The 112,979-nt window shown below is 63.5% G+C and carries 105 protein-coding genes (2 of these 105 cut by a window edge); 64 read left to right on the top strand and 41 right to left on the bottom strand.

Annotation, left to right across the window (positions count from 1 at the left end; all coding sequences use genetic code 11):
• Positions 1 to 157: the final stretch of a YaeQ family protein gene (locus C0Z18_RS05225; RefSeq protein WP_102644294.1), read on the top strand. It extends 398 nt beyond the left edge of the window; only the last 157 of its 555 coding nucleotides appear in the window; the start codon falls outside the window, past its left edge; its stop codon occupies positions 155 to 157.
• 62 nt (positions 158 to 219) lie between these two features.
• Here the strand turns inward: C0Z18_RS05225 and C0Z18_RS05220 are convergent, their stop codons facing one another.
• The gene (locus C0Z18_RS05220; RefSeq protein ID WP_102644346.1) at positions 220 to 645 is read right to left on the bottom strand and encodes a VOC family protein; all 426 of its coding nucleotides are present in this window, start codon (positions 643 to 645) and stop codon (positions 220 to 222) included.
• A gap of 501 nt (positions 646 to 1,146) precedes the next feature.
• On the opposite strand from C0Z18_RS05220, the gene ada reads away from it, so the two are divergent.
• The 4 genes from ada (at position 1,147) to C0Z18_RS05200 (ending at position 5,481) form a co-directional block, all read left to right on the top strand.
• Positions 1,147 to 2,262: a bifunctional DNA-binding transcriptional regulator/O6-methylguanine-DNA methyltransferase Ada gene (gene ada, locus C0Z18_RS05215; protein ID WP_102644293.1), complete on the top strand. Its 1,116-nt coding sequence runs from the start codon at positions 1,147 to 1,149 to the stop codon at positions 2,260 to 2,262.
• Complete coding sequence (locus tag C0Z18_RS05210; RefSeq protein ID WP_233217032.1) at positions 2,259 to 3,191, top strand: DNA-3-methyladenine glycosylase family protein; 933 nt, start codon at positions 2,259 to 2,261, stop codon at positions 3,189 to 3,191. Before ada ends, C0Z18_RS05210 begins: the two co-directional genes overlap by 4 nt.
• 197 nt (positions 3,192 to 3,388) lie before the next feature.
• Positions 3,389 to 5,005, top strand: a complete 1,617-nt coding sequence (gene gshA / locus C0Z18_RS05205; RefSeq protein ID WP_102644345.1) for a glutamate--cysteine ligase — start codon at positions 3,389 to 3,391, stop codon at positions 5,003 to 5,005.
• A gap of 62 nt (positions 5,006 to 5,067) precedes the next feature.
• Positions 5,068 to 5,481, top strand: a complete 414-nt coding sequence (locus C0Z18_RS05200; protein ID WP_102644291.1) for a hypothetical protein — start codon at positions 5,068 to 5,070, stop codon at positions 5,479 to 5,481.
• 37 nt (positions 5,482 to 5,518) lie between these two features.
• Here C0Z18_RS05200 and C0Z18_RS05195 read toward each other — a convergent pair whose 3' ends face one another.
• A complete protein-coding gene (locus C0Z18_RS05195; protein WP_102644290.1) occupies positions 5,519 to 7,072 on the bottom strand; it encodes a DHA2 family efflux MFS transporter permease subunit in 1,554 nt (517 codons plus the stop codon).
• 243 nt (positions 7,073 to 7,315) lie between these two features.
• On the opposite strand from C0Z18_RS05195, the gene C0Z18_RS05190 reads away from it, so the two are divergent.
• Positions 7,316 to 8,830: an efflux transporter outer membrane subunit gene (locus tag C0Z18_RS05190; RefSeq protein WP_102644289.1), complete on the top strand. Its 1,515-nt coding sequence runs from the start codon at positions 7,316 to 7,318 to the stop codon at positions 8,828 to 8,830.
• Here C0Z18_RS05190 and gspN read toward each other — a convergent pair.
• From gspN to gspG, 8 genes are all read right to left on the bottom strand, one after another.
• Positions 8,759 to 9,538, bottom strand: a complete 780-nt coding sequence (gene gspN, locus C0Z18_RS05185) for a type II secretion system protein N (protein WP_102644288.1) — start codon at positions 9,536 to 9,538, stop codon at positions 8,759 to 8,761. The genes C0Z18_RS05190 and gspN overlap by 72 nt on opposite strands.
• Positions 9,539 to 9,599: 61 nt before the next feature.
• A complete protein-coding gene (gene gspM / locus C0Z18_RS05180; protein ID WP_102644287.1) occupies positions 9,600 to 10,121 on the bottom strand; it encodes a type II secretion system protein GspM in 522 nt (173 codons plus the stop codon).
• On the bottom strand, positions 10,118 to 11,530 hold the full coding sequence (gspL, locus tag C0Z18_RS05175; protein WP_102644286.1) for a type II secretion system protein GspL: 1,413 nt from the start codon (positions 11,528 to 11,530) through the stop codon (positions 10,118 to 10,120). Before gspL ends, gspM begins: the two co-directional genes overlap by 4 nt.
• 30 nt (positions 11,531 to 11,560) lie before the next feature.
• Positions 11,561 to 12,706: a type II secretion system minor pseudopilin GspK gene (gene gspK / locus C0Z18_RS05170; protein WP_102644285.1), complete on the bottom strand. Its 1,146-nt coding sequence runs from the start codon at positions 12,704 to 12,706 to the stop codon at positions 11,561 to 11,563.
• Between the two features lie 2 nt (positions 12,707 to 12,708).
• Positions 12,709 to 13,392 (bottom strand): PulJ/GspJ family protein, encoded by a 684-nt coding sequence (locus tag C0Z18_RS05165; protein ID WP_102644284.1) that lies wholly within the window; start codon positions 13,390 to 13,392, stop codon positions 12,709 to 12,711.
• Entirely contained in the window at positions 13,370 to 13,765 is a 396-nt protein-coding gene (gene gspI, locus C0Z18_RS05160; protein ID WP_102644283.1) for a type II secretion system minor pseudopilin GspI, read from the bottom strand. The genes C0Z18_RS05165 and gspI overlap by 23 nt, the downstream gene beginning before the upstream one ends.
• Before the next feature lies 1 nt (position 13,766).
• The gene (locus C0Z18_RS05155; protein WP_102644282.1) at positions 13,767 to 14,294 is read right to left on the bottom strand and encodes a GspH/FimT family pseudopilin; all 528 of its coding nucleotides are present in this window, start codon (positions 14,292 to 14,294) and stop codon (positions 13,767 to 13,769) included.
• A gap of 49 nt (positions 14,295 to 14,343) precedes the next feature.
• Positions 14,344 to 14,808, bottom strand: a complete 465-nt coding sequence (gspG, locus tag C0Z18_RS05150; protein WP_102644344.1) for a type II secretion system major pseudopilin GspG — start codon at positions 14,806 to 14,808, stop codon at positions 14,344 to 14,346.
• 137 nt (positions 14,809 to 14,945) lie between these two features.
• On the opposite strand from gspG, the gene C0Z18_RS05145 reads away from it, so the two are divergent.
• Positions 14,946 to 15,356 (top strand): general secretion pathway protein GspC, encoded by a 411-nt coding sequence (locus tag C0Z18_RS05145; protein ID WP_102644343.1) that lies wholly within the window; start codon positions 14,946 to 14,948, stop codon positions 15,354 to 15,356.
• Between the two features lie 104 nt (positions 15,357 to 15,460).
• On the opposite strand, the gene gspF is transcribed toward C0Z18_RS05145, so the two are convergent.
• From gspF to gspD, 3 genes are read right to left on the bottom strand one after another with little or no spacing between them, the layout of a single operon-like run.
• Positions 15,461 to 16,678, bottom strand: a complete 1,218-nt coding sequence (gene gspF, locus C0Z18_RS05140; protein WP_102644281.1) for a type II secretion system inner membrane protein GspF — start codon at positions 16,676 to 16,678, stop codon at positions 15,461 to 15,463.
• 3 nt (positions 16,679 to 16,681) lie between these two features.
• Positions 16,682 to 18,178, bottom strand: coding sequence for a type II secretion system ATPase GspE (gspE, locus tag C0Z18_RS05135; RefSeq protein ID WP_102644280.1), 1,497 nt, complete (start codon positions 18,176 to 18,178; stop codon positions 16,682 to 16,684).
• A complete protein-coding gene (gspD, locus tag C0Z18_RS05130) occupies positions 18,175 to 20,574 on the bottom strand; it encodes a type II secretion system secretin GspD (RefSeq protein WP_102644279.1) in 2,400 nt (799 codons plus the stop codon). The genes gspE and gspD overlap by 4 nt, the downstream gene beginning before the upstream one ends.
• A 444-nt stretch (positions 20,575 to 21,018) precedes the next feature.
• On the opposite strand from gspD, the gene C0Z18_RS05125 reads away from it, so the two are divergent.
• Entirely contained in the window at positions 21,019 to 21,462 is a 444-nt protein-coding gene (locus tag C0Z18_RS05125) for a lytic transglycosylase domain-containing protein (RefSeq protein WP_102644278.1), read from the top strand.
• Positions 21,463 to 21,598: 136 nt separating this feature from the next.
• On the top strand, positions 21,599 to 22,927 hold the full coding sequence (locus C0Z18_RS05120; RefSeq protein ID WP_102644277.1) for a GTP-binding protein: 1,329 nt from the start codon (positions 21,599 to 21,601) through the stop codon (positions 22,925 to 22,927).
• A gap of 127 nt (positions 22,928 to 23,054) precedes the next feature.
• Here C0Z18_RS05120 and C0Z18_RS05115 read toward each other — a convergent pair whose 3' ends face one another.
• Positions 23,055 to 23,333, bottom strand: a complete 279-nt coding sequence (locus tag C0Z18_RS05115; RefSeq protein WP_074262967.1) for an HU family DNA-binding protein — start codon at positions 23,331 to 23,333, stop codon at positions 23,055 to 23,057.
• 424 nt (positions 23,334 to 23,757) lie between these two features.
• Between C0Z18_RS05115 and mnmC the strand changes: the two genes are divergently transcribed.
• Entirely contained in the window at positions 23,758 to 25,725 is a 1,968-nt protein-coding gene (gene mnmC, locus C0Z18_RS05110) for a bifunctional tRNA (5-methylaminomethyl-2-thiouridine)(34)-methyltransferase MnmD/FAD-dependent 5-carboxymethylaminomethyl-2-thiouridine(34) oxidoreductase MnmC (RefSeq protein WP_102644276.1), read from the top strand.
• 451 nt (positions 25,726 to 26,176) lie between these two features.
• Here the strand turns inward: mnmC and C0Z18_RS05105 are convergent, their stop codons facing one another.
• The gene (locus tag C0Z18_RS05105) at positions 26,177 to 26,431 is read right to left on the bottom strand and encodes a hypothetical protein (RefSeq protein WP_146013936.1); all 255 of its coding nucleotides are present in this window, start codon (positions 26,429 to 26,431) and stop codon (positions 26,177 to 26,179) included.
• A gap of 151 nt (positions 26,432 to 26,582) precedes the next feature.
• Here C0Z18_RS05105 and C0Z18_RS05100 point away from each other — a divergent pair, with 151 nt between their 5' ends.
• The 5 genes from C0Z18_RS05100 to C0Z18_RS05080 all read left to right on the top strand — a co-directional run bounded on the left by C0Z18_RS05100 (position 26,583) and on the right by C0Z18_RS05080 (position 31,654).
• A complete protein-coding gene (locus C0Z18_RS05100) occupies positions 26,583 to 27,785 on the top strand; it encodes a cation:proton antiporter (protein WP_102644274.1) in 1,203 nt (400 codons plus the stop codon).
• A gap of 42 nt (positions 27,786 to 27,827) precedes the next feature.
• Entirely contained in the window at positions 27,828 to 28,946 is a 1,119-nt protein-coding gene (locus tag C0Z18_RS05095; RefSeq protein WP_102644342.1) for a YbdK family carboxylate-amine ligase, read from the top strand.
• Positions 28,947 to 29,494: 548 nt separating this feature from the next.
• A complete protein-coding gene (locus C0Z18_RS05090; RefSeq protein ID WP_102644273.1) occupies positions 29,495 to 30,142 on the top strand; it encodes a MarR family winged helix-turn-helix transcriptional regulator in 648 nt (215 codons plus the stop codon).
• A gap of 112 nt (positions 30,143 to 30,254) precedes the next feature.
• A complete protein-coding gene (locus tag C0Z18_RS05085) occupies positions 30,255 to 30,974 on the top strand; it encodes a glutamine amidotransferase (protein ID WP_102644272.1) in 720 nt (239 codons plus the stop codon).
• Positions 30,975 to 31,159: 185 nt separating this feature from the next.
• The gene (locus C0Z18_RS05080) at positions 31,160 to 31,654 is read left to right on the top strand and encodes an SET domain-containing protein (protein ID WP_102644271.1); all 495 of its coding nucleotides are present in this window, start codon (positions 31,160 to 31,162) and stop codon (positions 31,652 to 31,654) included.
• Positions 31,655 to 31,678: 24 nt separating this feature from the next.
• Here C0Z18_RS05080 and C0Z18_RS05075 read toward each other — a convergent pair whose 3' ends face one another.
• A complete protein-coding gene (locus C0Z18_RS05075) occupies positions 31,679 to 33,151 on the bottom strand; it encodes a sensor histidine kinase (RefSeq protein ID WP_102644270.1) in 1,473 nt (490 codons plus the stop codon).
• A 94-nt stretch (positions 33,152 to 33,245) separates the two neighbouring features.
• A complete protein-coding gene (locus tag C0Z18_RS05070; RefSeq protein WP_102644269.1) occupies positions 33,246 to 33,932 on the bottom strand; it encodes a response regulator in 687 nt (228 codons plus the stop codon).
• Positions 33,933 to 34,052: 120 nt separating this feature from the next.
• Here C0Z18_RS05070 and C0Z18_RS05065 point away from each other — a divergent pair, with 120 nt between their 5' ends.
• Complete coding sequence (locus C0Z18_RS05065) at positions 34,053 to 34,274, top strand: DUF3717 domain-containing protein (RefSeq protein WP_102644268.1); 222 nt, start codon at positions 34,053 to 34,055, stop codon at positions 34,272 to 34,274.
• 30 nt (positions 34,275 to 34,304) lie between these two features.
• Here the strand turns inward: C0Z18_RS05065 and C0Z18_RS05060 are convergent, their stop codons facing one another.
• Entirely contained in the window at positions 34,305 to 34,607 is a 303-nt protein-coding gene (locus C0Z18_RS05060) for a 4a-hydroxytetrahydrobiopterin dehydratase (RefSeq protein ID WP_102644267.1), read from the bottom strand.
• Between the two features lie 124 nt (positions 34,608 to 34,731).
• On the bottom strand, positions 34,732 to 35,619 hold the full coding sequence (phhA, locus tag C0Z18_RS05055) for a phenylalanine 4-monooxygenase (RefSeq protein ID WP_102644341.1): 888 nt from the start codon (positions 35,617 to 35,619) through the stop codon (positions 34,732 to 34,734).
• A gap of 137 nt (positions 35,620 to 35,756) precedes the next feature.
• On the opposite strand from phhA, the gene C0Z18_RS05050 reads away from it, so the two are divergent.
• Entirely contained in the window at positions 35,757 to 36,248 is a 492-nt protein-coding gene (locus C0Z18_RS05050) for an Lrp/AsnC family transcriptional regulator (protein ID WP_102644266.1), read from the top strand.
• Positions 36,249 to 36,276: 28 nt separating this feature from the next.
• Here the strand turns inward: C0Z18_RS05050 and C0Z18_RS05045 are convergent, their stop codons facing one another.
• Complete coding sequence (locus tag C0Z18_RS05045) at positions 36,277 to 36,810, bottom strand: class IV adenylate cyclase (RefSeq protein WP_102644265.1); 534 nt, start codon at positions 36,808 to 36,810, stop codon at positions 36,277 to 36,279.
• Positions 36,811 to 36,881: 71 nt separating this feature from the next.
• Positions 36,882 to 37,778, bottom strand: a complete 897-nt coding sequence (locus C0Z18_RS05040; protein WP_102644264.1) for a LysR family transcriptional regulator — start codon at positions 37,776 to 37,778, stop codon at positions 36,882 to 36,884.
• Between the two features lie 132 nt (positions 37,779 to 37,910).
• Here C0Z18_RS05040 and C0Z18_RS05035 point away from each other — a divergent pair, with 132 nt between their 5' ends.
• The 27 genes from C0Z18_RS05035 to C0Z18_RS04910 all read left to right on the top strand — a co-directional run bounded on the left by C0Z18_RS05035 (position 37,911) and on the right by C0Z18_RS04910 (position 66,923).
• Positions 37,911 to 39,614, top strand: coding sequence for a GMC family oxidoreductase (locus C0Z18_RS05035; RefSeq protein ID WP_102644263.1), 1,704 nt, complete (start codon positions 37,911 to 37,913; stop codon positions 39,612 to 39,614).
• Between the two features lie 242 nt (positions 39,615 to 39,856).
• On the top strand, positions 39,857 to 40,636 hold the full coding sequence (locus tag C0Z18_RS05030; RefSeq protein ID WP_102644262.1) for an ABC transporter ATP-binding protein: 780 nt from the start codon (positions 39,857 to 39,859) through the stop codon (positions 40,634 to 40,636).
• The gene (locus tag C0Z18_RS05025; protein WP_102644261.1) at positions 40,633 to 41,400 is read left to right on the top strand and encodes an ABC transporter ATP-binding protein; all 768 of its coding nucleotides are present in this window, start codon (positions 40,633 to 40,635) and stop codon (positions 41,398 to 41,400) included. The genes C0Z18_RS05030 and C0Z18_RS05025 overlap by 4 nt, the downstream gene beginning before the upstream one ends.
• A gap of 111 nt (positions 41,401 to 41,511) precedes the next feature.
• The gene (locus tag C0Z18_RS05020; RefSeq protein ID WP_102644260.1) at positions 41,512 to 42,732 is read left to right on the top strand and encodes an ABC transporter substrate-binding protein; all 1,221 of its coding nucleotides are present in this window, start codon (positions 41,512 to 41,514) and stop codon (positions 42,730 to 42,732) included.
• A 69-nt stretch (positions 42,733 to 42,801) separates the two neighbouring features.
• Positions 42,802 to 43,686: a branched-chain amino acid ABC transporter permease gene (locus C0Z18_RS05015; protein ID WP_102644259.1), complete on the top strand. Its 885-nt coding sequence runs from the start codon at positions 42,802 to 42,804 to the stop codon at positions 43,684 to 43,686.
• On the top strand, positions 43,686 to 44,657 hold the full coding sequence (locus tag C0Z18_RS05010) for a branched-chain amino acid ABC transporter permease (protein WP_102644258.1): 972 nt from the start codon (positions 43,686 to 43,688) through the stop codon (positions 44,655 to 44,657). The genes C0Z18_RS05015 and C0Z18_RS05010 overlap by 1 nt, the downstream gene beginning before the upstream one ends.
• Before the next feature lie 200 nt (positions 44,658 to 44,857).
• Positions 44,858 to 45,295 (top strand): hypothetical protein, encoded by a 438-nt coding sequence (locus C0Z18_RS33145; RefSeq protein ID WP_199189394.1) that lies wholly within the window; start codon positions 44,858 to 44,860, stop codon positions 45,293 to 45,295.
• A gap of 37 nt (positions 45,296 to 45,332) precedes the next feature.
• On the top strand, positions 45,333 to 46,490 hold the full coding sequence (locus tag C0Z18_RS05005; RefSeq protein WP_102644257.1) for an ABC transporter substrate-binding protein: 1,158 nt from the start codon (positions 45,333 to 45,335) through the stop codon (positions 46,488 to 46,490).
• 139 nt (positions 46,491 to 46,629) lie between these two features.
• Entirely contained in the window at positions 46,630 to 47,685 is a 1,056-nt protein-coding gene (locus tag C0Z18_RS05000; protein ID WP_102644256.1) for a branched-chain amino acid ABC transporter permease, read from the top strand.
• A gap of 3 nt (positions 47,686 to 47,688) precedes the next feature.
• Positions 47,689 to 49,476 (top strand): branched-chain amino acid ABC transporter ATP-binding protein/permease, encoded by a 1,788-nt coding sequence (locus C0Z18_RS04995; RefSeq protein WP_102644255.1) that lies wholly within the window; start codon positions 47,689 to 47,691, stop codon positions 49,474 to 49,476.
• Positions 49,477 to 50,235, top strand: a complete 759-nt coding sequence (locus C0Z18_RS04990) for an ABC transporter ATP-binding protein (protein WP_102644254.1) — start codon at positions 49,477 to 49,479, stop codon at positions 50,233 to 50,235.
• Positions 50,236 to 50,472: 237 nt separating this feature from the next.
• Entirely contained in the window at positions 50,473 to 52,443 is a 1,971-nt protein-coding gene (gene mnmG / locus C0Z18_RS04985) for a tRNA uridine-5-carboxymethylaminomethyl(34) synthesis enzyme MnmG (protein WP_102644253.1), read from the top strand.
• Positions 52,440 to 53,126 (top strand): 16S rRNA (guanine(527)-N(7))-methyltransferase RsmG, encoded by a 687-nt coding sequence (gene rsmG / locus C0Z18_RS04980; protein WP_102644252.1) that lies wholly within the window; start codon positions 52,440 to 52,442, stop codon positions 53,124 to 53,126. Before mnmG ends, rsmG begins: the two co-directional genes overlap by 4 nt.
• Positions 53,127 to 53,183: 57 nt before the next feature.
• Positions 53,184 to 53,954: a ParA family protein gene (locus C0Z18_RS04975; RefSeq protein ID WP_102644251.1), complete on the top strand. Its 771-nt coding sequence runs from the start codon at positions 53,184 to 53,186 to the stop codon at positions 53,952 to 53,954.
• Positions 53,955 to 53,995: 41 nt separating this feature from the next.
• Positions 53,996 to 54,883 (top strand): ParB/RepB/Spo0J family partition protein, encoded by an 888-nt coding sequence (locus C0Z18_RS04970; RefSeq protein WP_102644340.1) that lies wholly within the window; start codon positions 53,996 to 53,998, stop codon positions 54,881 to 54,883.
• 61 nt (positions 54,884 to 54,944) lie between these two features.
• Positions 54,945 to 56,093 (top strand): SLC13 family permease, encoded by a 1,149-nt coding sequence (locus C0Z18_RS04965; protein ID WP_102644250.1) that lies wholly within the window; start codon positions 54,945 to 54,947, stop codon positions 56,091 to 56,093.
• Positions 56,094 to 56,308: 215 nt separating this feature from the next.
• Positions 56,309 to 56,842 (top strand): ATP synthase subunit I, encoded by a 534-nt coding sequence (locus C0Z18_RS04960; RefSeq protein ID WP_102644249.1) that lies wholly within the window; start codon positions 56,309 to 56,311, stop codon positions 56,840 to 56,842.
• 139 nt (positions 56,843 to 56,981) lie between these two features.
• Positions 56,982 to 57,830 (top strand): F0F1 ATP synthase subunit A, encoded by an 849-nt coding sequence (atpB, locus tag C0Z18_RS04955; protein WP_102644248.1) that lies wholly within the window; start codon positions 56,982 to 56,984, stop codon positions 57,828 to 57,830.
• 83 nt (positions 57,831 to 57,913) lie between these two features.
• Positions 57,914 to 58,183: a F0F1 ATP synthase subunit C gene (atpE, locus tag C0Z18_RS04950; RefSeq protein ID WP_007180033.1), complete on the top strand. Its 270-nt coding sequence runs from the start codon at positions 57,914 to 57,916 to the stop codon at positions 58,181 to 58,183.
• Between the two features lie 140 nt (positions 58,184 to 58,323).
• Positions 58,324 to 58,794: a F0F1 ATP synthase subunit B gene (locus tag C0Z18_RS04945; RefSeq protein WP_102644247.1), complete on the top strand. Its 471-nt coding sequence runs from the start codon at positions 58,324 to 58,326 to the stop codon at positions 58,792 to 58,794.
• Positions 58,795 to 58,796: 2 nt separating this feature from the next.
• Complete coding sequence (locus C0Z18_RS04940) at positions 58,797 to 59,336, top strand: F0F1 ATP synthase subunit delta (protein WP_102644246.1); 540 nt, start codon at positions 58,797 to 58,799, stop codon at positions 59,334 to 59,336.
• A 52-nt stretch (positions 59,337 to 59,388) separates the two neighbouring features.
• The gene (gene atpA / locus C0Z18_RS04935) at positions 59,389 to 60,930 is read left to right on the top strand and encodes a F0F1 ATP synthase subunit alpha (protein WP_102644245.1); all 1,542 of its coding nucleotides are present in this window, start codon (positions 59,389 to 59,391) and stop codon (positions 60,928 to 60,930) included.
• An 89-nt stretch (positions 60,931 to 61,019) separates the two neighbouring features.
• Positions 61,020 to 61,895: a F0F1 ATP synthase subunit gamma gene (atpG, locus tag C0Z18_RS04930; protein WP_102644244.1), complete on the top strand. Its 876-nt coding sequence runs from the start codon at positions 61,020 to 61,022 to the stop codon at positions 61,893 to 61,895.
• Positions 61,896 to 61,953: 58 nt separating this feature from the next.
• On the top strand, positions 61,954 to 63,348 hold the full coding sequence (atpD, locus tag C0Z18_RS04925) for a F0F1 ATP synthase subunit beta (protein ID WP_102644243.1): 1,395 nt from the start codon (positions 61,954 to 61,956) through the stop codon (positions 63,346 to 63,348).
• A gap of 103 nt (positions 63,349 to 63,451) precedes the next feature.
• Entirely contained in the window at positions 63,452 to 63,880 is a 429-nt protein-coding gene (locus tag C0Z18_RS04920) for a F0F1 ATP synthase subunit epsilon (RefSeq protein ID WP_102644242.1), read from the top strand.
• Positions 63,881 to 64,092: 212 nt separating this feature from the next.
• Positions 64,093 to 65,823, top strand: coding sequence for an AMP-binding protein (locus tag C0Z18_RS04915; protein ID WP_102644339.1), 1,731 nt, complete (start codon positions 64,093 to 64,095; stop codon positions 65,821 to 65,823).
• 620 nt (positions 65,824 to 66,443) lie between these two features.
• Positions 66,444 to 66,923: a CoA-binding protein gene (locus tag C0Z18_RS04910; RefSeq protein ID WP_102644241.1), complete on the top strand. Its 480-nt coding sequence runs from the start codon at positions 66,444 to 66,446 to the stop codon at positions 66,921 to 66,923.
• A 40-nt stretch (positions 66,924 to 66,963) separates the two neighbouring features.
• On the opposite strand, the gene C0Z18_RS04905 is transcribed toward C0Z18_RS04910, so the two are convergent.
• Entirely contained in the window at positions 66,964 to 67,776 is an 813-nt protein-coding gene (locus tag C0Z18_RS04905; RefSeq protein WP_102644338.1) for a transporter substrate-binding domain-containing protein, read from the bottom strand.
• Between the two features lie 180 nt (positions 67,777 to 67,956).
• On the opposite strand from C0Z18_RS04905, the gene hemE reads away from it, so the two are divergent.
• Together hemE and C0Z18_RS04895 are read left to right on the top strand one after the other, a co-directional pair.
• A complete protein-coding gene (hemE, locus tag C0Z18_RS04900) occupies positions 67,957 to 69,054 on the top strand; it encodes a uroporphyrinogen decarboxylase (RefSeq protein ID WP_102644240.1) in 1,098 nt (365 codons plus the stop codon).
• Between the two features lie 462 nt (positions 69,055 to 69,516).
• A complete protein-coding gene (locus C0Z18_RS04895; protein WP_102644239.1) occupies positions 69,517 to 71,766 on the top strand; it encodes a primosomal protein N' in 2,250 nt (749 codons plus the stop codon).
• Between the two features lie 398 nt (positions 71,767 to 72,164).
• On the opposite strand, the gene C0Z18_RS32885 is transcribed toward C0Z18_RS04895, so the two are convergent.
• Positions 72,165 to 72,338, bottom strand: a complete 174-nt coding sequence (locus tag C0Z18_RS32885; protein WP_158244198.1) for a hypothetical protein — start codon at positions 72,336 to 72,338, stop codon at positions 72,165 to 72,167.
• 288 nt (positions 72,339 to 72,626) lie between these two features.
• On the opposite strand from C0Z18_RS32885, the gene putA reads away from it, so the two are divergent.
• The 4 genes from putA (at position 72,627) to C0Z18_RS04875 (ending at position 80,044) form a co-directional block, all read left to right on the top strand.
• Positions 72,627 to 76,580 carry a trifunctional transcriptional regulator/proline dehydrogenase/L-glutamate gamma-semialdehyde dehydrogenase gene (gene putA, locus C0Z18_RS04890; RefSeq protein ID WP_102644238.1) on the top strand — a complete coding sequence of 1,318 codons (3,954 nt, stop codon included), beginning with the start codon at positions 72,627 to 72,629 and terminating at the stop codon, positions 76,578 to 76,580.
• A gap of 85 nt (positions 76,581 to 76,665) precedes the next feature.
• Positions 76,666 to 77,814, top strand: a complete 1,149-nt coding sequence (locus C0Z18_RS04885; RefSeq protein WP_102644237.1) for a branched-chain amino acid ABC transporter substrate-binding protein — start codon at positions 76,666 to 76,668, stop codon at positions 77,812 to 77,814.
• Positions 77,815 to 78,065: 251 nt separating this feature from the next.
• Positions 78,066 to 79,220 (top strand): methionine aminotransferase, encoded by a 1,155-nt coding sequence (locus tag C0Z18_RS04880; protein ID WP_102644236.1) that lies wholly within the window; start codon positions 78,066 to 78,068, stop codon positions 79,218 to 79,220.
• Between the two features lie 23 nt (positions 79,221 to 79,243).
• Entirely contained in the window at positions 79,244 to 80,044 is an 801-nt protein-coding gene (locus C0Z18_RS04875) for a transporter substrate-binding domain-containing protein (protein WP_102644235.1), read from the top strand.
• A gap of 29 nt (positions 80,045 to 80,073) precedes the next feature.
• On the opposite strand, the gene cadR is transcribed toward C0Z18_RS04875, so the two are convergent.
• Positions 80,074 to 80,505, bottom strand: coding sequence for a Cd(II)/Pb(II)-responsive transcriptional regulator (gene cadR / locus C0Z18_RS04870; protein WP_102644234.1), 432 nt, complete (start codon positions 80,503 to 80,505; stop codon positions 80,074 to 80,076).
• An 84-nt stretch (positions 80,506 to 80,589) separates the two neighbouring features.
• Here cadR and C0Z18_RS04865 point away from each other — a divergent pair, with 84 nt between their 5' ends.
• A complete protein-coding gene (locus tag C0Z18_RS04865; RefSeq protein WP_102644233.1) occupies positions 80,590 to 83,022 on the top strand; it encodes a heavy metal translocating P-type ATPase in 2,433 nt (810 codons plus the stop codon).
• 36 nt (positions 83,023 to 83,058) lie between these two features.
• Here the strand turns inward: C0Z18_RS04865 and C0Z18_RS04860 are convergent, their stop codons facing one another.
• Entirely contained in the window at positions 83,059 to 83,259 is a 201-nt protein-coding gene (locus tag C0Z18_RS04860) for a hypothetical protein (RefSeq protein WP_146013935.1), read from the bottom strand.
• Between the two features lie 11 nt (positions 83,260 to 83,270).
• Positions 83,271 to 83,462: a hypothetical protein gene (locus C0Z18_RS04855; RefSeq protein ID WP_199189388.1), complete on the bottom strand. Its 192-nt coding sequence runs from the start codon at positions 83,460 to 83,462 to the stop codon at positions 83,271 to 83,273.
• Between the two features lie 288 nt (positions 83,463 to 83,750).
• On the opposite strand from C0Z18_RS04855, the gene C0Z18_RS04850 reads away from it, so the two are divergent.
• Entirely contained in the window at positions 83,751 to 84,077 is a 327-nt protein-coding gene (locus C0Z18_RS04850) for a hypothetical protein (RefSeq protein ID WP_102644230.1), read from the top strand.
• Between the two features lie 3 nt (positions 84,078 to 84,080).
• On the opposite strand, the gene C0Z18_RS04845 is transcribed toward C0Z18_RS04850, so the two are convergent.
• From C0Z18_RS04845 to mnmE, 3 genes are all read right to left on the bottom strand, one after another.
• Positions 84,081 to 85,127, bottom strand: a complete 1,047-nt coding sequence (locus tag C0Z18_RS04845; protein ID WP_102644229.1) for a S1C family serine protease — start codon at positions 85,125 to 85,127, stop codon at positions 84,081 to 84,083.
• 224 nt (positions 85,128 to 85,351) lie between these two features.
• Positions 85,352 to 85,699, bottom strand: a complete 348-nt coding sequence (gene bamE / locus C0Z18_RS04840; RefSeq protein WP_102644228.1) for an outer membrane protein assembly factor BamE domain-containing protein — start codon at positions 85,697 to 85,699, stop codon at positions 85,352 to 85,354.
• Between the two features lie 164 nt (positions 85,700 to 85,863).
• Entirely contained in the window at positions 85,864 to 87,267 is a 1,404-nt protein-coding gene (mnmE, locus tag C0Z18_RS04835) for a tRNA uridine-5-carboxymethylaminomethyl(34) synthesis GTPase MnmE (RefSeq protein WP_102644227.1), read from the bottom strand.
• Positions 87,268 to 87,636: 369 nt separating this feature from the next.
• On the opposite strand from mnmE, the gene C0Z18_RS04830 reads away from it, so the two are divergent.
• Complete coding sequence (locus C0Z18_RS04830) at positions 87,637 to 88,059, top strand: helix-turn-helix domain-containing protein (protein WP_102644337.1); 423 nt, start codon at positions 87,637 to 87,639, stop codon at positions 88,057 to 88,059.
• Between the two features lie 115 nt (positions 88,060 to 88,174).
• Here C0Z18_RS04830 and yidC read toward each other — a convergent pair whose 3' ends face one another.
• From yidC to rpmH, 4 genes are all read right to left on the bottom strand, one after another.
• Positions 88,175 to 89,827, bottom strand: coding sequence for a membrane protein insertase YidC (gene yidC / locus C0Z18_RS04825; RefSeq protein WP_102644226.1), 1,653 nt, complete (start codon positions 89,825 to 89,827; stop codon positions 88,175 to 88,177).
• Between the two features lie 30 nt (positions 89,828 to 89,857).
• Complete coding sequence (yidD, locus tag C0Z18_RS04820; protein ID WP_102612946.1) at positions 89,858 to 90,088, bottom strand: membrane protein insertion efficiency factor YidD; 231 nt, start codon at positions 90,086 to 90,088, stop codon at positions 89,858 to 89,860.
• A gap of 86 nt (positions 90,089 to 90,174) precedes the next feature.
• Positions 90,175 to 90,615: a ribonuclease P protein component gene (rnpA, locus tag C0Z18_RS04815; protein WP_102644225.1), complete on the bottom strand. Its 441-nt coding sequence runs from the start codon at positions 90,613 to 90,615 to the stop codon at positions 90,175 to 90,177.
• Positions 90,616 to 90,689: 74 nt separating this feature from the next.
• Positions 90,690 to 90,824, bottom strand: a complete 135-nt coding sequence (gene rpmH / locus C0Z18_RS04810; RefSeq protein ID WP_004198824.1) for a 50S ribosomal protein L34 — start codon at positions 90,822 to 90,824, stop codon at positions 90,690 to 90,692.
• A gap of 451 nt (positions 90,825 to 91,275) precedes the next feature.
• Here rpmH and dnaA point away from each other — a divergent pair, with 451 nt between their 5' ends.
• From dnaA to C0Z18_RS04780, 5 genes are all read left to right on the top strand, one after another.
• On the top strand, positions 91,276 to 92,880 hold the full coding sequence (gene dnaA, locus C0Z18_RS04805) for a chromosomal replication initiator protein DnaA (RefSeq protein ID WP_102644224.1): 1,605 nt from the start codon (positions 91,276 to 91,278) through the stop codon (positions 92,878 to 92,880).
• A gap of 250 nt (positions 92,881 to 93,130) precedes the next feature.
• Complete coding sequence (gene dnaN, locus C0Z18_RS04800; protein ID WP_102644223.1) at positions 93,131 to 94,234, top strand: DNA polymerase III subunit beta; 1,104 nt, start codon at positions 93,131 to 93,133, stop codon at positions 94,232 to 94,234.
• A 194-nt stretch (positions 94,235 to 94,428) separates the two neighbouring features.
• On the top strand, positions 94,429 to 96,900 hold the full coding sequence (gyrB, locus tag C0Z18_RS04795; protein WP_102644336.1) for a DNA topoisomerase (ATP-hydrolyzing) subunit B: 2,472 nt from the start codon (positions 94,429 to 94,431) through the stop codon (positions 96,898 to 96,900).
• Positions 96,901 to 97,155: 255 nt separating this feature from the next.
• Positions 97,156 to 98,064 (top strand): hypothetical protein, encoded by a 909-nt coding sequence (locus C0Z18_RS04785; RefSeq protein ID WP_146013934.1) that lies wholly within the window; start codon positions 97,156 to 97,158, stop codon positions 98,062 to 98,064.
• Between the two features lie 78 nt (positions 98,065 to 98,142).
• Entirely contained in the window at positions 98,143 to 98,538 is a 396-nt protein-coding gene (locus C0Z18_RS04780; protein WP_102644220.1) for a DUF7079 family protein, read from the top strand.
• A gap of 129 nt (positions 98,539 to 98,667) precedes the next feature.
• On the opposite strand, the gene C0Z18_RS04775 is transcribed toward C0Z18_RS04780, so the two are convergent.
• The gene (locus C0Z18_RS04775) at positions 98,668 to 98,949 is read right to left on the bottom strand and encodes a helix-turn-helix domain-containing protein (protein WP_102644219.1); all 282 of its coding nucleotides are present in this window, start codon (positions 98,947 to 98,949) and stop codon (positions 98,668 to 98,670) included.
• On the bottom strand, positions 98,946 to 99,272 hold the full coding sequence (locus tag C0Z18_RS04770) for a type II toxin-antitoxin system RelE/ParE family toxin (RefSeq protein WP_102644218.1): 327 nt from the start codon (positions 99,270 to 99,272) through the stop codon (positions 98,946 to 98,948). Before C0Z18_RS04770 ends, C0Z18_RS04775 begins: the two co-directional genes overlap by 4 nt.
• Positions 99,273 to 100,135: 863 nt before the next feature.
• Between C0Z18_RS04770 and C0Z18_RS04765 the strand changes: the two genes are divergently transcribed.
• The gene (locus C0Z18_RS04765; protein ID WP_102644217.1) at positions 100,136 to 100,534 is read left to right on the top strand and encodes a VOC family protein; all 399 of its coding nucleotides are present in this window, start codon (positions 100,136 to 100,138) and stop codon (positions 100,532 to 100,534) included.
• Positions 100,535 to 100,716: 182 nt separating this feature from the next.
• Here the strand turns inward: C0Z18_RS04765 and C0Z18_RS04760 are convergent, their stop codons facing one another.
• Complete coding sequence (locus C0Z18_RS04760; protein ID WP_102644216.1) at positions 100,717 to 101,487, bottom strand: alpha/beta fold hydrolase; 771 nt, start codon at positions 101,485 to 101,487, stop codon at positions 100,717 to 100,719.
• Between the two features lie 153 nt (positions 101,488 to 101,640).
• Between C0Z18_RS04760 and C0Z18_RS04755 the strand changes: the two genes are divergently transcribed.
• Positions 101,641 to 102,429, top strand: a complete 789-nt coding sequence (locus C0Z18_RS04755) for an AraC family transcriptional regulator (RefSeq protein WP_102644215.1) — start codon at positions 101,641 to 101,643, stop codon at positions 102,427 to 102,429.
• A gap of 89 nt (positions 102,430 to 102,518) precedes the next feature.
• Here C0Z18_RS04755 and C0Z18_RS04750 read toward each other — a convergent pair whose 3' ends face one another.
• The gene (locus C0Z18_RS04750; protein ID WP_102644214.1) at positions 102,519 to 103,262 is read right to left on the bottom strand and encodes an SDR family oxidoreductase; all 744 of its coding nucleotides are present in this window, start codon (positions 103,260 to 103,262) and stop codon (positions 102,519 to 102,521) included.
• Positions 103,263 to 103,373: 111 nt separating this feature from the next.
• On the opposite strand from C0Z18_RS04750, the gene C0Z18_RS04745 reads away from it, so the two are divergent.
• On the top strand, positions 103,374 to 104,297 hold the full coding sequence (locus C0Z18_RS04745; protein WP_102644335.1) for a LysR family transcriptional regulator: 924 nt from the start codon (positions 103,374 to 103,376) through the stop codon (positions 104,295 to 104,297).
• Between the two features lie 34 nt (positions 104,298 to 104,331).
• Here C0Z18_RS04745 and C0Z18_RS04740 read toward each other — a convergent pair whose 3' ends face one another.
• Positions 104,332 to 105,264: a helix-turn-helix domain-containing protein gene (locus C0Z18_RS04740; protein ID WP_102644213.1), complete on the bottom strand. Its 933-nt coding sequence runs from the start codon at positions 105,262 to 105,264 to the stop codon at positions 104,332 to 104,334.
• Between the two features lie 138 nt (positions 105,265 to 105,402).
• Here C0Z18_RS04740 and C0Z18_RS04735 point away from each other — a divergent pair, with 138 nt between their 5' ends.
• The gene (locus tag C0Z18_RS04735) at positions 105,403 to 106,821 is read left to right on the top strand and encodes a cytochrome P450 (protein ID WP_102644212.1); all 1,419 of its coding nucleotides are present in this window, start codon (positions 105,403 to 105,405) and stop codon (positions 106,819 to 106,821) included.
• 17 nt (positions 106,822 to 106,838) lie between these two features.
• Here the strand turns inward: C0Z18_RS04735 and C0Z18_RS04730 are convergent, their stop codons facing one another.
• Together C0Z18_RS04730 and C0Z18_RS04725 are read right to left on the bottom strand one after the other, a co-directional pair.
• The gene (locus C0Z18_RS04730; protein WP_102644211.1) at positions 106,839 to 108,083 is read right to left on the bottom strand and encodes an NAD(P)/FAD-dependent oxidoreductase; all 1,245 of its coding nucleotides are present in this window, start codon (positions 108,081 to 108,083) and stop codon (positions 106,839 to 106,841) included.
• Between the two features lie 20 nt (positions 108,084 to 108,103).
• A complete protein-coding gene (locus C0Z18_RS04725) occupies positions 108,104 to 108,883 on the bottom strand; it encodes an ABC transporter substrate-binding protein (RefSeq protein ID WP_102644210.1) in 780 nt (259 codons plus the stop codon).
• Between the two features lie 147 nt (positions 108,884 to 109,030).
• Here C0Z18_RS04725 and C0Z18_RS04720 point away from each other — a divergent pair, with 147 nt between their 5' ends.
• Positions 109,031 to 109,996 carry an ornithine cyclodeaminase family protein gene (locus C0Z18_RS04720; RefSeq protein ID WP_102644209.1) on the top strand — a complete coding sequence of 322 codons (966 nt, stop codon included), beginning with the start codon at positions 109,031 to 109,033 and terminating at the stop codon, positions 109,994 to 109,996.
• A 61-nt stretch (positions 109,997 to 110,057) separates the two neighbouring features.
• Positions 110,058 to 110,702: a helix-turn-helix transcriptional regulator gene (locus C0Z18_RS04715; RefSeq protein ID WP_102644208.1), complete on the top strand. Its 645-nt coding sequence runs from the start codon at positions 110,058 to 110,060 to the stop codon at positions 110,700 to 110,702.
• 81 nt (positions 110,703 to 110,783) lie between these two features.
• Here the strand turns inward: C0Z18_RS04715 and C0Z18_RS04710 are convergent, their stop codons facing one another.
• Positions 110,784 to 112,979: the 3' portion of a family 20 glycosylhydrolase gene (locus C0Z18_RS04710; protein WP_102644207.1), read on the bottom strand. Its footprint extends 285 nt past the window's final position; 2,196 of the gene's 2,481 nt are visible here — the last part of the coding sequence; the start codon falls outside the window, past its right edge — the gene reads right to left on this strand; it ends in the stop codon at positions 110,784 to 110,786.

Genomic DNA, 112,979 nt, shown 5'->3' with positions numbered 1-112,979 from the left:
GCTCGCGGAAGGCGTCGGCGAGGCGCTCGCCCAATTGGCCGAACGCACGATGCGCCTGCAATTCACGGTGCAAGACGGCTCCGCTTGGCTCAGCAGCGAGCGCGCCGATCCGATCGAATTGCAGTGGACCGTCCTAAAGGCGCGCCAGCGCGCGTGAGGTGCACGAGGTACTAAGCGCCGGCGCGTTCGCGGCGTACCGGCCGCGCCGGGCCTAGGCGCTCACAGCGCCGTTGCGCGGGCCGATTCGGGCGGCCCTTTGAGTTCGACCATATTGCCCTCGGGATCGAACAGATAGAGCGATTGTCCGTAGCCGTCGGCGCCGTACCGCCGCCCTTCGGGGCCGAGCCGGGCGCCGTGCGCCGTCAAATGCGCGCTCAACTGCGCCGCGTCGTAATGCTCGACCCTTAGACAAAGGTGGTCCATATTGCGTCCCGCGCCCGGCACGCCGCTCTCGGCACGGTCGATCGAAGCGCCGGCCGCAAGCAAGTCGATCATGGACCGTCCCGCACGCAGTTGCGTGAGGCCGATATCGGCTTGTTCTTTTTCGATGGTGCAACCCAGCGCTTCGCAATAAAAACGCGCGAGAGCCTGGGGATCGGTCGCACGAATGACGACGTGATCGATTTCGCGAATCGTCGGCTTCATCGGGCATTCCTCCGTGGCGAGCGGCCGCACAGCGAACGTGAGCGGCGCGTCCAATGGAGTCGAGTGTACGGCAAAGGTTTCGCGCGAGCGAAGATGCGCCGTGGCGCCCGGCGCTTGGCGGTCCCGCGCGCGGGCAAAAAAAAGCCCGCCTTAGTGGGCGGGCTGAATCCATATCAGGAGGAGACATGGAGGAGACAGTTCCAACTATACACACGTCGATGGTGCAATGCAATATCTTTTTTATGACGGAAAATAACGAACGTTTTCCGCGAGCGTAGGAGGGCGCGCCCCGCCCGTGCCGCTGAGGCCGAGCACCGTCGCCGGCGTGGCAAGAAGACGTTCGAGGCTTTGCTCTAGAGTCGCGCGAGGCTTGTGGGGCCGCATCGGACAGCCGGCGATGCGCGGCAGAGAACCGGAATTGGACCGCAACATTCGGCGCGCATGACGCCGCGAGGACGCATAAAGTTGGCATCGTCTACCGAGCCAACATCGAGGACCCACATGGATACCGCCTACCAAACCGATACCGAGCGCTGGGACGCCGTGACCCATCGCGACGCTCAGGCGGACGGCGCGTTCTTTTATGCCGTCGCCACGACGGGCGTTTTTTGCAGACCCTCGTGCGCCTCACGTATGCCGCGTCGTGAAAACGTCGCTTTCTACGGCACGGCCGACGAGGCGCGCGCGGCGGGCTTTCGTCCCTGCAAGCGGTGCCGGCCCGACGGCTTGCCGCGCGAGCTGGCCATTGTCGAGCGCGCCTGCGCGGCGCTCGACGCCGACCCGCAAGCGCGGCTGACGCTCGCGCAGCTCAGCGAAGCCGTGCATCTGAGCCCATTCCATTTGCAGCGGCTGTTCAAGCGCGTGGTCGGCGTGTCGCCGCGCGAGTACCAGGCGGCCCGGCGCGGCGCGGCCCTGCGCGACGCGCTCCAAAGAGGAGAGGCCGTCACGCGCGCCGCGCTCGACGCCGGTTTCAATTCGCCGTCGCGCCTATACGACAGCGTCGCCGGCGAACTGGGCATGACGCCATCCGTCTACCGCAAACAAGGGGCGGGGCTGCGCGTGTATTACGCCAGCGCCGCGACGACGCTCGGCCAGGTGCTCGTGGCGGCCACCGAACGAGGCATTTGCCGGATCGCGTTCGGCGACGATGCGGCCGAGCTCGTTCAAGCCATGCGCCAGGCGTTCCTCAAGGCCGAACTCGTCGAAGCGCCCGCGCGCATCGCACCGTTCATCGATCAGATCGATGCCTACCTGCATGGCCGGCGCGAAACGTTCGATTTGCCGCTCGATATCAGCACGACGGCGTTTCGTCAGAGGGTATGGGATGCGCTGCGCCGCATTCCTTACGGCGAGACGCGCAGTTACACGCAAATCGCCGAACTGCTCGGCGTGCCGCGCGCCGTGCGCGCCGTCGCGAGCGCGTGTGCCTCGAACCCCGTCGCGCTCGCGATTCCTTGCCACCGCGTGCTGCAAAAGGGCGGCTCGCTCGCGGGATATCGATGGGGGCTCGCGCGCAAAGCCGCATTGCTCGACGCGGAAGCCCGGCGCGCGGCGATCGAGCCGGCGTCCGGCGGCGTCCTGTCCGGAGCGCATCACGACTTGGACGACGCAGCTTGAGCACGACGCACGCAACGAGCTTCGAGTTACCGTTCAAGGCACCGTACGACTGGGCGCGCGTGCTGCGATTTTTCGCGGGACGCGCGACGCCCGGCGTCGAAGCCGTGGAGGAGGAAACCTACCGGCGAGCAATCGAATGGGCGGGCGCGAGCGGCACGCTCGGCGTCGCCCGTCATCCGCGCAAGCAGCGGCTCGTCGTCACGGTCGAAGGTGAGGCGGGACGCCATGCGCAAGCCCTTGCGCCGCACGTCGCCACGATGTTCGACGTCGCCGCCGACCCCAAACTGATCGGCGCTCACCTCGGTCTCGATCCCTGGCTCGCGCCGCTCGTGCAAACCGCGCCGGGGTTGCGTCTGCCGGGCGCGTGGTCGGCGTTCGAGCTCGTCGTACGCGCGATCGTCGGCCAGCAAGTCAGCGTCAAAGCCGCGACGACGCTGATCGGCCGGCTCGTCGTACGAGCGGGCGCGCGCATCGAAGATCACCCCCATCCCGGCACGGCTTGGCGCTTCCCGAGCCCGGCCGCGCTCGCCGCTGCCGACCTCGCGAACATCGGCATGCCGGGCAAGCGCGTCGCCGCGTTGCAAGGCCTCGCGCGGGCCGTCGCGTCGGGCGAGGTGCCGATCGACGATATCCACGCCGCCCGGATACCGGCGGCGGCATTGGCGCAGGCGCGCTCGGCCCTGCTTGCGTTGCCCGGAATCGGACCTTGGACCGTCGAATACATCGCGATGCGCGCCTGGCGCGACGTGGACGCGTTCCCTGCGACCGACCTCGTCCTGATGCAGGCGATCGCCGCGCGCGATCCGTCGCTCGCACGGGCGCCTGCCCAGCGCGCGCGCACCGAGCGCTGGCGCCCGTTTCGCGCCTATGCGGCGATGCATTTGTGGAACGAAATCGCCGATCGCGCGGGCGGTCAGCGCGGCGGCTAGGCGCGCCTAAATCGCGTTGAAAAATCCACCTGCCGCAGTCGTGCCGCGGCGCGCGCACAGAATCCGCCACCGGCCGCTTTCCCAAGCCCACATTGGCTTCAAGCGAGGTTCTCGGCACGGTGTTAAAGTGCCCGCTACTCAAAAATAATTGCATCGCGGTGCGGCGCGCAATGCGGCGCGGCGCCCGATCGGCTTCGATGTCAGATAACCAAACACTCTCCCTGTCGGAAGCATTTGCGCAGCGTTTGTCGGTGTTGACCTCGCCGGCCGCACGAGGCGTGCTCGCCCATGGCTTGCGCGGTATCGAGAAGGAGAGCTTGCGCATCGAGCGCGACGGCTCGCTCGCCATGAGCCCGCATCCGCGCGCGCTCGGCTCCGCGCTGACGCATCCTTCGCTCACGACCGACTATTCCGAGGCACTGCTCGAGTTGATCACGCCGGCCGAGACCACGCCCGAGCAGGCGATCGAGCAGCTCGACCAATTGCATCGCCTCGTCTATTCGCTGTTGGGCGACGAATTGCTGTGGACGCACTCGATGCCGGGCCGGCTGCCGGCCGACGACGAGATTCCCATCGCCGAATACGGCACGTCGAACATCGGCCGGCTCAAGCATGTCTATCGGCACGGGCTCGCGCTGCGCTACGGTCGAACGATGCAGTGCATCGCGGGCATTCACTACAACTTCTCGTTGAGCGAGGAGGTGTGGCGCACGCTGCACGCGCAGCGGCCCACGAACGCTACCGCCGTCGATTTTCAGTCGGCCTGCTACCTGGCGCTGATCCGCAACTTCCGCCGCACGAACTGGCTGCTGATGTACCTGTTCGGCGCCTCGCCCGCGCTCCACGAACCGTTCCTGCGCGGACGTCCGCACGGGCTCGAGCGATTCGACGCAAGCACGCTGTATCGTCCCTACGCGACGAGCCTGCGCATGAGCGATCTCGGCTACTCGAATACGACAGCGCAAGCGGCGCTGCAACCCGACTACGACACGCTACCCGGGTATCTCGACGCACTCGCGCGCGCCGTGAGCGAGCCCTATCCGCCCTATGAGGCGATCGGCACGCACCGCGGCGGCGAGTGGGTGCAGATCAACACGAACGTGCTGCAAATCGAAAACGAGTTTTATTCGACGATTCGGCCCAAACGCGTGACGTATCCGGGCGAACGCCCGTTGCATGCGCTCGCCTCGCGCGGCGTGCAGTACGTCGAAGTGCGCTGCCTCGACATCGATCCGTTCGAGCCGTGCGGCATCAGCGCCGAAACGGCGCGTTTTCTCGATGCGTACCTGCTCGTTTGCGCGCTCGACGACAGCCCGGCCTTGCCCGCGCCCGCCTATGCGGAGGCGAACGCCAATTTCGGCCGCGTGACGCTCGAAGGGCGGCGTCCCGGATTGATGCTGACGCGGGACGGCAAGAGCGTCTCGATGCGCGATTGGGCCGACGAATTGATGGTGCGTATCGAGGCGGCCGCACGCGCGCTCGATCACCTCGGCGGTACGGATGCCCATATGCGCGCGGTGTCCGTTCAGCGCGCGAAGCTCGGCGATCCGGAGGCGACCCCTTCGGCACGCGTGTTGCGCACGATGGATGAACGCGGACAAAGCTTTCTCGCGTTCGGCATGGCGCAAAGCGAAGCGCACGCCGCTTACTTCCGCTCCCGTCCTCCCGAGCCTGACGCATTGCAGGCCGCGCGCGAGTTGGCCGAGCGCTCGCTTCAGGAACAAGCGGAGATCGAGCGGCGCGATGCACCGGCCTCGTTCGACGATTTCGTGAACGAGTACCGCGGCTATACACTCGAGCGCTTCAGCGTCTAGGTCGGGCCACGTTCGGCCCGGTCGCGTTCCGGAAGGCTCGAAGATTGAGGGAGGGCGTTCCCATGAAGACGATCGGATCGGTGCTCGCCGCCGCGTTCCTCGCGGGGTGCGCCGCGACCAATCGGGTCGATCCGGAAACGATGCAAATCGCGACCCAACCGCTCGTATGCCGTGCCGGCGAATGCACGCTCTGGTGGCAACGCGCGCGGCAATGGGTGACGGGGCATACGCAGTACGCGTTGCAAACGGATACCAGCCAAGCGATCGAGACGTCCGGGCCAACGGGCGGCAGCGGTGCGCCCGCCTTCCAAGTCACGCTCGCCCGCAATCCCGACGGCTCCTCCACGATCGGCTTCGCCGCGCACTGCGACCGTCCGGTGGCCGGGTGCCGTCCCGATCCCTGGAACGCGGCTGCCGATTTCAAACAATTCGTCAGATCGGGCGCCGAGCCGGCGCAAGGTCAGCCGCCCCGATAAGGCCACCGAAGCCGCCGAGACCGGCGGCCCGCCCTCGTCAATGCCCCATCGCGGCGCCCGCGCCGCGCTTGGGCTTGGTAATCCACACGAGCACGGCCAAGAGGACGAACGCGGCGCACGAAATGCGGAAGAAGTCGTTCGTCGCCATCATGTAGCCTTGCTGCGTCACGAGCGCATTCAACTGCGCGCTGATCGTATTGCCGGTCATCCCGAGCGAGCCGAGTGCGCTCTGATAGGCCGTGGTGCTTGGCGAATACTGGGTGACCGATTCCGACAACACCGCGTGATGGTAAATCGCGTCGTTTTCCCAAAACGTGGTGCTGATCGCCGTGCCGATCGCGCCCGCGAGCGTACGCAGAAAGTTCGACAGCCCCGATGCGCTCGCCAGCCGTTCGTCGGAAATGCTCGAGAGCGTGATCGTCGTCATCGGCACGAAAAAGCAGGCCACGCCGATGCCTTGCACGAGACGCGGCAAGATGACATGGCCGAACGGCACGTCGAGCGTAAACGTACCGTTCCAAATCGATACGATCGCGAATACCGTAAAGGCCAGGCTCGCGACCATCCGCAAGTCGAGCCGGTGCAAATTGCGGCCGATGAGCGGGGACAACACGAGCGCGAGCAGGCCGACGGGCGCCGTCGCCAGCCCTGCGAGGCCGGCCGTATAGCCCATCACCGTCTGCAGCCACAGCGGAAAGATCACGACCGATCCGAAGAACGTCATGTAGCCGAGAAAGATGATCAGCGCACCGAGGGCGAAGTTGCGGTCCTTGAACAGCGTCAAATCGATGACGGGCGTGTTGTCGGTGAGCTCCCACGCGAGCAGGAAGGCGAGGGCGACCGCCGCGATCAACGCAAGGGCGACGATGAACGTCGAATTGAACCAATCGCGGTCCTTGCCCAAGTCGAGCATCATCTGCAGGCACGACACGCCGACCACGAGCAGCGCGAGACCGACGGCATCGATGCGCTGCTTGGTCGTCTTCGTCTCCCGGCCGCGCAGCAGGAAATACGACGAAGCGGCCGCGATCAAACCGATCGGCAAGTTGATGTAGAAGATCCACGGCCATGAGTAGTTGTCGGTGATCCAACCGCCCATGACCGGCCCGAAGATCGGCGCGACGATCACCGTCATCGCCCAGAGTCCCAGCGCCAGCCCGCGCTTTTCCGGCGGATAGCTGCGCATCAGGATGGTCTGCGAGAGCGGTACCATCGGTCCCGAGACGAGCCCCTGCAAAAGCCGGAAGGCGATCAGCGACGGAAAATTCGCGGCCAAGCCGCACAGCGCCGAAGCCATCGTGAAGGCCAACACCGACATCGTGAACAAGCGCACTTCGCCCACGCGCCGCGCGAGCCATCCCGTGAGCGGCACCGCGATCGCGGCGGCCACCGAGTAGGAGGAAATGACCCAGGTCCCGTCGCTCGTCGCCACGCCCAGGCTGCCCGATATCGTCGGCACCGCGACGTTGGCGATCGAAGTGTCGAGCACCTCCATGAAGGTGCCGAAGGCGAGGCCGACCGTGAGCAGCGCGAGCGCGCCGCCCTTCAATGGGGCCGGACCGGCCTGCGGCGCCGAAGCCGCATTCGTCATGCACGTTCTCCTTGTTCTCGTCCGGCGGGCGCCTCGAGAAGGGCGCCGGCTTCGTCGTGGGGTTGGACCGTTGGGCGCCAATATCGCGATATTTGATTGCCTTGTCAATATTTTTCTATGCAATCATGGCTGCGTCCTGTAATTCGTCCCGTGCCGGTAACGGCCGTAACCTGTCGTAACGCCGAGCGTGTGCCCCCTGCGTTACCATCGGCATCGGCCCTTCGCACGGAAATCCTCGTCGGCATGCTGCCCCCTCGCCTTTACTCTCTGCGCGCCGCGCTCGCCTGCGCCGCCGCCATCGCCACGCTCGCCGGCTGCGCCGTCGGTCCCGATTACCATCGGCCCGGCACGCCTACCGCCGCGCAGTACAAGGAAACGCCGGCCGGATGGAAGGTGGCCGAACCGGCCGATCGCGCCGATCGCGGCAACTGGTGGTCGATCTACGGCGATGCGAGGCTCGATGCGCTGATGGACGAGCTCAATGCGTCGAACCAAACGATCGCACAGTACGCGGCCGCGTACCGGCAAGCGCACGCGCTCGTGGCCGAGGCGCGGGCGGCCTACTTCCCCACGCTCGGGCTATCGGCTAGCGCGACGCGCTCGGGGCAGCAACTTTCGCGCGGCAACGGCGCCGGTGCGTCGAGCAGCGGCATCGGCAACGTGTTCAGCACCTCGCTGGATGCATCGTGGGAACCCGATTTGTGGGGCAAGGTGAGCCGCAGTGTCGCGGCCGAAAAGGCGGGGCAGCAGGGCGCCGCGGCAGACCTCGCCAACGCGCGGCTGTCGGCCCAGGCCACGCTCGCCCAGACGTATTTCCAGTTGCGCGCGCTCGACGCGCTGCAACGGTTGCTGGACGACACGGTGAGCGCCTATGCGCAGGCGCTCAAGCTCACGCAGAATCAATACGCGCAAGGCGTAGCCGCGCGCGCGGACGTCATTCAGGCTCAAACGCAATGGCAATCGGCGCAGGCCAGCGCGATCGACAACGGCGTCGCGCGCGCACAAAACGAGCATGCGATCGCCGTGCTCGTCGGACAAAGCGCCTCGACCTTCTCGCTTCCGCCGATTCCGCTCGACGCGCAGCCGCCGTCCGTGCCGGTGGATGTGCCGTCCGCGCTGCTGGAGCGGCGCCCGGACATCGCGGCAGCCGAACGTCGCACCGCCGCGGCCAACGAGCAAATCGGCGTCGCGATCTCGGCTTACTTTCCGTCGCTCACGCTGTCGGCGCAAGGCGGCTATCAGAATTCGGTGCTGTCGAATTTGTTCACCCTGCCGTCGCGGTTTTGGAGTGTCGGACCGCAACTCGCGGCCACGTTGTTCGATGCCGGTCTGCGCCGCGCGCAGACCGAAGCCGCCCGCGCCGCTTACGATCAGCAAGTGGCCGTCTACCGGCAAACGGTCTTGGGTGCGTTTCAGGAAGTCGAGGACGCGCTGGCCTCGCAACGGATCCTCGCGCAGGAGGTCGTGGTGCAACGCGAAGCCGTGGACTCCGCCAAGCAGGCGCTCGCCATCGTCACCAACGAATACAAGGCCGGCACCGTCGCTTATGTCAGCGTATTGACCGCGCAGACCACCGCCTTCTCCGCCGAACAAAAGCTCGCGAATTTGGCGGGGCAGCGGATGATTTCGTCGGTCGGGCTCGTCAAGGCGCTCGGCGGCGGATGGGATGCCGCTCGGATCGATCCGCTAGCGGTTGTAATCGAGCGAAACGGTCCCGTCGCCGCTCGGTCGTCCGAGCAGGTTCAGCAGCCCCGCTAGATTGTCGCGGGCCTCGCCGGTCGCGCTCGCCTGGCCGTGGAAGGCACTCGCGTTCGCGCTGATCGTACCGTGCCCGCTCAGCAGCAGCGAGCCGCTCAGCGTGGATAGATCGATCGTCGAGGAATCGCCTTGCGATTGGAGCGCCACGCGGTAGGAGCCCAGCGGCTTGACGGGCGATACGCGCGAGCTCATATCGGTCAGCGTCACGACGAGCTGTCCGTATGCGCGCGCGCCGAGCAGCCGCCAAGGCGTCCACGCGAGCTGCACGGCGCCTTGCAAATCGAGCGTGTTGAACGGCGCGCCCAAACCGGCGAGCAGCGCCGCCGGCACCGCGATTTCGCCCGATGTGACCGTGGACGATCGCGCGGATGCGTCGACCTCGATCGCCGCCGGCATGGCGGGCGTCTGCCGCATGCGCATCTTCAACCGGCCCGTGAACAGCGGCCAAAACGCCGTGTCCCAACTCACGCGGCCCGGCAGTAGCGTGCCGGCGCCCGCACCGCCGCCGGCCGCGAGCACCAGCGTGGCCGAGCCGTGCCAGAGCGACCCGGAAGGATCGACGAGATCGACGTGACCCTGCGTGGCCTTCGCGAACTGCGGCGTGATCCAAGCCGCGGGCATCATGGCGGTGAGCGTGACGCCGCTCGAGACGAGCGCAATCACGAGCCACGGCAGTACGGCGAGCAAGCGCCGTCCCAACCCGTTCATGCCCAACCTCGCGTCTCGTACGGCGTGCGAGCGCCGAGCGCGCTCGTCAACGACACCGCCGTCATTGAGCGGACCTCGAAGGCGCGGTGGCCGGCTGCAACATCACCGTGAGATCGACTTGCCCGTCGTCCTTCAGCGCCGTCGCATGCAGTTCGGTGACGCGCACCTTGAACTGCTTGCGCGCATCGTCGAGCCACATCGTCCAAGCAGGGAACGAAGCGTTCTTCGCGTCGATCTGCACCGCGTCGCCGGTCAACCGCAATTGCGTCGTCGCGAGACTGGCTTGGGCGAGCGACGCGGTCAGCGCATCGCGCAGGGCGCCGCCGGTGGGCGCGGCCCCCTGCGCGGCCGGCGCGAGCGCGCGTGCTTCATCCGCCTGCGCCGTCATCTGCGCGATCTGGCGTTGCATTGCCGGCAGCGTCTCGCGCAGATGCGCGCGGCCTTGCTGTGCCGGCGCCCACAACACCGAATAAGCGACGACGACGGCAACGGCGGCGCCGCCCCACGTCAGCAACATTTTTTCGCGCGCGGTGCGCGGCTCCCAGAATCCGGCCCAGAGCTCGCCGATTGCGCCCAGATTCATTGCCCGCCCCCGTTTCGAATGACCCATTTACCCGTGTTCGTATCGATCTCGCCACCGAGCCCGTTTTGCGCGAGCCGCTGCGTGAACGCGGGATCGGGTTTGACGCCGGGTTTGAATGCCACCTCCAGGCGCCGATCGTGATAATCGAGCGACGCGATGCCGTTCACCGGCACGCCGCCGAGCGAGTGCTCGAACCGTGCGGCCAGCGACAGGTAATCGCCGGGAGACATCTCTCCGGCCGCGACGCGCAAATGCTCGAGCTGCGTCGTCATCTGCGAGGCCGGATCGAGCACGACGGTCGTCTTCGGGAACGCGTTGAGCAGCAGCTCCGTCATCTGCGCGTTCAGTGCATCGTGCTCGCGCACGAGCATCATCCACTGCACGTTGGCCCCGATCACGGCGGCGAGCAGCGCCGCGCACGCCAGCGCGATCGGCAAACGCAGCCGGCGCAGCGTCGCGCGATCGAGCCGCCAGGGCCGCGATTCGAATTCGAACTGGCACAGATCGAAACGGCTTTCGAGCGCATTGTGAGCGAGCGTCTCGAACGAAAGCGGCGCCACGCCCACATGCACGCCGTGAGCCGGCATCGCCTCGCCGGCCAGTGTCGGCTCCCCGCCGGGCAATCCCGCCAATTCATAGGCCGTCACCGGGGCCTCGCCCGCCAGGGCGGCCAGCGTACTGCCCAGCGCCGAAAGCGGCACGGCCAGCCCCTCGCCGTGTTCGCCGCGCGCCAGCGCGAGTTCGACGCGCGGTTCCGCCGCATCGACGAACGCCGGTTCGGGCGTCGCCGCGAGCACGGCGTCGGCCAAAATCGCGGGCGCCGTCTGCGCGACGGTGCCGAGTACGGCCGCAACCAACGGCGCCGGTACGGACGGCGGCGTCTCGGCGTTCGGCGCACCGGCCGTCTGCGCGAGCGCCTCGGCCTCGGCCTGCTCCAGCACGGGCTCCTCGCTTGATGCGGGCAAGGCCGCCGCGGGGAGACAGCGCGTCACGGGCACCGCACGCAAACTGCGATGACCCGCGGCGTTGAAGGCCTCGACGATAAAGCGGAACCAGCCCCGATCGATGACGGCCAACATACGCTTGCCGTCCGCGAGCGGCTGCGGGTCCAGGGCGATATGACAGGTTTGCGCATCCTGGATCAGGAAATCCTCGACGACGTTCGGCAAGGCCTGCTTGAGCCGCGGCCCTTTGACCGGCGGCAACGGCGCGGCCAGCATCAGCAGGTCGCGGGCCGCGACGATCAACACCGTCGTGGAGGCGCGCGGCAGAAATGCCAGCGCCGCGCGGCCCGCGCGTTCCTTGCGCCCGGTCTTGTCGAGAAGGATGAACGGCATCTCGGGGAGTTGCCATTCCTGCGACGGCACCGCCGGATCTCGCGGCGGCAGTAAGACGATCAACGTGCTCAAGGCCCGTCCTCTCTTGGTTTCGAATCGAGTTCAAAGCTGATCGCGCACACGCACGACACGAGTCGTATGCGTGAGCGGATCGCGATAAATGAGCGTCGTGCGATCGACTTCCGCTCGCTCGTACTGCACGCGGCCATGGACTAAAAAGTAGCTCGTCGTCACATCCATGGGAAGTTGGCTGATATCGAGGCCCGGCGCCAGTGCGCCTGCCCCCTGCAAAGCAAGCTGCACGTCGGACGTATTGCGGAAAAACGCGCTCTGCCGGCGGGAGACCAGAGATTGCGCGCTCGACAGCGACATGCCCGGCACCATCGCGGCGATGACCTCCGCCGGAGCCGTATTCATATTGACCGGGGTTTGCGTCGGCAGCACCGTCACGAACGGGCGCAACCGCGCCACCATCTCGGGCGTGAAACCCGGCACGTTCAATAGCGAATCGGCACTCGTGAATTGCAGCGGCTCGGCGTCGATGCTGCTGCTGCTACCTTCGTCTTGAAGGCCCGCCTGATCGGTGGCGTTATTGCCTGCGGCGGCGCTGCCGGGCTGCGGCGCTCGCGCCGCCGACCCGAGGCGATTGCTGAGCGGCGTCTGGAAACGCGTCGCCGATTGCAGCAACGACGCGCGCATGCGTATCGCCACCGTCTTCGCCAAGCCGCCGTCCAAGCCCAGCAACGCCAGCAAGCGCGCGAAAATCGCCGCCTCCGTCTGGTCGATTTGCAGCAACCCGGGCGCGGGAACCGAGATCAGATTGCGCAAATTGAATCGCGCCTGCGCATCCTCGATCGATCCCGACAAGTAGGTTTGCGCGCCTTCGGCGGCGTCGGCCTCGCTCACCTTGCCGAGAAAATCCGAGAGCCGCGTTTTCGCGATGGGCACGGCCCAAATGCCGCCGAGGTAGGTGACGGTGGGCGCCGTGTCGGCCTCCGAGCGCAGGATCAGACGCGTCCAATCGACGGCGCCGCGCGACACCCACAACGCCTGCGACATCAGCCGCTGGTTTTGAATGCGGCGAATCTGCACTTGCTGGCGCCACAGCACGCCCGCCACGAGGATGGCCGAGAGCGTGACGACCAGCAGCGCGCTGATGATCGCCGCGCCGCGCTGGCGCCGCGCGCTAGCGGGGGGCCTCGCGGGCCTCGTGGCAGGACGCCTGGATGAAGCGAATCGCGCGCGCATCGTCATTCTCCGACGAGGAACATGCGCCGCACCGGCACATGCAACGAAGGCGCGCCGATCGACACCTCGAGGCCCGTTACGGCGCGCCCGAGCGGCATGGCGCCGAATTGCGGCACCTTCACGTTATTCGCGCTGCGTGCAATTTCGGCCGTCACGTCGTCCATCTTCGTCGTCCAACCGATGTTCGGCACGTACATACGCGCCGTGATTTTGCCGACGCCGGAAATGAGCGGCACCGCGCTCCAATCGCCGCCGGTGCTCGAGGCGGCGAGCGCTCGGCGAAGCTGACCCACCGTTGCCACGGGCGGGGAGGCATAGCGCGTCACGCGGCCGTCGTGCACTTGATAGCGCACCACCTGCAAGCGCGGCGCCTCACCTCTGAGCCCGAAGGAACGTACGATTTGCAGTCCGTCACCCGTGGCGGAGATAGCCGGTTGCCCGACTTCGTCGTCGGTGGCGGCCTCGCGCGCATCGACGCGAAGCTGATCGAACAGTTGCACGAAGACGCGCTCGTCTTCCATCGCCGTTGAAATCGCTTGCCGGCCGCGCATGATTTGATCCAACCCTCGCCAAGACAAGATCGCGACGACAGCGAGGATGGCGATCGCCACCATGAGCTCGATCAGCGTGAATCCACGCTGGCGCCTGCGGGCGCGTTGGCGTTCAGAGCCCACGATTCGTCTCATTGGCGACCACGGTGACGAGTTGAGCGAGGTTGCCGGAGCGCCCGGGCATCGTCACCGAAACTTCCACGCGGCGAAAGATCGGATTCGGCGTGGTGCTTACACGCTCGGTGCACGTGAGCGGCAAGTTGCCTTGCGAACAGTCGAAGCTCTGCACACCGAGCTCGGGCCACTCCCGCGCGAGATGCACTTGGGTCAACGCGTTATCGGCGCTCCATCCGGCGAGCAGGCGCCGGTGCAGTTCGCCCTCGTCGTTCGCGAGCATGCCGACGGCGCGCAGCGACGCCGCCAGCGCCACCGCGATGATCGCCAACGCGACGAGCACCTCGATCATCGTGAAGCCGCGCGCGGGCGCGGTGAGGCGAGGGGAGCGCATCTCAACGCACCTCGTAGCGACCGTTGCCGGTGCCGACGATCGTTGCGCGTCCGACCTCGGAATACAACGTCACCGTGACGGCCTGACCGATGCTTTCCACACCGAATACGAGACGATCGGGATGAAGATCGGAGCCCGGATAGTCGATGGTCACGTCGGTCACGCCTCCTTCCCAGTTACGTTCGTGCAGCAGATCGTCGCGCAAGATCGGACGCCAGCCGTCCTCGGTATGCATATCGAAACGGTAGCCGCCCGTTACCGGTTGCCATGCGATCGGACGCGAGCGCACCTGCGCTTCGTCCGATGCGGATTCGAACAGCAACGCAAGACGCTGCGCCTCCTCGTTCAGATCCGTGCGCGGATTGCGTCTGAGCGAGACGGAAGCGAGCGACACGAGCAGCCCCGCGATGACGAGCACGACCATCATCTCGAGCAACGTAAATCCGCGTGCTCGCGATGCGAAGCCGCGCGCGCGATTCGAACCGCTGCGCGCGCGCGAGCACGGGCCGATGCCGCCTTCGATAGGCATGTTCGTTCGCAATGTCAACGCGCACGCGCCGTGTCCGGCATGCGCCGCGCTACTGCCACGAGCCGATATCGGCATCGTTGCCTTCGCCGCCCGGTTTGCCGTCCGCGCCGTAGCTGAAGACGTCGATCTCGCCATGCACGCCCGGGTTCAGGTATTGATAGCCGTTCCCCCACGGATCGTTCGGCAACCGCTCCAGATAGCCGCCGTCTTTCCAGTTGTTCGGCACCGGATCGGTCGTGGGCTTTTCGATGAGCGCACGCAACCCTTGATCTTGTGTCGGATAGCGCCCGTTATCGAGACGGTAGAGCTTCATCGCTTGCATGATCGTCCCGATATCTTGTTTTGCCGCGACGCGCCGCGCTTCGTCCGGGCGGCTCATGATCTTGGGTACGATCAGCGCGGCGAGAATGCCGAGAATCGCAATCACGACCATGATCTCGATCAGCGTAAAGCCCCGTTGGCGCCGCGTGCGCAAAGCAGCGGCCGGGTGACGACGTTGGTTCCACAGTTGCATCATTCGCTACCTCGTTCGATGAATAATCGGCGAAGCGCAACTCGCGCGCCTCGCATCGCGCAACCGATTGTAATGGCCCCGCTCATCAGGGTTCGACTATGAGCGCAAAGCCAAAAATAGCCCTTACAATGGCACGCATGAATACACTCCAAATCCGCCTACTGTCGCTCGCGCTGTTTGCGGTTTTCTGCGCGACGCTGACCTATTGGATCGTCGTGCTCACCGCGCATCGCGCGCCGCCGCCGGCGGCCGCCGTCGCACCGAGCGTATCCGTCGAAGACGCCGCGGCGCTGTTCGGCGGCAAACTCACGCGCGAAGTGAATCGCAACATCAAGCTCGTCGGCATTCTCGCGCTGCGCGAAGGTGCCGCCGCGATCGTCGGCGTGGGCGACGATCCCGCCCGCGCCATCGCACTCGGCAGCAAAATCACCGATGGCACGACGCTCGCCGAAGTGCACGCTCGCTCGATCGTCATCGATCACAACGGCGTACGCTCCGAAGTGCCGCTGGCGCCGAATGCGGGCGGCCCCACCATCTACGTGCGCTGAACCGCATTCGCCGGCAACCGCGCGGCGCGATATGCGCCGTTGCGGCAGCCACTGCAGCAGCCGTTACTGCTACCCGTTACCGCCGCCCGCTACTGCACCGCGCGCTACTGCACCATATTGTTCAAATCGATGATCGGCAGCATCACTGCGAGCACGATCACCAGCACCACCCCACCCATCGCCAGAATCAGCAACGGTTCGAGCAAGCTCGTCAGAAACATCGTGCGGCGCTCGAGCTCGCTTGCTTCGCCTTCCGAAGCACGGTCGAGCATCGTCGTGACGTCGCCCGTCGCTTCCCCCGAACGAATCAAGTGCACGAGCACCGGCGGAAAGGTTTTCGTATTGCCGAGCGCGCGAGAGAGCGACGTCCCCTCGCGTACGCGCACGATCGCATCGTCCACGTTGCCGCGCATCGCCCGGTTGTTCAGCGTCTCTCCGGCCGCCTGCAACGCGCGCAAAATCGGCACGCCCGCCGCGGTCAGAATCGCGAGCGTGCTCGCGAAGCGCACGGTGTTGTAGCCGCGCACGAGTTTGCCCACGAGCGGCGCCGTGAGCACCCAGCGATCGAACGAAAGACGCGGACCCTTCTGCGACAAAATCCCTCGCACGGCGTAGACGAGTACCGCCACCGCGATCAACACCGCCCACCACCAATGACGCACGAAGCCGGAGAGGGCCATCATCATGACGGTCAACACCGGCAAATGCTGCTTCGTGCTGGCGAACACGTTGACCACCTGCGGCACGACGTAACTGAGCAGGAACGTGACGATGCCGAACGCGATCAGCGTGACGATGGCCGGGTAGGTGAACGCCAGCACGATCTTTTGCGTGAGCGCGTTGCGCTGTTCGATGTAGTCGGCCAAACGAGAGAGCACGAGACCCAGCTTGCCCGTATGTTCGCCCGCCGCCACGAGCGCGCGATAAATATCGGGGAAATCGCGCGGGTGCTGTCCCAACGCATTCGCGAACGAATGGCCGCCCAACACCTCGGCGCGGATCGCCGCGACGAGTTCGCGAATGTAGTCGCGCTCGGCCTGGTCGGTCAGCACGGCCAGCGCTTCGTCCAGCGGCAGCCCCGCCGTCAGTAAGCTGGCGAGCTGGCGCGTGAGAATCGCTTGCTCGCGCGCCGACAACTTGCGCCCGATCGACAGACGCTTCGTTCGTTCGCCACGCGCGGCGCTGCCGGCCGGCTCCACGACGAGCGGCGTGAGCCCTTGCGTGCGCAATTGCGCGCGAGCGGAGCGCGCGCTGTCGGCATCGAGCACGCCCTTTTGCGGATGCCCGGCCGCATCGATCGCCTCAAAGCGAAAAGCCGGCATGGCTTACACTCCGCCCGTTACGCGAATCACCTCTTCGAGCGAGGTGAGACCCGAGGAGAGCCAGCGTTCGGCATCCTCGCGCAGCGTGCGCATGCCTTGCGCGCGCCCCGCCGCGAGAATCTCGGCATCGGCCGCGTTGTGGTGGATCATCGTTCGAATGGCATCGTCGATGGTCAGCAATTCATAGACCCCGCGCCGCCCCGAATAGCCCGACCTCGCGCATTTGTCGCACCCCACCGGGTGCCACTGCGCGCGGCCTTCCTCGACGCGCTCTTCCTTGCAGACGGGACACAAGCGCCGCACGAGCCGCTGGGCCAGCACGCCGAGCAGCGAAGAGGCGAGCAGATACGGCTCGACGCCCATGTCGGTCAGCCGCGTGACAGCCGAAGCCGCATCGTTCGTATGCAGCGTCGCGAGCACCAAGTGGCCCGTCAACGAAGCCTGCACCGCGATCTGAGCCGTTTCCAGGTCGCGGATTTCGCCGATCATGATGATGTCCGGGTCCTGGCGCAGGATCGAGCGCAGCGCGCGCGCGAACGTCATCCCGATCCGCTCGTTGACCTGCGTCTGGCCGATGCCGGGCAGGTCGTATTCGATCGGGTCTTCCACGGTCATGATGTTCGTCGTGGCCGTTTCCAAGCGCGAGAGCGACGCGTAGAGCGTGGTGGTTTTACCGGAGCCCGTCGGCCCCGTCACGAGCACGATACCGTGCGGACGTGAAATCAATTTGTCGAATTTCCCGAGCGTATCGGGACCCATCCCCAGCGCTTCGAGATTCAAATGCTGCGCGTCTTTTTCGAGCAGACGCAACACGGCGCGCTCACCGTGCCCGGTCGGCAGCGTCGAGACCCGCACGTCCACCGCGCGCCCGCCCACACGCAACGTGATACGGCCGTCTTGCGGCAAGCGCTTCTCGGCGATATCGAGTTGCGCCATGATCTTGATCCGCGAGATCAACGCACCGTGTAGCGCTTTCTTGGGCCGCACGACGTCGCGCAGCGTGCCGTCCACGCGAAAACGCACGACCGACGCATTCTCGAACGGTTCGATATGGATATCCGACGCATGCTCGCGCGCCGCTTGCGTGAGCAGCGCGTTGATCATGCGGATGATCGGCGCGTCGTCCTCCGATTCGAGCAGATCCTCGACTTCGGGGATGTCCTGCATGAGGCGCGAGAGATCGACTTCGCCCTCGACCTCGCCGACGACCTGAGCCGCGCTACCGTCGTTGCGTTCGTAGGCTTGATTGATCGCTTGCGCCAGTTCGTCGGCCGGAAGACGCACGGCCGTGAGCGCGCCGAAATTGCGCGCGACCTCGGCCAGCGCGGCCTGGCTCGTGCGATCGCTGATCCAGACTTCGATGCCTTCGGCACGCTGATGGGCGACGAGGATCTGCCCATTGCGCGCGAAGACATAGGGCACGAGCCGCGCAGCGAGCGGCGAGGGCGGCTGGCGCTCGCCCGGCGTACCTTCGTTGGAAGAAGCGAGGACGTCGCTCACTGGGCCGCTCCCGGCGTGGTCGTCTGCGGCTGTTGCGGCTGCGGTTGCAGCGGCACCGCTTGCGGTTGCGGCTGGACGGGCACGGGCTGCGGCTGCGGTTGCGCCGGCACCGCCTGCGGCTGCGCGGCCGGGCTCTGGCCGGGTGCCGGTTGCTGCGGCCGCGGTGCCGCGGGATTCGTCATCTGCCGCAGGTCGAACAGGTTCGCCGCCGGAGAGGCGCCTTGGCTCGGACCGGCGGGCAGCGGCGGCACCACCGGGAAGTCCTTGTCGCGCATCACGTGGTTGTCCGAGCGATAGCCGTCGGTCAAGCCCTGGACGTAGTTGTAGCGGTTATCGGTGATCTGCTGCGCGGTATCGCTGTCGCTGATGATGACCGGACGCAGAAAGACCATCAAATTCGTCTTCGTGCGCTGCTTCGTTTCCGAACGGAAAAGCTGGCCGATCCAAGGGATATCGCCCAGCAGCGGCACCTTGCTGTTCGACACTTGGTAGTTGTCCTGCATCAACCCGCCGAGCACGATGATCTCGCCGTTATCGGCGAGCACCGTCGATTGAATCGAGCGTACATTGAACGTCGGCCCGGGCGAATTGGCTGCCGTGTTCGCGGAAATGCTGCCGACCACCGAGGAGTCTTCCGTATAGAGTTGCAGCTTCAGAACACCGCCGGCCGTGATTTGCGGCTTCACGTGCAGCGTCAGACCGACGTCGCGGCGATCGTAGGTGTTAAACGCGGTGCCGGCATTACCGGTCGTCAAGCTCTGATAGGAACCCGTCGGGATCGGCACGTTTTGGCCGACGACGATCTTCGCTTCCTGGTTGTCGAGCGTGATCAAATTCGGCGTGGACAACACGTTGGCGTCGCTAACGCCGGCGAAATATTGGAGCAGGCCGCCCAGCCCTTCGACACCGAACATGTTGTGCAGCCAACCGATGTTCAGGCCCTGACCGAGCGTGGTCGGCAGCGACGCCACTCCCCCGCCGGCGGCGACAGGCGCCGCGAGCCCCGCGGTCACGGCGAGGATGTTGGAGCCGGCCACGTTGCCGGCCGTGCTCGCGAGGTTGGTACCGGCGAGCAAGTTACCGCTCGCCACCTGCCACTGGATACCGAGATTGCCGGCCCGTGTCGAATTCAACTCGACGACCAGCGCTTCGATATAGACCTGTGCGCGACGCTTGTCGAGCTGATCGATCACGGCGCGTAGGTTGCGGTAGACGGGATCAGACGCCGTGATGATGAGCGAGTTCGTCGCCGCATCGGCCTGGATCATGCCGCCGGGCTGGTTTTCGTCGCTATTTTCGCCTTGCTTGTCGCTTAGAAACCCGCCGCTGTTGCTGCCGCCCGCGCCGCCCATTGCGCCGCCCGTCGAGCCCGACAAAGAGCTGCCGCCTAGCGAGCTGCCGCTGCCGTACGAGGACGGCAGCGGCGGGGTGCCGCTCGTACCCGTCGAGGTCGAACTGCCGCTCGAATTGCCTTGACTGAACGAGCTCGCGTTGCTCGATTCGGCGCTGTTGCCGGAGGTGCCCTTGCCGAGCATGCCGTGCAGCGTCTTCGCGAGAGACACCGCATTCGCATTGTTGATATGCACCACGTGCATGTTGCCGGGCTGCGAACCGGGCGCGTCGAGCTGAGCCACGAGCCGCTTGGCGGCCTCGAGCCGCGCTTTGTTCGACGCGCGCAGCATCAACGAATTCGTGCGCGCATCGGCCATCACGGACACCTTCAGCGTCGCATCGGTGCTGCCGATCGAACCCGGATCGAGCAGCTTCGCCAACTGCGGCTCGAGATCGAGGGCATTGGCGTTTTTGAGCGGCACGACGACGATCTGCTGTCCGGCCGCGTTATCGACGCCCGCAATGATGGCCGCGATTCGCCTGACGTTATCGGCGTAATCGGTCACGACGAGCGTGTTGTTGGCCGGATAGGCCGCGATCGTGTTGTTCGGCGAGATGAGCGGACGCAGCACGGGCAACAGGTTGTTGGCCGATTCGTTATGCAGCTCGAACACCTGCGTGATGATCTGATCGCCGCGCGCCTGCGGCGCGTTGCCCACGTAAGTGGGCGCGCCTTGCAGCTTCGCGTCGGCTTCGGGCAAGACTTTCAGCACGCCGTGGTCCTGCACGATCGCGAAACCTTGCATGCGCAGCGCCGCCTCGAGCGTCTTCAGCGCTTGCTCTTCGGGAACGGGGTTTTCCGAGACCAGGTTCAACTGCCCCTTCACACGCGGATCGACGATGATCGTCTTGTTCGTCGCGGCGCCGATCGCCTTGGCTACCTGGTCGATGTCCGCGTTCACGAAGTTCAAAGTCACTTCCGCGTGCGCGACTTGTGCGGTCATGAGCCCGGCCATCAGGAGCGCGGTAGCGATGCGACGCAGTGCCATACGATTTCTTGTCATGGAAGATAAGTTCAATGCGAAAGTGCTTGCCCTGGGCGGGAACGCCTCGCGAACACCGTGCGGCCCTCGCCGGTGTAAAAGTGTCGGATGTTCGCCCCGCCTCTCAAGAAAACGAACATTAGCAGTTTTTTGTGTCCGATTAATCACGAAGTCCCGAGCATGGCTTCGCTTTTAGCTCAGAAATTTCTCGATTGTCATCGCGGCGGCAGCTCGGCTGCCCGACACTAAGCACCGTTGCCAGTCCACGCTATCCGCCAATGGCTCGGCTATGTCGGACGACGTACTGCGTCAGTCGATCGGCACCCGGTATCATACGGGCGAATATTTCGACTGAATCGAACGGCAAGCTCGGGTTTTCCCCAGCCTGCGCGCGTTATTCTCGCCCTAGCCGGGGCCAGGCGCGCGCCGCGAATAAAAATGTCATCTGTCGAAGGCACTCGAACCATGAAACGGACAGTTCTGATCTTAGCGGTCTGGATGACGTCGCTTGCGTCGGCAAACGCACGCGCGGACTGCTTCGACGAAGCGGCACGTTACCAAAAGGTGAACCCGCTGATCCTGCGCGCGATCGCCTGGCAAGAGTCGCACAACCATCCGGATGCCTTGCACAAGAACGCGAACGGCTCGACCGATTACGGGCTCATGCAGATCAATTCGATCCATCTTCCGACGCTCGCCCAGTACGGGATTTCGTCCGGTACGCTGATGGAGCCTTGCAAGAGCGTCTACATCGCGGCTTGGCACTTGCGGCAAAAAATGAATAAATACGGCAACAGTTGGGCGGCCGTCGGAGCGTACCACTCCGAAACGCCGTCGCTGCGCGATCGCTACGCCCACCAAATCATCGACATCCTTTCGCAGTGGAAGCTGCTGCAAGCGCAGCGCTGACCGGCCGAAATCACACGCGCGATCCCCGATCGCGACACCGCGCCCGGGGTGGGGCGCCGGCGTTTGGTGCACAATGCTCGCTACGCCCTTCATGCGGCGGCGCTTCGCGCCATCGCCCCACCCGATGTCGACTGCAATGAACCATCCGCCTGTGCCCGTCACCGTGCTCTCCGGCTTTCTCGGAGCGGGCAAGACCACGCTGCTCAATCACATTCTCGCCAACCGTGCCGGCCTGCGCGTCGCCGTCATCGTCAACGATCTCGCGCAAGTGAACATCGATGCCTCGCTCGTGAAAGACGCGGCTTCGCTTTCGCGCGTCGAAGAGCGCCTCGTCGAACTGTCGAACGGCTGCATTTGCTGCACGTTGCGAGACGACCTGCTGGCCGAGGTGCGTAAGCTCGCGAGCGAAGGCCGCTTCGATGCCATCTTGATCGAATCGACCGGCATCGCCGAACCGATGCCGATCGCGGAAACTTTCGCGTTCACCGACGATGAGGGCCGTACGCTGGCCGATGTCGCTCGGCTCGACACGATGGTGACCGTCGTGGACGCATTCAATTTCTTGCGCGACTACGCCTCGGCCGACGCACTGGCCGAACGCGGCCTTGCCGCTAGCGACGAAGACGATCGAACGATCGTCGAGCTGCTGATCGAGCAGATCGAATTTTGCGACGTGCTCGTCGTGAACAAGGCCGATCTCGTCGACGAGCAAGCGCTCGTGAAGCTCGAGCGCATCTTGGCCCGTCTCAATCCGCGCGCGATCCAAGTCGTGAGCCGCTTCGGCGAAGTGTCGCTCGCCGAAGTCATCGATACGAAGCGCTTCGACTTCGAGGCGGCGGCGAGCGCACCGGGCTGGCTCGCCTCGCTCGAGCACGATCATGAGCACGGACACGAACATGATCACGATCACGATCACGATCACGAACACCAGCATGATCACGCCGCGCATTCGCACGTCAGCGAAGCGGATCAGTACGGTATCGGCAGCTTCGTCTATCGGGCGCGGCGGCCCTTCCATCCGCAGCGGCTGTGGGCGCTGCTGCACGAGCAATGGCAGGGCGTGCTGCGCAGCAAGGGCTTTTTCTGGCTTGCCACGCGCAACGACGTTGCGGGTTCGCTCTCTCAGGCGGGCGGCGTGTGCCGTCATGGTCCCGCCGGCATGTGGTGGGCCGCGCAGCCGCGCGACGAATGGCCCGAGGACGACGAACTCGCCGCGGAAATCGCGGCCGACTGGTACGGCGCCGCGGACGATGCGACGATCGGCGATCGCCGCCAGGAGCTCGTGCTGATCGGCATCGGGCTCGATGCCGAAAGTTGGCGCGCCAAATTCGACGCCTGTCTTTTGACCGACGACGAATATGCGCTCGGCCCGCAGGGCTGGGCGGGCCTGTCCGATCCATTTCCGGAATGGGATATGGATGCCGACGATCACGAAGGCGACGACGAAGGACAGATCGTGCACTGAGCACGAGGTACGGTATCCGGGGCGTGGCGCCCCGGACGCGTCCGCGCCTTCATGGCGAGGACGAAAAAAAACCCGCCCTGGGCGGGTGTCTACAAAACGTCAAGCGGGGCCGCTTCGGGCCCACGGCTTAGCGCTTGTTGACGGCATCCTTGAATGCCTTGCCTGCCGTGAACTTCACGGTCTTGGCTGCCGGGATCTTGATGGTCTCGCCCGTCTTGGGGTTGCGGCCCGTGCGCGCTGCGCGCTTGCCGGAGCCGAAGCTGCCGAAGCCGATGAGCTGTACCGCGTCGCCCTTGGACACTGCCTTCTTGATCACTTCGAGCAGCGTGTCGAGCGTTTCGCCGGTTTGAGCCTTGCTGGCGCCCGTCTGACCTGCGACGGCGTCGATCAGTTCCTGTTTGTTCATTAACGTTCCTCTTTATCAGATTGAAGTGACACGGACAGCGCAAAACGCGCCGAATTATACGTACGCAAGCTGTGCCGTCGAGTAGCTGTGGCGAAGCGTGCGCCGCTCGGTCGCGCTGAACCCCTGGGCCTACGGCCTTGCGGCGCTTGCTATGATAGCTCAGCGCAAACCCAATAACGGCAAGGCTCCCAAAGAATTTAGCGCGGAAGAGCCTTGTCGGCGCTGGGTTTGAGCATTGTCATACCCGCGAACCCTTGCTGCCAAGGGCTTCGCGACGTTACGCCCATATGTCGTTGGATTTTGCCAACGCTCGCAAAGCCCCGCCCAGCATAGGTTTGCGGCGAATTGGCGCTCCGAACGCGCGAGCGGGTTAGGGTAGCCCCTTAGCCCGGCTCGGTCACCGCCCATAGTTTTCGCTTCGACGATGAGTTCCAAGCTGATTCCCGCCATTTTGGCCTTTCGCGACGACGGCACGCCGTTTTCTCCCCCTTACGACGACATCTATCACAGCGCCGCGGGCGCTTTCGCCCAGGCCGAGCACGTCTTTCTGAGCGGCAACGGCTTGCCGCGGCGCTGGCGCGGCCGGCGTCTATTCACCATCGTGGAAACGGGCTTCGGTATCGGCGGCAACTTTTTGGCCACGTGGAAGGCGTGGCGGGACGATCCGATGCGCTGCGACCGGCTCGCATTCGTCTCGGTCGAGAAGCATCCGTTCAGCGCCGCCGACCTCGAGACGCTCCATGCGCGGATAGTTGCGGACGCAACACTCGCCCCGCTGGCCGCGCAGTTGACGCGCGCGTGGCCGATTCTCACGCCGGGACTGCACCGCTTGGAGTTTGAAAACGCCCGTGTCACGCTGACGATCGCGTTCGGCGACGCCCTGGACCTATTGCCCAAGCTGTCGCTGCGCGCCGATGCGTTCTATCTCGACGGCTTTTCCCCGGCCAAGAACCCCGATCTATGGTCGCCGCCCATCTTCAAGGCATTGGCGCGAATCGCGGGCGAAGGCGCGACGCTCGCGACCTACACCTGTGCGGGCCACGTCCGGCGCGCCTTGACCGACGCCGGATTCGAATGCGAGAAGGCGGACGGATTCGCGGGCAAACGCACGATGCTCGTCGGCCGCTTCACGCCGCGCTGGCGCGTGCGGCGCCATGAACCGCCGGCCCCGTTCGCCGCGAGCGAGCGGCATGCGATCGTCGTCGGCGCCGGTTTGGCAGGTTGCGCGCTGGCCGAAAGGCTGGCCGCGCGCGGCTGGCGCGTGACGATCGTGGACAGGCGCGCGCGGCCGGGTGCCGAAGCGTCGGGCAATCCGGCCGGCGTGTTTCACCCCTTGCTCTCGCGCGACGACAGCGTCGCCTCGAAAATCACGCGCGCCGGCTTTCTTTACGCGATGCAACGATGGAGCGCGCTCGAGCAGGCCGGGCACCGTTTCGCGCGCACGCGCGAAGGCCTGCTGGAAATCGCCGAAGACGATAACGAGGCGCGCGCGCTGACCGAGTCGATCGACACGCTCGGCCACCCGCGCGCGCTCGTGCAGCCGGTATCGGCGAGCGAGGCGCAAGCGATCGCCGGCATCGGCGTGGCGGGCGCCGGATGGTTCTATCCACAAGGCGGCGCGCTCGATCCGGCCGCGCTGTGCGCGGCGCTCGGCGCGCAGGCGGGCGAAGCGATCACATGGCGCACGGGTATCGAAGCGGCACGCATCGCGGGCGGGGGCGATGCGTGGACGATCCTCGACGCGCACGATCGGGCGATCGCGACCGCGCCGGTCGTCATTTTCGCCAATGCGAACGATGCGGCGCGCGCGGCCGGCCTGCGCCACGGCCAAACACGCATCGTGCGCGGCCAATTGACGCGGCTGCCGCCGAGCGCGACGCCTTCGCTACGCGTACCGCTGATCGGCGACGGCTATGCCATTCCCCTTGCCGATGGCTTGCTCACCGGCGCCAGCTACGACCTCGACGACACGGGCGGCGATCTACGCACCGAAAGTCATACCGAAAACCTAGCGCGGCTGGCAAGGCTGCTGCCCGGCTTTGCGCAAGCGCGCGCGATCGACCCGCGCGCGCTGACGGGCCGCGTGGCCTTTCGGTGCGTGACGAGCGATCGCCTGCCGATGATCGGACCGCTCGCCGACGAAGCGGCGAGCGAAGCGCGAGCAGCCTCGCTGCGCGGCGCCTGGCCGCTCGACCTGCCGCGCGCCTCAGGCCTTTACGGCAGCTTCGCATTCGGCTCGCGCGGGCTGGTTTGGGCATCGCTCGGCGCCGAGCTCGTCGCCTCTCAACTCGAAGGCGAGCCTTGGCCGCTCGAACGCGATCTCGCCGAGGCACTGGACCCCGCGCGTCAATTGCAGCGCGCTTTGCGGCAAGGCACGTTGGACCGGTCCTAGCCTACTGCCGCAATGGACGCGCTGTCGGCCTCATCCGCCAAGTTATCCACCGGCACATGTGGATAAGCGGGCGAATCGTGGATGAAATTCGTGTGAGCTCGATGTGGACGTATACGGGACAACTCGAGCCGCGCCGAAAAACGCGCAAAGTTATGCCTCGAAACCCATCGGCCCCGCACACCCTGCACATGCGGTTATGCATTTCCTAAGGTCTTGATACGGCTGCGTAAACAAGGGTTGTGCACAGAATTGTGCCCCCTTTGTTAACTGCTACTACGTATACATATGTAAACAGTAAACCCTATCTAACCACGCACGCCGCCGGCCCAGTGCTGTCCAAGAATCCGAACATGGAAAGTCAAGCCAAGTCGTCTGTCCGAACCCTGATTTGCAAGCCAAACGCAAGGAGAAATCGGCCATTTTTCCTCCGCATTACGAAATCACATGTCGTTTATACCGAGATAAATGCAAATGGACGATGAATCGTGGGAGTTGTCAGCAAGCTATGGCACAATCCGTGTTCCTCTTGCACCAGTTGCATGGCGGCGCACCGTGCGTGCGCCGCGTCCACGGGGGCGGTCAGGGCTTGTCCGGCTAGCGCGAGCGGGCCGCTAGCGCTGCCGTCTCCCATTGCGTCGTGCCGGGCACGCGCCGCGCTCTGCCTGAGCGCTCGGCGCCGCGCGTCGATTTCGGCGCGTTTCGTCATCGCCACGGTCGGCCACCGCCGAACCGTCGGCACCATCGTTTCCGTCCGCGTTGCGGCACCTCGCCGCGAAACCGGACAAGTAAGCCACGAGAATGCGCCGCGACCGAGGCTACCGCCTTGCGCGGCTTATCCGTAAAGGAGCAGCTATCAGATGAAATCGGCGTTTTCGTTCCTCCCGCATTGGCCTTTCGTGCCCGATGCCGTCTTTTGGGCCGGGCTGGCCTTACTGGTTGCCGGCTTGCTGGGCGAACTCTGCTATCGAGCCTGGCGCCTTCCGCGGATCTCCGGCTATGCCGTGATCGGACTCATCGCGGGCGCGGCCGGCCTCGGCACGATCGACGCGAGCTCTAGCGGTACCTTGCGCCTGTTGCTCGACGTGGCCTTGGGCCTGCTCCTGTTCGAGCTCGGCGGCCGCCTGGATCTGCGCTGGATTCGCCGCAACCCTTGGCTCGTCGCGTCGAGCTTGGCCGAGGCGACGCTAACCTTCGTCCTCGTGTTGGCGGCGCTCTTGGCGGCGCACATCGGCGGCGCCGTCGCGACCGTGATCGCCGCGATCGCGATGTCGACCTCGCCGGCCATGGTGATCCAACTGAAGACGGAGCTGCGCGCGGAAGGCCAAGTCACGCAGCGTCTGCTGACGCTCACCGCGCTCAACAGCATGTACGCGGTCGTGATCGAGAAGATCGCCTCGGGTTGGCTGCATCAGGAGATCTACGGCAACGTTTTCGCGACGATCATTCAGCCGTTGTATCTGCTCGTCGGCTCGCTCGTGCTGGCGTATGTGCTCGCCAAGGCCTGCATGTTCTTCTATCGCTTCATGCAAGTGCAGGATGAGCATTCGTTCGTCGCCTTGTTCGGCCTCGTGCTGCTGGCGATCGCGATCGCCCATCTGTTCAATCTTTCGACGATCTTGAGCCTGCTCGCCGCCGGGATCATCGTGAAGAACCTCGAGGCCAAGCCCCAGCTTTGGCCCGTGCATTTCGGCACCGCGGGCTGGCTGCTGACGGTGATCTTGTTCGTCCTCACCTTGACCGCCTTCGAATGGCGCGACATCGCGCTCGGCGGGGTCGCGGCGCTCTTGCTGATCGTGGCGCGCTTCGTCGCGAAGCTCGTCGGCGTGCTCGCCTTTGCCAAGCCGAGCGGAATCGGTTGGAAGCAGGGCGTGGCGCTCGGTTTGTCGCTCTCGCCGATGTCGGCGCTGGCGTACTTGCTCGTCGACGATACCTATGCGCTGTATCCGAACTTCGATCCCACGCTGCGCGCGGTCGTCATGTGCTCCATCGTCGTGCTGCAACTCGTCGGGCCTTGGCTCGTGTACCGCTCTCTCGCGCTCGTCGGCGAGCGGCGCGCTTAAAGCCGCTCGCAAGCCCCAATGGGTCAACAGAAGGAAAAAGTCATGGCACTCGAACCGTTTATCAATTCAAAACCGTTCACGTTCGGCGTCGAGCTCGAGATCCAGGTCGTCAACACGCACGATTACGATCTCACGAAGGCCGCCTCCGATCTGATGCGGCTCGTCAAAGATCAAAAGGTGCCCGGCAACATCACGCCCGAAATCACCGAGAGCATGATCGAGCTGTCCACGGGCATCTGCAATTCGCACGAGGAAGCGCTCTCGCAATTGCGCACGCTGCGCGATACGCTCGTCGCGGCGGCCGATCAATTGAACGTGGGGCTCGCCGGCGGCGGTACGCACGCGTTCCAGCAATGGAGCGAACGGCAGATTTTCGATGCGCCGCGCTTTCAGTACCTGTCCGAGCTCTATGGGTATTTGGCCAAGCAATTCACCGTCTTCGGCCAACACGTGCACATCGGCTGCCCCGATCCGGACAGCGCGTTATTCCTGCTGCACGCCATGTCGCGATTCATTCCGCATTTCATTGCGCTGTCGGCGTCCTCGCCCTACGTGCAGGGTGTGGACACCGGGTTTCATTCCGCGCGGCTGAACTCGGTATTCGCGTTCCCGTTGTCGGGCCGCGCGCCGTTCGTGCTGACCTGGGCCGGCTTCGAAGAGTATTTCTCGAAGATGGTGGCGACAGGCGTCGTCAACAGCATGAAAGATTTCTACTGGGACATTCGCCCCAAGCCGGGATTCGGCACGATCGAAGTTCGCGTGATGGACACACCGCTGTCCGTGGACCGTGCCGCGGCGATCGCTTCGTACATCCAGACGCTCGCGCGGCACTTGCTGCTCGATCGGCCGTTCGTACCGAAGGAGGACGACTACCTCGTCTACACGTTCAACCGTTTCGAAGCGTGCCGTTTCGGGCTCGGGGGCACTTGCATCAATCCGCAAACGGGCGAGCGCCGGCCGATATTCGAGGACATCCTCGAGACGCTCCGCGTGATCGAGCCGCATGGCGAAGCGCTTCATTCTTCCGCCGCATTGCGCGAAATAGCCGGCATCGCACAAGGGCAGGTCAACGATGCAACATGGCTACGCAGCGTCGTTGCAAAAGAGAAGTCGTTGCACGAAGCCGTTCGTCAGCAGTGCCTCCGATGGCGTGGGGTTTAGTTTGTTTACGTTTACACGTATACATACGTAGTAGTAGTTAACAAGGGGTGCAAGCGTCTGTGGAAAACTTCATTTTTCCTCGACGCTTCAACCACCTGCAAAAACCATAACCGCATGGTTCTCGGGTGTGGAACTGGTATGAGCTCGGGGCAACTCAAGCGGCATTTCATTTTGGTCCGACGTTATCCAGAAATGACGCACAATCGTCCAGAGTAGTTATACATAGCTTGTCCACAACGACCACTGAATAACTTAGCTGTACTATTTTTCCTCGTCGCTTAAAATGGCGCGTCTGTCGGGTCGAAAGTCACATCCGTGACGCGGCTTCGATGTAAAACAAATGCGCTGATGCTGGCCTGTGGCGATCGTCCTCGGAAGGGCGGAATTACACGCCGACGGTCGGGGCGCTTCTGAAATAGTAAAATCGGCACGCGCGAGCACGATGCGAGCCGTCCGACGGGGCTGCCGGGGCGCTGCGAGGCAAGGCGCGAGCAGGCAACCGAATCAGCAGCAGCATGCTGTCAATTGCGAAATAGCGAACAAAGACTATGAGCGAAGGTGTATACGGAGAGCAGGCTACCGGGCGCGTGACCCACGGCTTGCTACGCTTAAGCACGGCGATGCGCAGCCAAGCGTGGGAATGGGCTGAAAGCGCAGGGCTTACGCCTACGCAAGGTGAGATCCTCGTGTTGCTCATGCAGCGCAAGAATCCGCTGCGGCTCGGGGAGATCGCTCGCGAAACGGCGCTCACGGCCGCCACGACGAGCGACGCCGTCAGCACGCTCGAAGCGAAGGGCCTCATCGAAAAGCGGCGCACGACCGAGGACGGCCGGGCGCTCGCCGTTAAGCTCACCTCTCGCGGCCGCACCGCGGCCAAGCGCGCACAGCAGTGGCCCGATTTTTTGGCGGAGGCCATCGGCACGCTGCGCGACGAGGAACAAGCCGTCTTCTACCGCACGATGATCAAGATGATTCGCCAATTGGAAGTTCAAGGCGATATCCCCACGCATCGTATGTGCGTGACGTGCAAGCACTTCGAAGCCAGCAAAAATCCCAAGAAAGCCCCGCATCGGTGCGCGGCGCTCGAGATGCCGATCGGCGATGCGCAGTTGCGGCTCGATTGCCCGCTTCATGAAGAAGCCGACTCGCTGACCCAAAAGAAGACCTGGAAGATCTTCGCGCAAAGCGCCGCGTAAGCGGCTTGGGCCGACATCCGCCCGTGCGCGGGTGTGCCGTCTTTATGTTCCTGCAAACGAATGAGAGGCCGGTCCGTGTTCCCGGTCAGTCCATCTTCGCCGGGAGGGGTCGTTGAATCGCGAAGCGCTTGCCATCCGCCACGTTCATTTCGAGGATCTCGGCACGCTCGAACCCGTGCTCGGGGAGCGCGCGTGGTCGGTGCGCTATCTCGACGTCGGTCTGGCTCGGGTCGAGGCGCCTAGGCCCGAGGGTCCGGCGCTGACCGTGGTGCTCGGCGGTCCGATCGCCGCTTACGACGATCTCTCGTATCCCACCTTGAAGCCGCTTCTCGCATTGCTGGAAAAGCGTATCGCAGCGGGCCTGCCGACGCTCGGCATCTGCTTGGGCGCGCAGTTGATCGCGCGTGTGCTCGGGGCACGCGTCCACGCGGCGCCGCAAAGGGAAATCGGCTGGTCGCCGCTCACGTTGACCGAAGCCGGCCGGCACTCGCCCGTGCGGCATCTCGACGGCTCCCGCACCTCGATGTTGCATTGGCATGGCGATACGTTCGATTTGCCGTCCGGCGCCGTCCGGCTCGCTTCCACCACCGCGTGCGAGAACCAGGCATTCGCTTGGGGCTCGAACGTGTTGGCCTTTCAATGTCATCCCGAAATCCGCGCCGATCGTTTCGAGCGCTGGCTGATCGGACATGCGAGCGAGATAGCGACGACGCCGGGCATCGACGCGATACGGCTGCGCGCGGATACGGAGCGTTTCGGCCCGGCGCTGGAACGGGCGGCGCACGAGACGTTCGGCGAGTGGCTGGACACGATTGCCGCCGGCAACGGATAAAGAAGATGCAAATTCGTTCGCGCGACGTTGAACGAAGTTACCGTCCGCGTGTACGATTGGCGCTTTGTGACGTCGACGACGTTACTGCCTAGCGCGGCGCCCCTTCGGCGCCGCGTTTTCCATCCCGCGATCGAAAACGTACTGCCGCTTGCCCGCGGCACCCAGGTTTATCTGAGGATTTATCGATGAGTTCACGCAAGTTGGTCGTGCGCCAGTCCGGCGTGCATGGCAAGGGTGTGTTTGCCGCCGTGCCGCTGAAGGAGGGTGAGCGTCTGCTGGAATACAAAGGTGAGCGCATCTCGTGGAAGGAAGCGTTGCGACGGCATCCGCATAACCCGGCCGAACCGAATCACACGTTCTACTTCGCCCTTGAGGACGGCCGCGTCATCGACGGCAAGGTGAACGGCAACAGCGCGCGCTGGATCAACCACTCGTGCGCGCCCAATTGTGAAGCGGAGGAGGTCGATGGCCGCGTGTTCATCCATGCGCTGCGCGATATCGCGGCCGAAGAGGAGCTTTTTTACGATTACGGTCTCGTGATCGACGCGCGCCAAACGAAGAAGCTCAAAGACGAATACGCATGCCGGTGCGGCGCGCGCAAATGCCGTGGGACGATGCTCGCTCCGAAGCCCGGCAAAAAGGACGGCAAGAAGAACGGCAAGAAGAACGGTAAGGGTTGAGTCTCGCGGCGCGGCGCATCCGAGCTAGGAGTGCGCCGCCTGTGCGGTGTCCGGGCTCGTGCTCGCCGGGGTCGCCAGCGGGATGCGCAAGACGAAGCGCGCGCCGCCGCCGGCCGCATCTTCATAGCGCACGCTGCCGCCGTGCAGGTTCATGATGTCGTGCACGATCGCCAGGCCCAAGCCCGCACCGGATTCGACACCGGGATCGGCCGTGTCTTGACGGTCGCCCCGAAAAAATCGTTTGAACAAATCGGCCTGCAAACCGGCCGGTACGCCCGAGCCGTTGTCCTCGACGGCGATCTCGGCCACGCACGCGCCGTGTTCATCGGCCGTTTCTCTCACCGTCACGGTGACATTGCCGTCCGGTCTTGCCGCCGGCAGGTACTTGAGCGCGTTGTCCAGCAAGTTCGCAATGACCTCGCGCAGCAGTACCGGGTTGCCGCGTACGATGAGCGGCTTGTCTTGCGCGGAGCAGTCCAATCGCTGATAGCCGAGATCGACGTGCGCGGCCAACGCGCGCGGCACCCATTCGGCCCCCGTCTCGAAGGCGAGCGAGGCGATATCGAATTCGGCGAAGCGTGCAGCCTGTGCGCCGGGCTCCGCGCGAGCGAGCGATAACAATTGATTCGAGAGCCGCACGGCGCGATCGGCCGCGGCGCGCAACTCGTGTACCGCGACGAGCGTCTGATTCGGATCGCGCGCGTTGGCGGCCTGTTCCGCATGGAGTTTGACGGCCGTGAGCGGTGTGCGTAGCTGGTGTGCGGCGTCGGCGATGAATTTACGCTGGGCATCCAGCGCCGTCTTCAGCCTGACGACCAATGCGTTCATGGCGCTCGTGAGCGGTTGAATCTCCATCGGCACGAAGGTTTCGTCGACGGGCTCGAGCGACATGTGCGTTTGTCGATTGAGGGAATCGGCCAGCGCGGTCAAAGGATTGAGTTGCTGATTGACCACGCGCCAAACGATGCCCCATCCCGCGAACAGCAGCAACAGCAGCGGCATCATGATCGCGACGAGAAATTCGGCCGCGATGCGGTAGCGATGACGCAACGGCTGCGCCACTTCCACGATGATCGGATTGCCGGCGGCTTGGATGACCCGTACTTGCGCCACGCGCACGTGCATGCCTTCGAATTGCGCTTCGAAGACATAGGCGGCGCGTTGCTCGCGCACTCGCGTACCGAACAAGGGCAGCGCCTCTTGCCCCGCGATTTCATGTTCGCCGTCGCTGATGCGATAAATCAGTTGGTCGCTCGGATCGGAGAACATCGCTTGCGCGAGTGGGGGCACCGTCGAACGGGCATTCGGGCCCGCGATCTGAACCTGCTTGGAGATGGCGGTCGCGAGATCGGCCAACGAGCGATCGATGACGTGCTGCGTGTATTGCCACGCGAGCCAATAGGCGATGAGGCCGCTCATCAGCGCGAGCATGGAGAGCGGCGCGGCGAGCCGGCGCAAAAGCGAGCGGCGCAAGCTGGTCGCGGCGGCGTGCTGCATGGTGGCGGGTCGTCTCGAACGAGATGGAAAGGACGCGATGCGCGAGCGGTCCCAGGCCCACCGGCGAGGCGCCGGCGGCCCAGGCCCGAATAGGTCACGAGGCTTGGCGGATTTCCTGCAACAGGTAGCCGAAACCGCGCACCGTCACGATCTCTACGCGGCAGTTTTCGAGCTTTTTGCGCACCCGGTGCACGTAGACTTCGATCGCCGTATCGCCGAGATCGCCGCCGAAATGCGTCAAATGATCCTGCAGTTGCGCTTTGCTGACGACGCGGCCATGGCGCATCAGCAGCATCTCGAGTACGGCGAATTCGCGCGGGGAGAGCTCGAGCGGCTTGTCATCGTTGAAGATGCGGCGATCGACGCCCGACAGACGTACGCCGCCGAGCGACACTTCGGGACGCGGAATATCGCTATGCGGGCCGCTGCGGCGCATGACGGCGCGAATCCGCGCTTCGAGCTCGGCCGGCTCGAACGGCTTGAGCATGTAGTCGTCGGCGCCGGCATTGAGCCCTTGCACGCGATCGTTCAACTCGTCGCGCGCCGTCAGCACGATCACGGGCGTATGACGGTTCGACTGCCGAAAGCGCGAGAGCAGCGTCATGCCGTCGATGCCGGGCAGACCCAGATCGAGGATGACCAGTTCGTGGCGGTTTTGCGTGAGTGCTTGCTCGGCAAAGATCCCGTCGTGAACCATGTCGACGGTGAACCCGGCTTGTTCGAGGCTGCTTTGGATGCCGCGCGCAATAGGGCGGTCGTCTTCGATCAGAAGGAGTCGCATGGAATTCGCTCAAGTACAATGGATTACGCGTTCGTGGCACGCCGACCGGCGATGCCTTCGCCACACAGCAAAGCGTGCCGCCGCAGGTCAAGCTCCGGAGCCCGCCAAATGATCACGAACATGTCCGAGATAACGATCAACGAACTCGAAGCCGCGATCAACTTTTGGCGTGCTCGTTCGCCTTCGAGCGGCGATGAGCTCAGCTTGTGCAAAGAGGCTAGCGCACTGTCCAAGCCGTATGCGCTGATGATTGTACAGCGTCGCGGCACCGTATCGTCGGACGGACTCGAGGCGGCCGCACGCGATGCGTGGGAAGCATACGTGCGGGCCGGGCGGGGTTAGCGATACGTAAGAAACCACGTAAGGACCGTGTTAGCCGCGCGTACGTTTCGCGACGTCCTCGATGAAGTGCGCCAACGCGATGTCGCGCTCGGTCACGCCTTGCGCGTCGTGCGTCGTCAGCGTGATATCCACGGTGTGATAGACGTTGAACCATTCGGGATGGTGGTTCATTTCCTGCGCCTTGATCGCCACGCGCGTCATGAAACCGAAGGCTTCGTTGAAATCGGCGAATTTGAATTGCCGGTGAATCGCGTCGCGCCCGGTCACCGCTTGCCAGCCGGACAATTGCGAAAGTTGCGTCGCGCGTTCCTCCGAGGTCAGTTTGTGGATCATTGCATCACCTCCTGTTCGTTGCGGACATGGGAGGGGAATCGACCCGATCGCCGTGCCCGCGCCATGATCATCCGGCCATTCTTTCACAAGTGCGCTTGCACCGCTCGGCGCATGCCGTCTGCCTTTAGACGTCGCCTTCGCGAGCCCAACCTTGGCCGCTTCCTCGCGTGATGACGGCATCGCCCGGCAAAACGTCCCCGGCGCCCAGTGCCGGGGCGCCGGCGAATGCGGGGATGAGCTTGGCGAAGTCGGCTCGTGCGATATCGAACAATTGCCGGAAGTCGTCGATAACGAAATAGGTCTTTTGGAACGTATCGATCCGATACCGTGTGCGCAGAACGCGTTCGAGCGCAAAACCGATTCGATTCGGGCTATCGCTATCCAAGCTGTAGAGCGTTTCGCTCTTGCTCGATACGATGCCGGCGCCGTACACGCGCATGCCGTTCGGGGCGGCGGCATCACGTATCAGGCCGAACTCCACCGTGTACCAATAGAGCCGGGCAAAGAGCGGCAGCGCGTTCGCATCGTGCGCGAACGCCAACGCGGCGCGGCCATATGCCTGCATGTAGTCGGCGAAGACAGGATCGATCAACAGCGGCACGTGACCGAACAAATCGTGAAAGCAGTCGGGCTCTTGCAAGTAGTCGAGTTGATCGGGCCGGCGCATCCACCAGGTCACCGGAAATCGCCGATTGGCCAAGTGCTCGAAAAATACGCGATCGGGGACGAGCCCCGGCACGGCGACGATCTCGAAGCCCGTCGCGGCGCGCAGCCTGCGATTGAGCGCGGCGAACGACGGGACCCGGTTTTTGGGCAAATCGAGCTTGCCGAGCCCCTCGAGAAACGCGTGACACACGCGGCCCTCCAGCAACGAAGCCTGGCGCGCATACAAATGGGCCCAAACGGCATGGTCGGTATCGACATAACGCTCGAGCGGCTGATCGATGGTGAAATCGTCGCGCGGAACGGGGCGCGTTTCGGGTCTTTCGGTGAGTTCGGCGGTGGCGGACATGACAGGTACCTGCATCGATATGACGTTCGATGCAAGTCTAGTGCGGGCCTCGCGCGGATAGGGCGCATATTTGTCGATTGATCGCATGAATATGCGATAATCGCGCACGTTTTTCAATATTTGCGCGGGAATTCCTCATGCTCGATCTCGATCACTTCGATTTGGCGCTGCTCGAGGTGCTACAGCGCTTCGGACGCGCCACCCACCAGCAACTTGGCGAGCGTGTGCCGCTTTCGCCTTCGCAAATCGGCCGCCGCCTTCAACGGCTCGAAGCGTTGGGCGTAATCGATGGCTATCGCGTCGTGTTGCGGCCCGAGAAACTCGGCCTCGGCGTGATGGCCTTCACGAGCCTGAAACTGAAGCATCACGGCGACTCGATCGTGGAACAGTTTCAGCAGCAGATCGACGTGCTGCCCGAAGTGCTCGAATGTCACGCCGTGGTGGGCGATGCCGACTATTTGCTTCGTATCGTCGCGCCGGATTTGAACGCGCTTTCGTCGTTCGTCATGAAAAAGCTCATGCGCGTGCCCGGCGTGGACAGCGTGCGCTCGAATATCGTGCTGACGACGTTCAAGCGCAACGGCCCCTTGCCGCTCGATCATCTCGCACCGGGGACGGCGCAGGCCTGAGCCGCCCCCGCGTACGGTATCGCGGCAGTCAGGCGGCGCGGCCTCCGAGCCCGTCATTGAGTAGGTCGACGTAAGCCACGGCGACGAGATCGGCTTGCGCCACGCCGAGTTGCTTGAACAGCGCGTGCGCCTCGGCCGCGCCGTCTTCCTCGTTATCGTCGGGCGCGAGCACGACCTCGAGTTCGATGAAATCGCCCAGGCCGTCGACGCGGTCCAGATGAATTCGTGTACGCCCCGTCAGATAGACGTGACGCTCCTTGGTCACGATGCCGCGCGTGGACAGCGCTTGTGCGAGGAGCGCGTGCATGGCATCGGCGTTCGTGACCGGGCTGCGCGAGTAGTACGACGCCTTCGGGCCGTCGCGGTCGTCGCGCTGATAGAAGATCAGTTCCGCGGGCGTGCCGTCGTCGAATTGACGCAGCTTCAAACGGCCGCGCGGCACGTCGTAGAAGAAATCTTGTTGACGAAAGATGAGCGGTGCGTCGTCCGCGAGGGCGGCGGCGCGCTCGCGCAGTTCGTCGAACGCGCGGGCGTGCGCTTTGAGTTCAATGTTGCGTGCCATGTCGAGCTCCTGTCGAAACGTGACGAATCTAACAAAAAGCGGCGATCCGTGTCCGCCAACTTCGTACTAGGTCAAATGGTCCATTGGGCTTCGATGAGCTTGAACGCGCATGCGATCGCAGGCTCGTCCATGCGCTCGGCCAACGCGATAAACGTCAATTGAGTCGGCACCGTCACGCCTTCGACGATGGTGAGCGCGTGCGTGTGCGCTTGCTCGATGGCGATCGCGTCGCGTGCCAGCGAAAGACCGACGCCCGATTTGACGAGATCGAGCATCGACGTCTCCTGATCGACCTCGGCGACTTTGACCGGATCGGCGCCGGCTTGCGCGAACAAGCGCGACAGCAGCCGGTTGTGCGCGGACGCGGGCGGCGTCCAAATCCAGGGCAGCGCCGCCAGCGAGCGCCAATCCGGCGAGGGGCCGACGCGTTCCTTCCAGCCGGCCGGCGCGAGCACACGGTATTGAAAGCGCGTTAGCGTTGCGACGTGAAACAGCGCATCGGGCATACCGTCCTCGGCGCTTTCTCCGATGTAATAACCGACGTCGAGTTCGCGCGTGCGCACTTGCTCCGCGACCCAGCCCGACATGCCGTGGCGCAACGCCGTTTCGATCTGGGGATAGGTTTCGACGAGTTGCTTCAGAAAGCCCCCGAGGCGCAGGAACTGCGGATCGAGGATGGTGCCGATACGCAGCCGCCCGCGCACTTCCTGGCGCAAGGCCGCCGCCGCGCGCTCGACGTCGCCCGCCGCGGCGAGCGCGCGCTCCGCGTGCGGCAGGAGCGCTTGCCCGTCGCGCGTCAGCGCGAGCCCATGCGGGGTCCGCACGAACAGCGCCACGTCGAGCGCTTCCTGCAGATTCTTGATCTGCAGGCTGACGGCCGGCTGGGTCAGATGGAGCTGTGCGGCGGCGCGCGTGAGGTTGCCGACGCGCGCGACCGTCACGAAGGCTCGAAGCAAAGTAAGGTCCATGGCGGCGATATTAGCGCGGCTTATATCGCCGTTGAGGAGAACTCATTGGATTTCGGGTCACATTGGCGGGTACGCTCGGTTTGCCAAGGGTGCGGCATTTTTCATTTCATTCGATGTGAGGCGGGGCACGTCATGACCAACGAGACGATTTTCGAAGGCGAGTTCGACTATGTCATCGTCGGCGCGGGCACGGCGGGATGCGTGCTGGCGAACCGGCTCAGCGAGGATGCGCAAGTGAGCGTGCTGCTGATCGAGGCGGGCGGCAAGGACAACTATCACTGGATCCACGTGCCGGTCGGCTATCTGTACTGCATCGGCAACCCGCGCACCGATTGGCTGTACCGTACGCGCGAGGAGGCGGGCTTGGGCGGGCGCTCGCTGGCGTATCCGCGCGGGCGGGTGCTGGGCGGCAGCTCGTCGATCAACGGCATGATCTACATGCGAGGCCAGCGCGAGGATTACGACGAATGGGCGCGCGCAACGGGTGACGCGTCGTGGTCGTGGGACGCGGTGTTGCCCGTGTTCAAGCGCAGCGAGGATCATCATGGCGGCGCTAACGCGTGGCACGGCTCGGGCGGAGCGTGGCGCGTCGAGAAGCAGCGGCTCAAATGGCAGGTCCTAGAAGCGTTTCGCGAGGCCGCGCAGCAAACCGGTATTCCCGCGACCGACGATTTCAATCGAGGCGACAACAGCGGGGTCGGATACTTCGAGGTCAACCAAAAGCGTGGCGTGCGCTGGAACGCATCGAAGGCATTTTTGCGCCCGGCTCTCGAACGCCCGAATCTCACCGTGGTGACCGACGCGCAGGTTCGGCGGCTCAGCTTCGACGATGCAAAACGTTGCACAGGCGTCGTCTACCGGCGTGCAGGCGCCTCCGGCACGCGCGAGTTCGTTGCGCGTGCAAGGATCGAGGTGGTGTTGGCGGCGGGCGCCGTCAATTCTCCGCAATTGCTCGAACTCTCCGGTGTCGGCAATGGGGCGCGTTTGCAGGGCCTCGGTATCGAGGTCGTGCACGACGCGCGCGGCGTCGGCGAGAACTTGCAAGACCACCTTCAATTGCGCACGGCGTATCGCGTGCGCGGCGTGCGCACGCTCAACACGATGACGGCGCATTGGTGGGGCAAGCTGCTCATCGGCATGCAATACGCGCTCTGGCGCAGTGGCCCGATGTCGATGTCGCCCTCGCAGTTGGGCGCTTTCGCGAAGTCCTCGGAGCACGATGCATCGATCACTCGACCCGACATCGAATACCACGTGCAGCCGCTCTCGCTCGATCGCTTCGGCGAACCGCTGCACCGCTTCAACGCGTTTACGGCGTCCGCTTGCCCGCTGCGGCCCACCTCGCGCGGCAGCATCCATATCGAATCGCCGGACCCGCTCGCGCCGCCCGTGATCGCGCCCAATTATCTGTCCACCGATTACGATCGGCACGTGGCCGCCAATGCGCTGCGGCTCACGCGCCGTATCGTACAAGCGCCGGCGCTCGCGCGTTACGCGCCCGAGGAGATCCTACCCGGGCCCCGCTACCAGACCGAGGAAGAACTCGTGCAAGCCGCCGGCGCCGTGGGGACTACGATCTTCCATCCAGTCGGCACATGCCGCATGGGTACGGCCGGCGATCCCGGCGCCGTGGTCGATTCGAGGTTGCGCGTGCTGGGCGTCACCGGACTGCGCGTGGTCGATGCATCGGTGATGCCCACGATCACATCGGGCAACACGAACTCGCCCACGCTGATGATCGCCGAGCGCGCGAGCGAGATGATTCGCGCGGATCGTCGCGCTCGCGCATCGTCGGTGCCCGATGCCGGGGCCGCTTCCATCGTGACGGCCGTGTGACGCGCCTCGCGCGAATTGCTTGCTTACACAATTAAGCACTAGTGCAAATCCCTATGATTGCGCTGCATCAATGGCGCGACAATGCGCGATGCCGCATGGGGCGGGGCCGACCTCTCCGCATTGATGCACCATGCCATAAACGGCGGCCGCCCCGTCTACCGGGGGCGCACCGTCCGGCAAGCGCCGCGCTCGACAAGCGCGTGCCATATGCAGTGTTTGCCTGACTTCGCATGGAAGGGGACATGATTCTCGGCGACACGATTTTGGAAACACGCGGGCTGACCAAAGAGTTCAAGGGCTTCACGGCCGTGAACGGTGTGAACTTGCGTGTACGCCGCGGTTCGATCCATGCGTTGATCGGCCCGAACGGCGCGGGCAAGACGACGTGCTTCAACTTGCTGACGAAGTTTCTCGAGCCCAGTGCGGGGCAGATCGTCTTCAACAACGTCGACATCACACGCGAGCGTCCCGCCCAAATCGCGCGGCGCGGCATCATCCGCTCGTTTCAGATCTCGGCGGTTTTTCCTCATTTGAGCGTCTTGCAAAACGTGCGCGTCGGCTTGCAGCGCACGCTCGGTACCTCTTATCACTTCTGGCGTAGTGCGCGGACGCTGAATCGTCTCGACGATCGCGCGCACGAGTTACTGGCTCAAGTGGGCTTGACCGATTTCGCCGATACGCTGACGGTCGAACTCTCGTATGGGCGCAAACGCGCGCTCGAGATCGCGACGACGCTGGCGATGGAGCCCGAACTCATGCTGCTCGACGAACCGACGCAAGGCATGGGGCACGAGGACGTCGATCGCGTGACGGCGCTGATCAAGAAGGTATCGGCGGGCCGCACGATTCTCATGGTGGAACACAACATGAACGTGATCGCGGGTATCTCCGACACGATCACCGTCTTGCAACGCGGCGAGGTGCTCGCGGAAGGCAGCTATGCCGAGGTATCGAAGAACCCGCTCGTCATGCAGGCTTACATGGGCAGCGCCGACGCTGCGTTGACGGGGGCGCACGGATGAACCACACGCAGTCGGAAACCGTCGCCGTGAGCGGCACGAGCGAAGCACTGGCCGGTGCGGCGGCCGCATTGACGATCTCGGACCTGCAAGCGTGGTACGGCGAATCGCACATCTTGCACGGCGTCGATCTGACCGTCAGGCGCGGCGAGGTGGTGACCTTGCTCGGCCGCAACGGTGCGGGTCGAACGACGACGCTGCGCGCGATCATGGGTCTGACCGGCCGGCGCACGGGCTCCGTGCGCATCGGCGAGCGCGAAACCATTCAGATGCCGACGCATAAGATCGCGCACTGCGGCGTGGGTTATTGCCCCGAAGAGCGCGCGATCTTCTCGAGCCTGTCGTGCGAGGAAAATCTGTTGCTGCCGCCGATGGTCGGCGCATCGGACAACGCGATGTCGCTCGACGAGATCTACGAGATGTTCCCGAATTTGAAGGAACGCCGGATGAGCCAGGGCACGCGGCTCTCGGGCGGCGAGCAGCAAATGCTCGCCGTCGCGCGCATCTTGCGCACGGGCGCGAACTTGTTGCTGCTCGACGAAATCTCCGAAGGCCTCGCCCCCGTCATCGTACAAGCGCTGGCGCGCATGATTCTCACGCTCAAGGCGCGCGGCTATACGATCGTCATGGTCGAACAAAACTTCCGCTTCGCGGCGCCGCTGGCCGATCGCTTCTATGTCATGGAGCATGGGCGTATCGTCGAGCACTTCGTCGCGAGCGAGTTGGAAGGCAAGATGCCGGTGCTGCACGATTTACTCGGCGTCTGATTATTCACGGGCACTATGCCATTGGATGCGCGCTCGTCTTCATCCGGATGGAGTTCGACGCGCCGACGAAAAAAGTTGCATGCACAACCAAAAGCGAAGAAGGAGATACCAATGAGGATCAAGTTGCTTGCAAGCGCTGTTCGCACTCTCGCAGTCGCCGGTACCGCATTCGCCGCCTCGTTCGCCGCGCAGCACGCGCAAGCGGCCGAAAGCCAAGTCACGATCGGCTTCATCACGGATATGTCGGGGCTGTACGCCGATATCGACGGCAAGGGCGGTGCCACCGCGATCCAAATGGCGATCGATGATTTCGGCGGCAAGGTCAACGGACTGCCGATCAAGCTGCTGACCCAGGACCACCAGAACAAGGCCGACATCGCCGCCTCCACGGCGCGCAAGTGGATCGACACGGAAGGCCTGGACATGCTCGTCGGCGGGACCAATTCGGCCACGGGCCTCGCGATGAACGACGTCATCAAAGACAAGAAGCGTCCGTACTTCTCGATCGGCGCGGGCACGGACGCGCTGACCAACAAGCAATGCACGCCCTACACGGTCCACTACGCGTATGACACGACCGCGCTCGCACGCGGTACGGGCTCGGCGATCGTGAAGCAGGGCTTCAAGAATTGGTACTTCCTGACCGCCGACTACGCCTTCGGCAAATCGCTCGAGAGCAACACGGCGAAGGTCGTCGAGTCCAACGGCGGCAAGGTTCTCGGTAACGCGTTGCATCCGCTGTCGGCATCGGATTTCTCTTCGTTCTTGCTGCAGGCGCAGTCGTCGAAGGCGCAAGTGCTCGGGCTCGCCAACGCGGGCGGCGACACGGTGAACTCGCTGAAAGCGGCCAAGGAATTCGGCATCACGAAGACGATGAAGATCGCCGCGCTGCTGATGTTCCTGGACGACGTGCATAGCGTCGGCCTGCAGACGGCGGAAGGCTTGTTGCTGACCGATAGCTGGTACTGGGATCAGAACGATAAGTCGCGCGCTTGGGCGCAGAAGTACTTCAAGAAGACCGGCAAGATGCCGTCCAGCCTGCAAGCGGCGGACTACTCGGCAACGATGGACTACCTGAACGCCGTGAAGGCCGTCGGCTCGACCGATCCGGACAAGGTGATGGCGCAGTTGCACAGCCAGAAGATCGACGACTTCTATGCAAAGGGCTCCATTCGCCCCGACGGCGTGATGCTGCACGACATGTACCTGTTCCAGGTGAAGACGCCGGCCGAATCGAAGAAGCCTTGGGACTACTACACGCTGAAGGCGACGATCCCGGGCGATCAAGCGTTCGGCACGAAGGCTGAAACGCAGTGCGATCTGTGGAAATAATCGATCGCTAGTGTGTGGTGACGACGCGCGCCGCTCGGCGCGCGTCTTTTCTCTCTGACGGCAGGTTCAATGGACATCTTCGGCATTCCGTTGCAGGCCATGCTGGGCCAGCTCTTGCTCGGGCTTGTCAACGGGTCGTTCTATGCGATCCTGAGCCTCGGGCTGGCCGTGATCTTCGGCATGCTCAACGTCATCAATTTCGCGCACGGCGCCTTGTTCATGCTGGGCGCCATGCTCGCGTGGATGGGGCTTTCCTATTTCGGCCTGTCGTATTGGACGATGCTCGTCGTGGCGCCTTTTATCGTCGCGATCGTCGGTATCGTCATCGAACGCTCGATGCTGCGCTGGCTCTATCGCCTCGACCACCTCTACGGCCTGCTGCTGACCTTCGGGCTCACGCTCGTCGTCGAGGGCGTGTTCCGCTCGATCTACGGTTCCTCGGGGCAACCCTACGACGTGCCGGAACTGCTTGCGGGCGCAACGAACGTCGGCTTCATGTATCTGCCCAATTATCGAGCGTGGGTGGTGCTCGCCTCGCTCGTCGTGTGCTTCGCCACCTGGTTCGTGATCGAGAAGACGCGGATCGGCGCCTACCTGCGCGCGGGAACGGAGAACCCCAAGATCGTCGAGGCGTTCGGCGTGAACGTGCCGCTCATGATCACGCTGACATACGGCTTCGGCGTGGCGCTCGCCGCGTTCGCCGGCGTGCTGGCCGCGCCCGTGATTCAAGTGTCCCCGCTGATGGGGCAGCCGATGATCATCACCGTGTTCGCGGTCGTCGTGATCGGCGGGATGGGGTCGATCATGGGCTCGATCCTGACCGGGCTGATGCTGGGCATCGTGGAGGGCCTAACGCGCGTGTTTTATCCGCAGGCTTCGGCCACGGTCGTATTCGTCATCATGGCGCTCGTTTTGCTCGTGCGCCCCGCGGGTCTTTTCGGCAAGGAGCGGTAATGCAAAGGAAAGCGCTTTACGCCCTCTTGCTCGTGGGGCTCATCGTGGCGCCATGGGCGGGCGCCTATCCCGTGTTCGTGATGAAGGTGCTCACGTTCGCGCTGTTCGCGGCCGCGTTCAACTTGCTGATCGGCTATACGGGACTGCTCTCGTTCGGCCATGCGATGTTTCTCGCCACCGCCGGCTACGTGACGGGCTACGCGATCCAGACCGTCGGCCTCACGCCCGAGCTCGGCGTCCTCGCCGGCACGGCCGCGGCTGCGTTGCTCGGGCTCGCCGCGGGCTTCTTTGCGATTCGGCGCCAGGGCATCTACTTCGCGATGGTCACGCTCGCGCTCGCGCAGCTCGTCTACTTCGTCTTTCTGCAGGCGCCGTTTACGGGCGGCGAGGATGGCTTGCAAGGCGTCGCGCGCGGCAAGCTGTTCGGCATCCTGAGTCTGTCGTCGGATCTCACGCTCTATTACGTCGTGCTCGCTGCGATCGCGGCGGCGTTCTTGCTCATCGTGCGCATCGTTCATTCGCCGTTCGGCCAGGTGTTGACGGCAATTCGCGAGAACGAACCGCGCGCGATCTCGCTCGGTTACGACACCGACCGCTTCAAGCTCTTGGCGTTCGTGCTTTCCGCGGGCATCGCGGGCTTCGCGGGGGCGTTGAAGGTGCTCGTGCTCGGCTTCGAGACGCTCGGCGATGCCTATTGGACGATGTCGGGTCTAGTGATCCTGATGACGCTCGTGGGCGGCATGGGCACGCTATTCGGGCCGTTGCTCGGCGCGGCGCTCGTGGTGACGCTCGAGGAACGGCTCGGCGATATCGGGGGTGCATTGTCCGCGCTGACGCACATCGATTGGTTCGCCTCGCTCGGCGACTCGACGACGATCGTCATCGGTATCGTCTTCATCGCTTGCGTGCTGGCCTTCAGGCGCGGGATCGTGGGCGAGATCGTCGCCCGCGTGCGGCCGTTGCGCGGGTGAGCGTGGCGGCGGTGGGGCGGTTGCGCTGCGGCGCGCCATGGCTTGCGCGCGCAGCCCTTGCACGTTCACGGGGCTCGGTCGCCCTCAGCGGGATGGGGCTAGGCGGCGATGCGACGCCGGGCGGCGTGCTCGCGCGGCCTGAAACGATGCGTGCTTGCTCGAATTGTGTGCTGCTATGCACCACTAGGGAAAGTGCTAGGTTGTGGGAGAAGACGGGGTTGTTTAATCTTCGTCTCAGTTCTGATGCACCGAATTTACAGGTGGAGAACGAGGAGACAATCGAGGCACTCAGTGCCCGGACGAAAGCGCTGTTGGATGGTATCCAACAGCGCTTTTTATTTGTGCGTTCGCTCGATGTAAATCGCGACGCATTCGCGGATCGGCACGGCCGCCCCTCGCCGCATCCGCAGCGCAAAGACTCTTCCCCGAACATCTTCTCGATACGCGCGAAACGCAGCCCCGATAGGCCGCGGTCCCTCTCGCGCTTTTTTTCTTTTTCCGTTTCTTTTTGTTGTTTGCGTGCGGCATCGACGGCCTCCGCCGGCACGATCGGCTACGATCGGTCGGTGAATGCGTTTGCCGGCGCGAATTCGCATTCGCTACACCAACGATCGAGCCGGCCGATGAGCCGGCAATGACAACGCGCTTTCTCGCGAAAGCCTCAGGAGATCAGCAATGACGATGAAGCAATGGGTACGCGGCAGCTTGGCGGTGGCAATGATGTGCGGTGCAACGGCGGCCTTCGCGCAGGTGAAGATCGGTGTCGTTCTCTCGACGACGGGGCCCGCCGCATCGCTCGGCATTCCCGAGAAAAATACAATCGCATTGTTGCCCAAGGAGATCGACGGCAAGAGCGTGCAGTACATCGTGCTCGACGACGGCTCCGATACGGGTAAGGCAGTGCAGGACGTGCATAAGCTGATCGACGAGGATCACGTGGACGCGATCGTCGGCTCCACCGTGACGCCGAACTCGCTCGCGATGCTCGATCCCACCTCGGCGGCGAAGACGCCCATGATCTCGCTGGCGGCTTCGGCGAAAATCGTCGAGCCCATGGACGATAAGCGGAAATGGGCGTTCAAGACGCCCCAAAACGACGGCCTGATGGCCAACGCGATCGCCGATTACATGGCGAAGCACGGGATAAAGACCGTGGGCTTCATCGGTTTCGCCGATGCGTATGGAGACAGCTGGAACGCGGAGTTCGCCAAAGCGGCCGCCGCGGATCATCTGAAGGTCGTCGCTAGCGAGAAGTACAACCGTACGGACGCCTCCGTCACCGGCCAGGTGCTGCGCGTCATGAGCGCCAATCCCGATGCCGTGCTGATCGCCGGCTCGGGTACGCCCGCGGCACTGCCGGCGAAGGAGCTGAAGACGCGCGGTTACAAGGGCAAGATCTACCAGACGCACGGCGTGGCCAACAATGACTTCTTGCGCGTGTGCGGCAAGGATTGCGAGGGTACGATTTTGCCGTCGGGTCCGATCCTCGTCGCCGATCAGCTCCCCGGCAACAGTCCCGTGAAGCAGTCGGCGTTGGCGTACAAGAACGCGTATGAGAGGGTCTATGGTGTGGGCAGCGTCGTGACGTTCGGCGGTCACGCTTGGGACGCCGGGCAGATGCTGCAGCGTGCGATTCCCGAGGCGCTCAAGAAGGCGAAGCCGGGCACCGAAGCGTTCCGCTCGGCGTTGCGCGATGCACTCGAGAACATCAAGGAACTGCCGATTTCTCAAGGCGTCATGAACACGTCCGCGGCTAACCACAACGGGCTCGATCAACGCGCGCGCGTGATGGTGGAGGTCGTCGACGGCAAGTGGAAGCTGCTCGACAATTGATCGGGCAGGTTTCGGCCTCGCTCATTGCCCGCCGTGTAGTTCATGCGGCAAGTTCGTGCCGCGCGCCGAGGCCCCGCGCGCGGTATCTCCTCTGACTTCCGTCGATTCGTAGAGTCGTAGGCACAGGACTCAAACCAGCATGGATTTATCGATTGCGGCGATCCTCGCGCAAGACGGCATCACGACCGGTGCCATCTATGCGCTACTCGCGCTGGCGCTCGTGCTCGTCTTTTCCGTCACGCGCGTCATCTTCATCCCGCAAGGGGAGTTCGTTTCATACGGGGCGCTGACGCTTGCGATGCTGCAGGCGCAGAAGTTCCCGGCGACCGCCGTGTTGCTGCCGGTGCTCGGGGCGGCATGTTTCGTCTTGGAGGTCACCGCGCTCGTGCGGCATCCCGAGCGGCGACGGCATGCGTCGCGCGCGCTGACCTCGCTCGCGAGCCGCTATCTTTTGGGCCCGATCGCCGTGTATGCGATCGCGCAGCATGCGTATGCGTTGACGCTGCCGATGGCGGCGCAAATCGCGCTGACGCTCGCGATCGTCGTGCCGATGGGGCCGTTCATCTATCGGTTGGCGTACGAGCCGCTCGCGGAGGCCAGCACGCTGCTGCTGTTGATCGTCGCGGTGGCCGTGCACTTCGCAATGGTCGGCTTGGGCTTGCTGATGTTCGGCGCCGAAGGCTCGCGCACCACCGCGTTTTCCGACGCGTCGGTAAGCGTCGGCGGCGTCTCCATCTCCGGCCAAAGCATATGGGTCGTGGTCACCGCGCTCGTCATGATCGTCGCGCTTTATTTGTTCTTCGATCGGTCGATCTCGGGTAAGGCGTTACGCGCGACGTCGGTGAACCGGCTCGGTGCGCGGCTCGTCGGCATCGGTACAACGCAAGCGGGCCGGCTCGCGTTCACGCTCGCCGCGGGGCTTGGCGTGCTCTGCGGCATCCTCGTGGCGCCGTTGACGACGATCTATTACGACTCGGGCTTCTTGATCGGCTTGAAGGGCTTCGTCGGCGCGATCATCGGCGGTCTCGTCAGCTATCCGCTCGCGGCTGCCGGCTCGATCCTCGTCGGGCTGCTCGAATCGTATTCGTCCTTTTGGGCAAGCGCATACAAAGAGGTGATCGTCTTCACGCTCATCATTCCGGTGTTGCTGTGGCGCAGCTTGGTCACTCCGCACATAGAAGAAGAGGAGGAGTGAGCGATGAAGCACTTGTTCTCGGGTACGAAGCCGTTCTGGGCTTTTTTGATCATCCTCTTCGCCTTACCGGTGCTGCCGAATCCGCTGCACGTGTCCGAGTACTGGATCACGCTGCTGAACTACATCGGGCTGTATTCGATCGTGGCGCTCGGGCTCGTGTTGCTGACCGGCGTGGGGGGGATGACGAGCTTCGGCCAGGCGGCATTCGTCGGCGTCGGCGCCTATGCGACGGCTTTTCTCACGACGCAATACGGCGTCTCGCCATGGATCGCGCTCTTTGTCGGCATCGCGCTGACGGCACTCGTCGCGCTCGTCATCGGCGCGGTCACCATGCGTCTTTCGGGCCACTTCCTGCCGCTCGGCACGATTGCTTGGGGCCTGTCGTTGTTTTATCTGTTCGGCAATCTCGATGCGCTCGGCAAGTACGACGGCATCAACGGCATTCCGGCATTGAGCGTATTGGGCCTGTCGCTGCGATCGGGCCGGAGCATCTACTACCTCATTTGGGTCGTGGTGTTGATCGCGGTGATCTCGATTCAGAATTTGCTTAATAGTCGGCCGGGACGGGCTATTCGTGCCTTGCGCGGCGCCGGAGTGATGGCGGAGGCCATGGGCGTGAACACGGGGTGGATGCGTGTCGTCATCTTCGTGTATGCGGCCGTGCTCGCCTCGATTTCGGGGTTCCTATACGCGCATCTGCAAGGCGCCGTGAATCCCACGCCGTTCGGCCTCAATCACGGCATCGAATACTTGTTCATGGCCGTCGTGGGCGGCGTCGCGCACGTCTGGGGTGCGATTCTCGGGGCGGTTATTCTCACCGTCGTGCAGGACTATCTGCAGTCCGTGCTGCCGATTTTGCTCGGGCAAAGCGGCAACTTCGAGGTCATCGTCTTCGGCGTGCTGATGGTGGCGCTGCTGCAGTATGCAAGGCAGGGTGTATGGCCGTTCGTTGCGCGCTGGTTTCCGCGCGGTCCGAGAGCGCGCTCGCCGGAGCAGGCCGAGCCTTTGGCGCGGCGGTCCAAGCCGGCACAAGGCGAGCCGCTGCTCGTCGTCGATCGGGCGCGCAAGGAGTTCGGCGGGCTCGTGGCGGTGAACGATGTGAGCTTCGAGGTGCAGGCCGGACAGATCGTCGGGCTGATCGGCCCGAACGGGGCCGGCAAGTCGACCACCTTCAATCTCGTCACGGGTGTGTTGCAAGCGACGCGCGGCGCGATCCATTTTCGCGGCGAGCGTATCGATGCGCTCAATTCACGTGAAATCGCCAGACGCGGTATCGGCCGCACGTTCCAACACGTCAAGCTGTTGCCGACGATGACGGTGCTCGAAAACGTCGCGATCGGCGCGCATTTGCGCGGCTCCAGCGGCGTATGGCGCAGCTTGGCGCGGCTCAATGCGAAGGAGGAGCAGCGGCTGCTATTCGAGGCGGCCGAGCAGATTCGGCGCGTCGGGCTCGAGCAGCATATGTACGACGAAGCCGGGTCGCTCGCGCTCGGGCAGCAGCGGATCTTGGAGATTGCGCGTGCGCTCTGTTGCGATCCGACCTTGTTGCTGCTGGATGAACCGGCGGCCGGCTTGCGCTACCGGGAAAAGCAGCAGCTTGCCGAGTTGCTGCGCAAATTGAAGGCCGAGGGGATGAGCGTGCTGCTCGTCGAGCACGACATGGATTTCGTGATGAATCTTGCCGATCGTCTGGTGGTGATGGAGTTCGGTACGCGTATCGCGCACGGTCTGCCGGAAGACGTGCAGAACGATCCGGCTGTCGTCGAAGCGTATCTAGGCGGGGTGGAGTGAATGAACGAAACGACGACCATGCCGATTTTGTCGGTGGCCGGACTGTCCGTGCGCTATGGCAAGGTGGAGGCGCTGCACGACGTATCGATCGCGGTTCGCCCGGGCCAGATCGTCAGCGTGATCGGACCGAACGGCGCGGGTAAGTCCACGTTGCTCAATGCCGTCATGGGCGCGCTGCCGAGTACCGGACACACGAGCGGCCCCGTGTGCTATCGGGGGGAAGAGGTCGGCGCCTTGCCCGTCGAAAAGCGGGTGGAGCGGGGCATGTGCCTCGTGCCGGAAAAGCGCGAGCTGTTCTCGACGATGACGGTCGAGGACAACCTCGTGCTCGGCGCCTACCGCCGCAAGCGAGCCGGTGAGCGAGACTTCCTCGATCAGCTCGAGCCCGTTTTCGAGCGGTTTCCTCGACTTAAGGAACGGCGCAAGCAGGCGGCCGGTACGTTGTCCGGCGGCGAGCGGCAAATGCTCGCGCTTGGCCGCGCATTGATGGGGAAGCCGGATTTGCTGATGTTGGACGAGCCGAGCTTGGGCCTCGCTCCGCTCATCGTGAAAGAGATCTTCCATATCATCAGCGCATTGCGCAGTACCGGCGTGGCGACGCTGCTGATCGAGCAGAATGCGCGGGCTGCGTTGCAGATCTCGGATTACGGCTACGTACTGGAGACGGGAGAGTTGGCGTTGGAAGGGGAGGCGGCTTCGTTGGCGCGCAATCCTCGCGTCATCGAAACGTATCTTGGGCTAGCGAAGAAGACGGCTTGAGCGGTGACTCCGGGGCGGGCCAGTTGAAGGGCGTGCCGCAGCGCCCGCCCTGCCTTTTCGTTAGGTAATGTTCCACGTGAAACATGATGGCGTCGCCGCGGTGTGAGGCGCAGCCCAGATATTTGTAAAACATCATCCGCTGGCCGTCTGGCTAGCCCGCCTCGAACGCGATCCCCGCTATAATTTCGCGCATACATTTCCCGATAGGCCCATGCACCTCGCGTCCATGGGATCGCCATGCTTTATCCCACAGAATTTGACGTAATCGTTGTCGGCGGAGGTCATGCCGGCACGGAAGCCGCTTTGGCCTCGGCCCGCATGGGCGCTAAGACACTGCTGCTCACGCACAACATCGAAACGCTCGGCCAGATGAGCTGCAATCCGTCGATCGGCGGCATTGGAAAAGGCCACCTCGTGAAAGAGGTGGACGCGCTCGGCGGCGCCATGGCGGCGGCAACCGATGAAGGCGGGATTCAGTTCCGCATCCTCAATTCGTCGAAGGGGCCGGCCGTTCGAGCAACCCGCGCCCAAGCGGACCGCATCCTATACAAAGCGGCGATCCGGCGCCGGCTTGAGAATCAGCCGAATCTGAGCCTGTTTCAGCAGGCGGTGGAGGACCTGATCGTCGAAGGCGACCGCGTTGTCGGTGCGGTGACCCAAGTTGGCGTGCAGTTTCGCGCGCGCGCCGTCGTCCTGACGGCCGGTACTTTTCTCGACGGTAAGATCCACGTTGGGTTGAACAACTACACGGGTGGCCGCGCAGGCGATCCCGCTGCTGTGTCGTTGTCGGGCCGCTTGAAGGAACTCAAGCTGCCGCAAGGGCGCCTGAAAACGGGTACGCCTCCGCGCATCGACGGCCGCACGATTGATTTCTCCAAGCTAGAAGAGCAGCCAGGCGACCTCGATCCGATCCCTGTGTTTTCGTTCTTGGGCCGTGTCGAACAGCACCCGCAGCAGGTGCCGTGCTGGGTCACGCACACGAACGAGCAGACGCACGACATCATTCGAAACGGCCTTGACCGGTCGCCGATGTACACCGGCGTGATCGAGGGTGTGGGGCCACGGTATTGCCCGTCGATTGAAGACAAGATTCACCGCTTCGCTTCGAAAACGTCGCATCAAATCTTCCTCGAGCCGGAAGGGCTGACGACCAACGAGTTCTATCCGAATGGGATCTCGACAAGCCTGCCGTTCGACGTCCAACTCGATCTCGTGCATTCGATGCACGGGCTCGAGAACGCGCATATCTTGCGGCCTGGGTACGCCATCGAGTACGACTACTTCGACCCTCGCGGGTTGAAGGCCTCGCTTGAAACGAAGGTGATACGTGGGCTGTTTTTCGCCGGGCAAATCAACGGGACGACCGGTTACGAAGAAGCGGCGGCCCAAGGCCTGCTCGCCGGTATCAATGCCGGGCGTTACGTGCAGGGGAAGGATGCGTGGTGTCCGCGTCGCGACCAGGCTTATCTGGGCGTGCTCGTGGATGACCTTGTGACGCGCGGCGTATCGGAGCCGTATCGCATGTTCACAAGCCGCGCCGAGTATCGGTTGAGCCTTCGTGAAGACAATGCGGATATGCGCCTCACTGAAATCGGCCGTGAGCTCGGGGTGGTGGACGATATCCGCTGGGACGCGTTTTGTCGGAAGCGCGACGCTGTTTCACGTGAAACAGAGCGCCTGCGCTCCACGTGGGTGAATCCGAAGACGCTGTCTGCGGAGGAGGCCACTGCACTGTTAGGCAAGCCGATCGATCACGAGTACAACCTGGCCGACTTGCTGCGCCGTCCGGGAATCACGTATGACGGAATCTGCGGCTTGCGAGAGGGCACATGCGGCCCCGATGCTCCGCTCGCCGATGACCCGGTGCTGCTTGATCAGATCAAGGAACAGATCGAGATTGGCGTGAAGTACCAGGGCTACATCGAGCGCCAGGCTGACGAGATTGAACGCAACGAGGCAAACGAAAGCACGCGGCTACCCGAAGGGATCGACTATGCCGTCGTCCGGGGTCTTTCCTTCGAGGCACGGCAGAAACTCAATCAATTCCGTCCGGAAACGATCGGCCAGGCCTCGCGCATCTCCGGGATCACGCCCGCAACGATCTCGTTGTTGATGGTTCATCTGAAGAAAGGTCTAGGAAGGCGGGCGGCAGCAGAGCCGAGCACCGCCGAAGCTAGCGGGGCCGATTCGGCTCCCGGCGCTCAATGACGTCGCCACGCGCCAACGGGGCGCATTCGAGCGATCGAGCTTCGTGGCTGGATCTTCTTCACGCGGGAACGAGCGAGCTTGGCGTTGCGCTTTCCGGCGAGCAATTCGAGCGGCTCGTCGACTACGTTGCTTTGCTGGCGAAGTGGAACGCGGTCTATAACCTGACGGCGATTCGCGACCCGCGTCAAATGCTCATCCAGCATATTCTCGATTCGCTGTCGATCGTCCCGCATTTGGCGGCACGAAGCGGACGCACGATTTTGGACGTCGGATCGGGCGGCGGACTCCCGGGTATCGTTCTCGCCATTGCGTTGCCCGAGCGCAATGTAACGTTGAACGACATCGTCCAAAAAAAGTCGGCGTTCCAGGCCCAGGCGAAGGCTCAACTGAAGCTCGACAATCTGTCGGTCGTGACAGGGCGGGTCGAAAATCTTCGGCCCGGCATCGAGGTGCCGGGAAAATTCGACGCAATCGTCTCGCGCGCATTCGCAGAGCTCGCCGATTTCGTTACACTTGCGCGTCACTTGGTGAGCGAGCAGGGATCGATCTGGGCGATGAAGGGGGTGAGGCCCGATGCCGAGATCGAGCGATTGCCGGCGGGCGCGCGCGCGGCCGAGATCGTGCAATTGCGGGTCCCGTTCCTCGGCGCCGAGCGGCACCTCGTGGAAGTCGTCTTCGATTGAGCGATTCCCTGCATCAAACGTCAGCAGTGCAACAGCGGTAACTAGGATTTCCGAACGATGGCAAAAATCTTCTGCGTGGCGAACCAAAAGGGCGGTGTCGGCAAGACGACGACGGCGGTGAACCTCGCCGCCAGTCTCGCTTCGCAGGGACAGCGCGTGCTGTTGATCGATCTCGATCCACAGGGCAACGCGACGATGGGAAGCGGGATCAACAAAGCCGAGTGCGAGAACACCGTCTATGAAGTGCTCGTTGACGGCTTGGCTGTCGCCGAGGCACGGATCAAGTCGGAGGCGGTGTCCTACGACGTGCTGCCGGCTAACCGCGAACTAGCGGGTGCGGAGATAGAGCTCGTCAGCGTCGATAATCGCGAAAGGCAATTGAAAGTTGCGATTGCCGCCGTGGCCGACGATTACGACTTCGTGCTGATCGACTGTCCGCCGGCATTGTCGCTGCTCACGCTCAATGCGCTGTGCGCGGCGCACGGTGTGGTGATTCCGATGCAGTGCGAGTACTTCGCGCTCGAAGGTTTGTCGGACCTCGTCAACACCATCAAGCAGGTCCACGCGAACCTCAATCGCGATTTGAAGGTCATCGGTTTGCTGCGCGTGATGTTCGATCCGCGCATCACGTTGCAGCAGCAGGTATCGGATCAACTCAAGGAGCATTTCGGCGACAAGGTGTTCGATGCGGTGATTCCGCGCAACGTTCGCTTGGCCGAAGCGCCGAGCTACGGGCTGCCGGGCGTCGTCTTCGACCGTGCTTCGCGCGGGGCGCAAGCGTACGTGCAGTTCGGCGCCGAAATGATTGAACGCGTACGCGCGCTATGAGTACCGTGCGGCGCGATGGAAAAGCGGATCGAGGAAATGCGATGAATGCCGTAGCGAAGAAGAAGGGATTGGGACGTGGGCTGGAAGCCCTGCTCGGCGGTAGCGCCGACATCACGACGGCCGTGCGCAGCGAAGGGCACCCCAGCGTACTGCCGCTCGGCAAGCTGCAGGCCGGCAAGTATCAGCCGCGTACCCGCATGGACGAAGGCAGCTTGCAGGAGTTGGCCGCGAGCATTCGGGCGCAAGGTGTCATGCAGCCGATCCTCGTGCGTCCCGTCTCCGAGGAGAAATTCGAGATCATCGCGGGCGAGCGGCGTTTTCGTGCCGCGCATATCGCCGGATTGGCCGAGGTGCCGGTGCTCGTCAAAGACGTGCCCGACCAAGCCGCCGCCGCGATGGCGCTTATCGAAAACATCCAACGTGAAGATCTCAATCCGTTGGAAGAGGCGCAAGGTATCCAGCGATTGCTGGACGAGTTCGATTTCACCCATGAACAAGCGGCCGAGTCGGTGGGGCGTTCCCGCAGTGCCGTATCGAACCTGCTGCGCTTGCTCAATCTTGCCCATCCCGTGCAGACGATGCTGCTCGCGGGCGACCTCGACATGGGCCACGCCCGAGCGCTGCTCGCCGTGGATTCGGCCACGCAGATCACGCTGGCCAACCAAGTCGTCAACAAGCGTATGTCGGTGCGCGAGACGGAGCGGCTCGTGACCGCCACGACGAAGGCGGAGCCCACGGTCAAGGCGCGCTCGAATCACGACGGGGGACGCGACACGCGCCGCCTCGAAGAAGAGTTGTCGGACTTGCTTGCGTCAGCGGTGAAGATCAAGCTCGGCCGGCGCGGGCGAGGCCAATTGCAGATCGAATTCGGCGATCTCGACGCCCTCGACGGCATTCTCGCGCGCCTGCGCGGCAGTTCCGCGGCTTGAAGAAGGCGGCACGTTTCTCGCGCACTGCACGCGTGTGTGTCCACTCGAACCTGCTCCATCCATGCCGACCGTAGACGATACCCGCGCAAACCGCGCGAGCGTGCCGCGCAAAATCGTTTCATACGCTTTCAAAGAGCCCGTCCTCGCGATCCTCGTCGTCGTTCTCGCGGTGCTTCAATGCGTGCGGCCGCAATCTTGGCTTCGACTGCCGACGATGGTGGATTGGCCTACCGTGTTGACGCTGGCCGGATTGTTGATGCTGACGAAGGCGATCGAGTTGTCCGGTTTGCTCATGTGGCTCGCGCACCGCGTCGTGCATCACGTTCGCTCGGAGCGCGCGCTGGCGTGCTTGCTGATCGGACTGGCCGCGGGGCTCTCGATGCTCGTCACGAACGACGTCGCGCTGTTCGTCGTCATCCCGCTCGTTCTTTCGCTGCACGCGCTGACGCCGTTGCCCGTCAAACGCTTGACGATCTTTTTGGCGCTGGCCGTCAATGCCGGCTCGGTGCTCACGCCGCTCGGCAACCCGCAGAACCTGTTCTTGTGGCAAGTCGGGGGCGTGTCGTTCGGACGATTCGTCTGGGCGTTGGCTCCGCTGTGCGCGACGTTGACCGCGATGTTGTATGTGCTGGCGTTCTTCGCATTCAAGCCCAAGGCGCTCGATCTTTCGAAGGATGCCGCCAAGGAGCGGGTCGATCGCGCTTACGCCGGCGTTGCCGCCGTGCTCTTCGTGGCGTTCGTGTTGCTTGCCGATTCGCATCACGCGGCCATCGGCCTCATCGGCGTGGCAGGCGGTTTTCTGTTGTGGCGGCGCGACGCCGTCCTAAAAATCGACTGGGCGTTGCTGCTGATTTTCGTGCTGATGTTCATCGTCCTGCGCAGCGTGGCCGAGCTGCCTTGGGTGCACGATACGGTCGCGGGGTTAGGCCTTCATTCGATGCTGCGCGCTTATGTCGCAGGTGCCGTTTTGTCGCAAGCGATCAGCAATGTGCCGGCTGCGATCATGCTGGCCGAGTTCACGAAGGATTGGCGCGCGCTGGCGTTCGGCGTGAGCGTGGGGGGCTTCGGTATTGCGATCGGCTCGCTGGCTAACCTGATCGCCGTGCGGTTATCGAAAACACGCGGCGTTTGGCTGCCGTTCCATCTCGTCTCGATACCGTTTTGGGTGGTCGGCACCGCGCTCGGCGCATGGTTGCTCGCGCACGCATGATGCCGCTCGCCGCCGGTTTCGGGCGCCTTTCGGTTTCGCCGGATCGACGGACCGCGCACCCGCGCCGGGCGTCGTTTTCAAGCAGTTTTTTGTCGCAGCTAAAGTCTTGAATCGCCTGCAACTATCGCTTACAATCGCCCGGATTTATTAGCTAGGCAGCCCCGTAAGCACGGCGAAAGCTTCGGGTTGGAAAATGGGTTTTGCAGGATAAGGCGATGGCGGATCGAGAGCCGGGCACAAGGCACGACGAACGCGCGCGACATGATCCTTCTTCCGCTCGCGTCGTGGGTCGTTCGGAAACGTTCGACGATGCGTGGGATGCCGAGCAGCAAGATAAGAATTTCGTTCCGCTCACGCGGGCCGAGGCTGAAAAGCTCTTTGGCTCGGACGTGAGCCGCCCCTCGCGTGTCACGCCGTTCAAGGTGGTGAAAGCGCAAGTGGTTTTGTCCCTGGTCGTCACGCTGGTCTGGTGGCTGTTTTATAAGCCGCCGGGTCCTGCTGCGCTGTCGGCCTTGTTGGGCGGAGCGATATGCTGGGTGCCGAGCGCATTGTTCGCGGCACGTTTGAAAGGAGCGGGCGGCGCCGGATCGATCCTGACATGGATGATCGGCGAGATGCTCAAGATGGGGGTAACGGTCGCGATGTTCGTCGCGGTCGCGCTTTGGTATCACGACGCGCGGTGGCTGCCGCTGCTCGTGACCTTCCTCGTCACCCTTCAAACGTACTGGTTGGCGCTCGCTTGGCGGTGAGCTTGATGGGATGACGGTGGACGACCGGCGGCGCGCGCGGCGATAAGCGCGGCGCGCCGGCGTTCGCCGCGTTCGCGCGGCGCCTCGGGTGCGTGTGGACACCGAACGATTTTCGACAATTTAGGTGGCAATAAACGATATGGCAGCTACAGAAAGCACGCACTTGGATCCGTCCGAGTACATCTCGCACCACTTGCAAAACTTCGCTACCTCGCACCAGACGTCGATCATCGACATGCACGTGTTGAACATCGACACGCTGTTCTGGTCGATCGTGTGCGGTCTCGTGGCCATCTTCATTCTGCGCGTGGCCGCGCGCAATGCCACGCCGGGCGTCCCGGGCCGCTTCCAGTGCGCGATCGAGATGCTCGTCGAAATGGTCGAAGATCAATCGAAGGCGATCATTCACGGCAACCGCACGTTCATCGCACCGCTCGCCCTGTTCGTATTCGTTTGGGTCGCGCTGATGAACTCGCTCGATTTCATCCCTGTCGACCTGCCGGGCCGCGTCATCGGCTGGCTCGGTTTGTCGGGCGTCATCTCGCACCACCGCATCGTGCCGACGGCCGATCTGAACGGCACGTTCGGTATCGCGCTCGGCGTGTTCGTGCTGATGATTTACTACAACTTCAAGATCAAGGGCGCGGGCGGCTTCCTTCACGAACTGCTGTCGGCCCCGTTCGGCTCGCACTGGTCGCTATGGATCCCGAACCTTGCACTGAACATCATCGAGTTCGTCGCCAAGACGGTCTCGCTCGCGTTGCGGCTGTTCGGCAACATGTATGCGGGCGAACTGCTGTTCCTGCTCATCGCATTGCTCGGCAGCATCTGGACGTTCGGCGCGGACACGACGGTGCTCGGCTTCATCGGCCACGTGATCGCAGGCACTGTTTGGGCGATCTTCCACATCCTGATCGTGCTGTTGCAAGCGTTCATCTTCATGATGCTGACGCTCGTGTACATCGGCCAGGCGCACGATTCGCACTGATCAAGCGCGTGTCGCGGCGTAAGTAGATTCGTTTTTCGTTTCTTTAAATCCAGTTCCAAAAAGTCTTTTACAAAGGAGTGATCATGCAAGCTTTCATCGCCAACATCCAAGGTCTGACCGCCATCGGTATCGGCATCATCATCGGCCTGGGTGCAATCGGCGCCTGTATCGGTATCGGCCTGATGGGCGGCAAGTACATCGAAGCTTGCGCGCGTCAGCCTGAACTGATGAACCCGCTGCAAACCAAGATGTTCCTCTTGGCTGGTCTGATCGACGCGGCGTTCCTGATCGGCGTCGGTGTGGCAATGCTGTTTGCGTTTGCGAACCCGCTGCTCTCGAAGTTGGCAGGCTAAGGTTTCTCGGAAGTTTGCGCCGTGGCTTGGCAATGAACGGCGCAGGGGCGAAACGACAAGCTTCGGGCGCTGATCGAACGTAACGTCGATGAGCGCCTTGCCGTTTCACTTTCCGATATAGCAACGTTTAAGGAAACACCGTGAATCTCAACGCAACTCTGATTGCGCAAATGGTCGTGTTCCTGATCCTCGCCTGGTTCACGATGAAGTTCGTGTGGCCGCCGATGGTCAAAGCCCTCGACGAACGTGCGAAGAAGATCGCCGATGGCCTCGCGGCCGCCGAAAAGGGCAAGACGGAACTCGAAGCTGCGCACAAGCGCGTCGATCAGGAACTCGCGCAAGCACGCAACGACGGTCAGCAACGCATCGCCGACGCCGAAAAGCGCGCACTCGCCGTGGCCGAGGAAATCAAGGCCAACGCGCAAGCGGAAGCGGCGCGCATCATCGCGCAGGCCAAGGCCGAAGCCGAGCAGCAAGTCGTAAAGGCGCGTGAAACGCTGCGTGCCGAAGTGGCCACGCTGGCGGTCAAGGGCGCCGAGCAGATCCTGAAGCGCGAAGTCGATCAGGCGGCGCATGCCCAACTGCTCAATCAACTGAAAGCCGAGCTCTGATCATGGCCGAACTTGCAACCATCGCCCGTCCCTACGCAGAGGCGCTGTTCGGCGTCGCCGAAGGCGGTGACCTCGCTGCTTGGTCCGCTCTCGTGGAGGAGCTGGGCCAGGTTGCGCGTCTGCCCGAGCTCATGTCGGTCGCCTCGAGCCCGAAGGTGAGCCGCGCACAGGTCGTCGATCTGCTGCTCGCCGCAGCCAAGTCATCGCTGAAGGACTCGCCGCAAGCGAAAAACTTCGTGCAGATGCTGGTCGACAATCACCGTCTCTCGCTGCTGCCCGAAATCGCCGTCCAGTTCGAAGAACTGAAAAACGCTCGCGAAGGCGCGGCCGACGCGCTGATCGTTAGCGCGTTCCCGCTGCAAGAGGCCCAGCTCGCCGATCTCGTCGCGAGCCTTACGCGCAAGTTTGGGCGAAAGCTCAAGCCGACGGTCGAAGTCGATGCGTCGCTGATCGGGGGCGTTCGCGTCACCGTGGGCGACGAAGTGCTCGACACCTCGGTTCGCGCACGGCTCGCCGACATGCGCACGGCGCTGACCGCGTAAAGCGGAGCGCTCGCGCACGGCACGCAACAGAATTGACTATCAGGAGCGAATAATGCAACTCAATCCCTCTGAGATCAGCGAGCTGATCAAGAGCCGGATCCAGGGCCTTGAAGCGAGCACGGACGTTCGCAACCAGGGCACCGTGATCTCCGTGACCGACGGTATCGTGCGCATTCACGGCCTGTCGGACGTGATGCAAGGTGAAATGCTCGAATTCCCGGGCAATACGTTCGGCCTCGCGCTGAACCTCGAGCGCGACTCGGTCGGCGCCGTGATTCTCGGTGAATACGAACACATCTCGGAAGGCGACATCGTCAAGACGACGGGCCGCATTCTCGAAGTGCCGGTCGGCCCCGAACTCATCGGCCGCGTGGTCGATGCGCTCGGCAACCCGATCGACGGCAAGGGCCCGATCAACGCGAAGATGACCGACGCGGTCGAGAAGATCGCCCCGGGCGTGATTTGGCGTAAGTCGGTGTCGCAGCCGGTGCAAACGGGTCTAAAGTCGATCGACTCGATGGTGCCGATCGGCCGCGGCCAGCGCGAGCTGATCATCGGCGACCGCCAGTGCGGCAAGACGGCCGTGGCAGTCGACGCGATCATCAATCAGAAGGGTAAAGACCTCGTCTGTATTTATGTCGCGATCGGCCAAAAGGCTTCGTCGATCATGAACGTCGTGCGCAAGCTCGAAGAGTCGGGCGCGATGGAATACACGATCGTCGTCGCGGCATCGGCTTCGGAATCGGCTGCGATGCAATACCTCGCACCGTACGCCGGCTGCACGATGGGCGAGTACTTCCGCGATCGCGGTCAAGACGCCCTCATCATCTATGACGATTTGACCAAGCAAGCTTGGGCGTATCGCCAAATTTCGCTGCTGCTGCGCCGCCCGCCGGGCCGTGAAGCGTATCCCGGCGACGTGTTCTATCTGCACTCGCGTCTGCTCGAGCGCGCGGCTCGCGTCTCGGAAGAGTACGTCGAGAAGTTCACGAACGGCGAAGTGAAAGGCAAGAGCGGTTCGCTGACGGCACTGCCGGTCATCGAAACGCAAGCGGGCGACGTGACGGCATTCGTGCCGACGAACGTGATCTCGATCACGGACGGCCAGATCTTCCTCGAAACCGACTTGTTCAACGCCGGTATCCGTCCCGCGATCAACGCGGGCGTGTCGGTGTCGCGCGTCGGTGGCGCTGCGCAAACGAAGGTCGTGAAGAAGCTCTCGGGCGGTATTCGTACCGACTTGGCGCAGTATCGTGAACTGGCCGCGTTCGCGCAGTTCGCATCCGATCTCGACGAAGCGACCCGCAAGCAGCTCGAGCGCGGCCGCCGCGTGACGGAACTCTTGAAGCAGCCGCAGTACCAGCCGCTGCAGGTGTGGGAGTTGGCCATGTCGCTGTTCGCGGCGAACAACGGCTACCTCGACGATCTCGAAGTCAAGGACGTGCTGTCGTTCGAAAAGGGCGCGCGCGAATACCTGAAGACGAGCCATGCCGACCTCGTCAAGCGCATCGAAGACACGAAGGACTTGTCGAAGGACGACGAAGCAGCGCTCCACGCCGCTCTGAAGGACTTCAAGAAGTCGGGTGCTTATTGATCGAGGCATAAGGACCTTGAAGCGGCGCGCGTAGGGTGTAGCGAAGCACGAACACCGCAGCGAGCGCCGCTTCGCTCCAGGAGCAAGCAATGGCTGGAATGAAGGAAATCCGCGGCAAGATCAAGAGCGTGCAAAACACGCGCAAGATCACCAAGGCGATGGAGATGGTGGCCGCGTCGAAAATGCGCCGCGCTCAAGAGCGTATGCGCTCGGCTCGTCCGTACGCGGACAAGGTTCGCGATATCGCCGCGCACATGAGCCGTGCAAATCCCGAGTATCGTCACCCGTTCATGGTGGCGAACGAAGGCGCGAAGGCGGCCGGCATCATCCTCGTCACGACCGACAAGGGCCTGTGCGGGGGCTTGAACACGAACGTGCTGCGCGCGACGGTGAACAAGCTCAAGGAACTCGAGCAAAAAGGCCAGACCGTCGAAGCGACGGCGATCGGCGGCAAGGGCTTCGGGTTTTTGAATCGCGTCGGCGCGAAGGTCGTCTCGCACGTCGTTCAGCTCGGCGATACGCCGCACCTCGAAAAGCTGATCGGCGCGGTGAAGGTGCAGCTCGATCTGTACTCGGAAGGCAAGATCTCGGCCGTGTATCTGGCATACACGCGCTTCGTCAACACGATGAAGCAAGAGCCCGTGATCGAGCAGTTGCTGCCGCTGTCGGCGGAGCACTTCGAGACGGACGAAACGACGCCGAAGTCGACGTGGGACTACATCTACGAACCCGACGCGCAAGCTGTCGTCGACGAGTTGCTCGTTCGCTACGTCGAGGCGCTCGTGTACCAGGCCGTCGCGGAAAACATGGCGTCCGAGCAATCGGCGCGCATGGTCGCGATGAAGGCCGCGTCGGATAACGCGAAGACGGTGATCAGCGAATTGCAGCTCGTCTACAACAAGAGCCGCCAAGCCGCGATTACGAAGGAATTGTCGGAAATCGTCGGCGGCGCCGCTGCGGTCTGACGCCCCGTCCTACGCGCCGTTTGCGCGAGTGAAGAATTGAGTATCTAAAGGAAAAGCGATGAGTACTACTGCTTTGGTAGAAGGCAAGATCGTACAGTGCATCGGCGCGGTGATCGACGTGGAATTCCCGCGTGAGCACATGCCGAAGGTCTACGACGCCCTCGTGCTCGAAGGCACGGAACTGACGCTCGAAGTTCAGCAGCAGCTGGGCGACGGCGTCGTGCGCACGATCTGTCTGGGTGCGTCCGACGGTCTGCGCCGCGGCGTGATGGTGAAGAACACGGGTCTGCCCATCAGCGTGCCGGTCGGCAAGCCGACGCTCGGCCGCATCATGGACGTGCTCGGCCGTCCGATCGACGAAGCCGGTCCGATCGAAAGCGAAACGAAGCGTTCGATCCACCAGAAGGCGCCGGCGTTCGACGAACTGTCGCCGTCGACGGAACTGCTCGAAACGGGTATCAAGGTTATCGACTTGATCTGCCCGTTCGCGAAGGGCGGCAAGGTGGGCTTGTTCGGTGGCGCCGGTGTGGGCAAGACCGTGAACATGATGGAGCTCATCAACAACATCGCTAAGGAACACGGCGGTTACTCCGTGTTCGCGGGCGTGGGCGAGCGTACCCGTGAAGGGAACGACTTCTACCACGAAATGAAGGACTCGAACGTGCTCGACAAGGTCGCGCTCGTGTACGGTCAGATGAACGAGCCGCCGGGCAACCGTCTGCGCGTGGCGTTGACGGGCCTCACGATGGCCGAGCACTTCCGTGACGAAGGCCTCGACGTGCTGTTCTTCGTCGACAACATCTACCGTTTCACGCTGGCCGGTACCGAAGTGTCGGCACTGCTCGGCCGGATGCCGTCGGCCGTGGGCTATCAGCCGACGCTGGCTGAAGAAATGGGTAAGCTGCAAGAGCGCATCACGTCGACGAAGAAGGGCTCGATTACGTCGGTGCAAGCCGTGTACGTGCCTGCCGATGACTTGACGGACCCGTCGCCGGCTACGACGTTCGGCCACTTGGACGCAACGGTCGTTCTGTCGCGTGACATCGCTTCGCTCGGTATCTACCCCGCCGTCGACCCGCTCGATTCGACCTCGCGTCAGATCGACCCGAACGTCATCGGCGAAGAGCATTACTCGATCACGCGCGGCGTGCAGCAAACGCTGCAACGCTACAAGGAACTGCGCGACATCATCGCGATTCTGGGCATGGACGAACTGTCGCCGGAAGACAAGCTGTCGGTGGCGCGTGCTCGTAAGATCCAGCGTTTCCTGTCGCAGCCCTTCCACGTTGCGGAAGTGTTCACGGGTTCGCCGGGCAAGTACGTGCCGCTGAAGGAAACGATCCGCGGCTTCAAGATGATCGTGGAAGGCGAGTGCGATCACCTGCCCGAGCAAGCGTTCTACATGGTCGGCACGATCGACGAAGCCTTCGAAAAGGCCAAGAAGATCCAGTAACGGTCGGTGTGATCGCTAGAAAAGCGAGTTCGGCGTTGGCTCTATTCGAGCGCCGGGCTCGCCGCACGCATCACGCTCAACCGAGGCTTGCACAGGAATCGATATGGCAACCATCAAAGTAGACGTCGTCAGCGCGGAAGAGCAAATCTTCTCGGGTATGGCGAAGTTCGTCGCGCTGCCGGGCGAGGCCGGTGAACTCGGTATCTTGCCGGGTCACACGCCGCTCATCACGCGTATTCGTCCCGGTGCGGTGCGCATCGAGGCCGAAAACGGCCAGGAAGAGTTCGTGTTCGTTGCCGGCGGCATTCTCGAAGTGCAACCGGGCGCCGTGACCGTGCTCGCCGATACGGCGATCCGCGGTAAGGACCTGGACGAGGCGAAGGCCGAGCAGGCCCGCAAACTGGCCGAGGAAGCGATGCAAAACTCGGGCTCGAACATCGAGTACGCGACGGCTCAGGCCGAGTTGGCGTACGCGACGGCACAGCTCGCGGCAATCGCTCGCCTGCGCAAACTGCGCTCGCAAAGCCACTAACGAAAGCGCTTCGCACGTTGCCTGTCGCACCGCGGCGGGCAATTTTGTGCCAGAACAAGACGACTAATAGGATGTTTAACGCCGCTAGGCCTGCGTCTAGCGGCGTTTTTTTCGTCTTATGCGTTTTCTGAGGGTAAGACTTGATGTTGGATGGCCCGTCGTCGATGGCACAATCGATCGGAAAATTTTTCTCACGCGGCGGAGACATCGAGATGACGAGTCAGCAGTTGGAGCAGGGGGCGCTCATTGCGCCGGCGGGCGGGCTCTCGTACGTGCGCGGCCGGACCGACATCGCGCTCTCGGAGGCGACCATCGGGGGACTGCTCAACGACACGGCCGCTCGCTTCCCCGATAGACCTGCGGTTGTATTTCGCGAGCAAGGGATTCGATGGACATGGCGTGAGTTCGCGGACGAAGTGGACGTGCTCGCGGCTGGCTTTGCCGCGGCGGGCATCAAGGCGGGAGACCGTGTCGGCATCTGGTCGCCGAATCGGGTGGAGTGGCTGCTGACGCAGTTCGCCACCGCGCGCATCGGTGCGATTCTCGTGAACGTCAATCCTGCCTATCGGCTCGCGGAACTCGAGTACGCGCTGAACAAATCGGGCTGCTGCGCGATCGTCACGGCGGAGAGCTTCAAATCGTCGAAGTACGTCGAGATGCTGCAAACGCTCGCTCCGGAGTTGGCGCAATGCGAGCCCGGGCAGCTGCGCGCGGCGCGTTTGCCTCAACTGCGTCTGGTCGTACGGATGTGCGATACGGCAACGCCCGGCATGATGACGTTTTCCGATTTGATCGAGGCGGGACGCGTGGCGCGCGAGCGCATCGATCCGGCCGCAATCGATAAGACGCTGTCGGCGCACGACCCGATCAACATCCAATTCACGAGCGGTACGACAGGTAACCCGAAGGGCGCTACGCTCACGCACCGGAACGTGGTTAATAACGCCCGCTATATCGCCATGGCGATGCGCTTCACGGAGCATGACGCGCTGTGCATCCCGGTGCCGCTTTACCACTGCTTCGGCATGGTTTTGTCGGTCCTCGCGAGCGTTTCGGCCGGGGCAAAGATGGTCTTTCCGGGCGAGGCGTTCGACCCCGTCGCCACGCTGGCGGCGTGCGCCGAGGAGCGTTGCACGGCGCTGCACGGCGTGCCGACGATGTTCATCGCCGAACTCGATCATCCCGACTTTGCCTCGTTCGACCTGTCCTCGCTGCGCACGGGGATCATGGCGGGCTCGCCATGCCCGATCGAAACCATGAAGCGGGTTGTCGCGCGCATGCATCTGTCCGAAATCACGATCGCGTACGGCATGACGGAAACGAGCCCGGTCTCGTTCCAAAGCGCGACCGACGATCCGCTCGATAAGCGCACGTCGACCGTGGGACGGATCGCGCCGCATCTCGAAGCGAAGGTCGTCGATCCCTCGGGCAAGACGCTGGCCGTGGGCGAAACCGGCGAGTTATGGACGCGCGGCTATTCGGTCATGCGCGGCTATTGGGACGATGAGGCGCGCACGAAGGAGGCGATCACCGACGGCTGGATGCATACCGGCGATCTCGCGACGATCGACGATGAGGGGTATTGCAACATCGTCGGCCGTCTGAAGGACATGTTGATCCGCGGCGGAGAGAACATCTATCCGCGGGAAGTCGAAGAATTTTTGTTCGGGCATCCGAAGGTGCAGAGCGTGCAGGTGTTCGGCGTGCCGGACGAGAAGTATGGCGAGGAGGTATGCGCCTGGATCGTCGTGCGGCCCGGAGAGCAGTTGACCGAGGACGAGGTCAGGGCTTATTGCCAAGGGCAGATCGCGCATTACAAGGTGCCGCGCTATATCCGCTTCGTCGATGAGATGCCGATGACGGTGACCGGCAAGGTGCAGAAGTTCGTGATGCGCGAGCGGATGATCGGCGAACTGCAAAAGAGCGAGCCGGACCAGGCGTGAACGGTTGAAAGTCGGGGGGGGCTGAAGCCCCAACTCCGACCGGCTGCTCTGCATGAGACCGAAGTAAGGCGACAAAGCACCAACTCCGACCCAGGAAAAAAAAAGCGGGCTTGATAGCCCGCTAAAAACCACACGCTACGGGGTTAGCGCGAGGAGACCAACGAAGGAGCCGCTGCACACAACTCACTGCTGCGTGGCGGCAACGACTCCAACAGAGATGCCCGAAACCATTCGGTCGCCAATCGGCTCATGCTTTGCTGCATCTCATTTTGCAGCAACCCAAACGCCGACACATCCGTGTTGAAACCGTTGAGGGGCATTGTGGGCGAATTGAGAAAGGCACGCGGTAACAAAGTGTTTCAGGTTGTAACGCCCGCCAGATAAGGCGTTGCGGGATTTTTTACTTGTTTGTGGGCGGAATTACGTCACTATTTCCGACCAATGAGAAGAAACGAAATGGCGCCTTGAATTGCATGTCGGTATTTTATCGGAAAAATAGCACTGGCCGGTTTCGTCTGCTCAATCGTGGGCTTAAGATGCCCATTCCGACCCGACGCCGCACGCAATTTGACCGAGCGTTGCGCGCGGCGATAATTTTTACCAATCGATGTAGCAACACAATGAACGAGCCCGATACCCTAAAACGCATCCTCGATCGCGATCGAGTGATCGCTGTCGTGGGCTTGTCCACGCATCCTTACCGGCCGAGCCACTCGGTAGCCGCGTACATGCAATCGCACGGCTATCGCATCGTGCCCGTCAATCCCGCCTATGCGAACGACACGGCCGGCGTGTTGGGTCAGCGCTGCTACGCCACGCTCGCCGACGCCGCCCAAGCACTCGCCCAGGAAGGGGCCGCCATCGAAATGGTCGACGTCTTTCGCCGCCCGGAGCAGGCGGTCGACGTGGCCGATCAAGCTATCGCGATCGGCGCGAAGTCGCTCTGGATGCAAGTGGGCGTCGTGAGCGACGAGGCGGCTGCGCGGGCGAGCGCCGCGGGACTCGACGTGGCCATGAACGTGTGCGTAAAGGTAGAACACGAGCGGCTTTTCGGCGCGACGCATCGCGCCAACGCACCATCGCCGCGCATGCCCGATTGAGCGAGCGGGGCGCCTGTTCCGGCCCCCGCTCGCATTTCCTTCATTTGAGCCATTTGTCTGAAATCGACTGGAACTGTCCCGTCTCGCGTGACAGGTGCAACCACTGATCGACGTACTGCTGGAACGTCACGTCGCCTTGCGGCAGCATGTATGCCTTTTCTCCATACTGAAACGGCTTATCGGGATGCACGGAGCATAGACCCGGGTTGAGCTTTTGCTGAAGCAGCGTTTCGGACGCATCCGTCACCATGACGTCGGCCTTGCCGTCGAGTATCTGCTTGAAAATCGTGACGTTGTCGGGATAGACGGTCAGCTTCGCGTGCGTGAAGTACTGCTTCGCGAAGCGCTCGTTCGTTCCGCCCGGATTGACGATCACGCGTGTGGCCGGCTGATCGATCTGCGCGAGCGTTTGGTATTTCTCGACGTCGCCGCAGCGCACGATCGGCGTTTTGCCGTCGATCATGTACGGTTGCGTGAAAAATACGCGCTTCTGACGTTCGAGCGATGTCGACACACCCCCCACGGCAACGTCGCATTTCGCCAGAAAGTCGTTCATGAGGTTCGACCACGTCGTCTTGACGTATTCGGCTTGAACGCCCAAGGATTTCGCCAACGACTCGGCCATATCGATGTCGATGCCCTCGAATTTCCCGTCGGACCTCAGAAACGAGTAGGGCTTGTAATCGCCGGTCGTGCACACACGCAGCGTTCCCCGCGCGAGAACGGCTTCCAGGCGCGAACCCGCGGATACGGCGGCCGGAGCCGGGGCCGTCTGGGCGAACGCGCCGCCTGAGCAGCAAGCCGTGAGCGCGATTGCGCCGAGCCACTTGCCTACGATTCGTTTCTGGTTCATGCGATGTCTCCATTGTTCTTCGAATGCGGACGGGCGATCGGGACCCGTCACCCCGCTCGATGATAGCCGTACCAAAATGACGCAGGCGGTTCCGGCCCGAAGGCAAGCATTCGACGGGATCCGGGCGCGCGCGTCCGGTAAAATGGCGGTCTCTTTCGCCTCGCCTTGCGGTTGACCCACGTGCCCTCGTCCTTGCTCAACGATACGTTCCTGCGCGCCTTGCTGCGCCAGCCGACCGAATACACGCCCATTTGGCTCATGCGTCAGGCGGGCCGCTACTTGCCCGAGTACAACGCGACGCGCTCGCGCGCGGGCAGCTTTCTCGGTCTAGCCAAGAACCCGGATTTCGCGACCGAGGTCACGCTGCAACCGCTCGAGCGTTTTCCGCTCGACGCGGCGATCTTGTTCTCCGACATTCTCACGGTGCCCGACGCGATGGGGCTCGGCCTGTCGTTCGCGGCCGGCGAAGGGCCGCGTTTCGCGCATCCCGTGCGCACGGAGCAAGACGTCGCGCGCTTGCGCGTGCCCGATATCGACGCCACGCTCGGTTATGTGACCGATGCCGTCAAATCGATACGCCGCGCGCTGACCGACGGCCAAGGGCGCCAGCGCGTGCCGCTGATCGGGTTTTCGGGCAGTCCATGGACACTCGCGTGCTACATGGTCGAAGGCGCGGGCTCGGACGACTTCCGTACGGTCAAGTCGATGCTTTACGCTCGCCCCGATCTGATGCATCGCATTCTTGAAATCAACGCCGAGGCCGTCGCGGCCTATTTGAATGCGCAGATCGCGGCCGGGGCCCAGGCCGTCATGATTTTCGACACGTGGGGCGGGGCGCTCGCCGACGGGATATTTCAACGTTTTTCGTTGCATTACATCGATGCGGTCGTGCGGCGCCTCGTGCGCGAGCATGACGGCGCCCGCGTACCGGTGATTACGTTCACGAAGGGCGGCGGGCTGTGGCTCGAAGAGATTGCGGCGTGCGGGGTGGACGCGGTCGGTTTGGACTGGACGGTCAATCTCTCGCGCGCACGGGAGCGCGTCGGCGCGCGCGTGGCACTGCAGGGCAACCTCGATCCGTCGGTGCTGTTCGCGCCACCCGAAGCCGTGCGCGCGCAAGCGCGCGCGGTGCTCGACAGCTACGGCAACCATCCCGGCCACGTCTTCAACCTCGGCCACGGCATCTCGCAATTTGCTCCGCCCGAGCACGTCGCCGAGCTCGTGGACGAAGTGCACCGCTACAGCCGGGTCATGCGCTCCGGCGGCGGCGGTCAATGATCTGACAATTTTGCTGCGGTGCAACCGGGCGGAACCGAGTGGGCTCTCGATCTAGGGGGCGAATTGCCCGGCGAGTGGCATCGCCGGGTCGTCTTGCACTTGTCAAGACTTGACTTATGCACATTTCTCTCGTTGCGGCGCGGTAGAGCCTAGGGTGGTTGACTCCGGCATGCAAAGCATGTACCCCACGCGCGAAGGCCTTGACAGGCAAGGCTTTGCGACCGAGCGCGGAAATGTGCGTTTTCCCACAGAATGTTAGCGCGACGGCCTTTGTTCGGTTCCGTCGACTTACTTTTCAACAAAGTTATCCACAGGCGGTCACGATCGGACGGCAAAGTCGAGCGAGATCCAGAGGTTAGCGGCGAATCTCATGTTTCACTTTAAGTTCACGCCGTCCGCACCGCGCCGGATTCTAGAGGCGAGCGTCGCGAGCCGAGCCGATGCGATGCGGAGCCACAGGCCATGAGCGACGCTTTCGTCCGCGTCGCGCTCGATCATCCGCTGCCGACCCTATTCGATTACCGCTGCGCCGCGCCCGCGCCGCCGCCGGGAACCCTCGTGGCCGTGCCGTTCGGCAAGCGAAGCGTCGTCGGGCTCGTGGTCGAAGTGAGCGCTCACAGCGACGTTCCGGCTGAGCGCGTGCGCAACGTCGAATCGGTCTTGAGCGGCTGCGCACCGCTCGCAGCCGACTGGCTCGAGCTCGTTTCTTTTGCCGCCGACTACTATCAGCGCTCGCTCGGCGAAGTCGCTTTGCCGGCGCTGCCTCAGGCGCTGCGCGATCCGGCGCGATGGGTGCGGCTATTCGCCGTCGAGCCGCGCTTCCGGCTAACGAGCGCCGGCCGCTCGGCGTTGCCGGACGCGCTGCCCGCGCGCGCGGCGGCGCTACGCCGGCTCGCGCAAGCGCTCGTGGACGCCGGCCCGCTCGATCTTTCGGATGCCCGCGCACTGCACGCGAAGGCGAGTGCCACGTTGGCCGCGTGGCAGGCGCAAGGGTGGGTCGACACCGACATCGACGCCGACGCCGACGCCGCGGCGCCCGAGGCGCTAGACAACGCAGGCCAAGCCATCGCGCGGCCGGCGTTGACGGACGAGCAAACCCAGGCCGTCGACGAAATCGCCGCATCGAGCGGCTTTTCACCGTTTCTGCTGCATGGGGTGACGGGCAGCGGTAAGACCGAGGTCTATTTGCGCGCGCTCGAACGGCTGTTCGCGGGCGCTCCGCAGGCGCAAGCGCTCGTGCTCGTCCCTGAGATCAATCTAACCCCGCAATTCGAAGCCGCGTTCCGAGCCCGCTTCGCGATGCTGACGGGGAGCGACGCGATCGTCACGTTGCATAGCGGCATGGCCGACGGCGAGCGCGCCCGAAGCTGGCTCGCCGCGCATACCGGCCGCGCGCGGATCGTGCTGGGCACGCGCCTGGCCGTGCTCGCCTCGTTGCCCGCGCTGGCGCTGATCGTCGTCGACGAGGAACACGAGCCGGCCTATAAGCAACAAGAAGGGTTGCGTTATTCCGCGCGCGATTTGGCGATTTGGCGGGCCAAGCAGCGCGGCATCGCGGTGGTGCTGGGATCGGCCACGCCGTCGCTCGAGAGTTGGTGGCACGCGGAGCAGGGGCGTTACCGGCGGCTCTCGCTGTCCAGGCGTGCGGTGGCCGACGCCGTCTTGCCGTCCGTGAGACTCATCGATCTCGAAGAGGAGCGGCGCCGCGGCAGAGGCAGCGTGGACGGCATTTCGGGGCCGCTCGTGGCCGCGCTCAAGGCGCGGCTGGAGCGCGGCGAGCAAAGCCTCGTGTTCTTGAATCGCCGCGGTTACGCGCCCGTGCTCGCGTGCGACGCTTGCGGGTGGCTCGCCGGCTGCCCGCGCTGTAGCGCCTACGTGGTGTTGCATAAAAGCGAGCATGCGCTGCGCTGCCACCACTGCGGGTGGGAGGCGCGCGTGCCGCGGTCCTGCCCCGATTGCGGCAACATCGATATCGCACCGCTCGGGCGCGGGACGCAGCGCGTCGAGGAAACCCTATCGGCACTCGTGCCGGGCGCGCGCGTATTGCGCATCGATGCCGACAGCACGCGCCGCAAAGGCAGCGCGCAGACCTTGTTTTCGAACGTGCACGCGGGCGAGGTGGATATCCTCGTGGGCACGCAGATGATCGCCAAGGGGCACGACTTTCAGCGCGTCTCGCTCGTCGGGGTGCTCAACGCGGACACCGCGTTGTTTTCGCACGACTTCCGGGCCGGCGAGCGGCTGTTCGCGCAGCTCATGCAAGTGAGCGGACGTGCCGGCCGGGCGGGGCTGCCCGGAGAAGTGATCGTCCAAACACGCTATCCGCGCCATGCGCTTTATCACGCGCTCGGACGCCACGACTATGTGGGGTTTGCGACCGCCACGCTCGCCGAGCGGCGTGATGCGCGCTTGCCGCCGTTCGTTTATCAGGCGCTGCTGCGAGCCGAGGGGCGCACGCTCGAGGCGGCGTTGGCGTTTCTTGCGCAAGCCGCCGCCGCATTGGCCGATATTCCCTTCGCGGAGCGCGTGACCGTCTACGACGCCGTGCCGATGACGATCGTCAAGGTCGCGAACGTCCACCGTGCGCAGTTGCTCGTGGAAAGCGCCTCGCGCGCGTCGCTGCTCGCCACGCTCAGGGCATGGCAGCCGATCTTGCGATCGCTCAAGGGAGTATTGCGCTGGAGCGTGGAAGTCGATCCGCTCGATATTTGAGCGGCGCGCTGGAGGACGGGAGACAGGCGCCCGGCGCGCCGCCGAGCGACGTACCGGGAGAGTTTGCGATCGGCCCGCGGCTCAGTAAAGCAGCCGGCTACGGGCGTTGCGGGCCCGCGTGCGCACGCGGTTCGAGTAACTGGGCGCCGGCGAGGCGACAGGCCGCGCGCAAGCGGCGAATGGGCCGCGCCGGCGTTGTGCGGTGTTCCGATCGCGGGCGGAGGACCGGCTTTCGTTCGAGCAAATCATGATAGGCCTCGAGGTGGGGGCGATCTGAAATTGATGCGTTTGCGTCAGGCGAGCGGTACGATCCACGCCCAGCGCCCCTGTCGCTCGGTTGCGTCCCGATGCATCCGAGGCAGTCGCTCCCTTGTTGTCGGCGGACGCTGGGTCCGCCCCTAGCCGCGCTCCGTGACGAGCGCGTCGTTTGCCGCCTCGGCTTTGAGCCGGGCTCGACGCACGCGCGCTAGTGCCACCGCGCGGCTATGCGCCGGCGACGCGCCGCGCACGAACAGCGCGAGGCACACCACGGCCATCGTCCATACACCGCCGATTACGATCCACTTTTCCATTTGGCCTCTCCTTTCCCGGCGCTTACCGTGCGCTAGAACGCTTTCCTGCGTTAACGGCATTCCTCAGCCTTGGCGTAGGGGTGCTGGAACCTTTTCTCGTCAGGGAAAACACCGAGCGCAACCGGGGTTGCCTAACCGGTGCCGGTTTCCCGCCAACCCTTGCCGGCAAAGGGTTTCAAAGGGGTGCAACCGCGACGGGATTTTGGTTGCACCTTTTTATTGGGAGGCGTACGATTCCGCCAACTTTTTAGTCATCGGCCGGCGCAATAGCCGGCGATCGAAGGAATCATGGCCAGCACTACACTCGGCGTCAAAGTCGACGACCTCCTCCGCACCCGCCTCAAAGAGGCTGCCGCTCGTCTCGAGCGCACCCCTCATTGGCTGATCAAGCAGGCGATCTTCGCTTATCTCGAAAAGATCGAACATGGGCAGTTGCCCCCTGAACTCTCGGGCGTGTCGAGCCTGGGCGATCTCGGCGAGGGTTCCGGCGCCGAGCAAGAGGACGACGGTGCGCCGCATCCGTTTCTCGATTTCGCGCAAAACGTGCAACCGCAATCGGTGCTGCGCGCGGCGATCACCGCCGCGTATCGCCGGCCCGAGCCCGAGTGCGTGCCGTTCCTGATCGGCGAGGCGCGCTTGCCCGAGCCGCTCGCGGCGGACGTCGGCAAGATGGCGACCAAGCTCGTCGAGACCTTGCGCGCCAAGCGCACGGGCGGGGGCGTCGAAGGTCTGATCCACGAGTTTTCGCTGTCGAGCCAGGAGGGCGTCGCGCTGATGTGCTTGGCCGAGGCGCTGCTGCGCATCCCCGATCGCGCCACGCGCGATGCGCTCATTCGCGACAAGATCAGCAAGGGCGACTGGAAGTCGCACGTCGGCCACGCGCCGTCCCTGTTCGTGAACGCGGCCACCTGGGGCCTCATGATCACGGGCAAGCTCGTGACGACCAACAGCGAAGCGGGCCTTTCGTCGGCGCTCACGCGCTTGATCGGCAAGGGCGGCGAGCCGCTGATCCGCAAGGGCGTGGACATGGCGATGCGCCTGATGGGCGAGCAATTCGTCACGGGCGAAACGATCTCGGAAGCCCTCGCGAACAGCCGCAAGTACGAAGCGCGTGGTTTCCGCTACTCGTACGACATGCTCGGCGAAGCCGCCACCACAGAGGAAGACGCGCAGCGCTACTACGCGTCCTACGAGCAAGCGATCCACGCGATCGGCAAGGCAGCCGGCGGCCGCGGCATCTACGAAGGCCCCGGCATTTCGATCAAGCTGTCGGCGCTGCATCCGCGCTACTCGCGCGCTCAGCAAGAACGCACGATGACCGAATTGCTGCCGCGCGTGCGCTCGCTCGCCGTGCTCGCGCGCCGCTACGACATCGGCCTCAATATCGATGCGGAAGAAGCCGACCGCCTCGAACTCTCGCTCGATCTGCTCGAAGCGCTGTGTTTCGATGCCGAACTCGCCGGCTGGAACGGGATCGGTTTCGTCGTGCAGGCGTATCAGAAGCGTTGCCCGTTCGTGATCGATTACGTCGTCGATCTGGCGCGCCGCAGCCGTCACCGCATCATGGTGCGCCTCGTGAAGGGCGCGTACTGGGACAGCGAAGTCAAGCGTGCGCAACTCGACGGCCTCGAAGGCTATCCCGTCTACACGCGCAAGGTCTACACCGACGTGTCGTACGTCGCTTGCGCGAAGAAACTGCTCGGCGCGCCGGATGCCGTGTATCCGCAGTTCGCCACGCACAACGCCTATACGCTCTCGGCCATCTATCATCTGGCGGGCCAGAATTACTACCCGGGGCAGTACGAGTTCCAATGCCTGCACGGCATGGGCGAACCGCTGTACGAAGAGGTCACCGGCCGCGAGAAGCTCAATCGTCCCTGCCGCATCTACGCGCCCGTCGGCACGCACGAAACGCTGCTCGCGTACCTCGTGCGCCGCTTGCTCGAGAACGGCGCGAACACGTCGTTCGTCAATCGCATCGCCGATGAGACCGTGCCGGTTGCCTCGCTCGTCACCGATCCCGTCGACGAAGCCTCGAAGATCGTGCCGCTCGGCGCCCCGCACGCCAAGATCCCACTGCCGCGCGATCTGTTCGGCAGCGAGCGCCTGAATTCGATGGGCCTCGATCTGTCGAACGAGCATCGCCTCGCTTCGCTGTCCTCGGCCCTACTCGCGAGCGCGCATCATCCGTGGCGCGCGGCGCCGATGCTCGAAAGCGGCGAATTGGCCGCATCGAGCACGGCGGGCCGCAGCGAGCACGTCGTGCGCAACCCGGCCGATCATCGCGATATCGTCGGCACGGTCGTCGAAGCAACGCGCGACGACGTCCACGCGGCCCTGGCCGCCGCGGTTGCCGCCGCGCCGATCTGGCAAGCCACGCCCGTGTTCGCACGCGCCGATTGCCTTGCGCGCGCGGCCGACTTGCTCGAAGCGCAAATGCATACGCTGATGGGGCTCATCGTGCGCGAAGCCGGCAAGTCCTTGCCGAACGCGATCGCGGAGATTCGCGAGGCCGTCGATTTCCTGCGCTACTACTCGGCGCAGATCCGCGAGGAGTTCTCGAACGACACGCATCGTCCGCTCGGCCCCGTGGTGTGCATTAGCCCGTGGAATTTCCCGCTCGCCATCTTCATGGGGCAAGTAGCGGCCGCGCTCGCAGCGGGCAACACGGTACTCGCGAAACCCGCGGAGCAAACGCCGCTGATCGCCGCGCAGGCCGTGCGTCTGCTGCGTGAAGCCGGTGTGCCGGCCGGCGCCGTGCAACTGCTGCCCGGCGACGGCGAGACCGTCGGCGCGGCGCTGGTTGGCGATATGCGTACGCGTGCCGTCATGTTCACGGGCTCGACGGAAGTGGCGCGCCTCATCAACAAGACGCTCGCCGATCGACTCGATCCGGAAGGCAAGCCGATCCCGCTGATCGCGGAAACGGGCGGGCAAAACGCAATGATCGTCGATTCGTCGGCGCTCGCCGAGCAGGTCGTTGCCGACGTGATGCAATCGGCCTTCGATTCGGCCGGTCAGCGCTGCTCGGCGCTGCGCGTGCTGTGCCTGCAGGACGACGTGGCCGATCGCACGTTGACGATGCTCAAGGGCGCGATGCACGAACTCGCGCTCGGCAACCCCGATCGCTTATCGACGGACGTCGGCCCCGTCATCGACGCCGAAGCGAAGCGCACGATCGACACCCACGTGGCGGCACTGCGCGAGAAAGGGCGTACGGTCACGCAACTGCCGCTGACCGATGCCTGCGCGCACGGCACGTTCGTGCCTCCGACGTTGATCGAGCTCGACAGCATCGACGAGTTGAAGCGCGAAGTGTTCGGCCCGGTGTTGCACGTGATCCGCTATCGTCGCAGCGGTCTCGACAAGTTGCTCGAGCAAATCCGCGCAACCGGCTACGGCCTGACGCTCGGCATCCACACCCGGATCGACGAAACGATCGCGCACGTCATTTCGCGCGCGCACGTGGGCAACATCTACGTCAATCGCAATGTGATCGGCGCCGTGGTGGGCGTGCAGCCGTTCGGCGGCGAGGGGCTCTCGGGCACCGGTCCGAAGGCCGGCGGCGCGCTTTATTTGCAGCGCTTGTTGGCGAAGCGTCCGTCCGGTTTGCCGAAGTCGCTGGCGGCCTCGCTCATCGCCGACGGCGCGAGCGAGCAAGACAAGAGCGATGCACCGCTCTCGCCGCGCGCCGCGCTGACCGCATTGCGTGACTGGCTCATCGCCGAGCGGCAGCCTGCCATCGCGGCACGCTGCGACGGCTATCTCGCAAACATGCCGGCCGGCGCGACGGCTGTATTGCCGGGGCCGACGGGCGAGCGCAACACCTATACTCTCGGCGCTCGCGGCACGGTATCCTGCGTGCCTTCGACGGCGAGCGGCGCGCGTGCGCAATTCGCGGCGGTACTCGCCACGGGTAACCGGGCATTGTTCTCGGGTGCCGCCGGCGAGGCGCTCGTCGCGGCGCTGCCCGCGCAGCTCAAGGCCTTCGCCGAAGTGCAAAAGGGCGGCGAGGCGCGCATCGATGCGGTGCTGTTCGAGGGCGATAGCGACGAGTTGCTATCGCTCGTACGCGAAGTGGCCAAACGTCCGGGGCCGATCGTCTCCGTGCAGGGCGTCTCGACGCGCGCATTGGAAAACGGCGACGAAGATTACGCGCTCGAGCGGTTGCTGACGGAGCGTTCCGTCAGCGTGAATACGGCGGCCGCGGGCGGCAATGCGAATTTGATGACGATCGGCTGAGCAACCCTTGCCGATGGATTCAAAACCGGGAGCGTCGCGGCCACCCCGCAGCCGCTTCCAACTACCTTGGTATCTAGGAGAAGCTATGCAGCACAAAATGAAAACGCTGGCAGGCGCGACGCTCGTTGCGGCAATGTCGCTGGTGGGGACCGCAAACGCACAGCAAGCTGAACAAGTGAAGATCGGTTTTGCCGGCCCGATGACTGGCGCGCAAGCGCACTATGGCGCGGACTTCCAAAACGGCGTGAAGCTCGCGATCGCCGACATGAACGCGACCAAGCCCGTGATCGGCGGCAAGCAAGTCGAGTTCGTGCTCGACTCGGCCGACGACCAAGCCGACCCGCGCACGGGTACGACCGTGGCGCAAAAGCTCGTCGACGACGGCATCAAGGGCATGATCGGTCACTTCAACTCGGGTACGACGATCCCGGCTTCGCGTATTTACGCGAACGCGGGCATCCCCGAAGTTGCGATGGCCACGGCGCCCGAGTACACGCAACAAGGCTTCAAGACGACGTTCCGCATGATGACCTCCGACACGCAGCAAGGGTCGGTCGCGGGCACGTTCGCGGTGAAGAACCTGAACATGAAGAAGATCGCGATCGTCGACGACCGCACGGCCTACGGCCAAGGTCTTGCCGATCAATTCGCCAAGGCCGCGAAGGCTGCCGGCGCGACGATCGTCGACCGCGAGTTCACGAACGACAAGGCTGTCGACTTCAAGGGCATCTTGACGAAGCTGAAGGCCGCCAACCCCGATCTGATCTATTTCGGCGGCGCCGACTCGCAAGCTGCGCCGATGGCCAAGCAGATGAAGTCGCTGGCTATCAAGGCCCCGCTGATGGGCGGCGAAATGCTGCATACGCCTGATTTCCTGAAGATCGCCGGCCCCGCCGCCGACGGTACGTATGCATCGCTCGCCGGCCTGCCGCTGTCGGACATGCCTGGCGGCAGCCAATACGTCGCGAAGTACAAGAAGATGTTCGGCACGGACGTCGAAACGTACTCGCCGTATGCTTACGACGGCACGATGGCGCTCTTGACGGCCATGAAGAAGGCCAACTCGACCGATCCGGCGAAGTACCTGCCGGCGCTCGCAAAGACCGAGATGCCCGGCGTGACGACGACGCACCTCGCCTATGACGAACACGGCGACTTGAAGAACGGCGGCATCACGATCTACAAGGCCGAAAACGGCCAATGGAAGGCGCTGCAAAGCATCGGCGCCAAGTAATTCAAAATAATTTAGTCGCCTCTCGCTGAGCGCGCCGCCTGACCGGCGCGCGCTGAAAGCCCCGCGGACGAAAGTCGCGCGGGGCTTTATTTTTGCCGCGCCGGGCGCCGGGCGCACCTCATGAGTAAAACGCATGGCACGTATGACGAAGTTTCGATTGTCCGCGCCGTTTCGTCGAGGCTAAATCTCTATCCACGCGCAATGCAAGGCAGGCGACCCGCGCCGCGCCGGGGAATGTGCAAGGAGAGCAGATGCGAAGCGCCCTCGAGCCCCGCTCGAAGCTGCCCGACGTGGGCACCACGATCTTTACCGTCATCGGCCAGCTCGCGGCCCAATACGATGCGGTGAACCTGTCGCAAGGGGCGCCGAATTTCGCTCCCGACTCGGCCCTCATCGAAGCGGCGGCGGTGGCGATGCGTAGCGGACACAACCAGTACGCGCCGATGGCGGGTATCGATCGCTTGCGCGAGGCCGTCGCCGAGAAAGTCGAACGTCTCTACGGCGCACGCTACGACGCGGCTCGCGAGGTGACGGTCGTCGCCAGCGCGAGCGAGGGCCTGTATGCGACGATCAGCGCGCTCGTGCACCCGGGCGACGAAGTCATCTACTTCGAGCCGTCGTTCGATAGCTACGCACCGATCGTTCGGCTGCAAGGCGCTACGCCCGTGGCCATCAAACTATCGCCGCACGATTTCAGTATCGATTGGGATGCCGTTGGCGCCGTGATTACGCCGCGCACGCGCATGATCATCGTCAACACGCCGCATAACCCTAGTGCGACGATTTTCGACGAGCACGACATCGTGCGCTTGAGGGCGCTCATCGAGGATACGCCCATTGTCGTGCTGTCCGACGAGGTCTACGAGCACGTCGTATTCGACGGTGCGTTGCATCACAGCATGGCGCGGCATCCGGCGTTGGCCGAGCGTAGCGTCGTCGTGTCGTCGTTCGGCAAGACGCATCACGTGACGGGCTGGCGCGTGGGCTATTGCCTGGCTCCTGCCCGGTTGATGGCCGAGATCCGCAAGGTGCATCAATTCATGATGTTTTCGGCGGATACGCCGATGCAATACGCGCTAGCCGATGCGTTGGCCGAGCCCGGCAATTACCTCGGATTGGCCGCCTTCTACGCGCGTAAGCGCGATTTGCTGGCACAAGCGCTCGCGCCGTCACGTTTCGAACTCTTGCCGAGCCGCGGCAGCTTTTTCATGCTGGCGCGTTTCCGGTCGTTCTCCGACGAGCGCGATAGCGACTTCGTCCAACGCCTCATTCGCGACGTTGGTGTGGCGACGATTCCACTCTCGGCGTTCTATACGGACGGCACCGACACGGGCGTGATTCGTCTCAGCTTTTCGAAGGACGACACCACCCTTCTCGACGGCGCGCGCCGGCTTTGCGCGGTATGAGCAGACTACAGGAGAGATGCAGCATGAAACGAACGAAAGGATGGCTGGCGCTTGCCTGCGTATTGGCAAGCTTATTCGCGCCCGGTATAGCGGCGCCTGCGTGGGCCGACCCGTCCTCGATGCGTTTCGGCATCGAGGCGCAGTACCCGCCGTTCGAATCGAAAGATGCGAACGGACATCTGCAAGGACTCGACGTCGACATCGGCAAGGCCGTCTGCAATCAGGCGCACCTTACGTGCACCTGGGTCGAGACCTCGTTCGACGGGCTGATCCCCGCCTTGCAAGGACGCAAGTTCGATGCGATCAACTCCGCGATGAACGCGACTGCTCAGCGTCGACAGGCGATCGATTTCACGACCGTCATCTATCGCGTGCCGACGCAGTTGATCGCACGCGCCGATAGCGGGCTGGCTGCGACGGCCGAATCGCTGAAGGGAAAACACGTGGGTGTGCTGCAAGGCTCGATTCAAGAGGCTTATGCGAAGGCGCATTGGGCGCCGGCAGGGGTCGACGTCGTCTCGTATCAGGATCAAAACCAGGTCTACGCCGATCTCGTCGCGGGCCGGCTCGACGCAACGCTCGTATTGGCGCCCGCGGGCCAGAAAGGCTTCTTGTCGCGGCCCGATGGAAAAGGCTTCACCTTCGTCGGGCAACCCGTACGCGACGAGAAGATACTCGGCAGCGGCATCGCCTTCGGCATTCGCCGCGGCGACGACGCGTTGCGCACACGACTCGACGCGGCCATCGAAAAGCTGCAAGCCGATGGCGTCGTGAAGGCGCTCGCGCGCAAGTATCTCGGCGATATCGACGTCTCGGTGAAGTAGGCATGCGCGGCGGATACGCCGCGCATCGCTCAGCCCACGTGGGTTCGCTTCGTGGGCGCGGGCAGTGTTTCCATCGCGGCGAGCCCGTGAACGATGCCGCACGCATCGACGGTACCTTCGCCGTTGCATTGCACGCGCAACTCGATCAACTGGGCCTTTAGGTGCTGGAGTTCGGCCAGCCGCGTGTCGACGTGGCCGATGTGCGCATCGAGCAGCGCGTCGATCGATTCGCAGCGGTCGGAGTGACGATCCATCAAACGTAGCAGCATGCGGATTTCGTCGTGCGTCATGTCGAGCGCGCGACAGTTGCGAATGAAACGCAGACGCTCGATGTGCTCCGGGCCGTAGCTGCGGTAATTCGCATCCGTGCGCTCGGCATCCGGCATCAATCCCTCTTTCTCGTAGAAGCGGATCGTTTCGGTCGTGCAATGGGCGGCTTTCGCCAATTCGCCGATTTTCATGACAGGCTCGCTGCGGTCGTGGGTTGACCTTGGAGTGGCTACAAGGTGTTTACTGTACTCCAATGGTTTTCCGAGGACTTTTTCATGACGCGATCGCATCGCGCGCATCCAGCAGACAGCGTAGAGCAGCGGCCCACCGCCCTCACCGTGGAAAGTGAGCACACACCTGAGCTGGGCGTTCGCACGGCCGAGCATCATCGACATGCGTCGCACCACGATTGCGGGCACAGTCATTCGCACGAGCATGAGCACGAGCACGAGCACGAGCACGAGCACGAGCACGAGCACGAGCACGAGCACGAGCACGAGCACGAGCACGAGCACGAGCACGAGCACGAGCATGGAGGGTGTTGCGCGCACGAGGCGCCGGCGCTCGCGCCGCTGCCCGCGGCGACTCGGCGCGCCGACGGCACACAAACGACGATCCGGATCATGCAGATGGATTGCCCCACCGAGGAGGCGCTCATTCGCGGCAAGCTCGGCGACATGACCGGCGTGACGGGCCTTTCGTTCAACCTGATGCAGCGCACGCTGACGGTCGTGCATGCGCCGGGCGCGGAGCCCGCGATCCTGAGCGCGATCCGCTCGCTCGGCTTCGTGCCGGAGGTTCCCGATGCGGCGTCGGGCGCGCAACCCGTTGCCGAGCCGGCGCGCCCTTGGTGGCCGCTCGCATTGGCAGCCCTGGCGGCATTGGTCTCGGAAGCGGCAACCTGGTTCGGCGTGTCGCCGTGGCTCGCTGGCGGCTGCGCGGGCCTCGCGCTCGCGTTGAGCGGCCTGAGCACGTACCGCAAGGGCTGGATTGCGATTCGAAACGGCAACCTGAATATCAACGCGTTGATGAGCATCGCCGTGACGGGCGCGATGATCCTGCGCCAGTGGCCGGAGGCGGCGATGGTCATGGTGCTGTTCGCCCTCGCGGAGAGAATCGAGGCGATGTCGCTCGATCGCGCGCGCAACGCGATCCGGTCGTTGATGAAGTTGGCGCCCGAGAACGCAACCGTACAACGAGGCGATGGCAGTTGGGTGAGCGTCGAGGCGAAGACCGTGCCGATCGGGGCGCGCGTACGGGTGGCGCCCGGTGAGCGCATCGCGCTCGATGGTGAAATCGTCGCCGGCCAATCGAGCGTCAACCAAGCGCCGATCACCGGCGAGAGCTTGCCGGTGGACAAGGGGCCGGGCGACGCTGTCTTCGCGGGCACCATCAACGAGGCCGGTTCGTTCGAATATCGCGTGAGCGCATCCACCGAGGGGACGACGCTCGCGCGCATCATCCACGCGGTCGAGCAGGCGCAGGGCAACCGCGCGCCGACGCAACGGTTCGTCGATCGTTTCGCCCGCGTCTATACGCCGATCGTTTTCGCTTGCGCCTTGCTCGTGGCGGTGGCTCCGCCGCTGCTGGCCGGCGGTGCATGGCGCGAGTGGGTCTACCGTGCATTGGTGATGCTCGTCATTGCGTGCCCTTGTGCGCTCGTCATCTCCACGCCCGTCACGATCGTGAGCGGACTGGCGGCCGCCGCGCGGCGCGGCATTCTGATCAAGGGCGGCGTGTACCTCGAGGAAGGACGCAAGCTCCGATGGCTCGCTCTCGACAAGACGGGCACGATCACGACGGGCGCGCCGGCGCTGACCGATTTCGAACCGCAGGCCGGCGTGCCGCCCGCTCAGTGGCGTCGTATCGCGGCTGCCCTCGCGGGGCGGTCCGATCACCCGGTATCGCGGGCGATCGCGGGCGCGGCTGTGCCCGTGCACGCTGGGCATGATGACGATGCGATACCTGCCGTCGACAGCTTCGAGGCGTTGCCCGGTCGCGGTGTGGCGGGTGTGGTCGACGGTAAGCGTTATTGGCTCGGTAACACGCGGCTTGCTCGCGAGCGAGGATGCACGACGCAGGCCATCGCGTTACGAGCGGAGGAACTCGAACGCTTGGGCCGATCGGTCGTTTTGCTGATGGACGAGACGAACGTGCTGGCGTTATTGGCCGTGGCGGACACCATCAAGCCGACGAGTCGCGCGGCGTTGGCCCAGTTGCACGCCCTCGGGATTCGCACGGCGATGCTGACGGGGGACAACGCGCATACGGCGCGCGCGATCGCGGCGGAGGTGGGCATCGACGATGCGCGCGGCGACCAGTTGCCCGAGGACAAACTGCGCGCTATCGACTCGCTCGCGGCGGACGGCACCGCGGTGGGCATGGTGGGCGACGGCATCAACGACGCACCGGCCCTCGCGCGCGCGCGAATCGGCTTTGCGATGGGCGCGATGGGCAGCGACGCGGCAATCGAGACCGCCGACGTAGCGCTGATGGACGACGACTTGCGCAAGATCCCCGCATTCGTGCGGTTATCGCGGTCCACCTACGCGGTGCTCGTGCAAAACATCGTGTTTGCGCTGACGATCAAAGTGATCTTCTTGGCGCTGACGCTCGCCGGGCTCGGCACGATGTGGATGGCCGTATTTGCCGATGCGGGTGCGAGCCTCATCGTCGTCGCGAACGGATTGCGGCTGTTGCGGCGATGAAGCTCACCCGAGGTCGCATCGGCCTCGATAACATACTTAGCGCTCGGGCTGCGCGGGCCATCGCGTGAAGGCAAAAATCCAGAGCAACACGATGCCGACCACCGGGATGATCGAGGCCACGGCCCACCAGCCCGAGAACCCCGCCTTGCGTACCGCCGGAATGTAGATGAGGCACGTGCACAGCGCGAGCAACGCGAAGAGCGGGATCACCCGGTACGGCATCCAGTACATACCCATGGTCAGGCTCCTTAAAAGTTGCCGGTACGGGATTTCGGGGCTCGCCATTCGCCGAACGACAGCACGGCGCCGACGATGAGCGTGCCGATCACCGGAATGAGGGCCAGCAGCGAAAGCGCGCCGTGAAAGCCAGCGCGTTGGCAGATGCGCCAGAGCGGGATGATAACGAGAAGCAGAAAGAGCAACGAGAACGGCCGCATCATCGAAGACTCCTCACGGGGAACGGGGAGGGGAAGGGGAGCTGCGGCGAAAATTGTACGCCGGGACACGACCCTTTAAGCACGAAGCGACGTCCCGGTCCGCGTGTGCGCGGCACCCGGCCGCTGCTTCATCGGACGAATCGCCTACACTGGAAGCGCCATTCGCCGCTTCGTCGAGTTCGACGTCAGGCGGCGCCGAGCTTGGCCGGCGAGGCGGGCAAATGACGACTGGGGGCAATCGCATTCGGATTGCCGAGGCTCATCGAAGACCGGTTCGTAAAGGAGTTGACCATGCTGCAAAGTAGCGAAATTCAAAAGCGGTTTTCTCACATTCAGCAAACGATCAGCGAAGCGACGCGCAGTTGTCAGAGCGCACAGTCGGTGCCGCAAGATTTGAAAAATTGCGTCGAGGAACTCGACAAACAATGCCGGACGGCACAATCGGCGATGAAATCGCAGGACGAGGAACGGATGCGCGAATGCATCGACTCGCTGGAACAAATGGGCGATCGCGCCGAGCGTGCTTGCCGGCAAGCGGGCAACGTCGACGGTGAACTGAAGCGCGCCGTCTCGACGATGCATTCCGAGTTGTCGGACCTGAAACGCCAGTTGCATTGAGGCTCAAGCTGAACGCGTCGAGGCCGGCTCGGTCGGCGTGACGCGTAAAGTGAGCTTTTGCGTTAATCGCAGTACGATGATCTCGACGGTACGATCGATCTTCGAAGCATCGAGTACGCGTTGCAGCGCGTCGATGCCGTCCACGGCGACGCCGTCTATGGCGACGATCGTATCGTCGACACGTAGCCCGCCCAGTGCGGCTGGGCTGCCTTTGCCCACTTCCATCACGCGCACCCCGCTGGCCGTCTCCAAGCCGAAATAGCGCTGCGCCTTGCGTGCGATCGGCACGGCTGTACCGGCCACGCCGATGTAGGCGCGCCGTACCCGCCCATGCGCGAACAACTGCATGATGACCCACTTCGCGGTATCGATCGCGGTGGCGAAGCAAATGGCCTGCGCGCCCGGAATGATGGCCGTATTCACGCCGATGACCTGGCCTGCCGAATTGACGAGCGGGCCGCCCGAGTTGCCGGGGTTCAGGGCCGCATCGGTTTGAATCACGTCGTAGATCATGCGGCCCGAGGCCGAGCGCAGCGAGCGTCCGAGCGCGGAGACGACGCCCGTGGTGACCGTCTGAGCGAGCCCGAGCGGGTTGCCGACCGCGATGGCGATTTGGCCGACGCGCAGCTTCGACGATTCGCCGAGTTCGGCGTGCGGCAGGGGCTCGGCGGAGCCGATTCTGAGCACGGCGAGGTCGGTACTCGGATCGTCGCCGACGAGGCTGGCTTCGTGATTCGAGCCGTCGGCAAGCGTGACGCGAATCGCGGTGGCGCCATGTACGACGTGGCTGTTGGTCAGCGCGTAGCCGTCGGGGGTGAACAGGAAACCGGACCCGGTGCCCGCGTGCCGCTCGTTCTTGCCGGGGAGCGTTCGCTCGACGGAGACAAAAACGACGGCTTGCTGAACGCGTTCGAGTGCATTGATGACGGTGCGCGAGTAGGCATCGAGCAAGGCGTCGTCACGATCGGCAATGACGTCGTTCGCGGACTCGCCGCCCGGCACGGGCGGGGTGCGGGCGAGGTCATCGATGAAGGAGGGCCGGCTTCCCATGATCGTCGTTCTCCAAATGGGAGGAGGCGCGAAGATGCGGGGTGATAGTGGGGTTTTTCAAGGGGCGGCTAGGCAGCCTGAGATCGATGCCGTGCGATGGGCGGATGATGGGGCCCCGTAAGCTGGCAGGAGGTAGATGGCCATCATCCTCCGATCCAATAAAAAGGCCTGTAACCGCGCGTTGGCAGTGACAGGCTTCATGCTTTCATCTCGACCTACCGAGCTTACATATTGTGCTGCCCGCGGCCCAAGGCGGTGACGATACCCTTCTTGTTGAAGCGCACGGTCAGGTTATGCTCCTCTTCCGACTTGCCCATCATATTGGCGATGGGAATAAACGCCATGGCAGTGGTCTTGACGGTCTGATACGTCCAGACTTGCTCGCCGCCTTGCTGCAATTCGACATCGCCCGGCTTGCCGAGCGTGCGCTCGACGTCTTGCATCGTCGATTTCCCGATTTGAATGGACGAAACTTTTTGTTCATCCGTGATTGACGCGTTGCCCGTAACACAGCCACCCAACGTCAAGGTGGCTGCAACTGCGACGAGCGCGCATGCGACGATTTTTTTCATGAAGTTTGGCCTTTGCTTACAGAGTTATTCTTGTGACACGGCGGCAGGTGAACCTGTTTCTCGTTCACGCCGTGTGTAGATATCGGCAAGGATCGGCAAAACTTTAGGGCATCGCACTGTCACCCATACGACGGCCGGTTAGCGCTCGTTGTTTTGTCCCCCGATCACTTCCCAATACAAAATCGGCTAAAAATCGCCCCGAGCAGATCGTCCGACGTGAACTCCCCGGTGATCGAGTTCAATTCCTCTTGAGCCAATCGCAATTCTTCGGCGAACAAGTCCAGCGATTGCGCGCGCTCTTGCGCATGCGCTTGTGCGAGCGCCGTATGTTCCTGCGCCGCGCGCAACGCGATCAGGTGCCGTTCGCGAGCGAGATACACGCTCTCCGTCCCGGCTTGCCATCCGGCGATACGCAGCAGTTCGGCTCGCAGTAGTTCAATCCCTTCGCTCTGCTTCGCCGACAAGCGAATTTCGCAAACCTCGGTCTCGGCCGCCGTCGACGCATGCCGATTCACGCATGGCCCGATCGGCGTCAAGTCCGTCTTGTTCAACACCCGCACCACCGGTACGCCGCTCGGAAAGCGCCCAGCGATCTCGACGTCCTCGCCGGTCATCCCCGAGCGCGCATCGAGCAGATGCAAGACCACGTCCGCGCGCTCGATCTCGCTCCACGTGCGGGCGATACCGATTCGCTCGACCTCGTCTTCGGTCTCGCGCAGCCCGGCCGTATCGATGACATGTAGCGGAATGCCTTCGATCTGAATCGTCTGCGTCACCTTGTCGCGCGTCGTTCCCGCGATCGGCGTCACGATCGCGAGTTCCGCCCCGGCCAGCGCATTGAGCAACGACGACTTGCCGACGTTCGGCTGCCCCGCGAGCACGACCGACAACCCCTCGCGCAGCAACGCCCCCTGGCGCGCCTCGCCCAAGATGTAATCGAGCCGCGTACGAATATGGGCGAGCTTGCCACGCGCATCGGCCGCTTCGAGAAAGTCGATCTCTTCTTCGGGAAAATCGAGCGTGGCTTCGACGAGCATGCGCAAGGCGACCACGTCGTCCACCAGAGCATGGATGTCGCGCGAAAACGCGCCGTCGAGCGAACGCCCCGCCGAGCGCGCCGCGGCTTCGGTGCTCGCTTCGATCAAATCGGCGACGGCCTCCGCTTGAGCAAGATCGAGCTTGTCGTTCAAGAACGCGCGCCGCGTGAATTCGCCCGGCTCGGCCAACCGAAGATTGAACGTCCGGCCCGCCTCGAGACAGCGCTGCAGCACGAGTTGCAGCACGACGGGCCCGCCGTGGCCTTGCAACTCCAGCACGTGTTCGCCGGTGTACGAATGCGGCGCGGGAAAGTACAGCGCGATGCCGCGATCGAGCACCTCGCCGGCCGCATCGACGAACGGCACGTAGCTCGCGTGCCGCGGAGCGAGCACTTGACCGCAAAGCGCTTGCATCGACGCGTGCGCCGCGGCTTCGCCCGCGCGCCCGAACGAGACCCGCACGACACCGATCCCGCCACGTCCAGGGGCGGTGGCAATCGCGACGATCGGATCGGAATCGAGAGGAAGCATGGTTGGACGAAAGCGATGAATAGGAATGCGCGCGCCGAGCCCGGTGCCGCCCGGCGGCGCCTGGGCGCATCTACCCGGCATTGTAACGTGCGCTTGCACGCCGCTCGGCGGAGGCCACCGGCGCGCTGGGGAGCCGATACCATAGTTAAGATTTATCTCGTTCGGGATAGTCTAAAATTAAGACGAACTGAGATAAGCAGGCTGCATCGAATCGGCGTATTGCCATGCGTCAAGCGGGTTCTAGAAGATCGACGCCCGTTCGACCGCGCCTCTGCGCTCATTCCGAATGCCCGTTATTCGCGCCCGATCGGGCTAAAGCTGACCCGGCTGGTTGTCTCCTCGGTGTGGGCTGAATTGCACAATTTGCCGATGCCAACCGTCGATGAAAAAGCGGCGTTCTCCGAGCGCCTCAAGTTCGCTTTGCAGCGCAGCCCCGAAAAAGTGGTGGGCGGGACGCAGCTTGCGTTGCATTTCAATCTGCGCCACCACGGCGAGAACCCCATTTCCCCGCAAACAGCCCACAAGTGGCTGACCGGCCGCACGATTCCGACAGCCGATAAGCTGCTGACGCTGGCGCAATGGCTACGCGTGGATTTGCACTGGCTCCATTACGGTCCGGCGCCGAACGTGGCCGCGCGCACGACACCCAAACCGCTTCCGCGCGACGAGAAGTACCCGCTTACGCCCGAGACGATCGAACTCGCATCGAAGATCGAGTCGCTCTCGGCGCACCATCGCTATCTCGTGCAGGAGTTGATCGAGCAGTTTTACGGCGATCGCCCCGAGCGCTGAATGTCGGATCCGTGAAAAGCAAATCGCCCGGCAATTTTGCAATTGACCGGGCGATTTGCTTTTGCGCTTGGCTCGCCGGAACGCGCGGACGATGCCGCGCGCCGGCGTTCGGCGATCAGGCCGCCTTTTTCTTCGCGCCCATGACGCGCGTGATGTAGTACTGCTGCGTAATCGACAGCACGTTGTTCACGACGTAGTACAGCACGAGGCCGGCCGGGAAGAAGAAGAACATGACCGAGAATGCGATCGGCATGAACATCATCATCTTGGCTTGGACGGGGTCCGGCGGCGTCGGGTTCAAGCGCGTTTGCAGGAACATCGATACGGCCATCAGCACCGGCAGGATGTAGAACGGGTCCGCTTGCGAGAGGTCGTGAATCCAGAGAATCCACGGCGCGCCGCGCATTTCGACCGACGAGAGCAGCACCCAGTACAGCGAGATGAACACCGGGATCTGGATGACGATCGGCAAGCAGCCGCCGAACGGATTCACCTTCTCCGTCTTGTACAGCTCCATCAGCGCCGCGTTCATCTTTTGCGGGTCGCTCTTGAAGCGTTCGCGCAGCGCTTGCATGCGCGGCGTGATTTCCTTCATACGCGCCATCGACTTGTAGCTCGCCGCCGACAGCGGGAAGAACACGGCCTTGATGAGCACGGTGAGCAAGACGATCGCCCAGCCCCAGTTACCCACGAAGCCGTGGATCTTCTCGAGCAGCCAGAACAGCGGCTTGGCGATGATCGTCACGTAGCCGTAGTCCTTCACGAGTTCGAGGCCGGGTGCCACGCCTTCCAGCGCGCGCTCTTCCTCGGGACCGGCAAACAGACGCGCCGACACGTTCGTCGATTGGCCCGGATCGATCGTGGCGAGCGGCTGCCGTACGCCGATGCGATAGAGCGTCGGGTCGATCTTTTCGACGTAGATTTCGCGCGCCGCATCCTGCTGCGGAATCCAGGCGGTCGCGAAATAGTGCTGGATCATCGCAATCCAGCCGCTATTGGCCGAACTGGGGATGTCGAGCTTGTTCTTGTCGATGTCGCTGAACGTGATCTTTTGGAAGTGATGCTCGTTCGTGTAGACGGCCGGGCCGAGGAACGTATGCGAGAAGCGCGGCGTTTCGACGGCTTGGCTGTCGCGCACGATTTCCATGTACAGGCTCGGCTTGACCTTCACGTTGCCGACGTTTTCGATTTTCGTATCGACGCCGATCACGTAGCTGTCGCGCGTGAACGTGTACGTCTTCACGAGTTTGACGCCGCCCTTGACCGGCGATTCGAGCGACACCGTCAGCGTCTTCTGGTCGGGGCTGAGCGCGAGCGGGCCCGGAACCGGCGTGAAGACGTCGTTGTGGTTCGGGAAATCGCCGCCGATCAGACCCGTGCGCGCGAGATACGTGTGATTCGCGGTGTGGTCGAACAGCGTGACATTGAACGGTGCGCCGCCCGCATTCGCGTTCTTGGTCAGCACGAGCTTTTCGAGCGTGCCGCCGCGCGTATCGATCTCGCCGTCATAGACGTCGGTGCTGAAGTGGATCAGTTGCGCTTGCGGCTGCGATTGAGCCGGCGCGGTGCCGGCGACCGGTGCCGGAGCGCTCGTCGTGGCGGCGGCGTCAAGGCCGGGCGTACCCGAGGCGGGGCCCGTGGCCGTCTGCGTGTGCGTCGGGTTCGGGAAGAACATCGACGGGCGGCCATGATCGCGTTGCCAGTTGTCGAACAGCATGACGGCTGACACGAAGAAGATCGCCCATAGGATGGTGCGTTTGATATCCATGCGTGGTCTCAGAGTCGATGGAGCGGCGTTTCAGCGCTTTTTCGGGGGTGCGGGTGGAACGAGATCGATTCCGCCCGCGGAAAACGGATGGCAGCGGCATAAGCGCTTCACCGCGAGGTAACTCCCGCGCGCGGCGCCATGATACTGGATTGCCTCGCGCGCGTAATCAGAACAGGAGGGATAAAAACGGCACCGGCTGCCGAGCAGAGGGCTTACGGCAACCTTATAAAAACGCAGCAACGCGATCAGTACCGTTTGCATACCATCGGGGAGCGACGCTCCCGCCGAGCGGTGCGGCGCGTGAGGCGGTTGCCCGAGGGCATCGGCGAACGCGCGCGCATGTCGAATCAATTTTGCGCCGAATCCGAATCGGGCGGCGCGGGTTCCTGGCGCCGCGCGATTTCGCGCGACACCTTGCCCAGCAGCATCTCGATTTCCGTTCGACACAACGCTCTCAAAGGCGGCGAGACGGCGCTCGGCATCGCGGCTTTGTCGAAACGCGTGGATAGACGCAGCAGCACATCCCAGCCGTCGAACTCGGCGCGGCGCAGGCGAAAGCTCTCGCGCGCGATCCGCTTCACGAGATTGCGCGTGGCCGCTCGCGCGGCAAACTTCTTGCCGACGACGAGCCCCAGCCGGGCTGCCTGGCCCGTCGGCCGTGCATAGACGACGAAATGCGTCGAGCGGCGCCACGGGCGCAAACGAAAAACGGATGAAAATTCATCCGTTTTGAGAAGCCTCGCGGCTTTTGGGAAGGCTGCTGGTGCTCGCAACGGAACCGGCCCGATAAGGGAAGTGCAGCCCGTGCCGGCAGCCTCCGCGCAAGTACGCGTGGAGAGCGACGGCGCGCGTCGCCTTCGACTTAGATGGCCAGACGCTTGCGGCCCTTGGCGCGGCGAGCGTTGATCACTTTGCGGCCGCCGGCGGTCTTCATGCGCACGCGAAAGCCATGGGTGCGCTTGCGGCGCGTAACGGACGGTTGGTAAGTACGTTTCATGTCGATCTCACTTGAGAATGGACCGCGTACGCATCGGCACTAGGCGCGCTATAGACAACAACATCAACGCTAGGCAATGGGCCGGGGTCGAAAAAAGGGTGTTCGCTTTCGCGGGAACCCGCTATTTAAACCGCTTTTCTCTTGGCCGTCAATACTTTACGTGCACTTCGCGTGCGGCGGCGACGCGCTTTGGCTACGGCGGCCCGCGCGAGGGCATGCGCGCGATGCACGATCCGGCCCTGTGGATAACTTCCTGGGCCCGGGCGTTTGGCGGTAGAATCTCGCCTTACTTCAAGAATCCAGCACGCCGCTCCGCCAGGGCCGGTTCGCCGCAATCCCTTGTGGCGACGGGCCGCGGGGCTTTCCCGCTTTGCCGCGCCGGGTCCTTTGCCGCGTGATGCGCGGGGGAGGGCGGCGGCGGGTCGCCGTGCCTTAAAAAGATATCGCCTTGATGAACGAATTCTGGCAACACTGTTCCGCACTGCTGGAGCGCGAGTTGACGCCGCAGCAGTACGTAACGTGGATCAAACCGTTGGCCCCGGTCGCCTTCGACGCTGCCGCGAACACGCTGTCCATCGCCGCGCCGAACCGCTTCAAGCTCGACTGGGTCAAGAGCCAGTTTTCGGGCCGCATCTCCGATCTCGCCCGCGATTTCTGGCAGGCGCCCGTGGAAGTGCAATTCGTCCTCGATCCGAAGGCCGGCATGCGCCCGGCCGTCGGCGCCGGTTCCGGTTCCGGCGTGCCGCTGCCGCGCGTGCCCGCTTCGGCGGCCGCCGCCATGAGCGCGGCGGGCATGGCGATGGAAGGCGGTGCGGGCGTTGCGGCGCCGGGCGCTAAACCCGCGGTCAACGGTTTCGGCGCCAACCAAGCGGGGAACGGTTCCAATGGCGCCTCCGGCGCGAACGCGGCGCATGACGACGGGGCCGATCTCGATTTGCCGAGCGTCGACGCGCACGAGGCGGCCGCCGCGCGCCGCACCTGGCGCCCCAGCTCGGGCGCCGCGCCGGGCAGCCCCGAATCCGAATCGATGTACGAGCGCTCCAAGCTCAATCCGGTGCTGACGTTCGACAACTTCGTGACCGGTAAGGCCAACCAACTGGCGCGCGCGGCGGCCATTCAGGTGGCCGACAATCCCGGCATCTCGTACAACCCGCTCTTTTTGTACGGCGGCGTGGGCCTGGGCAAGACGCATTTGATTCACGCGATCGGCAATCAACTGTTGCAAGACAAGGCCGGCGCGCGCATCCGCTACATCCATGCCGAGCAATATGTGTCCGACGTGGTGAAGGCGTACCAGCGCAAGGCGTTCGACGATTTCAAGCGTTACTACCACTCGCTCGATCTGCTGCTCATCGACGATATTCAGTTCTTCTCGGGGAAATCGCGGACGCAGGAAGAATTCTTCTACGCGTTCGAGGCGCTCGTTGCGAACAAGGCGCAGGTCATCATCACCAGCGACACGTACCCGAAGGAAATCTCGGGCATCGACGACCGTCTGATCTCGCGCTTCGATTCGGGGTTGACGGTGGCGATCGAGCCGCCCGAGCTCGAAATGCGCGTGGCGATCTTGATGCGCAAGGCGCAATCGGAAGGCGTGAGCCTTTCCGAGGACGTCGCCTTCTTCGTGGCCAAGCACCTGCGCTCGAACGTGCGCGAGCTCGAGGGCGCGCTGCGCAAGATACTCGCTTACTCGAAGTTCCACGGGCGCGAGATCACGATCGAGCTGACCAAAGAAGCGCTCAAGGATCTGTTGACGGTGCAAAACCGCCAGATCTCGGTGGAAAACATCCAGAAGACCGTCGCCGACTTTTACAACATCAAGGTCGCCGACATGTATTCGAAGAAGCGCCCGGCGAACATCGCGCGGCCGCGTCAAATCGCCATGTATCTCGCCAAGGAGTTGACGCAAAAGAGCTTGCCCGAGATCGGCGAACTGTTCGGGGGGCGCGATCACACCACGGTGCTGCACGCCGTGCGCAAGATCGCCGACGAGCGTGGCAAGGACGCCCAGCTCAATCACGAACTGCACGTGCTGGAACAAACGCTGAAGGGTTGAGCGCGGCGCGCGCGCTCGTTGCCCGGGCGCGCGTCCATGGCCCCCGTTTTGGCGGAAGCGGGTCATTTTTCAGGCACAATATAGGTTTAGCCCCCCGTGCTTCGCAGCGCGATCGAGGCGGGGATGGAAGCGCGGGAACAACGCGCGGGCAGATGGGCGAAGGCGCGCAATATATGCGGGGTATCGGCGCTTTCGTCGAACGAACTGCCGGGTGAGGCGGAGTTTGCCGTCATATCAACGAAGGAACCCTATGCAACTGGTCAAGACCGAAAGAGATAACCTCCTAAGGCCGCTGCAAACCGTGAGCGGCATCGTCGAGCGCCGCCACACGTTGCCGATCCTCGCGAACTTGCTGATCACCAAGAACGGCCCGGACGTGTCGTTTCTGTCGACTGACCTCGAGTTGCAAATCACCACGCGCGCCGATTTCGGCGTCGGTGGCGAATCGGTTGCCACGACCGTCGCGGCGCGCAAGCTGCTCGACATCTTGCGTGCGATGCCGGACGGGCAGGTGAGCTTGTCGCTGGCCGACAAGCGTTTGACGGTGCAATCGGGCAAGAGCCGGTTCGCGCTGCAAACGCTCGCGGCCGACGAATTCCCGACGGTCGCTCAGGCGAAGGATTACGGCGCGAGCTTGACCGTGCCGCAAAAGACGTTCCGCCAATTGCTCGGCATGGTGTATTTCGCCATGGCGCAGCAAGACATCCGTTATTACTTGAACGGGATGCTGCTCGTGGTGGACGGCGGCCAGTTGATGGCCGTGGCCACCGACGGCCACCGGCTTGCGTTCTCGTCGATGAAGATCGACGGCGACTTCCCGCGTCAGGAAGTGATCATTCCGCGTAAGACGATTCTCGAATTGCAGCGTCTGCTCGAGGACATCGACGACACGTTGCGGATCGATATCGCTTCGACGCAAGTGAAGTTCACGTTCGGCCAGGTGGAACTCGTCTCGAAGCTCGTCGAGGGCAAGTTCCCCGACTTCCAGCGTGTCATTCCGAAGGCACACAAGAACACGTTCGTGATCGGCCGCGACGAATTGCAGCGGTCGCTGCAACGCGCGGCGATTTTGACGTCGGACAAGTTCAAGGGCGTGCGCTGCGTGATCGAGCCGGGCCAGCTCAAGATCATGTCGACGAACGCCGATCAGGAAGAGGCGCAGGAAGAACTCGAAATCGCTTATCAAGGCGACACGATCGACATGGGCTTCAACGTCACGTACTTGCTCGACGTGCTCGCGAATCTGAAGGTGGACATGCTGCAAGTGAGCGTCGGCGACGCGAGCTCGAGCGCGCTGATCACGATTCCCGAGAACGAGGAATTCAAGTACGTCGTCATGCCGATGCGTATCTAACGCGAAGCACGAACGAGACGAAACCAAGGGGCGCAGCGCCCCTTTGGCGTTTCTAAAAGGGCGAGTGAAAGTGAGCCGCCCGCCGCCGGCCCCCGCCGAAAGTGCAAGAAAACCAGCGCCGCTGCCTGGCTTTTCTGGGGCGTTCGACGTATCGCGCGGCACAACCGCAGTGAATGCAGAACCGGAACATATCCATGAGTGAACAGCACAATACGCAACCCGACAACAGCTACGGCGCCTCGTCGATCCAGATCCTCGAGGGTCTGGAGGCGGTGCGCAAGCGCCCCGGGATGTACATCGGCGACACGTCGGACGGCACCGGTTTGCATCACCTCGTGTTCGAAGTTCTCGACAACTCGATCGACGAAGCCCTCGCTGGCTATTGCAACGACATCCAAGTGATCATTCACGCGGACAACTCGATTTCCGTGACCGACAACGGCCGCGGCATTCCGACGGGCATCAAGCGCGACGACAAGCACGATCCGAAGCGCAGCGCGGCCGAGATCGTCATGACCGAACTGCACGCCGGCGGCAAGTTCGACCAGAACAGCTACAAGGTGTCGGGCGGTTTGCACGGTGTGGGCGTGTCGTGCGTGAACGCTTTGTCGAGCTGGCTGCGTTTAACCGTGCGCCGCGACGGCAAGAAGCACTTCATGGAGTTTCACCGCGGCGTGCCGCAAAACCGCGTGATCGAAGAGATGGACGGCGAGCGCGTATCGCCGATGCAGTACGTGGGCGAAACCGAGAACCGCGGCACCGAAGTGCACTTCATGGCCGATGTGGACATCTTCGGTTCGGTCGAATATCACTACGACATTCTCGCGAAGCGTATCCGCGAGCTCTCGTTCTTGAACAACGGCGTGCGTATCCGCTTGACCGATCAGCGTTCGGGCAAGGAAGACGATTTCGCGCTGGCCGGCGGCGTGAAGGGCTTCGTCGAATTCATCAACAAGACGAAGCAGGTGCTGCATCCGACGATTTTCCACATCAACGGCGAGAAAGACGGCGTGGGTGTGGAAGTGGCGATGCAGTGGAACGACAGCTACAACGAGAGCGTGCTGTGTTTCACGAACAACATTCCGCAGCGTGACGGAGGTACGCACTTGACCGGTTTGCGCGCGGCCATGACGCGCGTCATGAACAAGTACATCGCCGATCACGAGATCGCCAAGAAGGCGAAGGTCGAGACGTCGGGCGACGATATGCGCGAAGGCTTGTCGTGCGTGCTGTCGGTGAAGGTGCCGGAGCCGAAGTTCAGTTCGCAGACGAAGGACAAGCTCGTGTCGTCGGAAGTGCGCGCGCCGGTGGAAGAGGTCGTGGCCAAGGCGCTCGAGGAGTTTCTGCTCGAGACGCCGAATGACGCGAAGATCATTTGCGGCAAGATCGTCGATGCGGCGCGTGCGCGCGACGCGGCGCGCAAGGCGCGCGAAATGACGCGGCGTAAGGGCGTGCTCGACGGCGTGGGGCTGCCCGGTAAGTTGGCCGATTGCCAAGAGAAGGATCCGGCCAAGTCCGAAATCTATATCGTCGAGGGCGACTCGGCAGGCGGCTCGGCCAAGCAAGGGCGCGATCGGAAGTTCCAGGCGATCCTGCCGCTGCGCGGCAAGGTGCTCAACGTGGAGAAGGCGCGCTACGACAAGCTGCTCTCGTCGGAGCAGATCGTGACGCTGATCACGGCGCTCGGTTGCGGCATCGGCAAGGAAGACTACAACCTCGATAAGCTCCGTTATCACCGCATCATCATCATGACCGACGCGGACGTGGACGGCGCGCACATCCGCACGCTGCTCCTGACGTTCTTCTATCGGCAAATGCCGGAGATGATCGAGCGCGGCTATATCTACATCGCGCAGCCGCCGCTGTATAAGGTCAAGGCCGGGAAGGACGAGCGGTATTTGAAGGATGGCGCCGAGTTGAACGCGCATATGCTGCGGCTCGCGTTGCAGGGCTCGGAGCTCGTGCCCTCGGAAGGCGCGGCGCCGATCGCTGGGGACGCGCTTGGCGAACTGGCGCGGTCGTATTTGTTGGCGCAGGCCGTGGTGGAGCGGTTGAGTCGGCTATACGACGCGCAGGCGCTCGAAGCCGTGATGGACGGCGTGGCAATCGACTTGTCGAGCGAGGCAGGGGCGGAAGCGTCGGCCAAGGCGCTCGAGGCGGCGTTGCAGAATGACCCGTTGAAGCCCGAAGTGCGCGCGTATGCGATGTACGACGGCGTGCGTGAGTTGCGCTCGATTTGTGTCGAGCGGCGGCATCACGGGAACGTGAAGAAGTCGGTGATCGATGCGGACTTCTTGTTGACGGCCGATTATCAGCAGCTCATCAATACGGCGAATACGTTCAAGGGGTTGATCGGTGCGAATGCATTGATCAAGCGCGGCGAGCGGAGCATGGCCGTGTCGGACTTCAAGGGCGCAATGCGGTGGTTGATTGCGGATGCTGAGCGCAATGTTTCGAAGCAGCGCTATAAGGGGCTCGGCGAGATGAACCCCGAACAGCTCTGGGAAACGACGATGGATCCGAACGTGCGGCGATTGCTTCGCGTGCAGATCGAGGACGCGATTGCGGCCGATGGAATCTTTACCACGCTGATGGGCGATGATGTCGAGCCGCGTAGAGCGTTTATCGAAAGTAATGCGTTGCGGGCGGGGAATATCGACGTTTGAGGTTGAGTACGACGAAGCGAAAAGTGAAAACTGCAGTGGGTAAATGAGACATTACTCCCGCGGTTCGTGAAGAAGTCCCGGCGGCCGATTCTCCTCGCGAGGATACGGCCGTCGCTGGATGCCGTTAAGCGGCTCGTCCGAGTCACTCCGCATGGGCACTATTCGGTGGTCTCGCCGACGTGAGACGCTTGCCCCAGCGCCGCAGTCACGGACATCAGAACGCACACGCGTTCGAAGATAACTAACGCAAATAACATGAGAAAAATACTCAAGACTCTTTCCGTGATTTTCGGCGCGTGCATCGTCGCTGCTTGCGGAAACCTGCAAGTCGTCAAGCTTGCACAAGTCCCGCCGCAATTGTCGGGCTCGACCATCGAACTCAGTGCCGTGCGACCTTCGAAGGGCGATGTCTTACCTCACGCATACGAAGTGCCGGGGCGATCGATGTTTTTCCAACAAACTTCCGGTGGAAGTTTGGCGGTTGGATTGCTATTCGGTCCGCTTGGGGTTGCTGCAAACGGGATCAATGTCGAGCGCATTACTGATTTAATGGGTAAGTCCGGCGCCCACTCTAGCGTGTATTCGGTTGATGCGTTGGCAGAGGCCCGTGCGGCATGGCCGGCGGTTAAATTGATGCCCGACGATGCACCCGTTGCTCCCGATACCTTGGTGGTCCAACCGTTCATCCAGCTATTCGTAGCCGATGAGAAGGCGGGAATCAATACTTTGGTATCGGCTCGCGTTGAATCGAATCAGCACCCGGCGGGTGAGTCTTCCTCAAAACCGTGGATTGGAATCTATAGCTACGTGCTGAAGGGCACCCTCCCTCTCGATGCGTTGAAGAGCCCTCTGTCGAGTGAGCAACTGGATCAGTATCGCGCGGCGATTCGCGCGGGATATGCGGAGATACGCTCTGAGCTGGAGTTCGATCTGAAAGGCGGCAAGCCGCCAAAACGACAAATTGCGTGGGTTGGGTCTCCTGTTCTAGGTGTAGGTCTGCCCGGCGATATCGAAGTAGGTCCGTCTGGCCGCCTGTCGCTGCGAGTCAGCGCGCAGAATATGGGCATCGGAACCGAGTCGCTTGCCTCCTACAGCGTGTTTGTGTTTCCGTCACCCGATCAGTACACGTTCGTCAATGGGCCGGTCGATCGCGAGACGAAATGATCGCGCCCGACCGTTGATCGGAGCGATCGGTGCCTTCGGGCACGATGTGCACGGCCGAAGAATCGAAGAGGTCCAAGCATGCTGGATGGGCTGAGCCAGAACGACCGGGAGTTCATCTGGGAGGTGATGTCGGAGTTTTTCGTGGACACCGAAATCGACTATGACTTCGAAGCGCGGCGCCTTGGAAACTTTCCGAGAGAGGTCTTGCAGGAGATATTCTTTCGGGAAGTGGCACCCGTCTGCGGGCCTAACTTCCTGACGCCGGTTCCGCCCATTTGGCTGGGCTTCGACGCGAAACTAGTCAAGCGCGAGATCAACGACTTGCTGGCTCGCCGGAAGCAATCCGTCGCACGCCGACTGTTATGCGAGGCCAATATCTTGTTTTATCGGTTTTGGCTGAGGGACACGTGGAAGGCGGTCGAGGCCGCGTTGGAACGGACCTTGGCGGCCCAGGGAGCTAAAGAACCCCGATGAGCTCAACGAGCGAGCTACGGAGCACACTTGTCTGGGCTCGCAGGAAGCCTCCAGCTACGATCACGGGTGCGGCGGCAGCGGTCCTGCTGCCGGGATGCGACGGCGGTGTGGATACAGGACTTATGGCTCTCAGGCAGCCTCTAGTTCAATGTGTACACGGCGACCAAGCGCGGTCGCTATGTTCACAAGCGCGTCCAAGGAAAACCGCGAAATGCGCCCACGTAGCAGGTCATTGATCCTGGGTTGTGTGACTCCGCAGTGCGCCGCAGCTTCGGCTTGTTTCCAGTCACTCGCCTCGATGATGGCGACTATCTGCGTAATCAAATCCGCGCGTGCGCGCAGATTGGCGGCTTCCTCCGGCGTGTCCGAGACGGCATCCCAAACACTTTTATAGACTTGGGTCTTAGTCATTTCATCCCTTTCTTAAGGTCGCTGTACCGAGAGCGGGCGAGCTCGATGTCTTGCTGACACGTCGCGTGCGTCTTTTTCTCGAAGCAATGCAAGACGTACACCGTATCCGCTAGCCGTGCGGTGTAAATCACCCGATATGTCCCCCCCTCGTCCCACACCCTAATTTCTTCGACACCTCTGCCGATCGACGGCATGGGCTTGAAGTCATACGGTTGTAGTCCGCGCTGCACTCTGTCTAGCTGATACCCGAGGTCCCGACGAGCATCGTGCGGAAGTTCCTGCAGGCGCTTCAGCGAGCTCCCTAGAAAACAAAGCACTTTCATTCAAAGTATATCCGTTTTGATATAAAGCGCAACTCCTCGTAAGCGCAAGACCGTCCGGGCCGATCGGCCGGTGAGCTATAGGTGCCGGGAGGTAGGTGCCGGTTGCCCGGAGGAGGGTTTTTACTGCGAGCGGCTACGGACGCCACGCATTGAGGCGGAAATCGGACCAACAGCCGTCCGGGTCATAGGCTCAAGGGTGACGGGAGCGGGTGTTCATCGACCGACGCCAGCCTGCCGCTTTGCGATTTCATCGGTCGTGTAAAGCCGGGATAATGGAGAAGAAATACCGCCGCGCCACCGTGGCTATCGCGCATCGGTGTTGCTGCCGCAGTTGTTCGAGGAGGCGATCGATCTGTCGGGGCTCTATGATCGCGATCGCCGGATCGGCAAGCTGATGAGTGTGTTTGCCGCCGCGGCTCTTGCCCTGGCGTAGCTGCCGGGATGCGACGGCTGTGTGGATGCAGGACTTATTCTGCCGCCAAAAGCACAAAATCCGCCCGGAGGCGGATTCTGCACATTCTCTAAGGTCCTACCCAGTAGGCTGTTACGCCGTCGCGATGGCCGTTACTGTCCGGTCGTTCCATCGCCAAATCAACGCCAGTGTAGCCGATAGCGGAATACCGCGAAGCACGAAAATTCTGACGATCCCGACTAGTGTCAGACCGACCGTCGATTTCCCGCGCGGCACATTACTTAAAGGCCGCCGCTTGATATCCCTATGACTGTCGCAGGCATGCCGAGGATGCTCGATTCGGTGTTCATTGCGGGAGAGCCACCTCTGCCTCTCCGATCGGCGATTGCGCTCAAACCTCTCCGATGTGATGATGCCCATCGCGATAGCCATCCCATCTCAGAAGACCCCCATGATTTCGCACGTATGCCTCGGCGTGAACGACTTCGATCGCGCATTTACGTTCTATTCGGCGGTCATGTCCGCGCTTGGGCATGAATTGAAATTCTGCGAGCGAGACAAGCCATGGGCCGGATGGATGGCCAAGGACAAGCCGCGGCCACTCTTGGTGATCGGCGGCCCCTATGACGGCAACCCCGCTCAAGCCGGTAACGGCCAGATGGTGGGACTGCTGGCGATCGATCGAAAGAGCGTCGATGATGCATACGCCGTCGCACTCGCGAACGGCGGCACATGCGAAGGCGCACCCGGCTTAAGACCGCAGTACCACGCCGACTACTACGGCGCCTATTTCCGCGATCCGGATGGCAACAAGCTTTGCGTCTGTTGTCACGATCCGGTGTTCGAGTAGCGGTCTTAAGAAATAAGCCGGGCGCCTTCGATCGTCAAGACGCGTTATATCAACCGCCCCCACCGTCCACGTGCACGACTTCTCCCGTCAAAAAGCCGCACGCGAGCAGTAAGCCGACGGCCGTGAGCGATACTGGCCCGGATGAAAGCGCCACTCGATCGGCATCACGCCGGCCGGCGCGTCTATCTCGCTCGCATTGGGGCGCCGAAAAGAAACGTCTCGATCGCTGCAGCCAGTGCCAGCGGCGTCTCATTCATCGGATAGTGCCCTGCGTTGCGCAATACCTCGACCGTGGCATGCCGATAGCGGCGCAAGTACGTCTGCCTCATCAATTCCGCGTTAAAGGTCGGGTCGTGATCGCCTACGAGCACTTTAACGCGATGTTCTCCATCGATCGCTTCGCTGAAATCGGTGTCGGCCCAAGCGTGAAGATAAGCTGCGAACGCATCGGGTGACGAGGCCGTCATCGAATACGCCGCTTTCCATTCGACCCATGAGCGGGGCAGACGTGCGCCGGTACTTCGGTCGATGATTGCCCGCCGAGTGTCTTCACTACCGGCAGCCGCTTCCAAGAAGCGGCGCGTTGCGGCGTCATACCGAACTCCCCCGCAAGGAACGGGAGCGATGCCGACCAGCGCCCGCACGCGATCGGGTGCAAGCGCGGCGATACGTTCCACGGCCATTCCACCCATCGAGTGGCCGATCAGACTAAACGTCTCGAAGCCGAGCGCGTCGGCCAACGCAAGCGCATCGCGTGCGATTTCGTCGATCGTATAGGCCCCTAGCGCGGCTCGCATTCCACCATACCCGCGGTAGTCCATGAACACATAGCTGAACGCCTCCTTCGAAAGCCATGGCTCCATGGGTTCGAAGGAATGCGCATCGCCGAACCAGCCATGGAGGACGATGACGGGGCGAGGGCCATGGCCCACTCGATGAAACGTGTTCGGCATATCGATCTCAATGTAAAACGGATGTCTTCTTTTCGCGTCGCCCAGGCACAACCGCCGGATCGCGCATGCTGCGTACGTTCTATGCCGTGCATCGTAGGTGCGTCGCTCGAGGCCCGCCTTCGAAGCCGGGTCAAGCACTGTAGAATTCGGGCCATGCGAAGCACCCTGGTCGATCCTTTCGAAGACATCCCACGTAGCGTTGTCGTAACCGCAAACGACTACGCTGCGGGTTCGACCTTCCCCGCTCATAGCCACCGCCGTGGTCAACTCGCGTTCGCATCGCGCGGAACGATAAGCGTGGCAACGCCCGAGGGCCGATGGCTCGTGCCGCCACGCCGGGCGTGTTGGGTGCCGCCGAGCATCGAGCACGCGATGACCATGAGCGGCAAGGTCACCATGCTCAACACTTTCATCACACGGGACGAGGCCGACGCAGCCGGAATGCCTTCGCGCTGCTGCGTGGTGGGCGTATCTGCGTTGCTGACACAGTTGCTCGAGGAAGCCGTCGACGTGCCCGCGCTCTACGACCTGGACGGACGCGCCGGTAAGCTGATGAGTCTGCTCGTCGCGGAAATCGCGTCGATGCCCGAATTGCCGCTTCACGCGCCATTACCGGCCGATCCTCGGCTTGCGCGCGTTTGTCGACGGGTATTCGACACACCGTCGATAACGATTAGCCTCGATGAAGTCGCCGCCGACGCCGGCATGAGTCGGCGGACGTTCACGCGTATGTTCCGCTCGGAGACCGGTGCGAGCTTCGCGCAGTGGCGTCAGCAGGTTTGCTTGCTGGCGGCCGTCGCGCGTTTGGGCGAGGGGCAGGCAGTGACACGCGTAGCGATGGACCTCGGCTACGCAAGCCCGAGCGCCTTCGCGTGCGCCTTCCGACTCGCAACCGGCCAAGCGCCTAGCCGCTATTTGGAGGAAGCCGGTCGAGCGTCGTAAGCGGTAAGCCATCCGGCAGCGCGACAACTCGCACAACCGCGTCCGAGCGTGGGATAGCAAGCGCGGCCCCCTGCGATCTGCGAGGCTCGTTATATCAAACGCCCGCCACCGTCCACGTGCACGACTTCCCCCGTCATAAAACCGCTGCTGAGCAGCAGACCCACGGCCTGAGCGATATCGTCCGGGCGCCCGATACGCCGCGTCGGTAAAGCCGCGGCGGCCGATGCCAGCGCCTCGTGCTTCGCCTCTCCGAAGAAGCTATCGAGCAGCGGCGTATCGACGAGCCCGGGCGATACGGCATTGACACGGATCGGCGCGAGTTCGAGAGCAAGCGAGCGCACGATCGCTTCAACCGCGGCGACGGCGCCCGCCAGGATCGCGCCACGTTGCGTGGGCCGCTCCGCCAGCAGGCCGGAAGTCAACACGATGGAGCCCGTCGGCCGCAGCCGGTCGAGTGCCGCGCGCACGATCGAGAGCGGTCCCACCAGTCGTTCCTCCACCGTCGAACGCAAATCCTCGGCGGTACTTTCGCGCAACGTTTTCAAAGACGCGGTGCCGGCCGTGACCACCAGATGATCGATGTCCGGAAGCGAGCCGAAGACTCCGGGAAACGCCGCGCTATCGTGCAAATCGCCGATGCATTGCCGTGCGCCGCCGATTTCGTCAGCCGCGCGCCGCAGCCGGTCGCCATCGCGCCCGACCAGCGTGACCTCGGCCCCGCTGCGAACGACATTTCGCGCCACGGCCAAGCCAATGCCGGACGTACCTCCAACGACCACCACATGTCGGCCCGCGAGCACCGAACGGACGCCGTCGACAATCGCTTCACTCATCACATTCTCCGATCGATAAAGAAAGAGTCGTCATGGTGTCGTTGAGCCAAGCGAAAGAGAACGCGCCGGCGTTCAATGATCGTCATCGAAATATTTGATAAATTGCGGCGCATGGACATTCTTCTAGCTATGCGCGTCTTCGTACGCGTCGTCGAGTGCGGAGGGCTCTCCGCGGCCGGGCGCGATCTCGGGCTCGGGCAGCCTGCCGTGAGCGAACGTCTGCGTCAGTTGGAGCGCCACCTAGGCGCCCGGCTGCTCGATCGCAATACGCGCTCCGTGAACGTGACCGATATCGGCGCGGTCTTTTATACCCACGCCAAGACGGCACTAGAGGCAGCCGACGAGGCGGCGGCGAGCGTCACATCGTTCAACCGGCAGTTGCGCGGCACGTTACGCATGGCCGCGCCGCATGCACTAGGCGAGCTACTGCTGCCGCCGCTACTGGCCACGCTGCAGCAGCGTCATCCCGAACTCTCCATCGACTTGGTGCTCAACGATCGCTTCGTCGATCCGGTGATCGAGGGTGTCGATGTCTCGATTCGAGTCGGCAGGCTCGGCGAGGGCAGCTTTGTCGCGCGTCCGCTGGGCCGTGTGCGTAGGCTGCTCTTGGCATCGCCGAAGTATTTGGCACAGGCCGGCTCGCCTGCATCGCCCGCTGCGCTCGCCGCCCATCCGTTCGTCCATATCGATGGCATCGCACGCGACGGAAAGCTTCATCTCGACGGCCCCGATGGCGCGCCCGTGACGGCGCATGTGCGCAGCGCATGGCGCTGCAATCATTGGCGGCCGTTGCTCGCGGCCCTCGTTGCAGGCAATGGAATTGGCGTATTGCACCGGCCGGTGTGCCGCGGCGAAGTCGCGAGCGGGCAACTCGTGCAGGTATTGCCCGATCACTCGCTACCCGACTTGCCGGTGCATGCGATCTATCCGTCGCCGCGAAGGGCGCCTGCTAAAACTGCCACCGTCGTGGCATGGCTGGAGTCGCAGTTGCCCGCCCTATTGGATGAAGACGATCCCGTAACGGAACACGCTTAACGAGCGCATGCAGTGGAGCTTGAAACCCTGTCGATCACACCCACAGCCGATACATCCAGAACGACTCGTCCTCGGCGAAGCGTTGCACGAACTCGGTCGGAGAAAAACCGGTAGTGCGTTTGACGGCACGGCTCAAATGAGCCTGATCGGCGAACCCCTCGTCTTGCGCGAGTGCGGCCCAGTCCAACGCTTGTCCCGTCTCGTAGCGCTCTCGCGCGCTGAAGAACAAGCTTTCGGTTTTGATCAGCGTTTGCCACTCGCGCAACGAGCGCCCGCTGAACGCCTTGATACGGCGCTCCACTTGACGCGGACTATGCGTGCGGCCCCACTCGCGCGCCTTCCAAACAAGTCGTTCGACCCAATAGCGGCCCGCTTCGCGCAGCGGCGAACGCGCCGAGCCGGCTCTAGCCTGGCGCCAAGGCGCGGCAAGGTGTTGTTGTATCGCGTAGAGCGTGGCGTCGTCGGTCTGCGCGGCCAGCAATGCATCGAAAAACGCGCGCCAATCGGGCCCGAGCAACGGCTCGGCCGGAACCACCGTATCCTGAATCACGGACAAATCGATGCGGAACAGCGCGCGTGCCGCATCGACGTCGAAGCAAATCATGCCGATGCGTCCGCAGTCGGGCGTCCAAGCCGTCGTGGGCCGCGACTGGCTGCCCGATAGCGCGAATGCCGTCTCCAACCGCCGCCACATTGGTGCTTCGGGTCCTCCCTCGATCATGCCCATGCACCCGCCCACGAACCACGAAAGCGTCACGACCGGCACCGCAGGGAAATGCGTGAGGCGCTGCGCGTCGGTCAGTGCATAGCCGCGCGTGTCGCGGCAGACGATCGCCACCACGGCGCCTTGCAATGCGGGCGGCGCAAGGTATAGACGCGAGTGCGGACGCTCGATGCCGCCCGCAAGCGGCGCGCGCATCGACGGATCGGGGCAACGCTGCACCGTATGCGAAGCGGGTAGAGACATGAGCGCCGAGTATACAAGGCGGCCGTGGGCGTCTGTCGATGTCGTTTGCGTTCAAGACACGCTGAGCCGCTTCGTCAATCATGTCGCCTAAACGAAGCTAAACTACACATCGCGAATAGAGGCCATCGGTAGACGATCATGAACTCGCCATCCTCCTCCCGCTGCCCATTGCATCACGACGCCCCGCCGCCGTCCTCGTCGGCACCGAAGCATCCTCCCGGCGTGTGGCCCCCCGGCCCCTTCTGTATCACCGGATGGGGTCTATTGAATCGAATGTCGCGCGATATGCTCGGCACGCTGGCCGAATGGAAGAAGCAATTCGGCGATGTCGTGCATTTGCGCATCCAGCCCTCGCATGCCGTTGTCGTCACCGATCCCGAACTCGTCCGCGATCTGCTCTTGACGCACCACGACTCGCTGGTTCGCTGGGAGCGCGCGAGGAACGTCTTCGGCCAAGTGCACGGCAATAGCGTCCTCGTGGCGGAGGGCGAAGCATGGCGCACGAAGCGGCACGCGTTGCAGCCGAGCTTTTCTCCGAAAGCGGTGCAGGGTTTTATGCCGACGATCGCCGATACCGTCGAAAAGACGCTGGCGCATTGGCCCGCACGCGATTCGCATTGGGCTATCGAAAGCGAACTCACGTCGCTCACGATGGACGTCATCATGCGCATGACGTTTTCGAGCGGCGTCGGCAGCGATGCGCGTATCGCGGAAGAAGCGATCCGCGTGACGAGCGTGGCCGTCAACCGAGAATTCTTTTGGCCGGTGCGTTGGCCCGATTGGGTACCCTGGAAGCGTGAGAAGCGTCGTGCGATGGCCGATTTGGACGGTTTGATCACGCGGCATATTCAAGCGCGCCTGCGTACGCCGCGCGATACGTGGCCCGGCGATCTGCTGACGATGCTGCTCGAATTGCACGAGCAAAATCCGTCCACGTGGCCGCTCAAAGCCGTGCGCGACGAATGCATGACGACGTTCTTGGCCGGTCACGAAACGACCGCGGCTGCGCTGGTCTGGTGGGCGTGGTGCATGGCCTCGAATCCATCCGCGCAAGCGGCTGCGCGCGAAGAGGTTCGACGCGTACTGGAGGGGCGCGTGCCTACCGCGCAGGCATTGCCGTCGATGCAATACCTGACGCAGACGATCAAGGAGAGCATGCGGCTCTATCCGGTCGTGCCTTTGTTGCTGGGCCGTATCAATACGAAGACCGTAAGTGTCGGGCCATGGCAAGTGTCCACGCCCACGATGTTCATGTTGCCCGTGCAACTCATGCATCACGATGAGCGTTGGTACCCCGAACCCGAAGTCTTCCGCCCGGAGCGGTTCGCGCCCGATGCGCCGGAGTTGCCGCGCGGTGCCTACATGCCGTTCGGCACAGGGCCGCGTGTATGCCTCGGGCAGAACTTGGCGATGGCCGAGATGACCGTGATCGCGGCGATGCTGCTGCAGCGTTTCGAGTTATCGGTTCCCGAGGCAATGGCCGCGCCGCGTCCGACGCTGAACGTCACGCTGCGTCCCGAGCAGCCGCTGCATTTGGCCATCGCCGAGGCTCGGTAACGATCGAGGGCCGGTCGTTATCGAAAGCGGCCGGGTCGATACGGCGCCGGATCGGTGAACGGTTGTTCGCCCGTCATCATTTCGGCGAGCAGACGGCCCGTTACCGGACCCAGCGTCAACCCGTGGTGGTTATGGCCGAACGCGAACCACAAACCGCGGTGGCGCGGGGCTCGTCCGATGACGGGGCGCATGTCCGGCGTACATGGACGCATCCCGAGCCACGGTTCGGGATCCACTCGCTCGCCGATTCCGAATGTCTCGCGCGCCAGCGGTTCGACTCTGTGCAGTTGAATCGGCGTGGGCGGGGAGCCGCGCTTCGCGATCTCGACGCCCGTCGTGAGCCGCAGCCGGTCGCCTCGCATGGGCGCCAGCACATAACCGAGCTCGCTATCGACGATGGGCATGGACAAGCCGGGCCCGTCGTTGCCATAGTGCATGTGGTAGCCCCGTTTAGCGCGCAGCGGGATATGGTAGCCGAGCGGTTCGAACACGGCGTCCGACCATGGACCCAGTGCCACGACGACCTCTCTCGCAACGAGCACCCCGTGTTCCGTGCGCACGCCCCAAGCACGATCCGACATGCGCAATGCCGTTGCATCGCCCAGCAAGATTTGCCCGCCCGCGCGTTCGAATAACGACGCATAACCTTTGACGAGCGCGCCCGGGTCGCGGACGCTCTTCGGGTCGGCCCAATGGATCGCGCCGACGATGCCCGCGCCGACGGCCGGCTCCCGAGCCCGCAGCGCCGGAGCGTCGAGCACGTCGACGCGCAAGCCGTGTTCGCGCACCGCGCTGTCGGCTTCTTCGGCTGCCCGCGCGAACGCCTTCGGCGTGCGGAACGCTTCGATCCATCCTCGCGCCTGCACGAGATCGGTCAGCGCCGCGCGCTCGATGAGCTTATCGTGCTCGCTCACGGATGCGGCGATCAACGGGAGCATGTCGCGCGCCGCCGCGCTGAGCCGCTCAGGCGCCGATTCCCACCAAAAGCGCGCGAGCCATGTTGCATAGCCGGGCAACGCTTTGTAGTCCCAGTGCAAGTCGGTGGACCGGTTGCGGGCATAACGAACGAGCGTGCCGACGTCTCGCGGGAAGCCGTACGGCACCAGCGACGAACGTTCGATCAGCCCCGCGTTGCCGAAACTCGTCTCTTCGCCGGGGGCGCGGCGATCGACGAGCGCGACGCGCCGCCCTCGGTCTTGCAGATGCAAGGCCGCCGATACGCCGACGATCCCCGCGCCGAGCACGATGACGTCGAAATCCATGGTGGCCGAACCGTCCGGTCTCACTTCGCGATGATGTCGCGCTTGAAGTACTTGCGCGAAAGCTGCGTCAGCGTGCCGTCTCGTTTCAACGCATCGAGCGCGTCCTCGACCTTCGTCAGCAACACCGCATCGCTCTTGCGCAAACCGAAGCCCGTGCCTTCTCCAAGCGTCGCCGGATCGCTGAGCGGCGCGCCGACGATCTCGAAGCCCGCGCCGCTCGGTTTGCCGAGGAAGCCGTCCTCGGCCGTTTGCGCTTCTTGAACGGCAGCGTCGAGCCGTCCCGACGCGAGATCGGAATAGACCTGATCCTGGTCCTGGTACGAAACGATGTCCACGCCCGCATTCGCCCAATGCTTCTTCAGAAAATCCTCCTGCGACGATCCTTGCAGCACGCCCACGTGCTTGCCGCGCAGAATCTTCGTATCGGGCAGCAAGCCCGAGCCGCGCTTGGCGATCATCACGATCGGGACGACGTAGATCGGCCGCGTGAACGCGATGCTCTCCTTACGCTTCTCGGTAATGTTCATCGCCGAATTGATCACGTCGAACTTACGTGCCTGCAAAGCGGGAATCAAACCGTCGAACGCGTTTTCCACCCAGACGCACTTCACCTTCATCTTCGCGCAGACGGCGTTGCCCACATCCACGTCGAAGCCCACCAACTTGCCCGACGGCGTTTTGCTCTCGAACGGGGGATAGGCGGCTTCGATCCCGAAACGCAACGTATCGGGGGCTTGCGCGAAGGCGTGAGCGGCCGTGAAGGCAACGGCGGCGGCCAGCAAGAAGGGCTTGAGCTTCATGGCGGAAATTCCTGTCGGTGATGATCCCTACGGCTCGCGTCGACGAAGCACGCGATCGCGTATGTCGAGTATCGTGTAGACTGCAAGTCCAATATAGACTAATTTGGATAGATTGGTCCACTTGTCAAAATTACGGAGATCGCGTTCATGAACACTGCCCTGCCGCTTGTCGTCGACGACCGGACGGTTCGCTCGGCGTTGCCGTTTCTCGATATCGAGGCCTCGCTGCGCTCGATGTTTCGGGCACTGGCGGCCGAGCAAGCCGTTCAGCCTCCGCAAACGCTGACGTTGCTGCCGGACGGCGCGGGCGACTTCATCACTTATCTCGGCGCGTTGGCGGGCGAGAAGGTGTTCGGCGCCAAGCTTTCGCCTTATCTGGTGACGAGCGGCAAGCCGATCGTCACGGCATGGACGTCGCTGATGTCGATGGAGACGGGGGCGCCGCTGATGTTGTGCGATGCGGGACTGCTGACGACGGAACGCACGGCCGCGACCACCGCGCTCGCCGTCGCCGAACTGGCTCGCGCTGACGCGACGCATCTCGCGCTGATCGGTTCGGGGCCCGTTGCGCTCGCGCATCTGCGCCATGCCGCCCCGCTGCGAGGCTGGCGATCGGTCCGCGTCTTCTCGCCGGAGCTGGCCGGCGACGAGAACAAGCGCGCCGCCGTTCGTGCCGCGCATGACAGCGCGCAGGTGTGCGAAAGTGCGGAGGCCTGCGTGCGCGATGCCGACGTCGTGATGCTTTGCACGTCGTCGGGCAGCCCGGTGCTGATGCCGCAATGGCTGACCAAGCCTGCGCTCGTGACGTCGATCAGTACGAACGTCGCGAACGCGCACGAGATCCCGCCCGCGTGGTTGCCGGACTTGGACGTGTATTGCGATTACGCGAAGACGACGCCCGCCGGCGCCGGGGAAATGAAGCTCGCACAGCAGCGGCACGGGTGGTCGCCGGACCATATCAAGGGCGACTTGCCCGCTCTCGTGAGCGGCGCATGCGAGAAGCCAAGCTTCGATCGGCCGGTATTGTTCCGGTCGATCGGGCTCGGTCTCGAAGACCTGGCCGTCGCCGACGCGCTCTATCGGCATCTACTCGAAAAGCAGTCGCTACAATGACACCGCGCCGCCCGCGTTCGCCGTAAGACGGCGGCAATCCCTCGAACGCAATTGAACGAAGATGCGCAAGAAAAAAACGTCCCCTGTCAAAGACTTGTTGTTGACGCGCTATGCGCCGATCGCAGACGGTATTGCCGCGCTTTTCTTTCCCTACGCCGAGGTGGTGATCCACGATTTGCACGACCAGACGGTCCTTTACTTGGCGAACAACCTGTCCAAGCGCGAGGTGGGCGACGATTCGGCGCTCGAGGAGGTTCAGCATTCGGCGCGCGAACGCGTGATCGGCCCTTACGAGAAGCTCAATTGGGACGGGCGGCGGATGCGCTGCGTCAGCAACGTGTTGTTCGACGATGCGGGTGAGCCTGCCGGCATGATGTGCATCAACTTCAACATCGCCGTGTTCGAGGACGTGCGCTCCACACTCGATTTGTTCATCAAGGGCGCGGGCGTGGTGGCGCAGCCGGAAGAGCTTTTTCGCGACGACTGGCAAGAGCGTATCAATACGTTCTTGCATGCGTGGTTGCAGGAGCGCCAGTTGGGCCTGAACGGGCTCACGCGCGAGCATCGGCGCGAGATCGTCGAGGCGCTGCATGCGCAGGGGGCGTTCCGCGGCAAAAGCGCGGCGAACTACGTCGCCAATGTGCTCGGAATGGGACGGGCGACCGTCTACAAGCACCTGAAGCAGATGAAGGAAGGAGCGGCCTAAGGGGCGACTCAGGCCGCTCGAGAGTGCGAGCTCATGCGCCCGAGTGCGCGCGGCGATCGCTCGCCGCGCGCATCGAGACGATCACTCGCCGGTCAACGTGAACGTGGGTTGCCGATAGCCGACGCCGGCACGCGACAACTTCGGCAGTTCGCGTTCTTTCAGTACGGTGGCAAAGCCCGCCCAGTCGCGATTCAAGGCGCCCATGTCGACATGGTGCGTCACGCCCAGTTCATAGGTGACACCCGCCGTGTACGGCAACTCCCAGTCCGCTCGGTGCCACGCGCGCTCGGCCAGCGCCAGCAAGCGCGGATAGACCATGTACTCGAGGAAGCGGTCGTTGCGCATGACTTCGCCCCACGCTTGGCCCTGCATGCCGTGAATAGCCGGCGCCGAACCGGTACTCGTCACCGAGAACGGATCGCCGTTGCGGTCGCCGAACACTTCCGCGTTTTGCGGCAGATTCTCGGGAGCGAACGAGAAGACCTTGTACTCGTCGGTCGCGTGCGAACCCCAGTAGTAGCCGCGCTCATGCGGATTGAGCGTGTACGGGAAGTCGAAGTACAGGTAGTCGGGCAGCGCGAGCACCGGTTCGAAGCCCTTCGCGGCGTAATTGCGCGCACTGTCGGCCGCGCCCCAGAACACGGTGTCCCAAATCGCCGAGATCACATGACGCGTCGAAAAGTCGGATGCGCCGTTCGCACCGCTCAAACCGTCTTCCCACGCCCCCATCGTGTCGATGCCGTTCGCGGCAACCTGCGCGCTCACTTGCTTGGCCAAGCGTGTCGGCAACTCGTCGGTCGATTTGATTTCGCCGCGCTGCACGAGCGCCATGCACGCCGGCGAGCGTGCCCAGGGCTTGTCTTGAATCGCGAGGTTGACGCGGCCCTTGTTCGGGTCGGTGCCGTTCAACGCCTGGAAGCCGCCGCCGAGGAAAATATTCTTGGCCTCGTCGCCGCCGAATTGCCATGTGTGCAGCGGTACCTGCGCATCGGCGTACATCGCGGCAATCTCGTGGATCACCTTGCCAGTGAAGTTCAGCGCGCCGGGTACGCACGGGTTGATGTCGCTATGCCGGTCGTAGAACTGGACCGTCGTGACATTGGTCGTGTCTTGCGGATCGATTAAGCGGTATTGCATCGCCTCTTGTTCGCGCCCCTCGGCATGCAGCCGCCGGTAGCGCGCCTCCATCGACATGACGGCCGCGCGTGCATGCGCGGGCATATCGATCTCGGGAATCACTTCGATGAAGTGATCGGCCGCATACCGTAGCAGGCTCACGAATTGGTCGCGCGTCAGATAGCCGCCGCCCGATTGGTTCTCCGGGCCGGACGCCAGCTCGGGCAGCAGACAATGCGTTTCGCTGAGATCGAAGCAGCGGCGCCCGCCCACGCCGGTCAACTCCGGCAGGCCCGGGATCTCGATGCGCCAGCCTTCGTCGTCGGATAGATGCAGGTGCAAGCGGTTCAGCTTGTAGGCGCTCATCTGGTCGATCAAGCGGCGCAGCGTCGGCGGATGCTTGAAGTTGCGCGCGAGGTCCACCTGCATACCGCGGTACGCAAAGCGGGGCGCGTCTTCCACGAGCATCGCCGGAATGCGGCCGCCGCCGGCCGGCGCCAGCGAGAACAGCGTCTGCACGCCGTAGTAGACGCCGGCGGGATCGTCGCCTTCGATGAACGCGCCGTGCGCCGTGATGGCGAGCCGGTAACCGCCCGGGACGGCAATGTCGGCCGGCAGCCGCTTCGGCGCAACGACACCGACCACATGGGTGCGCGAATCGTCGAGGCCCAGCGTTTGCGCGCGGTCGCGCAGCGCTTGCACTTGTCCCATCGAGAGGCCGGCCAGTTCGAGTTGCACGCCGTGCAGGTCGAGCGAGCCGGGCAGTGTCTGTTCGCGTTTGACGCTCGGCAACGCGCGGGTCGAAACCGGCTGCGCCGCGACGGGCGGGGCGTTGCCCGTCGAATTGTTCTGCGCGTCGGCGGGCAGGGAGACGACGTACTTCGTTTCGTCGTCGGTGTCGTTGAACTGGAGGATCGCGGGCGCCGCGCCATCGACGGCGACGAAGGTACGCGGCAGCAGGTCGCTATAGCGCAGGTACCAGTATTCGGCGACGAACGGCAACGTCACGCTTTGGCCCGGTGCCAGAAAGAGTTTGCCCGGCAATGGCGTGATGGCGTAGAGATCGCCCGTCAGATGCTCGAACGTGAAGGCCGGGTTGTCGAGCCTGAGCAGCCGGCGAATGCTGTGCGTGTAGAGCTTCCACCCGCCGGCCCAAATGGC

The organism is Trinickia dabaoshanensis (genome assembly GCF_002879885.1).
GTDB lineage: Bacteria > Pseudomonadota > Gammaproteobacteria > Burkholderiales > Burkholderiaceae > Trinickia > Trinickia dabaoshanensis.
This window is presented reverse-complemented; position numbering and strand designations above follow the sequence as displayed.

What these genes read in the sequence shown, in the direction of transcription:
- C0Z18_RS04750 (WP_102644214.1), bottom strand. Translation starts at nt 103,262, where the DNA reads ATGAGTGAAGCGATTGTCGACGGCGTCCGTTCGGTGCTCGCGGGCCGA.
- C0Z18_RS05020 (WP_102644260.1), top strand. Translation starts at nt 41,512, where the DNA reads ATGAGGATCAAGTTGCTTGCAAGCGCTGTTCGCACTCTCGCAGTCGCC.
- C0Z18_RS04735 (WP_102644212.1), top strand. Translation starts at nt 105,403, where the DNA reads ATGAACTCGCCATCCTCCTCCCGCTGCCCATTGCATCACGACGCCCCG.
- gspF (WP_102644281.1), bottom strand. Translation starts at nt 16,678, where the DNA reads ATGCCGGCTTTTCGCTTTGAGGCGATCGATGCGGCCGGGCATCCGCAA.
- C0Z18_RS05200 (WP_102644291.1), top strand. Translation starts at nt 5,068, where the DNA reads ATGAAGACGATCGGATCGGTGCTCGCCGCCGCGTTCCTCGCGGGGTGC.
- C0Z18_RS05005 (WP_102644257.1), top strand. Translation starts at nt 45,333, where the DNA reads ATGACGATGAAGCAATGGGTACGCGGCAGCTTGGCGGTGGCAATGATG.
- C0Z18_RS05075 (WP_102644270.1), bottom strand. Translation starts at nt 33,151, where the DNA reads ATGCAGCACGCCGCCGCGACCAGCTTGCGCCGCTCGCTTTTGCGCCGG.
- mnmE (WP_102644227.1), bottom strand. Translation starts at nt 87,267, where the DNA reads ATGCTTCCTCTCGATTCCGATCCGATCGTCGCGATTGCCACCGCCCCT.
- dnaN (WP_102644223.1), top strand. Translation starts at nt 93,131, where the DNA reads ATGCAACTGGTCAAGACCGAAAGAGATAACCTCCTAAGGCCGCTGCAA.
- bamE (WP_102644228.1), bottom strand. Translation starts at nt 85,699, where the DNA reads ATGAAAAAAATCGTCGCATGCGCGCTCGTCGCAGTTGCAGCCACCTTG.
- C0Z18_RS05190 (WP_102644289.1), top strand. Translation starts at nt 7,316, where the DNA reads ATGCTGCCCCCTCGCCTTTACTCTCTGCGCGCCGCGCTCGCCTGCGCC.
- gspG (WP_102644344.1), bottom strand. Translation starts at nt 14,808, where the DNA reads ATGCAACTGTGGAACCAACGTCGTCACCCGGCCGCTGCTTTGCGCACG.
- C0Z18_RS04830 (WP_102644337.1), top strand. Translation starts at nt 87,637, where the DNA reads ATGCCAACCGTCGATGAAAAAGCGGCGTTCTCCGAGCGCCTCAAGTTC.
- C0Z18_RS04855 (WP_199189388.1), bottom strand. Translation starts at nt 83,462, where the DNA reads ATGATGCGGCCGTTCTCGTTGCTCTTTCTGCTTCTCGTTATCATCCCG.
- rsmG (WP_102644252.1), top strand. Translation starts at nt 52,440, where the DNA reads ATGACGTCGCCACGCGCCAACGGGGCGCATTCGAGCGATCGAGCTTCG.
- C0Z18_RS05065 (WP_102644268.1), top strand. Translation starts at nt 34,053, where the DNA reads ATGTCCGAGATAACGATCAACGAACTCGAAGCCGCGATCAACTTTTGG.
- C0Z18_RS05015 (WP_102644259.1), top strand. Translation starts at nt 42,802, where the DNA reads ATGGACATCTTCGGCATTCCGTTGCAGGCCATGCTGGGCCAGCTCTTG.
- C0Z18_RS04725 (WP_102644210.1), bottom strand. Translation starts at nt 108,883, where the DNA reads ATGAAGCTCAAGCCCTTCTTGCTGGCCGCCGCCGTTGCCTTCACGGCC.
- C0Z18_RS04960 (WP_102644249.1), top strand. Translation starts at nt 56,309, where the DNA reads ATGGCGGATCGAGAGCCGGGCACAAGGCACGACGAACGCGCGCGACAT.
- phhA (WP_102644341.1), bottom strand. Translation starts at nt 35,619, where the DNA reads ATGTCCGCCACCGCCGAACTCACCGAAAGACCCGAAACGCGCCCCGTT.
- gspK (WP_102644285.1), bottom strand. Translation starts at nt 12,706, where the DNA reads ATGCGCGCGCGATTCGCTTCATCCAGGCGTCCTGCCACGAGGCCCGCG.
- rpmH (WP_004198824.1), bottom strand. Translation starts at nt 90,824, where the DNA reads ATGAAACGTACTTACCAACCGTCCGTTACGCGCCGCAAGCGCACCCAT.
- atpE (WP_007180033.1), top strand. Translation starts at nt 57,914, where the DNA reads ATGCAAGCTTTCATCGCCAACATCCAAGGTCTGACCGCCATCGGTATC.
- C0Z18_RS05050 (WP_102644266.1), top strand. Translation starts at nt 35,757, where the DNA reads ATGCTCGATCTCGATCACTTCGATTTGGCGCTGCTCGAGGTGCTACAG.
- C0Z18_RS04715 (WP_102644208.1), top strand. Translation starts at nt 110,058, where the DNA reads ATGCGCAAGAAAAAAACGTCCCCTGTCAAAGACTTGTTGTTGACGCGC.
- C0Z18_RS04865 (WP_102644233.1), top strand. Translation starts at nt 80,590, where the DNA reads ATGACGCGATCGCATCGCGCGCATCCAGCAGACAGCGTAGAGCAGCGG.
- C0Z18_RS05100 (WP_102644274.1), top strand. Translation starts at nt 26,583, where the DNA reads ATGAAATCGGCGTTTTCGTTCCTCCCGCATTGGCCTTTCGTGCCCGAT.
- C0Z18_RS04875 (WP_102644235.1), top strand. Translation starts at nt 79,244, where the DNA reads ATGAAACGAACGAAAGGATGGCTGGCGCTTGCCTGCGTATTGGCAAGC.
- C0Z18_RS04785 (WP_146013934.1), top strand. Translation starts at nt 97,156, where the DNA reads ATGAGAAAAATACTCAAGACTCTTTCCGTGATTTTCGGCGCGTGCATC.
- C0Z18_RS04910 (WP_102644241.1), top strand. Translation starts at nt 66,444, where the DNA reads ATGAACGAGCCCGATACCCTAAAACGCATCCTCGATCGCGATCGAGTG.
- C0Z18_RS04880 (WP_102644236.1), top strand. Translation starts at nt 78,066, where the DNA reads ATGCGAAGCGCCCTCGAGCCCCGCTCGAAGCTGCCCGACGTGGGCACC.
- mnmG (WP_102644253.1), top strand. Translation starts at nt 50,473, where the DNA reads ATGCTTTATCCCACAGAATTTGACGTAATCGTTGTCGGCGGAGGTCAT.
- C0Z18_RS05035 (WP_102644263.1), top strand. Translation starts at nt 37,911, where the DNA reads ATGACCAACGAGACGATTTTCGAAGGCGAGTTCGACTATGTCATCGTC.
- C0Z18_RS05025 (WP_102644261.1), top strand. Translation starts at nt 40,633, where the DNA reads ATGAACCACACGCAGTCGGAAACCGTCGCCGTGAGCGGCACGAGCGAA.
- yidD (WP_102612946.1), bottom strand. Translation starts at nt 90,088, where the DNA reads ATGCAAACGGTACTGATCGCGTTGCTGCGTTTTTATAAGGTTGCCGTA.
- C0Z18_RS05095 (WP_102644342.1), top strand. Translation starts at nt 27,828, where the DNA reads ATGGCACTCGAACCGTTTATCAATTCAAAACCGTTCACGTTCGGCGTC.
- C0Z18_RS05000 (WP_102644256.1), top strand. Translation starts at nt 46,630, where the DNA reads ATGGATTTATCGATTGCGGCGATCCTCGCGCAAGACGGCATCACGACC.
- gshA (WP_102644345.1), top strand. Translation starts at nt 3,389, where the DNA reads ATGTCAGATAACCAAACACTCTCCCTGTCGGAAGCATTTGCGCAGCGT.
- C0Z18_RS04915 (WP_102644339.1), top strand. Translation starts at nt 64,093, where the DNA reads ATGACGAGTCAGCAGTTGGAGCAGGGGGCGCTCATTGCGCCGGCGGGC.
- atpB (WP_102644248.1), top strand. Translation starts at nt 56,982, where the DNA reads ATGGCAGCTACAGAAAGCACGCACTTGGATCCGTCCGAGTACATCTCG.
- C0Z18_RS05030 (WP_102644262.1), top strand. Translation starts at nt 39,857, where the DNA reads ATGATTCTCGGCGACACGATTTTGGAAACACGCGGGCTGACCAAAGAG.
- cadR (WP_102644234.1), bottom strand. Translation starts at nt 80,505, where the DNA reads ATGAAAATCGGCGAATTGGCGAAAGCCGCCCATTGCACGACCGAAACG.
- C0Z18_RS05115 (WP_074262967.1), bottom strand. Translation starts at nt 23,333, where the DNA reads ATGAACAAACAGGAACTGATCGACGCCGTCGCAGGTCAGACGGGCGCC.
- gspM (WP_102644287.1), bottom strand. Translation starts at nt 10,121, where the DNA reads ATGAATCTGGGCGCAATCGGCGAGCTCTGGGCCGGATTCTGGGAGCCG.
- C0Z18_RS05125 (WP_102644278.1), top strand. Translation starts at nt 21,019, where the DNA reads ATGAAACGGACAGTTCTGATCTTAGCGGTCTGGATGACGTCGCTTGCG.
- C0Z18_RS04860 (WP_146013935.1), bottom strand. Translation starts at nt 83,259, where the DNA reads ATGGGTATGTACTGGATGCCGTACCGGGTGATCCCGCTCTTCGCGTTG.
- C0Z18_RS05080 (WP_102644271.1), top strand. Translation starts at nt 31,160, where the DNA reads ATGAGTTCACGCAAGTTGGTCGTGCGCCAGTCCGGCGTGCATGGCAAG.
- C0Z18_RS04850 (WP_102644230.1), top strand. Translation starts at nt 83,751, where the DNA reads ATGCTGCAAAGTAGCGAAATTCAAAAGCGGTTTTCTCACATTCAGCAA.
- yidC (WP_102644226.1), bottom strand. Translation starts at nt 89,827, where the DNA reads ATGGATATCAAACGCACCATCCTATGGGCGATCTTCTTCGTGTCAGCC.
- C0Z18_RS05165 (WP_102644284.1), bottom strand. Translation starts at nt 13,392, where the DNA reads ATGAGACGAATCGTGGGCTCTGAACGCCAACGCGCCCGCAGGCGCCAG.
- C0Z18_RS04995 (WP_102644255.1), top strand. Translation starts at nt 47,689, where the DNA reads ATGAAGCACTTGTTCTCGGGTACGAAGCCGTTCTGGGCTTTTTTGATC.
- C0Z18_RS04940 (WP_102644246.1), top strand. Translation starts at nt 58,797, where the DNA reads ATGGCCGAACTTGCAACCATCGCCCGTCCCTACGCAGAGGCGCTGTTC.
- C0Z18_RS32885 (WP_158244198.1), bottom strand. Translation starts at nt 72,338, where the DNA reads ATGGAAAAGTGGATCGTAATCGGCGGTGTATGGACGATGGCCGTGGTG.
- C0Z18_RS04730 (WP_102644211.1), bottom strand. Translation starts at nt 108,083, where the DNA reads ATGGATTTCGACGTCATCGTGCTCGGCGCGGGGATCGTCGGCGTATCG.
- C0Z18_RS04765 (WP_102644217.1), top strand. Translation starts at nt 100,136, where the DNA reads ATGATTTCGCACGTATGCCTCGGCGTGAACGACTTCGATCGCGCATTT.
- C0Z18_RS04905 (WP_102644338.1), bottom strand. Translation starts at nt 67,776, where the DNA reads ATGAACCAGAAACGAATCGTAGGCAAGTGGCTCGGCGCAATCGCGCTC.
- C0Z18_RS05040 (WP_102644264.1), bottom strand. Translation starts at nt 37,778, where the DNA reads ATGGACCTTACTTTGCTTCGAGCCTTCGTGACGGTCGCGCGCGTCGGC.
- C0Z18_RS04965 (WP_102644250.1), top strand. Translation starts at nt 54,945, where the DNA reads ATGCCGACCGTAGACGATACCCGCGCAAACCGCGCGAGCGTGCCGCGC.
- C0Z18_RS04990 (WP_102644254.1), top strand. Translation starts at nt 49,477, where the DNA reads ATGAACGAAACGACGACCATGCCGATTTTGTCGGTGGCCGGACTGTCC.
- C0Z18_RS05195 (WP_102644290.1), bottom strand. Translation starts at nt 7,072, where the DNA reads ATGACGAATGCGGCTTCGGCGCCGCAGGCCGGTCCGGCCCCATTGAAG.
- C0Z18_RS05060 (WP_102644267.1), bottom strand. Translation starts at nt 34,607, where the DNA reads ATGATCCACAAACTGACCTCGGAGGAACGCGCGACGCAACTTTCGCAA.
- C0Z18_RS05145 (WP_102644343.1), top strand. Translation starts at nt 14,946, where the DNA reads ATGAATACACTCCAAATCCGCCTACTGTCGCTCGCGCTGTTTGCGGTT.
- gspD (WP_102644279.1), bottom strand. Translation starts at nt 20,574, where the DNA reads ATGACAAGAAATCGTATGGCACTGCGTCGCATCGCTACCGCGCTCCTG.
- C0Z18_RS05220 (WP_102644346.1), bottom strand. Translation starts at nt 645, where the DNA reads ATGAAGCCGACGATTCGCGAAATCGATCACGTCGTCATTCGTGCGACC.
- gspI (WP_102644283.1), bottom strand. Translation starts at nt 13,765, where the DNA reads ATGCGCTCCCCTCGCCTCACCGCGCCCGCGCGCGGCTTCACGATGATC.
- C0Z18_RS05070 (WP_102644269.1), bottom strand. Translation starts at nt 33,932, where the DNA reads ATGCGACTCCTTCTGATCGAAGACGACCGCCCTATTGCGCGCGGCATC.
- atpG (WP_102644244.1), top strand. Translation starts at nt 61,020, where the DNA reads ATGGCTGGAATGAAGGAAATCCGCGGCAAGATCAAGAGCGTGCAAAAC.
- C0Z18_RS04895 (WP_102644239.1), top strand. Translation starts at nt 69,517, where the DNA reads ATGAGCGACGCTTTCGTCCGCGTCGCGCTCGATCATCCGCTGCCGACC.
- C0Z18_RS04885 (WP_102644237.1), top strand. Translation starts at nt 76,666, where the DNA reads ATGCAGCACAAAATGAAAACGCTGGCAGGCGCGACGCTCGTTGCGGCA.
- gyrB (WP_102644336.1), top strand. Translation starts at nt 94,429, where the DNA reads ATGAGTGAACAGCACAATACGCAACCCGACAACAGCTACGGCGCCTCG.
- C0Z18_RS05045 (WP_102644265.1), bottom strand. Translation starts at nt 36,810, where the DNA reads ATGGCACGCAACATTGAACTCAAAGCGCACGCCCGCGCGTTCGACGAA.
- atpD (WP_102644243.1), top strand. Translation starts at nt 61,954, where the DNA reads ATGAGTACTACTGCTTTGGTAGAAGGCAAGATCGTACAGTGCATCGGC.
- C0Z18_RS05120 (WP_102644277.1), top strand. Translation starts at nt 21,599, where the DNA reads ATGAACCATCCGCCTGTGCCCGTCACCGTGCTCTCCGGCTTTCTCGGA.
- mnmC (WP_102644276.1), top strand. Translation starts at nt 23,758, where the DNA reads ATGAGTTCCAAGCTGATTCCCGCCATTTTGGCCTTTCGCGACGACGGC.
- C0Z18_RS04720 (WP_102644209.1), top strand. Translation starts at nt 109,031, where the DNA reads ATGAACACTGCCCTGCCGCTTGTCGTCGACGACCGGACGGTTCGCTCG.
- C0Z18_RS04780 (WP_102644220.1), top strand. Translation starts at nt 98,143, where the DNA reads ATGCTGGATGGGCTGAGCCAGAACGACCGGGAGTTCATCTGGGAGGTG.
- C0Z18_RS05105 (WP_146013936.1), bottom strand. Translation starts at nt 26,431, where the DNA reads ATGACGAAACGCGCCGAAATCGACGCGCGGCGCCGAGCGCTCAGGCAG.
- C0Z18_RS05155 (WP_102644282.1), bottom strand. Translation starts at nt 14,294, where the DNA reads ATGCCTATCGAAGGCGGCATCGGCCCGTGCTCGCGCGCGCGCAGCGGT.
- C0Z18_RS04975 (WP_102644251.1), top strand. Translation starts at nt 53,184, where the DNA reads ATGGCAAAAATCTTCTGCGTGGCGAACCAAAAGGGCGGTGTCGGCAAG.
- C0Z18_RS04740 (WP_102644213.1), bottom strand. Translation starts at nt 105,264, where the DNA reads ATGTCTCTACCCGCTTCGCATACGGTGCAGCGTTGCCCCGATCCGTCG.
- C0Z18_RS04775 (WP_102644219.1), bottom strand. Translation starts at nt 98,949, where the DNA reads ATGACTAAGACCCAAGTCTATAAAAGTGTTTGGGATGCCGTCTCGGAC.
- dnaA (WP_102644224.1), top strand. Translation starts at nt 91,276, where the DNA reads ATGAACGAATTCTGGCAACACTGTTCCGCACTGCTGGAGCGCGAGTTG.
- C0Z18_RS04970 (WP_102644340.1), top strand. Translation starts at nt 53,996, where the DNA reads ATGAATGCCGTAGCGAAGAAGAAGGGATTGGGACGTGGGCTGGAAGCC.
- atpA (WP_102644245.1), top strand. Translation starts at nt 59,389, where the DNA reads ATGCAACTCAATCCCTCTGAGATCAGCGAGCTGATCAAGAGCCGGATC.
- C0Z18_RS04760 (WP_102644216.1), bottom strand. Translation starts at nt 101,487, where the DNA reads ATGCCGAACACGTTTCATCGAGTGGGCCATGGCCCTCGCCCCGTCATC.
- C0Z18_RS05010 (WP_102644258.1), top strand. Translation starts at nt 43,686, where the DNA reads ATGCAAAGGAAAGCGCTTTACGCCCTCTTGCTCGTGGGGCTCATCGTG.
- C0Z18_RS04745 (WP_102644335.1), top strand. Translation starts at nt 103,374, where the DNA reads ATGGACATTCTTCTAGCTATGCGCGTCTTCGTACGCGTCGTCGAGTGC.
- ada (WP_102644293.1), top strand. Translation starts at nt 1,147, where the DNA reads ATGGATACCGCCTACCAAACCGATACCGAGCGCTGGGACGCCGTGACC.
- C0Z18_RS04845 (WP_102644229.1), bottom strand. Translation starts at nt 85,127, where the DNA reads ATGGGAAGCCGGCCCTCCTTCATCGATGACCTCGCCCGCACCCCGCCC.
- gspN (WP_102644288.1), bottom strand. Translation starts at nt 9,538, where the DNA reads ATGAACGGGTTGGGACGGCGCTTGCTCGCCGTACTGCCGTGGCTCGTG.
- C0Z18_RS04755 (WP_102644215.1), top strand. Translation starts at nt 101,641, where the DNA reads ATGCGAAGCACCCTGGTCGATCCTTTCGAAGACATCCCACGTAGCGTT.
- C0Z18_RS04770 (WP_102644218.1), bottom strand. Translation starts at nt 99,272, where the DNA reads ATGAAAGTGCTTTGTTTTCTAGGGAGCTCGCTGAAGCGCCTGCAGGAA.
- C0Z18_RS04920 (WP_102644242.1), top strand. Translation starts at nt 63,452, where the DNA reads ATGGCAACCATCAAAGTAGACGTCGTCAGCGCGGAAGAGCAAATCTTC.
- C0Z18_RS05090 (WP_102644273.1), top strand. Translation starts at nt 29,495, where the DNA reads ATGAGCGAAGGTGTATACGGAGAGCAGGCTACCGGGCGCGTGACCCAC.
- putA (WP_102644238.1), top strand. Translation starts at nt 72,627, where the DNA reads ATGGCCAGCACTACACTCGGCGTCAAAGTCGACGACCTCCTCCGCACC.